The sequence below is a fragment of the Burkholderia sp. MR1-5-21 genome, from assembly GCF_053427715.1.
In genome coordinates, this window is sequence record NZ_JBSAXD010000008.1 from 55,250 (window position 1) to 169,076 (window position 113,827).

At 68.1% G+C, this 113,827-nt stretch carries 95 protein-coding genes, 1 tRNA gene and 3 pseudogenes (1 of these 99 only partly in view); 49 read left to right on the forward strand and 50 right to left on the reverse strand.

All coding sequences use genetic code 11. The annotated features are described in order from the left end of the window. Positions 1–18: 18 nt before the first annotated feature. Positions 19–2,190 (reverse strand): methionine--tRNA ligase, encoded by a 2,172-nt coding sequence (metG, locus tag ACV229_RS13210; RefSeq protein ID WP_448083571.1) that lies wholly within the window; start codon positions 2,188–2,190, stop codon positions 19–21. Positions 2,191–2,542: 352 nt separating this feature from the next. Further along, positions 2,543–3,190: an OmpA family protein gene (locus ACV229_RS13215; protein WP_448083572.1), complete on the reverse strand. Its 648-nt coding sequence runs from the start codon at positions 3,188–3,190 to the stop codon at positions 2,543–2,545. Between the two features lie 349 nt (positions 3,191–3,539). On the opposite strand from ACV229_RS13215, the gene apbC reads away from it, so the two are divergent. From apbC to ACV229_RS13240, 5 genes are all read left to right on the forward strand, one after another. After that, entirely contained in the window at positions 3,540–4,631 is a 1,092-nt protein-coding gene (gene apbC, locus ACV229_RS13220; RefSeq protein ID WP_448083573.1) for an iron-sulfur cluster carrier protein ApbC, read from the forward strand. A 131-nt stretch (positions 4,632–4,762) separates the two neighbouring features. Continuing rightward, entirely contained in the window at positions 4,763–5,299 is a 537-nt protein-coding gene (locus tag ACV229_RS13225) for a superoxide dismutase family protein (RefSeq protein ID WP_448083574.1), read from the forward strand. A 190-nt stretch (positions 5,300–5,489) separates the two neighbouring features. Beyond that, on the forward strand, positions 5,490–6,059 hold the full coding sequence (gene dcd / locus ACV229_RS13230; RefSeq protein ID WP_124597744.1) for a dCTP deaminase: 570 nt from the start codon (positions 5,490–5,492) through the stop codon (positions 6,057–6,059). 88 nt (positions 6,060–6,147) lie between these two features. Beyond that, a complete protein-coding gene (locus ACV229_RS13235) occupies positions 6,148–8,427 on the forward strand; it encodes an Orn/Lys/Arg family decarboxylase (RefSeq protein WP_448083575.1) in 2,280 nt (759 codons plus the stop codon). Between the two features lie 26 nt (positions 8,428–8,453). Continuing rightward, complete coding sequence (locus tag ACV229_RS13240; RefSeq protein ID WP_448083576.1) at positions 8,454–9,293, forward strand: lysozyme inhibitor LprI family protein; 840 nt, start codon at positions 8,454–8,456, stop codon at positions 9,291–9,293. 156 nt (positions 9,294–9,449) lie between these two features. Here the strand turns inward: ACV229_RS13240 and ACV229_RS13245 are convergent, their stop codons facing one another. The 3 genes from ACV229_RS13245 to ACV229_RS13255 form a co-directional block, all read right to left on the reverse strand. Then, a complete protein-coding gene (locus ACV229_RS13245; RefSeq protein WP_448083577.1) occupies positions 9,450–10,130 on the reverse strand; it encodes an HAD family hydrolase in 681 nt (226 codons plus the stop codon). A gap of 106 nt (positions 10,131–10,236) precedes the next feature. Beyond that, on the reverse strand, positions 10,237–11,646 hold the full coding sequence (argH, locus tag ACV229_RS13250; RefSeq protein WP_448083578.1) for an argininosuccinate lyase: 1,410 nt from the start codon (positions 11,644–11,646) through the stop codon (positions 10,237–10,239). A gap of 237 nt (positions 11,647–11,883) precedes the next feature. After that, positions 11,884–12,693, reverse strand: a complete 810-nt coding sequence (locus ACV229_RS13255; protein WP_448083579.1) for a helix-turn-helix transcriptional regulator — start codon at positions 12,691–12,693, stop codon at positions 11,884–11,886. Positions 12,694–12,826: 133 nt separating this feature from the next. On the opposite strand from ACV229_RS13255, the gene ACV229_RS13260 reads away from it, so the two are divergent. After that, positions 12,827–13,579, forward strand: a complete 753-nt coding sequence (locus ACV229_RS13260; protein WP_448083580.1) for a class I SAM-dependent methyltransferase — start codon at positions 12,827–12,829, stop codon at positions 13,577–13,579. 161 nt (positions 13,580–13,740) lie between these two features. Here ACV229_RS13260 and ppc read toward each other — a convergent pair whose 3' ends face one another. Next, positions 13,741–16,764 carry a phosphoenolpyruvate carboxylase gene (ppc, locus tag ACV229_RS13265; RefSeq protein WP_448083581.1) on the reverse strand — a complete coding sequence of 1,008 codons (3,024 nt, stop codon included), beginning with the start codon at positions 16,762–16,764 and terminating at the stop codon, positions 13,741–13,743. Positions 16,765–16,973: 209 nt separating this feature from the next. On the opposite strand from ppc, the gene hemC reads away from it, so the two are divergent. The 3 genes from hemC to ACV229_RS13280 are packed head-to-tail and all read left to right on the forward strand — an operon-like array spanning position 16,974 to position 21,135. After that, positions 16,974–17,960 carry a hydroxymethylbilane synthase gene (gene hemC / locus ACV229_RS13270; RefSeq protein ID WP_448083582.1) on the forward strand — a complete coding sequence of 329 codons (987 nt, stop codon included), beginning with the start codon at positions 16,974–16,976 and terminating at the stop codon, positions 17,958–17,960. After that, the gene (gene hemDX, locus ACV229_RS13275; protein ID WP_448083583.1) at positions 17,960–19,945 is read left to right on the forward strand and encodes a fused uroporphyrinogen-III synthase HemD/membrane protein HemX; all 1,986 of its coding nucleotides are present in this window, start codon (positions 17,960–17,962) and stop codon (positions 19,943–19,945) included. The genes hemC and hemDX overlap by 1 nt, the downstream gene beginning before the upstream one ends. Before the next feature lie 2 nt (positions 19,946–19,947). Continuing rightward, complete coding sequence (locus tag ACV229_RS13280) at positions 19,948–21,135, forward strand: heme biosynthesis HemY N-terminal domain-containing protein (protein WP_448083584.1); 1,188 nt, start codon at positions 19,948–19,950, stop codon at positions 21,133–21,135. Positions 21,136–21,347: 212 nt separating this feature from the next. Here ACV229_RS13280 and ACV229_RS13285 read toward each other — a convergent pair whose 3' ends face one another. The 3 genes from ACV229_RS13285 to ACV229_RS13295 all read right to left on the reverse strand — a co-directional run bounded on the left by ACV229_RS13285 (position 21,348) and on the right by ACV229_RS13295 (position 24,991). Next, entirely contained in the window at positions 21,348–22,652 is a 1,305-nt protein-coding gene (locus ACV229_RS13285) for an MFS transporter (RefSeq protein ID WP_448083585.1), read from the reverse strand. A gap of 83 nt (positions 22,653–22,735) precedes the next feature. Next, on the reverse strand, positions 22,736–23,494 hold the full coding sequence (locus tag ACV229_RS13290; protein WP_448083586.1) for an SDR family oxidoreductase: 759 nt from the start codon (positions 23,492–23,494) through the stop codon (positions 22,736–22,738). A gap of 57 nt (positions 23,495–23,551) precedes the next feature. Next, entirely contained in the window at positions 23,552–24,991 is a 1,440-nt protein-coding gene (locus ACV229_RS13295) for an aldehyde dehydrogenase family protein (RefSeq protein ID WP_448083587.1), read from the reverse strand. Positions 24,992–25,316: 325 nt separating this feature from the next. Between ACV229_RS13295 and ppa the strand changes: the two genes are divergently transcribed. Further along, positions 25,317–25,844, forward strand: coding sequence for an inorganic diphosphatase (ppa, locus tag ACV229_RS13300; RefSeq protein ID WP_010091037.1), 528 nt, complete (start codon positions 25,317–25,319; stop codon positions 25,842–25,844). A gap of 58 nt (positions 25,845–25,902) precedes the next feature. Here the strand turns inward: ppa and ACV229_RS13305 are convergent, their stop codons facing one another. Beyond that, entirely contained in the window at positions 25,903–26,583 is a 681-nt protein-coding gene (locus ACV229_RS13305) for a GIY-YIG nuclease family protein (protein ID WP_448083588.1), read from the reverse strand. Between the two features lie 69 nt (positions 26,584–26,652). Next, complete coding sequence (locus tag ACV229_RS13310) at positions 26,653–27,831, reverse strand: GNAT family N-acetyltransferase (RefSeq protein WP_448083589.1); 1,179 nt, start codon at positions 27,829–27,831, stop codon at positions 26,653–26,655. Between the two features lie 124 nt (positions 27,832–27,955). Here ACV229_RS13310 and ACV229_RS13315 point away from each other — a divergent pair, with 124 nt between their 5' ends. After that, positions 27,956–29,674, forward strand: a complete 1,719-nt coding sequence (locus ACV229_RS13315; RefSeq protein WP_448083590.1) for an NAD+ synthase — start codon at positions 27,956–27,958, stop codon at positions 29,672–29,674. Between the two features lie 65 nt (positions 29,675–29,739). Then, a complete protein-coding gene (locus ACV229_RS13320; protein ID WP_448083591.1) occupies positions 29,740–30,078 on the forward strand; it encodes a P-II family nitrogen regulator in 339 nt (112 codons plus the stop codon). 219 nt (positions 30,079–30,297) lie between these two features. Here the strand turns inward: ACV229_RS13320 and ACV229_RS13325 are convergent, their stop codons facing one another. From ACV229_RS13325 to ACV229_RS13345, 5 genes are all read right to left on the reverse strand, one after another. Further along, positions 30,298–31,371 (reverse strand): porin, encoded by a 1,074-nt coding sequence (locus ACV229_RS13325; protein WP_448083592.1) that lies wholly within the window; start codon positions 31,369–31,371, stop codon positions 30,298–30,300. A gap of 639 nt (positions 31,372–32,010) precedes the next feature. After that, the gene (locus ACV229_RS13330; RefSeq protein WP_448083593.1) at positions 32,011–32,790 is read right to left on the reverse strand and encodes an ABC transporter ATP-binding protein; all 780 of its coding nucleotides are present in this window, start codon (positions 32,788–32,790) and stop codon (positions 32,011–32,013) included. A gap of 18 nt (positions 32,791–32,808) precedes the next feature. Then, positions 32,809–33,522 carry an ABC transporter permease gene (locus tag ACV229_RS13335; protein ID WP_448083594.1) on the reverse strand — a complete coding sequence of 238 codons (714 nt, stop codon included), beginning with the start codon at positions 33,520–33,522 and terminating at the stop codon, positions 32,809–32,811. Beyond that, positions 33,519–34,208 carry an ABC transporter permease gene (locus ACV229_RS13340; protein WP_448083595.1) on the reverse strand — a complete coding sequence of 230 codons (690 nt, stop codon included), beginning with the start codon at positions 34,206–34,208 and terminating at the stop codon, positions 33,519–33,521. The genes ACV229_RS13335 and ACV229_RS13340 overlap by 4 nt, the downstream gene beginning before the upstream one ends. Positions 34,209–34,422: 214 nt before the next feature. Continuing rightward, positions 34,423–35,199: an ABC transporter substrate-binding protein gene (locus ACV229_RS13345; RefSeq protein ID WP_448083596.1), complete on the reverse strand. Its 777-nt coding sequence runs from the start codon at positions 35,197–35,199 to the stop codon at positions 34,423–34,425. A gap of 671 nt (positions 35,200–35,870) precedes the next feature. On the opposite strand from ACV229_RS13345, the gene ACV229_RS13350 reads away from it, so the two are divergent. Then, complete coding sequence (locus ACV229_RS13350; RefSeq protein WP_448083597.1) at positions 35,871–35,969, forward strand: hypothetical protein; 99 nt, start codon at positions 35,871–35,873, stop codon at positions 35,967–35,969. A gap of 101 nt (positions 35,970–36,070) precedes the next feature. Here ACV229_RS13350 and ACV229_RS13355 read toward each other — a convergent pair whose 3' ends face one another. Further along, positions 36,071–36,616: a periplasmic heavy metal sensor gene (locus tag ACV229_RS13355; RefSeq protein ID WP_448083598.1), complete on the reverse strand. Its 546-nt coding sequence runs from the start codon at positions 36,614–36,616 to the stop codon at positions 36,071–36,073. Positions 36,617–36,846: 230 nt separating this feature from the next. On the opposite strand from ACV229_RS13355, the gene ACV229_RS13360 reads away from it, so the two are divergent. After that, entirely contained in the window at positions 36,847–37,572 is a 726-nt protein-coding gene (locus tag ACV229_RS13360; RefSeq protein ID WP_448083599.1) for a response regulator, read from the forward strand. After that, entirely contained in the window at positions 37,556–38,872 is a 1,317-nt protein-coding gene (locus ACV229_RS13365) for an ATP-binding protein (RefSeq protein ID WP_448083600.1), read from the forward strand. Before ACV229_RS13360 ends, ACV229_RS13365 begins: the two co-directional genes overlap by 17 nt. A gap of 46 nt (positions 38,873–38,918) precedes the next feature. Here ACV229_RS13365 and ACV229_RS13370 read toward each other — a convergent pair whose 3' ends face one another. Continuing rightward, positions 38,919–39,185 carry a double-stranded DNA-specific endonuclease gene (locus ACV229_RS13370; protein ID WP_448083601.1) on the reverse strand — a complete coding sequence of 89 codons (267 nt, stop codon included), beginning with the start codon at positions 39,183–39,185 and terminating at the stop codon, positions 38,919–38,921. 784 nt (positions 39,186–39,969) lie between these two features. On the opposite strand from ACV229_RS13370, the gene ACV229_RS13375 reads away from it, so the two are divergent. Both ACV229_RS13375 and ACV229_RS13380 read left to right on the forward strand, forming a co-directional pair. Continuing rightward, positions 39,970–41,724: an ABC transporter permease gene (locus tag ACV229_RS13375; protein WP_448083602.1), complete on the forward strand. Its 1,755-nt coding sequence runs from the start codon at positions 39,970–39,972 to the stop codon at positions 41,722–41,724. A gap of 22 nt (positions 41,725–41,746) precedes the next feature. Further along, positions 41,747–43,087 (forward strand): ABC transporter ATP-binding protein, encoded by a 1,341-nt coding sequence (locus tag ACV229_RS13380; RefSeq protein ID WP_448083603.1) that lies wholly within the window; start codon positions 41,747–41,749, stop codon positions 43,085–43,087. An 88-nt stretch (positions 43,088–43,175) separates the two neighbouring features. On the opposite strand, the gene ACV229_RS13385 is transcribed toward ACV229_RS13380, so the two are convergent. Together ACV229_RS13385 and ACV229_RS13390 are read right to left on the reverse strand one after the other, a co-directional pair. Next, the gene (locus ACV229_RS13385) at positions 43,176–43,670 is read right to left on the reverse strand and encodes a hypothetical protein (RefSeq protein ID WP_448083604.1); all 495 of its coding nucleotides are present in this window, start codon (positions 43,668–43,670) and stop codon (positions 43,176–43,178) included. Beyond that, positions 43,667–44,218, reverse strand: coding sequence for a hypothetical protein (locus ACV229_RS13390; RefSeq protein WP_448083605.1), 552 nt, complete (start codon positions 44,216–44,218; stop codon positions 43,667–43,669). Before ACV229_RS13390 ends, ACV229_RS13385 begins: the two co-directional genes overlap by 4 nt. A gap of 288 nt (positions 44,219–44,506) precedes the next feature. Between ACV229_RS13390 and ACV229_RS13395 the strand changes: the two genes are divergently transcribed. The 3 genes and pseudogenes from ACV229_RS13395 (at position 44,507) to ACV229_RS13405 (ending at position 46,899) form a co-directional block, all read left to right on the forward strand. Continuing rightward, positions 44,507–44,704 (forward strand): hypothetical protein, encoded by a 198-nt coding sequence (locus ACV229_RS13395; RefSeq protein WP_448083606.1) that lies wholly within the window; start codon positions 44,507–44,509, stop codon positions 44,702–44,704. Between the two features lie 177 nt (positions 44,705–44,881). Continuing rightward, on the forward strand, positions 44,882–46,300 hold the full coding sequence (gene otsA, locus ACV229_RS13400) for an alpha,alpha-trehalose-phosphate synthase (UDP-forming) (protein ID WP_448083607.1): 1,419 nt from the start codon (positions 44,882–44,884) through the stop codon (positions 46,298–46,300). Further along, a pseudogene (locus tag ACV229_RS13405) lies at positions 46,293–46,899 on the forward strand (AAA family ATPase). Before otsA ends, ACV229_RS13405 begins: the two are co-directional and overlap by 8 nt. Before the next feature lie 51 nt (positions 46,900–46,950). Here ACV229_RS13405 and ACV229_RS13410 read toward each other — a convergent pair. After that, positions 46,951–48,318 (reverse strand): MFS transporter, encoded by a 1,368-nt coding sequence (locus tag ACV229_RS13410; RefSeq protein WP_448083608.1) that lies wholly within the window; start codon positions 48,316–48,318, stop codon positions 46,951–46,953. A gap of 201 nt (positions 48,319–48,519) precedes the next feature. Then, a complete protein-coding gene (locus ACV229_RS13415; protein WP_448083609.1) occupies positions 48,520–48,900 on the reverse strand; it encodes a DUF5594 family protein in 381 nt (126 codons plus the stop codon). 118 nt (positions 48,901–49,018) lie between these two features. Here ACV229_RS13415 and ACV229_RS13420 point away from each other — a divergent pair, with 118 nt between their 5' ends. Further along, positions 49,019–49,444, forward strand: a complete 426-nt coding sequence (locus ACV229_RS13420) for a hypothetical protein (protein ID WP_448083610.1) — start codon at positions 49,019–49,021, stop codon at positions 49,442–49,444. 273 nt (positions 49,445–49,717) lie between these two features. Here ACV229_RS13420 and ACV229_RS13425 read toward each other — a convergent pair whose 3' ends face one another. Beyond that, positions 49,718–50,203 carry a hypothetical protein gene (locus ACV229_RS13425; RefSeq protein ID WP_448083611.1) on the reverse strand — a complete coding sequence of 162 codons (486 nt, stop codon included), beginning with the start codon at positions 50,201–50,203 and terminating at the stop codon, positions 49,718–49,720. Positions 50,204–50,342: 139 nt separating this feature from the next. Between ACV229_RS13425 and eco the strand changes: the two genes are divergently transcribed. Continuing rightward, on the forward strand, positions 50,343–50,846 hold the full coding sequence (eco, locus tag ACV229_RS13430; protein WP_448083612.1) for a serine protease inhibitor ecotin: 504 nt from the start codon (positions 50,343–50,345) through the stop codon (positions 50,844–50,846). A 216-nt stretch (positions 50,847–51,062) separates the two neighbouring features. On the opposite strand, the gene ACV229_RS13435 is transcribed toward eco, so the two are convergent. After that, positions 51,063–51,137 (reverse strand) — tRNA-Arg (locus ACV229_RS13435). Positions 51,138–51,267: 130 nt separating this feature from the next. Next, positions 51,268–51,450 carry a rubredoxin gene (locus ACV229_RS13440; protein ID WP_124597676.1) on the reverse strand — a complete coding sequence of 61 codons (183 nt, stop codon included), beginning with the start codon at positions 51,448–51,450 and terminating at the stop codon, positions 51,268–51,270. A 199-nt stretch (positions 51,451–51,649) separates the two neighbouring features. On the opposite strand from ACV229_RS13440, the gene ACV229_RS13445 reads away from it, so the two are divergent. The 5 genes from ACV229_RS13445 (at position 51,650) to ACV229_RS13465 (ending at position 59,710) form a co-directional block, all read left to right on the forward strand. Beyond that, positions 51,650–52,057, forward strand: coding sequence for a DUF4399 domain-containing protein (locus ACV229_RS13445; protein WP_448083613.1), 408 nt, complete (start codon positions 51,650–51,652; stop codon positions 52,055–52,057). Positions 52,058–52,274: 217 nt separating this feature from the next. Next, the gene (locus ACV229_RS13450) at positions 52,275–54,221 is read left to right on the forward strand and encodes an ATP-binding cassette domain-containing protein (protein WP_448083614.1); all 1,947 of its coding nucleotides are present in this window, start codon (positions 52,275–52,277) and stop codon (positions 54,219–54,221) included. 342 nt (positions 54,222–54,563) lie between these two features. After that, a complete protein-coding gene (locus tag ACV229_RS13455) occupies positions 54,564–56,546 on the forward strand; it encodes a DNA topoisomerase IV subunit B (protein ID WP_448083615.1) in 1,983 nt (660 codons plus the stop codon). 112 nt (positions 56,547–56,658) lie between these two features. Further along, positions 56,659–58,980 (forward strand): DNA topoisomerase IV subunit A, encoded by a 2,322-nt coding sequence (parC, locus tag ACV229_RS13460; protein ID WP_448083616.1) that lies wholly within the window; start codon positions 56,659–56,661, stop codon positions 58,978–58,980. A 271-nt stretch (positions 58,981–59,251) separates the two neighbouring features. Then, positions 59,252–59,710, forward strand: a complete 459-nt coding sequence (locus ACV229_RS13465; RefSeq protein ID WP_448083617.1) for a CopD family protein — start codon at positions 59,252–59,254, stop codon at positions 59,708–59,710. A 146-nt stretch (positions 59,711–59,856) separates the two neighbouring features. On the opposite strand, the gene ACV229_RS13470 is transcribed toward ACV229_RS13465, so the two are convergent. After that, positions 59,857–60,741 (reverse strand): LysR family transcriptional regulator, encoded by an 885-nt coding sequence (locus ACV229_RS13470; protein ID WP_448083618.1) that lies wholly within the window; start codon positions 60,739–60,741, stop codon positions 59,857–59,859. A gap of 113 nt (positions 60,742–60,854) precedes the next feature. Between ACV229_RS13470 and ACV229_RS13475 the strand changes: the two genes are divergently transcribed. Beyond that, a complete protein-coding gene (locus ACV229_RS13475; RefSeq protein ID WP_448083619.1) occupies positions 60,855–61,292 on the forward strand; it encodes a multidrug/biocide efflux PACE transporter in 438 nt (145 codons plus the stop codon). Positions 61,293–61,328: 36 nt separating this feature from the next. Here ACV229_RS13475 and ACV229_RS13480 read toward each other — a convergent pair whose 3' ends face one another. The 7 genes from ACV229_RS13480 to ACV229_RS13510 form a co-directional block, all read right to left on the reverse strand. Beyond that, entirely contained in the window at positions 61,329–62,531 is a 1,203-nt protein-coding gene (locus ACV229_RS13480) for a chromate transporter (RefSeq protein WP_448083741.1), read from the reverse strand. A gap of 193 nt (positions 62,532–62,724) precedes the next feature. Further along, positions 62,725–65,064 carry a bifunctional diguanylate cyclase/phosphodiesterase gene (locus ACV229_RS13485; RefSeq protein WP_448083620.1) on the reverse strand — a complete coding sequence of 780 codons (2,340 nt, stop codon included), beginning with the start codon at positions 65,062–65,064 and terminating at the stop codon, positions 62,725–62,727. Between the two features lie 210 nt (positions 65,065–65,274). Further along, complete coding sequence (locus ACV229_RS13490) at positions 65,275–66,219, reverse strand: PhzF family phenazine biosynthesis protein (protein ID WP_448083621.1); 945 nt, start codon at positions 66,217–66,219, stop codon at positions 65,275–65,277. Between the two features lie 13 nt (positions 66,220–66,232). After that, positions 66,233–66,691 carry a RidA family protein gene (locus ACV229_RS13495; protein ID WP_448083622.1) on the reverse strand — a complete coding sequence of 153 codons (459 nt, stop codon included), beginning with the start codon at positions 66,689–66,691 and terminating at the stop codon, positions 66,233–66,235. 41 nt (positions 66,692–66,732) lie between these two features. Then, positions 66,733–67,914, reverse strand: coding sequence for an aminotransferase-like domain-containing protein (locus ACV229_RS13500; protein WP_448083623.1), 1,182 nt, complete (start codon positions 67,912–67,914; stop codon positions 66,733–66,735). A gap of 152 nt (positions 67,915–68,066) precedes the next feature. Continuing rightward, a complete protein-coding gene (locus ACV229_RS13505) occupies positions 68,067–68,975 on the reverse strand; it encodes a DMT family transporter (RefSeq protein WP_448083624.1) in 909 nt (302 codons plus the stop codon). 45 nt (positions 68,976–69,020) lie between these two features. Further along, positions 69,021–69,704, reverse strand: a complete 684-nt coding sequence (locus tag ACV229_RS13510; protein ID WP_448083625.1) for a VOC family protein — start codon at positions 69,702–69,704, stop codon at positions 69,021–69,023. 233 nt (positions 69,705–69,937) lie between these two features. Between ACV229_RS13510 and ACV229_RS13515 the strand changes: the two genes are divergently transcribed. The 4 genes from ACV229_RS13515 to ACV229_RS13530 all read left to right on the forward strand — a co-directional run bounded on the left by ACV229_RS13515 (position 69,938) and on the right by ACV229_RS13530 (position 74,507). Beyond that, the gene (locus tag ACV229_RS13515; RefSeq protein WP_448083626.1) at positions 69,938–71,395 is read left to right on the forward strand and encodes an aminotransferase-like domain-containing protein; all 1,458 of its coding nucleotides are present in this window, start codon (positions 69,938–69,940) and stop codon (positions 71,393–71,395) included. A gap of 132 nt (positions 71,396–71,527) precedes the next feature. Then, a complete protein-coding gene (htpG, locus tag ACV229_RS13520) occupies positions 71,528–73,426 on the forward strand; it encodes a molecular chaperone HtpG (protein ID WP_448083627.1) in 1,899 nt (632 codons plus the stop codon). A gap of 8 nt (positions 73,427–73,434) precedes the next feature. Continuing rightward, positions 73,435–74,031: a chorismate--pyruvate lyase family protein gene (locus ACV229_RS13525; protein WP_448083742.1), complete on the forward strand. Its 597-nt coding sequence runs from the start codon at positions 73,435–73,437 to the stop codon at positions 74,029–74,031. Then, entirely contained in the window at positions 74,031–74,507 is a 477-nt protein-coding gene (locus ACV229_RS13530; RefSeq protein ID WP_448083628.1) for a DNA-deoxyinosine glycosylase, read from the forward strand. Before ACV229_RS13525 ends, ACV229_RS13530 begins: the two co-directional genes overlap by 1 nt. A 68-nt stretch (positions 74,508–74,575) precedes the next feature. Here ACV229_RS13530 and ACV229_RS13535 read toward each other — a convergent pair whose 3' ends face one another. Next, positions 74,576–74,899, reverse strand: coding sequence for a helix-turn-helix domain-containing protein (locus ACV229_RS13535; protein WP_448083629.1), 324 nt, complete (start codon positions 74,897–74,899; stop codon positions 74,576–74,578). Beyond that, positions 74,899–75,258 (reverse strand): type II toxin-antitoxin system RelE/ParE family toxin, encoded by a 360-nt coding sequence (locus tag ACV229_RS13540; protein WP_448083630.1) that lies wholly within the window; start codon positions 75,256–75,258, stop codon positions 74,899–74,901. The genes ACV229_RS13535 and ACV229_RS13540 overlap by 1 nt, the downstream gene beginning before the upstream one ends. 298 nt (positions 75,259–75,556) lie before the next feature. On the opposite strand from ACV229_RS13540, the pseudogene ACV229_RS13545 reads away from it, so the two are divergent. From ACV229_RS13545 to mctP, 5 genes and pseudogenes are all read left to right on the forward strand, one after another. Continuing rightward, a pseudogene (locus ACV229_RS13545) lies at positions 75,557–75,691 on the forward strand (DNA-deoxyinosine glycosylase); the annotation flags it as partial. A 371-nt stretch (positions 75,692–76,062) separates the two neighbouring features. After that, positions 76,063–76,275 (forward strand): hypothetical protein, encoded by a 213-nt coding sequence (locus ACV229_RS13550; protein WP_448083631.1) that lies wholly within the window; start codon positions 76,063–76,065, stop codon positions 76,273–76,275. Positions 76,276–76,551: 276 nt separating this feature from the next. Beyond that, positions 76,552–77,469, forward strand: a complete 918-nt coding sequence (locus ACV229_RS13555) for a spermidine synthase (protein ID WP_448083632.1) — start codon at positions 76,552–76,554, stop codon at positions 77,467–77,469. Positions 77,470–77,667: 198 nt separating this feature from the next. Then, the gene (locus ACV229_RS13560) at positions 77,668–77,910 is read left to right on the forward strand and encodes a DUF3311 domain-containing protein (RefSeq protein WP_448083633.1); all 243 of its coding nucleotides are present in this window, start codon (positions 77,668–77,670) and stop codon (positions 77,908–77,910) included. Beyond that, positions 77,907–79,457: a monocarboxylate uptake permease MctP gene (gene mctP, locus ACV229_RS13565; RefSeq protein ID WP_448083634.1), complete on the forward strand. Its 1,551-nt coding sequence runs from the start codon at positions 77,907–77,909 to the stop codon at positions 79,455–79,457. Before ACV229_RS13560 ends, mctP begins: the two co-directional genes overlap by 4 nt. Before the next feature lie 63 nt (positions 79,458–79,520). Here mctP and ACV229_RS13570 read toward each other — a convergent pair whose 3' ends face one another. The 5 genes from ACV229_RS13570 to ACV229_RS13590 form a co-directional block, all read right to left on the reverse strand. Beyond that, entirely contained in the window at positions 79,521–79,973 is a 453-nt protein-coding gene (locus ACV229_RS13570) for a VOC family protein (RefSeq protein WP_448083635.1), read from the reverse strand. 226 nt (positions 79,974–80,199) lie between these two features. Continuing rightward, the gene (tal, locus tag ACV229_RS13575; RefSeq protein WP_448083636.1) at positions 80,200–81,153 is read right to left on the reverse strand and encodes a transaldolase; all 954 of its coding nucleotides are present in this window, start codon (positions 81,151–81,153) and stop codon (positions 80,200–80,202) included. Between the two features lie 228 nt (positions 81,154–81,381). After that, positions 81,382–82,590, reverse strand: a complete 1,209-nt coding sequence (locus ACV229_RS13580) for a benzoate/H(+) symporter BenE family transporter (protein WP_448083637.1) — start codon at positions 82,588–82,590, stop codon at positions 81,382–81,384. A gap of 51 nt (positions 82,591–82,641) precedes the next feature. Continuing rightward, positions 82,642–83,817: a vWA domain-containing protein gene (locus tag ACV229_RS13585; RefSeq protein WP_448083638.1), complete on the reverse strand. Its 1,176-nt coding sequence runs from the start codon at positions 83,815–83,817 to the stop codon at positions 82,642–82,644. Positions 83,818–83,837: 20 nt separating this feature from the next. Next, positions 83,838–84,680 carry an AAA family ATPase gene (locus tag ACV229_RS13590; RefSeq protein WP_448083639.1) on the reverse strand — a complete coding sequence of 281 codons (843 nt, stop codon included), beginning with the start codon at positions 84,678–84,680 and terminating at the stop codon, positions 83,838–83,840. 244 nt (positions 84,681–84,924) lie between these two features. Between ACV229_RS13590 and ACV229_RS13595 the strand changes: the two genes are divergently transcribed. Continuing rightward, the gene (locus tag ACV229_RS13595; RefSeq protein WP_448083640.1) at positions 84,925–85,284 is read left to right on the forward strand and encodes a c-type cytochrome; all 360 of its coding nucleotides are present in this window, start codon (positions 84,925–84,927) and stop codon (positions 85,282–85,284) included. A 20-nt stretch (positions 85,285–85,304) separates the two neighbouring features. After that, on the forward strand, positions 85,305–85,664 hold the full coding sequence (locus tag ACV229_RS13600; RefSeq protein WP_448083641.1) for a c-type cytochrome: 360 nt from the start codon (positions 85,305–85,307) through the stop codon (positions 85,662–85,664). A gap of 97 nt (positions 85,665–85,761) precedes the next feature. On the opposite strand, the gene ACV229_RS13605 is transcribed toward ACV229_RS13600, so the two are convergent. Then, positions 85,762–86,196: a DUF1841 family protein gene (locus ACV229_RS13605; protein ID WP_448083743.1), complete on the reverse strand. Its 435-nt coding sequence runs from the start codon at positions 86,194–86,196 to the stop codon at positions 85,762–85,764. A 259-nt stretch (positions 86,197–86,455) separates the two neighbouring features. Between ACV229_RS13605 and ACV229_RS13610 the strand changes: the two genes are divergently transcribed. Beyond that, positions 86,456–87,385, forward strand: a complete 930-nt coding sequence (locus ACV229_RS13610) for a DMT family transporter (protein WP_448083642.1) — start codon at positions 86,456–86,458, stop codon at positions 87,383–87,385. A gap of 40 nt (positions 87,386–87,425) precedes the next feature. Here ACV229_RS13610 and nth read toward each other — a convergent pair whose 3' ends face one another. Further along, positions 87,426–88,070 (reverse strand): endonuclease III, encoded by a 645-nt coding sequence (nth, locus tag ACV229_RS13615; RefSeq protein WP_448083643.1) that lies wholly within the window; start codon positions 88,068–88,070, stop codon positions 87,426–87,428. Then, positions 88,067–88,948 carry an electron transport complex subunit RsxB gene (rsxB, locus tag ACV229_RS13620; protein ID WP_448083644.1) on the reverse strand — a complete coding sequence of 294 codons (882 nt, stop codon included), beginning with the start codon at positions 88,946–88,948 and terminating at the stop codon, positions 88,067–88,069. The genes nth and rsxB overlap by 4 nt, the downstream gene beginning before the upstream one ends. A 254-nt stretch (positions 88,949–89,202) precedes the next feature. Here rsxB and ACV229_RS13625 point away from each other — a divergent pair, with 254 nt between their 5' ends. Beyond that, the gene (locus ACV229_RS13625; protein ID WP_448083645.1) at positions 89,203–89,835 is read left to right on the forward strand and encodes a TetR family transcriptional regulator; all 633 of its coding nucleotides are present in this window, start codon (positions 89,203–89,205) and stop codon (positions 89,833–89,835) included. A gap of 117 nt (positions 89,836–89,952) precedes the next feature. On the opposite strand, the gene ACV229_RS13630 is transcribed toward ACV229_RS13625, so the two are convergent. Then, entirely contained in the window at positions 89,953–91,431 is a 1,479-nt protein-coding gene (locus tag ACV229_RS13630; RefSeq protein ID WP_448083646.1) for a polyhydroxyalkanoate depolymerase, read from the reverse strand. 209 nt (positions 91,432–91,640) lie between these two features. After that, entirely contained in the window at positions 91,641–93,470 is a 1,830-nt protein-coding gene (locus tag ACV229_RS13635) for a glycoside hydrolase family 15 protein (protein WP_448083647.1), read from the reverse strand. Positions 93,471–93,715: 245 nt separating this feature from the next. Between ACV229_RS13635 and ACV229_RS13640 the strand changes: the two genes are divergently transcribed. Continuing rightward, complete coding sequence (locus ACV229_RS13640; RefSeq protein WP_448083648.1) at positions 93,716–94,891, forward strand: lactonase family protein; 1,176 nt, start codon at positions 93,716–93,718, stop codon at positions 94,889–94,891. Positions 94,892–94,999: 108 nt separating this feature from the next. Here the strand turns inward: ACV229_RS13640 and ACV229_RS13645 are convergent. Both ACV229_RS13645 and ACV229_RS13650 read right to left on the reverse strand, forming a co-directional pair. After that, positions 95,000–96,550, reverse strand: a pseudogene (locus ACV229_RS13645) (DNA translocase FtsK); the annotation flags it as partial. 3,244 nt (positions 96,551–99,794) lie between these two features. Then, the gene (locus ACV229_RS13650) at positions 99,795–100,340 is read right to left on the reverse strand and encodes an META domain-containing protein (RefSeq protein ID WP_448083649.1); all 546 of its coding nucleotides are present in this window, start codon (positions 100,338–100,340) and stop codon (positions 99,795–99,797) included. 264 nt (positions 100,341–100,604) lie between these two features. Here ACV229_RS13650 and purT point away from each other — a divergent pair, with 264 nt between their 5' ends. From purT to ACV229_RS13670, 4 genes are all read left to right on the forward strand, one after another. Continuing rightward, positions 100,605–101,819, forward strand: coding sequence for a formate-dependent phosphoribosylglycinamide formyltransferase (purT, locus tag ACV229_RS13655; protein WP_448083650.1), 1,215 nt, complete (start codon positions 100,605–100,607; stop codon positions 101,817–101,819). 18 nt (positions 101,820–101,837) lie between these two features. After that, positions 101,838–102,029 carry a DUF6726 family protein gene (locus tag ACV229_RS13660; protein ID WP_448083651.1) on the forward strand — a complete coding sequence of 64 codons (192 nt, stop codon included), beginning with the start codon at positions 101,838–101,840 and terminating at the stop codon, positions 102,027–102,029. 82 nt (positions 102,030–102,111) lie between these two features. Then, a complete protein-coding gene (locus ACV229_RS13665) occupies positions 102,112–102,492 on the forward strand; it encodes an MliC family protein (protein WP_448083652.1) in 381 nt (126 codons plus the stop codon). A 376-nt stretch (positions 102,493–102,868) separates the two neighbouring features. Next, positions 102,869–104,350, forward strand: coding sequence for a DEAD/DEAH box helicase (locus ACV229_RS13670; RefSeq protein ID WP_448083653.1), 1,482 nt, complete (start codon positions 102,869–102,871; stop codon positions 104,348–104,350). Between the two features lie 385 nt (positions 104,351–104,735). Here the strand turns inward: ACV229_RS13670 and gluQRS are convergent, their stop codons facing one another. After that, the gene (gene gluQRS / locus ACV229_RS13675) at positions 104,736–105,629 is read right to left on the reverse strand and encodes a tRNA glutamyl-Q(34) synthetase GluQRS (protein WP_448083654.1); all 894 of its coding nucleotides are present in this window, start codon (positions 105,627–105,629) and stop codon (positions 104,736–104,738) included. Positions 105,630–105,648: 19 nt separating this feature from the next. Continuing rightward, positions 105,649–106,503, reverse strand: a complete 855-nt coding sequence (locus ACV229_RS13680; protein ID WP_448083655.1) for a sulfurtransferase — start codon at positions 106,501–106,503, stop codon at positions 105,649–105,651. A gap of 239 nt (positions 106,504–106,742) precedes the next feature. Between ACV229_RS13680 and dnaE the strand changes: the two genes are divergently transcribed. The 3 genes from dnaE (at position 106,743) to ACV229_RS13695 (ending at position 113,010) form a co-directional block, all read left to right on the forward strand. Further along, positions 106,743–110,279 carry a DNA polymerase III subunit alpha gene (gene dnaE / locus ACV229_RS13685; protein ID WP_448083656.1) on the forward strand — a complete coding sequence of 1,179 codons (3,537 nt, stop codon included), beginning with the start codon at positions 106,743–106,745 and terminating at the stop codon, positions 110,277–110,279. A 202-nt stretch (positions 110,280–110,481) separates the two neighbouring features. Next, positions 110,482–111,576 (forward strand): glycosyltransferase family 9 protein, encoded by a 1,095-nt coding sequence (locus ACV229_RS13690; protein WP_448083657.1) that lies wholly within the window; start codon positions 110,482–110,484, stop codon positions 111,574–111,576. A gap of 258 nt (positions 111,577–111,834) precedes the next feature. Then, positions 111,835–113,010 (forward strand): glycosyltransferase family 9 protein, encoded by a 1,176-nt coding sequence (locus ACV229_RS13695; RefSeq protein ID WP_448083658.1) that lies wholly within the window; start codon positions 111,835–111,837, stop codon positions 113,008–113,010. 41 nt (positions 113,011–113,051) lie between these two features. On the opposite strand, the gene ACV229_RS13700 is transcribed toward ACV229_RS13695, so the two are convergent. Continuing rightward, on the reverse strand, positions 113,052–113,827 hold the 3' portion of the coding sequence (locus tag ACV229_RS13700; protein ID WP_448083659.1) for an O-antigen ligase family protein. 505 nt of this gene lie beyond the right edge of the window; 776 of the gene's 1,281 nt are visible here — the last part of the coding sequence; its start codon lies beyond the right edge, outside the window; its stop codon occupies positions 113,052–113,054.

Genomic DNA, 113,827 nt, shown 5'->3' on the forward strand with positions numbered 1-113,827 from the left:
CGTCCCGATACCCGTGCGTTACTTCACGCGCATGCCGGGCTTCGCGCCGCTGTGCGGCTCGAGGATGTAGAGGCCCGGCTCGGCATTCTCGTCGGTCGCCGACGCCGCGAGCACCATCCCTTCGGACAGGCCGAACTTCATCTTGCGCGGCGCGAGGTTCGCGACCATCACCGTCAGCTTGCCGACGAGCTGCTCCGGCTGGTACGCGGACTTGATCCCGGAGAATACGTTGCGGGTCTTCTCCTCGCCGACGTCGAGCGTGAGCTGCAGCAGCTTGTCCGACCCTTCGACGGCCTGGCACGCGACGATTTTCGCGATCCGCAGGTCGATCTTCGCGAAATCGTCGATCGAGATGTGCGCGTCGGCGTCGTCCGCACCGTTGCCCGCAGCGGCGGCCTTCGCGTTGGTCTTCGCGTCGGCCTTCGCGGCTTTCGCAGCCTTCGCGCTGCCGGCGGCGTCTGCCGCCGCGCCGGCTCCGGCCTGCAGCGAATCGCGGTTCGCGGCGAGCAGCGCGTCGATCTGCTTCGCGTCGACGCGGGTCATCAGGTGCTGGTACGCCTTGATCGGCTGTTCCGACGACAGCGGCTGGGCGGCGTCGGCCCACACCAGCGGCGCGATGCCGAAGAACGCCTCGACCGCAACGGCGACGCGCGGCAACACCGGCTTCAGCGCGAGCGACAGCAGGCGGAACGCCTCGAGGCTCACGCTGCAGGTTTCGTGCAGCGCGACCGCGTTGGCCGGATCCTTCGCGAGATCCCACGGCTTTGCGCCGTCGACGTACGCGTTGACTTCGTCGGCGAGCTCCATCGTGTGGCGCAGCGCGCGGCCGTATTCGCGCGCCTCGTAGTGCGCGGCGATCTGCGGAATGGCGTCGCGCAGCTTCGCGACGAGCGGATGGTTCATCGCGCTGTCCTGCACGCGGCCGTCGAAGCGCTTGATCAGGAAGCCCGCCGCGCGGCTCGCGATGTTCACGTACTTGCCGACGAGATCGCTGTTCACGCGCGCCTGGAAGTCCTCGAGGTTCAGGTCGATGTCTTCCATCGTCGCGTTCAGCTTCGCGGCGAAGTAGTAGCGCAGCCACTCGGGGTTCAGCCCCGTGTCGATATAGCTCTGCGCGGTGATGAACGTGCCGCGCGACTTCGACATCTTCGCGCCGTCGACCGTCAGGAAGCCGTGCGCGAACACGTTGGTCGGCGTGCGGTGGCCCGAGAACTCGAGCATCGCGGGCCAGAACAGCGTGTGGAAGTACAGGATGTCCTTGCCGATGAAGTGATACTGCTCGGTCTTCGAGCCCTGGCGGATCCACGCGTCGAAATCGATGCCGCGCTTGTCGCACAGGTTCTTGAAGCTCGCGTAGTAGCCGACCGGCGCGTCGAGCCACACGTAGAAATACTTGCCGGGCGCGCCCGGGATCTCGAAGCCGAAGTACGGCGCGTCGCGCGAGATGTCCCAGTCGGCGAGCTTCGCTTCGCCGGCGTCGCCGAGCCATTCGCGCATCTTGTTGGTCGCCTCCGGCTGCGCGAGGCCGCTCACCCAGTCACGCAGGAAGGTTTCGCAGCGCGGGTCGGACAGGCGGAAGAAGTAGTGCTTCGACGTCTTGCGCACGGGCGTCGCGCCGGACACCACCGAATACGGGTTCAGCAGCTCGGTCGGCAGGTAGGTCGAGCCGCACACTTCGCAGCTGTCGCCGTACTGGTCCTTCGCGTGGCACTTCGGGCACTCGCCCTTGATGAAGCGGTCCGGCAGGAACATTTCCTTGACGGGGTCGTACGCCTGCTCGATCTCGCGCTCGGCGATCAGGCCGTTTTCCTTCAGCGCGAGATAGATCTGCTCGCTCAGCACGCGGTTCTCGTCCGAATCGGTCGAGTAGAAGTTGTCGAACGACACGCCGAAGCTGTCGAAGTCGCGCTTGTGCTCGTTCCACACGCGATCGATCAGCTGCTTCGGCGTCAGGCCTTCCTTCTCCGCGCGCAGCATCACCGGCGTGCCGTGCGTGTCGTCGGCGCCGATGTAGTAGACCTCGTGGCCGTGCATTCGCAGCGCCCGCACCCAGATGTCGGTCTGGATGTACTCGACCATGTGGCCGATGTGGATCTGGCCGTTGGCATACGGCAGCGCGGACGTGACGAGGATCTGGCGGCGGCCTTGCGGTGCGCCGGCCGGCACGGAAGTGAGGTCGGATGCGGACATAGGGTCTGTAGAGGGACTGCGGGAAAGCTTCGGGAAACTGCGATTCTAGCAGGGGCGCGGGCCGGGCAGGCAGGCGGCCGCTACTGGCCGGGCGGGGAAGCAGGAGGGCGGGGCTTGTTGCGGCGCAGCACGAATCGTGCGGGCAAAAAAAACCGGGGCGGATATGGCCCCGGAGCAACAACGACAAGAGGAGAATGGTGACGCGCCGGCAACGCCAGCCGCGTACCGTAGAGACAGACCACGGATTGCGACGGAAGTTCGAAATTTTTTTCGATTTGTTGCTGGCCCCGCCGGAAGCCTTGTCCGGCGGGGCCGTGCGGACCGCGATCCGCGCCTTCTCCGCTGTGCGTACTTACTGCTGCTGGGCAGCGCGCAGGTAGATCTCGACGCGGCGGTTCTGTGCGCGGCCGACTTCGGTCGCGTTGTCGGCGATCGGGTTCGATGCGCCCATGCCCTGTGCCGACAGGCGGCCGGCGTTGACGCCGCGCTGCGACAGCGCGTTGACGACGCTCTGCGCACGGTTCTGCGACAGCGTCTGGTTCAGCGAAGCCGAGCCCGTGCTGTCGGTGTAGCCGACGACCGACGCGGTGACTTGCGGGTTCTGGTTCAGCGTCGTGGCCAGGTCGTTCAGCAGCGGCGTGAACGCCGGCGTGATCGCGTACTGGTTCGTCGCGAACGTCACCGAGCTCGGCACGTTCAGCTTCAGCGAGCCGTCCGGCTGCTCGGTCACCTGCGTGCCCGTCTGGGCCGCCGACGGCGCGAGCTTGTTCTTGATCGCCTGCCAGTTATAGCCCGTCACACCACCGACCAGCGCACCGACGCCCGCGCCGATCGCCGCGCCCTTGCCGCCGCCCGCCAGCGCACCGATGCCGGCGCCCAGTGCGGCGCCCGCGCCCGTGCCGACGGCCGTGTTGGTGCCTTGCGGCGACGTTGCGCAGCCGGCGAGAACCGCACCGGCCAATACGAAGACGGACAGGCGAGTCGCGATTTTCATGTTCATCTTGGATCCCTCTCTTGGTTGAACGAGTCGACAACGACAACAGTTATGGCTACCCCGGCAGGTCCGTCCGGAAAAAGGGAGATCGGACCTGCACGCGCGGCGGCCGCTGCGGGCGACCGCATGCCCTGCCCGGCAGCGTGGCTGTTCGGGCAGCGCGACGCGTCAGCCTCTACAATATAGGCGGTACGAGGTCGATTTGGCCCCATAGCGTGCCGCACGCGAAGATTGCGCCGGCTCGCGCGTTCGCGCAATGGCATGCAACAGATTCTTTCACTTTTCCCGATTTTCGCCGCGTTATTTGATATTTTTTGACGTTTGAGCGCGAAAAAAACGTTTTCACGGAGTTTCGATGAGCATTGACCGGGCCCTCGTCGACGCCGCGCTCGCGGCTGTCGCTGATCCCAACACGGGCCGCCCGTACGCAACCGGCAAAGGCGTGCGCAACGTGGCAATCGACGGCGACGCCGTGAGCGTCGACGTCGTGCTCGGCTATCCGGCGAAGAGCCAGCACGACGACGTGCGCGCGCGCATCGCCGCCGCGCTGAAGACTGTGCCGGGCGTGCGCGACGCGCGCGTGAACGTGTCGCAGGAGATCGTCGCGCACACCGTGCAGCGGGGCGTGAAACTGTTGCCGAACGTGAAGAACATCGTCGCGGTCGCGTCGGGCAAGGGCGGCGTCGGCAAGAGCACGACGGCCGTCAACCTCGCGCTCGCACTCGCCGCGGAAGGCGCGTCGGTCGGCATTCTCGACGCGGACATCTATGGCCCGTCGCTGCCGACGATGCTCGGCATCCACGGCCAGCGGCCCGAGTCGCCGGACAACCAGTCGATGAACCCGCTCGTCGGCCACGGGCTGCAGGCGAACTCGATCGGCTTCCTGATCGAGGAGGACAACCCGATGGTGTGGCGCGGCCCGATGGCGACGTCGGCGCTCGAGCAGCTGCTGCGCCAGACCAACTGGCGCGACCTCGACTACCTGATCGTCGACATGCCGCCGGGCACCGGCGACATCCAGCTCACGCTCGCGCAGCGCGTGCCGGTCACCGGCGCGGTGATCGTCACGACGCCGCAGGACATCGCGCTGCTCGACGCGAAGAAGGGCCTGAAGATGTTCGAGAAAGTCGGCATCCCGATTCTCGGCATCGTCGAGAACATGAGCATCCACATCTGCTCGAACTGCGGCCACGAGGAGCACATCTTCGGCGCGGGTGGTGCGGAGCGGATGTCGAAGGACTACGGCGTGACCGTGCTCGGCAGCCTGCCGCTCGACATCGCGATCCGCGAGCGGGCGGACAGCGGCACGCCGACGGTCGCGGCCGATCCGGACGGCCCGCTCGCGCAGCGCTATCGCGAGATCGCGCGCGGCGTCGCGCTCGCGATTGCCGAGCGCGCGCGCGACATGACGTCGAAGTTCCCGACCATCGTTGTTCAAAATACGTAAAACCCTTGCGGGACGGGGCCGGACGCTGTTTACGGCGCCGCGAGGCGCGGTATCATGGCGACTTTTCCAGGGTCCCTTTACCCGCCCGGCGGGCGCTGCATCGGACAGCCGCTCGTCGGCATGAGGATCGCATGAATCAACGACATCACGGCGCGCGCGCCGGCGGCGCGTGTCACGCGCTGCTGGCGGCCGCCGCGCTGGCCTTGCTGGCCGGCTGTACTTCCTTTTCGTCGACGCACGAGAAGCGTGCCGACGCGCAGCTGCAGCCGACGGTCGGCTCGCAGACGCGCGGCACGGTGACGCTCGTCGAGCGTCCCGACGGCGTGCAGGTCACCTACAACCTGGTGGGCCTGCCGCCGAACAGCGAGCACGCGCTGCAGGTGCACGAGCGCGGCGACTGCAACGCGGGCGACGGCTCGAGCGCCGGCCAGGTGTTCGCGCCGGCCGCCGACCGGCTGCGCGCGGGTGCCCGCGTCGCCGGCGACCTCGGCAACATCCACGCGGATGCGAACGGCGTCGCGGCGGGCTTCATCGTCGCGCCCGATCTGGCCCTCGACGGCGTGCGCTCGGCGATGAACCGCTCGGCGCTCGTGCATCGCGACCCGAGCGATCCTGCGTTCCCGCAGCACGGCGCAGGGCCCGCGCTCGCATGCGGCGTGATCCGTTGATGCGGCGCCGCGTACGCGCGCCGATCATCGCGTAAAATGTGCGCCTTTCCCGGCCGCCGCGTTGCGCAGGCGGCCCTCCCTGACAGTCACGCAGCGTTTTCTGGCGCCCAGATATGAAACGACCCCCACGCTCACTTCGTTCGCCCGGGGGGGCGCAGCCCCCCCGTCCTCGCCATGCGCGGAGGCTGGCATGAGCATCAAGTCCGACAAGTGGATCCGGCGCATGGCCGAAGAGCACAAGATGATCGAGCCGTTCGAGCCCGGTCAGGTTCGCGCGTCCGAGGACGGCCGCAGAATCGTCAGCTACGGCACCTCGAGCTACGGCTACGACATCCGCTGCGCGGACGAATTCAAGATCTTCACGAACATCAACTCGACGATCGTCGATCCGAAGAACTTCGACGAAGGTTCGTTTGTCGATTTCAAGGGCGACGTGTGCATCATCCCGCCGAACTCGTTCGCGCTGGCCCGCACCGTCGAATATTTCCGCATCCCGCGCACCGTGCTGACGGTCTGCCTCGGCAAGTCGACCTACGCGCGCTGCGGGATCATCGTCAACGTGACGCCGTTCGAGCCCGAATGGGAAGGTTACGTCACGCTGGAATTCTCGAACACCACGCCGTTGCCCGCCAAGATCTACGCGAACGAAGGCGTCGCCCAGGTCCTCTTCTTCGAGAGCGACGAGGTGTGCGACGTGTCGTACGCGGATCGCGGCGGCAAGTATCAGGGGCAACGGGGTGTCACGCTGCCGAAAACCTGATCTGGTTGCATATCAGTTGAACACCGACCGGTTATCAGGTGACCGCTGCGCGTGACGCGCCGCGGTCGTTCTTTTTGGAGATTCGCCCATGAAGTTTCGTTTCCCCGTCGTCATCATCGACGAAGATTTCCGCTCCGAGAACATCTCGGGCTCCGGCATCCGGGCGCTGGCCGAAGCGATCGAGAAGGAGGGCGTCGAAGTCCTCGGCCTCACGAGCTACGGCGACCTGACGTCCTTCGCGCAGCAGTCGAGCCGCGCGTCGTGCTTCATCCTGTCGATCGACGACGACGAACTCATGCTCGGCGAAACCGGGCCGGACGGCGAGCTGCCCGAGCTGGCGACCGCGATCATCGAGCTGCGCGCGTTCGTGGCCGAAGTGCGCCGCCGCAACGCGGACATTCCGATCTTCCTGTACGGCGAGACGCGCACGTCGCGCCACCTGCCGAACGACATCCTGCGCGAGCTGCACGGCTTCATCCACATGTTCGAGGACACGCCGGAGTTCGTCGCGCGCCACATCATCCGCGAGGCGAAGGTCTATCTCGACTCGCTCGCGCCGCCGTTCTTCAAGGAGCTCGTCAAGTACGCGGACGAAGGCTCGTACTCGTGGCACTGCCCGGGCCACTCGGGCGGCGTCGCGTTCCTGAAGAACCCGCTCGGCCAGATGTTCCACCAGTTCTTCGGCGAGAACATGCTGCGCGCGGACGTCTGCAACGCCGTCGACGAACTCGGCCAGCTGCTCGACCACACGGGCCCGGTGGCCGCATCGGAGCGCAATGCCGCGCGCATCTTCAGCGCCGATCACCTGTTCTTCGTGACCAACGGCACGTCGACGTCGAACAAGATCGTCTGGCATGCGACGGTCGCGCCCGGCGACATCGTGCTCGTCGACCGCAACTGCCACAAGTCGATCCTGCACGCGATCACGATGACCGGCGCGATCCCCGTGTTCCTCACGCCGACGCGCAACCACTTCGGCATCATCGGCCCGATTCCGCGCGACGAGTTCAAGCCGGAGAACATCCGCCGCAAGATCGAGGCGAACCCGTTCGCGCGCGAAGCGATGCGCCAGAACCCGGACATGAAGCCGCGCATCCTGACGATCACGCAGAGCACGTACGACGGCGTCGTCTACAACGTCGAGATGATCAAGGACCTGCTCGGCGACCTGCTCGACACGCTGCACTTCGACGAAGCGTGGCTGCCGCATGCGACCTTCCACGACTTCTACCGCGACATGCACGCGATCGGCGACGGCCGTCCGCGCACCGGCGCGCTCGTGTTCGCGACGCACTCGACGCACAAGCTGCTCGCCGGCATCTCGCAGGCATCGCAGATCGTCGTGCAGGATTCGGAGAACCGCACGTTCGACAAGCACCGCTTCAACGAGGCGTACCTGATGCACACGTCGACGAGCCCGCAGTACGCGATCATCGCGTCGTGCGACGTCGCCGCCGCGATGATGGAGCCGCCGGGCGGCACCGCGCTCGTCGAGGAATCGATCGCCGAGGCGATCGATTTCCGCCGCGCGATGCGCAAGGTGGACGCCGAGTATGGCGACGACTGGTTCTTCAGCGTGTGGGGCCCGGAAGACCTCGCGGAAGAGGGCATCGGCTCGCGCGAAGACTGGATGCTGAAGCCGAACGACCACTGGCACGGCTTCGGCCCGCTCGCGGAAGGCTTCAACATGCTCGACCCGATCAAGGCGACGATCATCACGCCGGGGCTCGACGTCGACGGCGAGTTCGGCGAGACCGGCATTCCGGCCGCGATCGTCACGAAGTACCTCGCCGAGCACGGGATCATCGTCGAGAAGACGGGCCTGTACTCGTTCTTCATCATGTTCACGATCGGCATCACGAAGGGCCGCTGGAACTCGATGGTGACCGAGCTGCAGCAGTTCAAGGATGACTACGACAACAACCAGCCGCTGTGGCGCGTGCTGCCGGAATTCGTCGCGCAGCATCCGCGCTACGAGCGCGTCGGCCTGCGCGACCTGTGCACGCAGATCCACGACGTCTATCGTGCGAACGACATCGCGCGCCTGACGACCGAGATGTACCTGTCGGACATGGAGCCGGCGATGAAGCCGTCGGACGCATTCGCGAAGCTCGCGCACCGCAAGATCGACCGCGTGCCGCTCGACGAGCTCGAAGGCCGCGTGACGAGCATCCTGCTGACGCCGTACCCGCCGGGCATTCCGCTGCTGATCCCGGGCGAGCGCTTCAACAAGACGATCGTCAACTACCTGCGGTTCGCGCGCGACTTCAACGAGCGCTTCCCGGGCTTCCACACCGACATCCACGGCCTCGTCGCGGAAGAGGTGAACGGGCGCGTCGAGTACTTCGTCGACTGCGTGCGCGATTGACGATGGCGCGGAACCGAAACAGGACGATGCGCGCGGCCGCGGCTGCGCTCATCGCCTGGGCTGCCTGGTCGGGCGCGGCGCATGCGGAAGTCGCGGCGGCCGACCCGAACGACGTGGCGATGCGGCAGTGTCTCGCGCGGCGCGACCGCTCGTCGACGGCCGGGCAGATCCAGTGCATGGGCGAAGCGCAGCAGCAGTGGCAGGCGGTGATGGACGGTGCGTACAAGCGCCTGCTGAACGATGCGCCCGACGACGCGAAGCGCGGCTGGCAGGAGAGCCAGCGGCGCTGGGTGGCATGGCGCAAGGACGAAGTGCAACTGCTGAAGGCCGTGTACGACACGACGCGCGGCACGATGTACACGATGGCGAGCGCCGACATGCAGTTGCAGCCGGTGCGCGATCGTGCGCTCGCGCTGCGGGCGGCCGCCGACCGCTATGCGCCGCCGCCGGCCCCGGTGCCGGCGCCGAACGGCGGGTCGCAGCCGACGGCGGCCAATGCCGGCGGCGCGTCGAATGCTGCGGCGAACGGCACGCAAAACGGCTCGCAAAGCGTTACGCAAAGCGGCACGCAGAACGGCACGCAGAACGGCGCATCGAATGCCGCGCGCGATCCTGCGCGCCGCATCCGGCCGTGCGACCAGGATGCCGCGTGCGAGCACGCGCTGTTCGACCTGAACCGCTATTACCAGAAGCTGCGGCGCAAGATGCCCGCCCATTCGGCCGCGACGCTCGCGCATGCGCAGCGCGCGTGGATCGCCTATCGCGATGCGACGGCGCCGCTCGTCGGCGAGGACGGGCGCATCGACATCATCGGCGCGCGCATCGCGACGATGAAGCGTCTGTCGGAGACGGCCGGCAACAAATGAGCGCCGCGCGCGTGCCGCATGCAGGTATGCGAGATTGCGCGACGGCAATGCAGGACGGGCACCGCGAGGTGCCCGTTTGCGTTTGGGGGATGCGTCGGTGAAGCGGGTACGAGGCCGCCTGCGCAGCGTCCGTCGCTGCGCGGGCGTGCGGTCCGGTCACGGATGCCGGGCGTCGTGCAGGCCGAACCAGGCGGGCATCAGCGCAAGCGCGTCGTCGAGCGATGCGAGCACGTGCAGGCTCAGCGCGACGATCTCGGGCGTCGGCGCCTTCAGGTCGGGCACCGTGACCACGGCGGCGCCTGCGCCTGCGGCGGCCTGCGCGCCGAAGTCGCTGTCCTCGAACGCGACGCACGCGTGGGCCGGCACGCCGAGCCGTTCGGCCGCGAGCCGGTAGACGGCCGGGTCGGGCTTGCCGCGCGTGACTTCGTCGCCGCCCGCGATCGCGTGGAAGAACGGCAGCGCGCCGACCGCGTCGAGCCGCGCGCGGATCACGTCGCGCGCGGACGACGACGCGACCGCGCACGGGATGCTGGCCTGCGCGAGCGCGGACAGCAGCGCATGCGCGCCGGGCTTCAGCGGGAACTTCGGATGGGGTTCCGGCGCGGCGAGCTGTTCGCGCACGCGCGTGCGCACCGACTGGAACGTGTTGGCGTCGCCGATGATGCCCGCGAGGATCACCTGGCCTTCCGCGAACGAGCGGCCGACGATCTGCAGATAGTCGGCGACGGACAGCGCGACGCCATGGGCGTGCGACACGTCGATCCACGTGTTCATGATGGTCCGCTCGGAATCGATGAGCAGGCCGTCCATGTCGAAGATCGCGGCGGAGAACGTCATGGCGGAGATCCGGGAGTCGGGGGCGGGGACGCGCGGCGCACGCAACGTGCATGGCCGCGCAAACGAAAAACGGACGCCGCAGAGGCGTCCGTCCGGTGCGGCAGGCTTACTTGCCGAGCGCGGCGCGCGCGGCCTTCACTGCGGCGCGCACCTGGTCCGGCGCCGTGCCGCCCGGGTGGTTGCGGCTTGCGACCGAGCCTTCGAGCGTCAGGTAGCCGAACACGTCGTCGCCGATCAGGTGCGCGACGTTCGGCAGTTCCTGCTTCATTTCGTCGAGCGTCAGGTCGGCGAGGTCGATGCCGCGATCGTCGCAGATCCGCACCGCGTGCGCGACGGCCTCGTGCGCGTCGCGGAACGGCAGGCCGCGCTTCACGAGGTAGTCGGCGAGGTCGGTCGCGGTCGAGAAGCCCTGCAGCGCCGCCGCGCGCATCGCGTCCGGCTTCACGGTGATGCCGGCGACCATCTCGGCGAAGATCCGCAGCGTGTCGGCGACGGTGTCGACCGTGTCGAACAGCGGCTCCTTGTCTTCCTGGTTGTCCTTGTTGTACGCGAGCGGCTGGCCCTTCATCAGCGTGAGCAGCGCCATCAGGTGGCCGTTCACGCGGCCCGTCTTGCCGCGCGCGAGCTCGGGCACGTCCGGGTTCTTCTTCTGCGGCATGATCGAGCTGCCCGTGCAGAAGCGGTCGGCGATGTCGATGAAGCCGACGCGCGGGCTCATCCACAGCACGAGCTCTTCCGAGAAGCGCGACACGTGCGTCATCACGAGCGCGGACGCTGCGGTGAATTCGATCGCGAAGTCGCGATCCGACACCGCGTCGAGCGAGTTCGCGCAGATGCCGTCGAAGCCGAGGGTCTTCGCGACCGCGTGGCGGTCGATCGGGTAGCTCGTGCCGGCGAGCGCTGCCGCGCCGAGCGGCAGGCGGTTCACGCGGGTGCGGCAGTCGCGCATGCGTTCCGCGTCGCGCGAGAACATCTCGACGTACGCGAGCAGGTGATGGCCGAACGTGACCGGCTGCGCGACCTGCAGGTGCGTGAAGCCGGGCATGATCGTGTCGGCATTCTGCTCGGCGAGGTCGATCAGCGCGCCGCGCAGGTCGTTCAAGAGGCCGCCGATCCGGTCGACCTCGCCGCGCAGCCACAGGCGGATGTCGGTCGCGACCTGGTCGTTGCGCGAGCGGCCCGTGTGCAGGCGCTTGCCGGCATCGCCGATCAGCGCGGTCAGGCGCGCCTCGATGTTCAGGTGGACGTCCTCGAGGTCGAGCTGCCATTCGAATTCGCCGCGCTCGATCTCGCCCTGGATCTGCGCCATCCCGCGTTCGATCGCCGCCAGGTCGTCGGCGCTGATGATCTTCTGCGCGGCGAGCATCTTCGCGTGCGCGAGCGAGCCGGCGATGTCGACGAGCGCGAGGCGCTTGTCGAAAAACACCGACGACGTGTAGCGCTTGACCAGCTCGGACATCGGTTCCGAGAAGCGGGCCGACCAGGCCTCGCCCTTTTTGTGCAGTTGGGACGTCATGGCGATTCTTCGAAGGGATGTTGGGCGGCGTGCGCCGCGAGGAATCCGGGGATTCTAACATTCGCGAGCGCGCGCGCCGTGGCTCGGGCGGGCCCGCCCGCCGCGCCGCCCGGGCCGCCGAGGCCCGCCGCATGCGGGCGTCGAAACCGTCCGCGCGCCTGGCGTCCGGCGGCTCGCCGCAGGCCCGCTGCGGGCGCCCGCTGGCGTCGCGCGGGGCCGTATCGGCGCGATCGCGCGCTATTCGCGCACCAGCACGACGAGCTTCAGGTCCTCGCGGTGCGCGGGCTTCAGCGTGATCTGCTGGTACACGAGCCGGCCGTCGGCCGGATGGTCGAACTCGCGCAGGCCGCCTTCGCGCTCGAATACGTCCTGCGACGCCCAGTAGTGCGCGAACGCGTCGCTGCCGGCCGTCAGCGCGTCGATCAGCGCGCGGGTCGGCGCATCGGCCAGGTGGCGGATCGAGTCGGCCCGGAATTCGGCCGCAAGCCGGCGCGCGCGGGTGTCCCAGTCGACGATCAGCGCGCGCGCGGCCGGCGACATGAACGTGAAGCGCAGCAGGTTGCGGTCGTGATCGCCGTCGAGCCAGCCGGCAAACAGCGCGGCGGCGGGCGGGTTCCACGCGAGTGCGTTCCATTGCCGGTCGAGCACGTAGGCGGGCGTCGCGATTGCGGCGACGGTCGCGGCGAGCGTCGGCGGCAGGTCGCCGGCCGCGACGTCCGGCTCGGCCGGGTCGCGCTGCGCGGCCAGCTCGAACAGGTACGCGCGCTCGGCCTTCGACAGCTGCAGCGCGACCGCGATCCGCGCGAGCGCGTCGGCCGACGCGGACACCGGACGGCCTTGCTCGATCCACGTGTACCAGGTCGGGCTCACGCCGCACAGCTGCGCGACTTCCTCGCGCCGCAAGCCGGGCGTGCGGCGGCGCGGGCCGGGCGGCAGGCCGACGGCCTGCGGCGACAGGCGCTCGCGGTGCGCACGGATGAAGTCGCCGAGCGCGCGGGCAGGCGTCGCGTCGAGCGGCGGGGTGGGGGCGGCGGGCGGAAGGTTCATGCGTCAGACTTCAGGCAGGTGGATCGAATACCAGAATAACTTCTTGTCTTGTACTGGTACAGGCGCGGGCCTATTGTAGCGGCTCACGCGTCCGCCCGCATCGGTGCGGACGGTTCCCACCGAGGAGAGTGCAATGAAACATCACGACCAGGTTGCCGATGCGTTCGGCTCGACTGCCGCCGCCTATCTGACGAGCGCCGTGCATGCGACGGGCGCCGACATGCAGGCGCTCGCCGACGCGGTGCGCGCGACGCCGGGGGCCGCGGTGCTCGACCTGGGGTGCGGCGCGGGCCATGCGAGCTTCGCGGTCGCGCCGCACGCGCGCGAAGTCGTCGCGTACGACCTCGCGCCGCAGATGCTCGCGACCGTCGATGCGGCAGCGCGCGAGCGCGGTCTCGCGAACATCCGCACCTGTCACGGGCCGGCCGAGCGGCTGCCGTTCGAGGCGGCGACGTTCGACTGGGTCGTGAGCCGGATGAGCGCGCACCACTGGCACGACGTGCGGGCCGCACTCGCCGAAATGCGCCGGGTGCTTAAGCCGGGCGGCCGGGTGCTGATGATCGACATCGCCGGTCACGATCATCCGCTCCTCGACACTTACCTGCAGGCGGCGGAAGTGTTGCGCGACGCGTCGCACGTGCGCGATTACCGGGCCGACGAATGGCTCGCGATGTTTCGCGACGCGGGCTTCGACGCGCAGGTGGCGACCCGCTGGCGCCTGCCGATCGATTTCGATACGTGGGTCGCGCGGATCCGCACGCCGGCCGACAGCGTGGCGGGCATCCGCGCGCTGTGGGCGCATGCGCCCGACGAGGTGCGCGGCTATTACGCCGTGCAGCCGGACGGCTCGTTCGAGCACGACGCGTTGATGATCGACGCGCGCTGACGAGCGCGCCGGCACCGCGCCGAGGCAGGGGGCGGGCGCGCTGCCCGGCGATCCCCGCATCGCGCCAGACAAAAAAGGCCGCGACACACGCGAATGCGTGTCGCGGCCGATGTGTTTCCGGTGCGGCACATGCGCTGCATGCGCCGCACCGGGTTCGCGGATCAGCCCGTGTTACGCAGGCCGGCCGCGATCCCGTTGATGGTCAGGTGAATCCCGCGCCGCAGCCGCGCGTTGGTGTCGCCCGCGCGGTGCCGCTTGATCAGCTCGACCTGCAGGTGGTTCAGCGGATCGAGGTACGGGAAGCGGTTCTTGATCGAGCGCGCGAGCAGCGGGTTCGTCGCGAGCCGGCTGTCGTGGCCGGTGATCTCGGCGAGCGCCTGCGACGTGCGTTCCCACTCGCCGACGATCCGGTCGAACACGTGCTTGCGCAGCTTCTTGTCCGCGACGAGCTGCGCATAGCGCGACGCGACCGCGAGATCGGTCTTCGCGAGCACCATGTCCATGTTCGACAGCAGGTTCGAGAAGAACGGCCAGGTCTTGTGCATCTTCTTCAGCAGCGCAAGACGCTTGCTGCGCTCGGCGTCGTCCGTCGCGCCGTCGAGGTAAGCGGCCACCGCGCTGCCGAAACCGTACCAGCCGGTCAGCAGCAGGCGGCACTGGCCCCACGAGAAGCCCCACGGAATCGCGCGCAGATCCTCGATCTTCCGGTTCTTCGGGTCCTGCAGCTTGCGCGACGCGGGACGGCTGCCGATGTTCAGCTCGGCGATCTCGGTGATCGGCGTCGACGAGAAGAAGTAGTCGGTGAAGCCGGGGGTCTCGTAGACGAGCGCGCGGTACGCGGCCATCGCGCTGTCGGACAGCGCCTGCATGGCGGCCTCGAACGCGGGCAGCTGCGCGGGCGCGTTCGACTGCGGCAGCAGCGATGCTTCGAGCGTCGCGGCGACGACCGTCTCGAGGTTGCGCCGGCCGATTTCCGGGTTCGCGAACTTGCTCGCGATCACCTCGCCCTGTTCGGTCAGGCGGATCTGGCCGTTCACGGTGCCGGGCGGCTGCGACAGGATCGCCTGATAGGTCGGGCCGCCGCCGCGGCCGACCGTGCCGCCGCGGCCATGGAACAGCCGCAGCGTGATGCCGCGCTCGCGGAACAGGTCGACGAGCGCGAGCTCGGCGCGATACAGCTCCCAGTTCGACGTCAGGAAGCCGCCGTCCTTGTTGCTGTCCGAGTAGCCGAGCATCACTTCCTGCTCGCCGCCCTGGTGGGCGACCAGCGCGTCGACGCCCGGCAGCGCGAAGTACTCGCGCATGATCCGCGACGCGTCGCGCAGGTCGGGGATCGTCTCGAACAGCGGGATCACCATCAGGCCGTTCCTCGCGCCGCCGTGCTTCGCGCCGAGCGACCCTTCGAGCAGGCCCGTTTCCTTCTGCAGCAGCAGCACCTCGACGAGGTCGCTGACCGTCTCGGTGTGCGAAATGATGTAGTTGCGCACCGCGCGCGGCCCGAACTGTGCGCGCACCGCACGTGCCTTCTCGAATACCCCGAGCTCGCTCTGCGCGAGCGCCGAGTATTCGAGGTACGGCGAGCGCAGCGGCCGCGGGTCGGCGAGCGCGGCGAGCAGCATGCGCAGCTTGTCTTCCTCGGCGAGCGCTGCATAGTCGGCCTCGACGCCCGCGCGCGCGAACAGCTCGGCCACGACGGCCTCGTGGATGTCGGAGCTTTGCCGCAGGTCGATGCTCGCGAGATGGAAGCCGAACACTTCGGCCGCGCGCGCGAGCGGCGCGAGGCGCGGCGCGGCGAGCGACGCGCCGTGATGCTCGGCGAGCGACTCCATCAGCACCTTCAGGTCGCGCACGAATTCCTCGGAATCCGCATACGGCGTCGCGCGCACGGGCGGCGCGCCGCGTCCGGCGCTGCGCACGGGCACCGTGCCTTCGCCGAGCCGCACGCGCGCGCTCGCAGCGAGCCGCGTGTAGATGCCGATCAGCGCGCGGCGGTACGGTTCGTCGACGCGGTGCGGCGACTGGTCGGGCGAGGCGGCGGCGAGCGCCTTCACTGCGTCGTTCGCGCCGACGAGCAGGTTCGATACCGACAGCTCGGCGCCGAGCTTGTGCACCTGTTCCAGGTAGTGCTCGATGATTACCGCCGACTGGCGGTTGATCGCCTCGTCGAGCGTCGTCGCGGTGACGTTCGGGTTGCCGTCGCGGTCGCCGCCGATCCAGCTGCCCATCTGGAAGAATGCCGGCACGCGCGCGGGCAGGCCGTGCTCGGCGAGCGCGGCCTCGATGTCGCCGTACAGCGCGGGCAGCTCGTCGAGAAACGTCGCGCGGTAGTACGACAGCGCGTTCTCGATCTCGTCGCCGACGGTGAGGCGCGCATCGCGCAGCATCCGCGTCTGCCACAGCGCCGTCACGCGCGCGCGCAGCATCGACTCGTTGTACGCGCGTTCGCGCGTCGTCAGCTGCTGGTCGCGCTCGGCGAGCAGGCGCGCAATGTCGTGCTGCGCGTCGAGGATGCTCTTGCGCTGCACCTCGGTCGGGTGCGCGGTCAGCACGGGGACGATCAGCGCGTCGTCGAAGAAGCGCTGCAGCACGCCCTTCGATGCGCCGCCCGTCTGCTTCAGCTGCTCGAGCGCGAACGCGACCGTGCCCGGTTGCGGCGTCGAGCCGGCGAGCGCGTGGATGCGGCGGCGGCGGTTGTGGTGGCGGTCCTCGGCGATGTTCGCGAGGTGCGAGAAATAGCTGAACGCGCGCACGACGCTCACCGTCTGCTCGGGGGTCAGCTTGCGCAGCTTCTTCTCGAGCGTCTGCGCGGCTTCGCGGTCGTCTTCGCGGCGGAATTTCACGGCCGTCTGGCGGATCGTCTCGACGACGTCGAACACCGCGTCGCCTTCCTGCTCGCGCACGACGTCGCCGAGCAGGCGGCCGAGGTAGCGGATGTCTTCGAAGAGCGGACGGTCCTTGTCCTCGCGGGTGCGCGCCTGCGGCTTCAGCGTGCTCGCTGCCGTGCCGTCATTGGCGGCTTTCACCGCGCGTTTTGTCTGACGTATCGGGTCTTTCGGTTTCGTTGCCGGTTTGGTTGCCGATTTCGCACGACCGTTCGCAGCGGCGGCGATGGAGCCCGTCTGGGCGTCGGAGGAGGGCAAGGCAGCATTGCGGCGCGCCGTACGCGCCGATCCGGAAGACTTCACGATGGGTTTCCTTGGGAAAGCTCGAGTCAAAAGGAACTGCGGAAACTGCGGGAACTGCGGTCAAGCGACAAGCTGGGGCTGCGGCACATCCGCGCATCGCCGCCGCGGCCCGCGCCAGGCGGCGTCGGGCCGGTTCCGCGCCCGGGCGGGCGAGGGCGTGCGTGCTACCATTGTTCGATCTTCCATCCCGTTCTTCGATTGTTCCAGCAATGAATTCCGAGACTCTATCGGCACAGCCGCCGGCGACGCTGACGATTGCTTCGCGCGAGAGCCGCCTGGCGATGTGGCAAGCCGAACATGTGCGTGATGCGCTGCGCAAATTATATCCAGCTTGTGACGTGAAAATCCTCGGGATGACGACCCGTGGCGATCAAATTCTCGATCGCACGCTGTCGAAGGTCGGCGGCAAGGGCCTCTTCGTCAAGGAGCTGGAAAACGCGCTCGCCGACGGCCGTGCCGATCTCGCCGTGCATTCGCTGAAGGACGTGCCGATGGCGCTGCCCGACGGCTTCGCGCTCACGGCGATCATGAGCCGCGAAGACCCGCGCGATGCGTTCGTGTCGAACCACCATGCGTCGCTCGACGCGCTGCCGGCCGGCGCCGTCGTCGGCACGTCGAGCCTGCGCCGCGAGGCGATGCTGCGCGCGCGCTATCCGCACCTGCAGGTGCAGCCGCTGCGCGGCAACCTCGACACGCGCCTCGCGAAGCTCGATCGCGGCGACTACGCGGCGATCATCCTCGCGGCGGCCGGGCTCAAGCGCCTGGGCCTCGAAGCGCGGATCCGCGCGCTCATCGACGTCGAGGACAGCCCGCCCGCAGCGGGCCAGGGCGCGCTCGGCATCGAGATCGCATCGCGCCGCACCGACGTCGCCGCCTGGCTCGCGCCGCTGCACGACCACGCGACCGCGCTCGCGGTCGAGGCCGAGCGGATGGTGTCGCGCGCGCTCGGCGGCAGCTGCGAGGTGCCGCTCGCCGCGCACGCGGTGTGGCGCGCCGGCGAGCTGTACCTGACGGGCCGCGTGTCGACGACCGACGGCAAGCGCGTGCTGACGGCCGAGGCGTGCGGGGCGGCGATGACCGTCGCCGACGCGCTCGCGCTTGGCCGCGCGGTTGCCGACGAACTCGAGGCGCAAGGCGCGCTCGACATCGTCCGTGCGCTGCTCGCCGGCTCGCAGGCCGGCACGGGCGACGCCTGATGGCGGGCGGCGCACGCGCGTTCACCGCCGTCCTCACGCGCCCGGACGGGCAGTCGGCCGGGCTGGCCGCACAACTGGCCGACGCCGGCTGCGACGTCCTTGAATTTCCGCTGATCGACATCGCGCCGCTCGACGATCCGGCGCCGCTCGACGCCGCGTTCGCGGCGCTGGCCGACTATGCGCTCGTGATCTTCGTGTCGCCGAACGCGATCGACCGCGCGCTCGCGCAGTACGGCGCGATCTGGCCGAATGCGCTGCCGGTCGGCGTCGTCGGGCCCGGCAGCGTTGCCGCGCTCGAGCGGCACGGCATTGCCGCGCCTGCGTACCGCGTGATCGCGCCGCAGGCGCCCGCTGACGGCAGCGCGCCGCATTACGACTCCGAAAGCCTGTTCGCATGCATCGAAGCCGCATTCGGCGGCGCGGCGGCGCTTGCCGGCAAGCGCGTGCTGATCGTGCGCGGCGACGGCGGCCGCGAATGGCTCGCGGAGCGGCTGCGCGAAGCGGGCGCCGACGTGCAGCTCGTCGCTGCGTACCGGCGCGTCGTGCCGGAGCCGCGCATCGGCACGTGGGAGCGCGTGCACGCGCTGCTCGGCGGCGAGCCGCACGCGTGGCTCGTCACGAGTTCGGAAGGCGTGCGCAACCTGCACGAGCTCGCGCACGCGCACCTGACCGAGGCCGAGATCGACGCGCTGAAGCATGCGCCGCTCGTGACGCCGCATCCGCGGATCGAGCAGACCGCGCGCGCATTGGGTTTTGATAGGATTACGCTGACCGGCGCGGGCGATGAGCGCATCGTCCGCGCGTTTCGAACGATGGCCGACGAGGCCGTCCAATCGGCGACAGCCGCCCCGGTGACAAAACGCATGACTGATACCAACGATTCCAAAAGCGTCCCTTCCCAGCCGGCCGCTGCTCCCGCGACGCCGTCCAGCCCGCCATACATGGCTTCCGAGCCGCCCGCGCGCCGCGGCGGCAGCGCGGTGCTGTGGCTCGTCGTCGTCGTGCTCGGCTGCGCGGCGGGCGTCGGCGGCTATGCGCTGAACCGCAAGGTCGACCGGCTCGACACCACGTTGGCCGCACGCCAGAAGGCGCTCGACGCGCAGGCGGCCGACACGCGCACGAAGACCGAGCAGGCGCTCGCAAGCACGCACCAGGTCGATACGCAGCTCGCGCAGCTCGACGGCAAGCTCGCCGATGCGCAGAACGCGCAGCAGGCGCTGCAGCAGCAGTACCAGGATCTCGCGCGCAACCGCGACCAGTGGATGCTCGAGGAAGTCGACCAGATGCTGTCGAGCGCGAGCCAGCAATTGCAGCTCACGGGCAACACGCAGCTCGCGCTGATCGCGCTGCAGAATGCCGACGCGCGTCTCGCGACGTCGCAGAGCCCGCAGGCGGTCGCGGTGCGCAAGGCGCTCGAGCAGGATGTGGAGAAACTGAAGGCCGCGCCGTCCGCGGATCTCACGGGCCTCGCGATCAAGCTCGACGACGCGATCGCGAAGATCGACGCGCTGCCGCTCTCCGGCGAGGCGATCGTGCCGCAAGCGGCGCCGAAGGCCGATGCGCAGGCGGATGCCGCGAAGACGTCGGCCGCGGCTGCCGCGGCCGGCGAATCGCGCTGGAAAATCTGGTGGCATGACTTCTCGGCCGGTCTCGGCGAGCAGCTGAAGGGCCTCGTGCAGGTGCGCCGGATCGACAACGCGGATGCGATGCTCGCATCGCCCGAACAGGGCTACTTCGTGCGCGAGAACGTGAAGCTGCGCCTGCTGACGGCCCGGCTGTCGCTGCTCGCGCGCAACGAGCCAGCGATGAAGGCCGACCTGCACGCCGCGCAGGCGTCGCTCGCGAAGTATTTCGACCAGGCATCGAAGGACACGCAGACCGTCGAGGATCTGCTGAAGCAGGTCGACGGCGCGTCGCTGACGGTCGCGCTGCCGAACCTGAACACCAGCCTGAACGCCGTTCAGCAGTTCAAGAGCCGGGGGTAACGATGACGCTTCGAGGAATCGTTTGGCTCGCGATCCTGTTCGCGATCGCCGCGGCGCTGGCGACCGTCGGCCGCTTCGACACGGGGCAGGTGCTGCTCGTCTATCCGCCGTACCGGGTCGACCTGTCGCTGAACCTGTTCGTGATCGGCATCGTCGTGCTGTTCATCGTCGTCTACGCGCTGTTGCGCATCGTGCGCAACATCTGGCGCATGCCGCAGCGGGTGGCCGCATATCGCGCCCGCGCCCGCAACGAGAAGGCGCAGGCGTCGCTGCGCGACGCGATCTCGAACCTGTACGCGGGCCGTTTCTCGCGTGCCGAGAAGGCCGCGCGCGACGCGCTGTCGATCGACGCGAACCAGGGCGCGGCGAGCCTCGTCGCGGCCACCGCCGCACACCGGATGCATGAATACACGCGCCGCGACGACTGGCTGTCGAAGGTCGGCGCGCCGGAATGGCAGGACGCGCGCCTGCTCGCCGCGGCCGACATGCGCGCGGACGCGCGCGATGCCGACGGCGCGCTCGCCGCGCTCGCCGGGATGCAGGCGGGCGGCAAGCGCATCCATGCGCAGCAGGTCGCGCTGCGTGCGCAACAGCAGCTGAAGAACTGGGCCGAGGTGCTGAAGCTCGCGAAGGCGCTCGAAAAGCGCGAGGCGCTCCATCCGGCCGCGGCCGTGCGGCTGCGCCAGCAGGCGGCCGAGAACCTGCTGCGCGAACGCCGGCACGATCCGGACGCGCTGCTCGAGGTGTGGCAGTCGCTGTCCGCGACGGAACGGCAGTCGCCGCGGCTTGCCGATCTCGCGGCCGAACTGCTCGTGTCGCTCGAACGCCGGCCCGAAGCGCGCCGCATCGTCGAGGAGGCGCTCGCGCACAACTGGGACGCGCGCCTGTTGCGCCGCTACCCGGACACGGCCGGCGCAGACTCGCTGCCGCTGATCCAGAAGGCGGAAGGGTGGAAGAAGGATCATCCGGAAGACCCCGACCTGCTGTTCGCGCTCGGGCGGCTTTGCCAGCAGCAGCAGCTGTGGGGCAAGGCGCAGTCGTTCCTCGAGGCGGCGCTCAAGCTCGCCGACAACGAGGCGCTCAAGGTGCGCACGCATCGTGCGCTCGCGCGCCTGTTCGAGCATCTTGGCGAAACCGACAAGGCGGCAAAGCACTACCGCGAAAGCGCGCTCGCGATCACCGTGGTCTGACGCGGCCGGCGCGGCCGCTTCGAGCGGCCCGGGATTAGCGCAAGAAGCCCCGAATGCCAGATGGCTTTCGGGGCTTTTTGTTGTCTGCTGCGGAATTTCTGCGATCCGTGTGACGCATTGCCGACCAACGGAGCGTTTCGGTGCGTGGCGGATTCGCCGCGGCCCGAAGAGGAAAACGGGCCGTCAGCCGACCTGCCTTCGCGCGCGGTTCGTCATCTGTCGACGAGCCGCTTCGGCACCGACAGCGCGAGCAGGCCGCCGAGCACGAGGAACGCGGCGAGCATGTACATGCCCGTGTCGTTCGCGCCCGTCGCCTGCTTGAGCCAGCCCATCATGTACGGGCTCAGGAAGCCCGCGAGGTTGCCGATCGAGTTGATCATCGCGATGCCCGCCGCGGCCGCGGTGCCGCCGAGGAACGCGGTCGGCAGGCTCCAGAACAGCGGCAGCGTCGTCAGGATGCCCATCGTCGCGAGCGTGAGGCCGATCATCGCAAGCGCGGTCTGGTGCGCCCAGATCACCGACAGCACGAGCCCGAGCGCGCCGAACGCGGCCGGAATCGCGAGGTGCCAGCGTCGTTCGCGGCGCTTGTCGGCGCTGCGCGCGATCAGGATCATCGCGACGACCGCGGCCGCATACGGGACCGCCGACAGCAGGCCGATCGCGAACGTGTCGGTCACGCCGGTCGCCTTGATGATCGTCGGCAGCCAGAAGCCGACGCCGTAGAGCCCCATCACGAACGAGAAGTAGATGAGCGCCATCAGCCACACGCGCGGGCTCGACAGCACGGTGCCGAGCGACGGGTCTTCCTTCACCGCTTCCTCGGCGTCGACGTTGCGCGTGAGCAGGGCCTTTTCCTCGTCGGTCAGCCAGTTCGCGTTCGCGATCCGCTCGTCGAGCGCGAAGAACACGACCACGCCCGCCAGCACCGACGGAATGCCTTCGAGCAGGAACAGCCATTGCCAGCCGTGCCAGCCGCTCAGTCCGTCGAAGGTCTTCAGGATGAAGCCCGAGATCGGTCCGCCGATCACGCCGGACAAGGCGACTGCCGTCATGAAGAACGTCGTCATCCGGCCGCGCCGGTGCGCGGGATACCAGTAGGTCAGGTAGAGGATCACGCCGGGGAAGAAGCCCGCCTCGGCGAGGCCGAGCAGGAAACGCATCACGTAGAACATCGTCGGCGTCGTGACGAACATCGTCAGTATCGAGATCACGCCCCACGTCGCCATGATGCGCGCGATCCACAAGCGCGCGCCGACCTTGTGCAGGATGATGTTGCTCGGGATTTCGAACAGGAAGTAGCCGACGAAGAAGATCCCGGCGCCGAGCCCGTAGACGGTGTCGCTCAGGTTCAGGTCGCTCGCCATCTGCAGCTTCGCGAACCCGACGTTCACGCGATCGAGATACGCAACCACGTAGCACAGCAGCAGGAGCGGCGTGAGCCGCCACGAGACCTTGCGGTACGTTGCCTCCTCGAATGCGCCGGACGAACCCGGCAGCGAATGCGTCGATGTCGCCATACCATCTCCTGTCGTTCGTTTTTGGTCTGATGCGGGCCGGTGGGCCCGGTGCGGCAAGGGCCCGTTATTGGTGTGAGCAGGCTCTAGATACAGCGCCCGCCGTCCACTTCGAGGCAGACGCCGGTGATGAACTCCGCTTCGTCCGATGCGAGATAGAGCGCCGCGTTCGCGATGTCCTGCGGCGTCGAAAAGCGGCCGAGCGGAATCGTCGCGAGAAAGCGCTGGCGGTTTTCCGGCGTGTCTTCGCACCCCATGAACTCGGTCATCAGGCCGGTTTCGCCGAGCACCGGGTTGATGCAGTTCACGCGGATGCGGTCCGCGCCGAGCTCGGCGGCGAGCGACTTGCTCGCGGTGATCATCGCGCCCTTCGTGCTGTTGTACCAGACGAGGCCCGGGCGCGGCCGCACGCCGGCCGTCGACGCGACGTTCACGAACACGCCGCCGCCCTGCGTGCGGAAGTACGGGACGAGCGTCTGCACGCACCAGTAGAGGCTCTTCATGTTGACAGCGTACACGCGGTCGAACTCCGCTTCGGTCACGTCGAGCACCGGCTTGTTGCGGTGCGTGGTGCCGGCGTTGTTGACGACGATCTGCACCGTGTGGAAATCGTCGACCGCGGCGTCGAGCAGCGTGCGCCAGTCGTCGCGTTGCGACACGTCGCCCGCGACCGCGATCGCCTTGCCGCCCGCGAGCGCGATCTCGCTCGCGACACGTTCGGCGGCCGCGCCGTTCAGGTCGTTGACGACGACGTTCGCGCCTTCGCGCGCGTACGTCTTCGCGATGCCTTCGCCGAAGCCCGAGCCGCCGCCCGTGACGATCGCCGTCTTGCCGCTCAACCGCATGGTGTGTCTCCTTGTCCGTTATCTGTCGTGGCGTCCGGCCGCGCCGGCGCCGCGCGTTCAGCCGTGCCGGATCGCGATGGTCTTCAGCACCGTGAAGCCGTACAGCGCCTCGAAGCCTTTCTCGCGGCCGTGGCCCGAGTGGCCGACGCCGCCGAACGGCAGCTCGACGCCGCCGCCCGCGCCGTAGTTGTTGACGAACACCTGGCCCGCGCGGATCTTTCGCGCGACGCGCAACTGGCGTGCGCCGTCGCGCGTCCAGATACCCGCGACGAGGCCGTACGGCGTGCCGTTCGCGAGCGCGATCGCTTCGTCTTCGTCGCCAAAGCGCATCGCGGCGAGCACGGGGCCGAACACTTCCTCCTGCGCGAGCCGGTGTTCCGGCGGCACGTCGCGCAGCAGCGCGGGTGCCTGGTAGAAGCCGCTTTCGGGCGCCTCCGGGACGACCTGGCCGTGCGCGGCCATCGGGATGCCGTCGTGCTGCGCGTCGGACAGGAAATCCCACACGCGCTGCTGCTGCTTCGCATTGATCAGCGGGCCGCAGTCGAGATCCGCGCGGCTCGGGCCGACCTTGAGTCCGTTGAACGCGGTCGCGAGCCGTTCGACGAGCGGCTCATACACCGCGCGGTCGATCAGCACGCGGCTGCCTGCCGAGCAGGTCTGCCCGCCGTTCTGCACGATCGCGTTGACGAGCACCGGCAGCGCGGCGTCGAGATCGGCGTCCGCGAACACGATCTGCGGCGACTTGCCGCCGAGTTCGAGCGTGACGGGCACGTGATTCTCGGCGGCCATCTGCGCGACGAGCTTGCCGGTCGCGGGCGAGCCCGTAAACGAGATGTGGTCGATGCCCGGATGGCGGGCGAGCGCCGCGCCCGCCTCATGGCCGTAGCCGGTGACGATGTTCAGCGCGCCCGCCGGCAGCCCTGCGTCGGCGGCCAGCGCGGCAACGCGCAGCACGGACAGGCACGCGTCCTCGGCCGGCTTGACGACGCACGCGTTGCCGGCCGCGAGCGCCGCGCCGACGCTGCGCCCGAAGATCTGCATCGGGTAGTTCCACGGGACGATGTGGCCGGTGACGCCGTGCGGCTCGCGCACCGTCAGCACCATGTAGCCCGCCTGGTAGGGGAGGGTTTCGCCGTGCAGCTTGTCGGCGGCGCCCGCGTAGAACTCGAAGTAGCGCGCGAGCGCGGCCGCGTCGGCGCGCGCCTGCTTCAGCGGCTTGCCCGTGTCGCGCGCCTCGATGACGGCGAGTTCCTCGATATGGGCCGTGACGAGCGCCGACAGCCGCTGCAGCACCCGGCCGCGCTCGGCGGCGCTCGCCGCGCCCCACGCGCCCGAGAACGCGTCGCGGGCCGCGGCGACCGCGCGCTCGATGTCGGCGGCGGAGCCGCGCGCGATCGCCGCGAACGGCTGGCCGTCGGACGGATCGACGACCGGGATCGTCTCCAGCTGCGCGGGCAACGTCCATTCACCCGCGATGAAATGCTTTGCCTCTTCCATGCCTGCTCCTGTCGATCGGAGTTAGCGCTTCAGCGCTTACTCCGATCCCATGCTTCGCGGTCGATCGGAGTTGGCGCTTCAGCACTCGCTCCGGTCTCATGCTTCGCGGTCGACCGGCGTTGGCGCTTCAGCGCTGACTCCGGTCCCATGCAATGCTGCTTGTTGTTCGATGGCCGGACGCTCAGCGCGATTATCGCGCCGTTCGTCATCCGGACGCCATCGGTCGATTGGCTATAATGGCGCATTCTTTCCGGACATGCCGGCGGCGGTGCCTCCGCGTCGGCGTGCCCTGTCCCGAATTCCCTTCGACCAACAGAGAACGCACATGAGCTTCAACCATGTTCCGGCCGGCAAGGACTTGCCGCAAGATTTCAACGTCATCATCGAGATTCCCGCGCAAAGCGATCCGGTGAAGTACGAAGCGGACAAGGAGCTGGGCCTCCTCGTCGTCGACCGCTTCATCGGCACGGGCATGCGCTACCCGGTGAACTACGGCTACATCCCGCAGACGCTGTCGGGCGACGGCGATCCGGTCGACGTGCTGGTGATTACGCCGTTCCCGCTGCTGGCCGGCTCGATCGTGCGTTCGCGCGCGCTCGGCATGCTGCAGATGACCGACGAGTCGGGCGTCGACGCGAAGCTGGTCGCGGTGCCGCACGACAAGGTCTGCCCGATGACGGCAAACCTGAAGTCGATCGACGACGTGCCCGAGTACCTGAAGGACCAGATCAAGCACTTCTTCGAACAGTACAAGGCGCTCGAGAAGGGCAAGTGGGTGAAGGTCGAAGGCTGGGCCGGCATCGACGCAGCGCACAAGGAAATCACCGACGGCGCTGCGAACTACAAGAAGTAAGCAGCGCGCCGGCCGTGACGGCCGGTTCGTACGGTGTGCAGAAACCGCGCGTGCCTCGTCAGGAGGCCGCGCGGTTCTGTTTTGCGCGGGCCGTTTTCTTCGGCGCGGATGCGGATGCAGCGCGGCCCGTGGAGCGGGACTTCGCAGCCGGGTTGGGGGGCGCCTTCGACTTCCTGGCGGCGGTGCGTCCGGTCGTTGGCGCCTTGATGCGCGGCTTCGCCGCGTCGGGCGTCGCGCCGGTGGCCGACGCCTGTTTCTTCGACGTCGGGCGCTGTGCCGACGTGGCCTTGGCTGCCGAGCCTGCGCGGGGTGTTGATGTCTTTGCCGCGGCGCGCCCGCGTTTGCGCACGGCGGCATTCGAATCGGCGTCGTCGGCTGCAGCGCCGGTGGCTGGCTTCGCCCGCTTGCGCGACTTGCCCGATGACGATTCCTCGCCGCTTTCACCCGTGTTCGCGTCGATTGCCGCGACGACCGGCAACACGGATTCGAGCGTCCGCTTGCCCGCCGCCAGCTCGCGCTTTTGCGCAGCCGTCAACTGCTTGACCCGGTATTCGGCGCGCAACGCGCTCGACCGGTCGGCAAGCGGGAACGACGCGAGCACGGCGCGCGGCTTGCGCGAGCGCGTGTAGCGCGCGCCCTTGCCGGCCGCGTGTTCGTCGAAGCGCGCGGCCACATCGGTCGTGATGCCGGTGTACACGCTGCCGTCGGCGCATTCGATCAGATACAGGAACCAGGACATGACAGGGTGGCGGAATGCGGCGAAATGCGGCGAAGCCGCCAGTGTCTCAGAAAACGCAGGCGTCCCGCGCTAATCTCCGCCGCGCTTGAACGGATTGTGGTCGCGCAGTTCGTCGACGTACGAATGGATGTGGTCCGTCTCGCGTTCGAGAAAGCGCGACACCGCGTCCGAAAACGCCGGATGCGCGAGCCAGTGCGCGGAATGCGTGACGGTCGGCAGGAAGCCGCGCGCGAGCTTGTGCTCGCCCTGCGCGCCGCCTTCGAACGTATCGAGCCCCGCGTCAATGCAGAACTCGAGCAGCTGGTAGTACGCGGTTTCGAAATGCAGGCACGGCACGTGCTCGACCGCGCCCCAGTAGCGGCCGTACAGCGTGCCGCCGCCGCTCGCGTCGCGCTGGTAGACCGCGAGCGCGCTCGCGATCGGCTTGCCGTCGGCTTCCGCGATCACGAGCAGCAGGTTCTCCGGCATCGTCGCGCCGATCGTGCGGAAGAAGTCGAGGTTCAGGTACGGGCTCGAATAGTGGTCGCGATAGGTCTGCCGGTAGCAGCGCGAGAAGAAGCGCCAGTCGGCATCGCCGATCGCATCGCCGGTGAGGCGCCGGAACGTCACGCCGGCGTCGTGTACCTTGCGCCGTTCGGCGCGGATGTTCTTGCGCTTCTTCTGCTCGAGCGTGCCGAGAAAATCGTCGAAGTGGCGATAGCCGTCGTTGACCCAGTGGAACTGCACGCCCTGGCGCAGCATCATCCCCATCGAGTCGAACAGCTGCGCTTCGGCTTCGGTCGGGAACAGCACGTGCAGCGACGACACGTCGCTCTGCTCGGCCAGCGCGAGCAGCGTTGCCGCGAGACGGCGGCGCGCGTCGTCGTCGGCCGCGAGCACGCGGGTGCCCTGCACGGGCGTGAACGGCACCGCGCACAGCAGCTTCGGGTAATAGGGCACGCCGTTGCGCTGGTACGCGTCCGCCCACGCCCAGTCGAACACGTATTCGCCGTACGAATGGCTCTTCAGGTAGACGGGCGCGGCGGCCGCGAGCCGGCCCGTGCGTTCGTCGGTCAGCGTGACGAAGCGCGGCGACCAGCCGGTCGCGTCCACCGCGCAGCGCGCGACGTGCAGCGCGTCGAGGAATTCGTGGCGCAGGAACGGCGTCGGGCGCGCGTCGAGGGCGAGCAGCGCGTTCCATTCGTCGGCGGGCACCTCGGCCGGGGACGACAGGATGCCCGTGCGATAATCGATGCGTTCGTGTTTCAACCGTGTCAACCGTTTGAATGCGTACCGTTGGATGTCGCCGGACGCGCGCCGCAAGTCGCGGCTCGCCCCCGGGACGATTTCGTCAGCCGTTCATGGCGCGCCGCCGGGCAGCGCCGATCCCGTCATGAAGACCCGTATCGCTCTCGCTCAAATCAACGTCACCGTCGGCGATTTCGCCGGCAACGTCGCGCGGATCGTCGCCGCTGCGCGCGCCGCGCACAACGATGGTGCGCAGCTGATGATCGCGCCCGAACTCGCGCTGTCCGGCTATCCGCCGGAGGACCTGCTGCTGCGGCCCGCGTTCTACGCGGCGTCGGCGGCGGCGCTCGACACGCTCGCGGCCGAGCTGAAGGCGTTCGACGGGCTCGCGGTGCTGGTCGGCCATCCGCTGCGTGCTACCGGCGAAGGAACGGCGGGCGACGCTGGCCCGTCAGGCGTCGATGGTAATGCAAACCGTCCGATCGAGCGCGGCGTGCCGCCATCGGATACCTACAACGCGGTGTCGCTGATCGTCGGCGGCGCGATCGTCGGCACCTACCGCAAGCAGGATCTGCCGAACGCCGAGGTGTTCGACGAGAAGCGCTATTTCGCGACGGACGCCGAGCCGCTCGTGTTCGAGCTGAACGGCGTGAAGTACGGCGTGATGATCTGCGAGGACGCATGGCACGCGTCGGCCGCGCAGATCGCGAAGGCGGCCGGCGCGCAGGTGCTGCTGATCCCGAACGGCTCCCCGTATCACATGAACAAGGAAGCGGTGCGCATGGACATCCTGCGCGCGCGCATCCGCGAGACGGGGCTGCCGATGGTGTACGTGAACCTCGTCGGCGCGCAGGACGAGCTGGTGTTCGACGGCGGCTCGTTCGTGCTCGACGCGGCGGGCGCGCTGGTCGCGAAGATGCCGCAGTTCGAGGAAGGGCACGCGATCGTCGAGTTCGACGGCGCGCGGCCGCTGCCCGCGGCGATCTCGCCCGAACTGCCGCTCGAGGCGCAGGTGTACCGCGCACTCGTGATGGGCGTGCGCGACTACATCGGCAAGAACGGCTTCCCCGGCGCGATCATCGGCCTGTCGGGCGGCGTCGATTCCGCGCTGGTGCTCGCGATCGCGTGCGACGCGCTCGGGCACGAGCGCGTGCGCGCGGTGATGATGCCGTCGCGCTTCACGGCCGACATCTCGACGACCGACGCGGCCGACATGGCGCGGCGCGTCGGCGTGCGCTACGACGAAATCGCGATCGCGCCGATGTTCGACGCGTTCCGCGCGTCGCTCGCGAGCGAATTCGCGGGCCGCGCGGAGGACGCGACCGAGGAGAACATCCAGGCGCGTATCCGCGGCACGCTGTTGATGGCGCTGTCGAACAAGTTCGGCTCGATCGTGCTGACGACCGGCAACAAGAGCGAGATGGCGGTCGGCTACTGCACGCTGTACGGCGACATGGCGGGCGGCTTCGCGGTGATCAAGGACATCGCGAAGACGCTCGTCTACCGGCTGTGCCACTATCGCAACGCGGCCGCCGAATACGGCAAGCGCGACATCATCCCGGAGCGGATCCTGACGCGCGCGCCGTCCGCGGAACTGCGCGAGAACCAGACCGACCAGGACAGCCTGCCGCCGTATGACGTGCTCGACGCGATCATGCGGATGTACATGGAAGAGGATCGCCCGCTCGCCGAGATCGTCGCGGCCGGTTATGCCGAGGCCGACGTGAAGCGCGTCACCCGGCTCATCAAGATCAACGAGTACAAGCGGCGCCAGGCGCCGATCGGGATCCGCGTCACGCATCGCGCGTTCGGCCGCGACTGGCGCTACCCGATCACGTCGCGTTTTACCGAAAGCCTCGATTGAGCCGCGCGCGGCGTAGAATCGGGGCCACGTCTGTTCATCCAAACGAGCACTGAGGGACAACCATCATGAAACGCATCACCGCCATCATCAAGCCGTTCAAGCTGGACGAAGTCCGCGAAGCGCTCGCCGAAGTCGGCCTGACGGGCCTGACCGTGACCGAGGTGAAGGGCTTCGGCCGCCAGAAAGGGCACACCGAGCTGTATCGCGGCGCGGAGTACGTCGTCGATTTCCTGCCGAAGATGAAGATCGAGGTGGTCGTCGCGCAAGACCAGGTCGACCAGGTGATCGATGCGGTGATCGGCGCCGCGCGCACGGGCAAGATCGGCGACGGCAAGATCTTCGTGTCGGACGTCGAGCGCGTGATCCGCATCCGCACCGGCGAGGAGAACGAAGCGGCCGTCTGACGCCGCATGCCGGAACGGGCGCACCGGCGATGTCGGTGCGCACGAAGAAGCCAGGACCGGCCTTTCGCCAGCGCCGACGGCTCGGCTGCCGGCGGTCAATCCCTGTCGCCCGTCCCAAATAAAAAACGGTGCGATACCCTGTCGGGTACCGCACCGATACGCGCCTCTCGCAGCAGCGTGGAAAAACGTCTTGAATCGATTCCTTGAGGTGTGCCCGGATCAGAACAGGTGCTGGATGCCGGCGTAGACGCCGGTCTGGCTGCCGCCCTGGTGCGGGTTGCCGGTCGACACGTCGGTGCCTGCGCCGTTCGCGTTCAGGCCGAAGTTGGCCGTCTTGCTGTTGCGGACCGTCGCGACCTGGAAGTCGAGCAGCGTGCGCTTCGACAGGTTGTACGTGCCGCCGAGCGTGTAGATGTTCGCGTTGCCGCCGCCGTGGTTCGCGTTCACGTGGTAGACCGCCGCGATCAGCGCCGCCGCCGGCGTGGCCTGCCACGTCACGCCGCCCCACACTTGCTGCGTCGACGTGATGCCGTTGTTGATCGCCGGGCCACCGTCAGCGTGCGACGTCTGGTAGGCCGCCTGCAACTTGAACTGGCCGAGGAACACGTTCACGCCGGCGAAGTACTCGCGCGAGTAGTTGAACACGTCGTCGAGCTTGCCGTTGGCCGGGTCGCGCGCTTCGTCGTAAATGCCGCGCACCTGGAACAGCGACGTCGTGTAGGTCAGCTGACCACCGACGCTGCGGCCCTGGCTGGTCGTGCCGTTGCCGTTCCAGTTCGTCGCGTTCGACAGCGCGTACTGGCCGTAGAAGTCGAAGCCGTAGAGCTTCGGCGACTGGTACGAAATGTTGTTGCTCGTCTTGTTCCAGTTGCGGCCGCGCACCAGCGATGCGCTCGACCACGCCGTCTGACCGAGCGGGTCGAAGTCCCACACGCCGTTCGCGATCGCGAGTTCACGGCCGAGCAGCAGGGTACCGTACGTGTCGTTCGCAATGCCGACCGTCGCCCAGCGATTCCACAGGCTGCCGCCGCCCGGGCCTGCGCCGCTCATCGTGTCGAAGCTGCCTTCGAGCTGGAAGACCACCTTGTTGCCGGCGCCGATGTCTTCGGCACCTTTCAAGCCCCACAGGCTCGTGCCCCAGTCGCCGCTTTCCGCGCGCCAGCGGGCGCCGTTCTGCATCCCGTTCAAGTACTCGATGCCGGCGTCCAGGCGGCCGTACAGCGTGACGCTGCTTTGCGCGTGCGCGGCGACTCCAGCAGCCATCAGCGCTGCGGCGACCAAAGCTTTCTTCATCATCTCCTCCATACCCTGTCAAAAAGTCAACCCAGTACTGCACGAGATGTCCGGCGCCCGAGCGCCGGACAAAAGCGGGATAACCAGGGAGACCCTCGCGCGAAGCCGGTAGGCGCAGCACGCGGGCAAGCGGACGGGATTGCCGTTGAGCGGGCCCGCGAAGCCGGGTTGGCCAGCGGGGTCTCCTTGTTGTGTCATGAAGCCAAACTACATTTCATGAACTTCGTTTTGCTACTTTGGTTACTAATTTAGCAAAAATACAATTTTGTGGCGATGGAAATCGTTGTTTGACTAACACGTGTCGCCAAATTGCCATGCAACACGGCGCGCAACCACGCGCCGCGACCGGCCGGAATGCCGTCAAAGCCTTGACTGGCAAGGGAGACACGGTTTGCGGGAAGTTGCGTCAAGGATTGCCACTATTGACGCTGGAAACGACGTCGCGTAAGCGCAAAACGCTGGCGTTGGTAAGGATTTCGTAATAACGGGCGCGCGATGGGTTCGACGGGCGGCCGGCATGTCCGGGCGACGGCGCGCACGCGCGATGCAGCCGGCGCGCGTAAACGCAAACGGGCGCCGCACGGCGAACCGCGAGGCGCCCGGCGGCGCGACGGGGCGGGGGTGTCCCGCCGAGGCTGATTACTTGAGGCTGCCCGACAGGAACTGCCGCAGCCGTTCGCTCTTCGGATTCGCGAACACGTCGGCCGGCACGCCTTCTTCCTCGACGCGGCCCTGGTGCAGGAACATCACGTGGTTCGACACGTTGCGCGCAAACCCCATCTCGTGCGTGACGACGATCATCGTGCGGCCTTCCTCGGCGAGCTTCTGCATCACCTTCAGCACTTCGCCGACGAGCTCCGGGTCCAGCGCGGATGTCGGCTCGTCGAACAGCATCACGTCCGGGTGCATCGCGAGCGCGCGCGCGATCGCCACGCGCTGCTGCTGGCCGCCCGACAGGTGCGACGGGTACTGCTTCTCGACGCGCGGCGGCAGCCCGACCTTCTCCAGGTACTCGCGCGCACGCTCCTCGGCTTCGCGCTTGCCCAGCTTCAGCACGTTGACGGGTGCTTCGATCACGTTTTCGAGCACGTTCATGTGCGACCACAGATTGAAGTGCTGGAAGACCATCGAGAGCTTCGTGCGCACGCGCTGCAGCTGCTTCGGCTCGCTGGCGCGCAGCGCGCCCGTCTTGTCGGGGGTGGTGCGCACTTCCTCGCCGTCGACGACGATGCGGCCCGCGTTCGGCTGCTCGAGGAAGTTGATGCAGCGGAGCATCGTGCTCTTGCCGGAGCCGGACGAGCCGATCACGCTGATCACGTCGCCCGCGTTCGCCTTCAGCGACACGCCCTTGAGCACTTCATTGCTGCCGTAACGCTTGTGAAGATCGTCGACGAAAAGCTTTTGAGTCTGGGAGTTCATCAATAGTCCTGCGGAAACTTACTTGCCCTGCGGGCGCAGATACGCGAGCCAGCGGCGCTCGGCCTGGCGGAACAGCCACACGAGCGTGAACGAGATCATGAGATAGAGCAGCGCGGCGATGCCGAATGCGTGGAACGACATGTAGGTCGCCGAGTTGACGTCGCGGGCGATCTTCAGGATGTCCGGTACCGTCGCCGTGAACGCGACCGTCGTCGCGTGCAGCATCAGGATCACCTCGTTGCTGTACAGCGGCAGCGCGCGGCGCAGCGCCGACGGCAGGATCACGCGGCGGTACATCGTGAAGGTCGACATCCCGTACGCGCGCGCGGCCTCGATCTCGCCGTACGACGTCGCCTTGATCGCGCCCGCGAAGATCTCGGTCGTGTATGCGCAGGTGTTCAGCGTGAACGCGAGCAGCGTGCAGTTCATCCCTTCGCGGAAGAACGCGTCGAGCATCGGCGTGCCGCGCACGGCCTGCAGGCTGTAGAGACCCGTGTAGCACAGCAGCAGCTGCACGTAGAGCGGCGTGCCGCGGAACACGTACGTGTAGAGCCATACCGCGCTCGACAGCCATTTCTTCTTCGACACGCGCGCAACCGCGAGCGGCACGGACAGGCAGAAGCCGAGCCCGATCGACACGACGAGCAGCCACAGCGTGATCGCGACGCCGGTAGTGCGGTAGCCGTCGGTGAAGAGATAGTTGCGCCAGTATTCTTGGATGAGTTCGATCATAGGTCTGCCTTGCGGACGCCGGTCGAGTAGCGCTTTTCAAGCCACATCAGCACGAAGTTCGAGATCGTCGTGATGGCCAGGTAGATCGCCCCCGCGATCAGCGTAAAGAAGAAGAACCGCAGCGTGCCCTTGCCGGCGTCCTGCGACGCCTTCACGACATCCGCGAGGCCGATGATCGACACGAGCGCCGTGGACTTCACGAGCACCTGCCAGTTGTTGCCGATGCCCGGCAGCGCGAAGCGCATCATCTGCGGGAACATGATCCGGGCGAACACCTGCCAGTTCGACATCCCGTACGCGCTGCCGGCTTCGAGCTGGCCGCGCGGCACCGACAGGAACGCGCCGCGGAACGTCTCGGTGAAGTACGCGCCGTAGATGAAGCCGAGCACGAGCACGCCGGCGAGGAACGGATCGATGTCGATCTGGTCCCAGCCCGCGAGGTCGGTCAGCTGGTTCAGCCAGATCTGCAGGCTGTAGAACAGCAGCAGCATCAGCACGAGGTCCGGCACGCCGCGGATCAGCGTCGTGTAGACGGTGCCTGCGCCGTGCGTGAAGCGGTTGCGCGACAGCTTCGCGGCCGCGCCGAGGAGGCCCAGCAGGAACGACAGCGCGAGCGAAAGCACCGCCAGTTTGACGGTTTGCCAGGTGCCTGCGAGGATCAGCGGGCCGTAACCTTGAAGAAACATATGTGGTCCTTGACGGCGCACCGGGTGCGCCGCGAAAGACGCGCCCCGCATGCTGCGCGGAACGCCCCGTGCGTATCATGACCGTCCGCCCCGGCGAGGGCGCCGGGCCCGCCAGCCGCGGGGGCGGCGGGCGAGGGTGCGGGCGGCGCGTGGTTTGACTGCCTGTACTGCGCGGACGCGGGGCAAGCCCCGCGTCCGGATCTCAGCGGGCCGCTCAGTGGGCCGAATAGACGCTGAACGCGAAATACTTGTGCGACAGCCGGTCGTACGTGCCGTCCTTGTGCATGTCGGCCAGCGCCTTGTTGATCTTGAGCTTCAGGTCGGTATCTTCCTTGCGCAGGCCGATCGCGGTGCCGTCGCCGATCGTCTTCGGATCCTTCACTTCCGGCCCCGCGAACGCGAAGCCCTTGCCGCGCGGCGTGCGCAGGAAGCCGTAGTCGGCCTGCAGCTCGTCCTGCAGCGTCGCGTCGAGACGGCCCGAGCCGAGATCGGCGTAGACCTGGTCCTGGTTCTGGTACGGAATGACCGTCACGCCCTGCGGCTCCCAGTACGCCTTCGCGTAGGTCTCCTGCGTCGAACCCTGCTCGACGCCCACGTGCTTGCCCTTCAGCGACGCGACGGTAGGCAGCAGCGGCGAACCCGTCTTCGCGATCATTCGCGCCGGCGCGTCGTACACCTTGTCGGAGAAGTCGATCTGTTCGCGGCGCTTGTCCGTCACGGTCAGCGACGACACGATCACGTCGTATTTCTTCGCCTTCAGCGCCGGGATGATCCCGTCGAGATCCTGCGCCACCCACACGCATTTGACGTTGATCCGCTTGCAGATTTCCTTCGTGAGATCGACGTCGAAACCGACGATCTCGCCGCTCGGCGCGGTCAACTCGAACGGCGGGTAGCTGGCATCGACGCCGATCCGCACGGTCTTCCACTCCTTCGCGAAGGCGCTGCCCGCCACGAGGGCGAGGGCGGCGCACAGGGCGGCCTTCTTCATTTCCATCCTTCTGTTGCTGAATTGCCGGGGCGGCGTGCGCGGCCTCATGGGCCGGGCACCGCGCCGTATTCTAGATAGCCAAAAATCGTCGTTCGGCGTCCGGGCGGCGGCAACCGCCGGACAGGCGGGCGCCAAAAGCGCGGTATTTTACCCGAACGCGATCCCCGGACAGCGCAGAAGCGCGCGCACCGGCACATCCGTTGGTGCCGGACGACGCCGGCCGACCCGAATCGCTCGGGCTGTTGCGGCAATCGCTGTAGTCGCAACGAGTATTGCGCGAATTGGGCTCATGGGTGCAACGATTCGGTGCGTGTGCGCGGATTGTTGCGGCATCCGCGAATCCCTGCATTGGCGGCACTCGGGAAAACCCTCGCGGAGCGCCGCGTGTTCGAAATTAGCCGTGCGGCCGGTTGCGGCTACACCCATCGCGGCTGGCTCGAGTCGCATTACAGCTTCTCGTTCGGTGACTATCGTGATGACGCGCACCAGCAATTCGGGGCGGAAGAGAAGCGCGGCCGGTTGCGGCTCGTCGCATCGCCGGACGGGCGCGGCGGTTCGGTGTCGATGCGCGCGGCTGCGCGGATCTATGCGGGACGGATCGACGGCGGCGAAGCAGCGGCGGTCGGCGTGCCGGCCGGCGCCGGGCTTACGTCCATGTGGCGCGCGGCGCGGTGGACGTCAACGGCGAACCGCTCGAGGCCGGCGACGGCGCGCGGATCGGCGGGGGGAATCGGTCGCGTTCACGCGCGGCCGGGATGCGGAGGTGCTGATGTTCGATCTCGCCTGAACGGGCGAGGAGGAGGGGCGGACGCGGCCCGCTCGCAGGCGTCCGCCGGGCCGCCGCGCGGGCCGGGCGCGGCGACCGTCCGGATTACTGCGCCGGCGCCGACGCGGCCTTGCCGTCCTGACGGTGCTGTTCCCAGCGCTCCTTCATCTTCTCGTGGCGCTGCTCCATCCGCGCGTATTGCTGCTTGATCGCGGTGCTGACCGTCGTCTTCTGCTGGTCGTTCAGGCCGTTGTAGAACGCGAGCCACGCGGCCGACGTCTGCTCGCGCAGTTGCGCATTCTGTTGCTCGGCCTGCTGGCGCGCGGCGTTCATCGCGTTCAGGTCGAGGATCGGCTGGTTCTGCTGCGCCTTGAACTGCGCGCGCATCTGCTCATGGCTCTTGCGCATCGCTTCGTGGTTCTGCTTCATCGTGTTGACCGCGGTCTGCCACTGCTGCTCCTGCGCGGCGGTGAGCTTCAGCTGGTCGTGCAGGCGCATGATCGCGCCGAACGGGCCGCCTTCGTGCATGTGGTGCATGCCGGGGCCGCCCGGCGGCGGCGCGTCGGCCGGCGGGGCCGCATGCGCGGCGCCGAATGCGAGAGCGAGCACAGTGGCGGCCGCAATGGCCACTCGGGACGTCTTCTTATACATTTCAGAAACTCCTGTAACCAAAGGATCCGGCGATGCGACGGCGGGAAAGGGGGGCGCCCGTTGCCGCATCCGGTAAGACGCAGGTTAGCGACGCGCGTCCCGGCCGGTGTTACGCGGGCCGGCGGCGGAATTACCAGGCATTACAGTTCCCTTGCGCGGTAACCCGCAGTAACCCTTTCGTCCCTTTGTATCGTTTTTAGCAGCCGCCCTCGCGCGGTAAACTCCGAGCCATGACTACCCAGATCCTCATCGTCGACGACGACCAAGAACTCCGCGACCTGCTGCGCGACTACCTCGTGCGCCAAGGCATGGAGGTTTCCGTGCTGCACGACGCGGCGACGCTCGAGAAGCGCCTCGAGCGCGAGCGCCCCGACCTGATCGTGCTGGACCTGATGATGCCGGGCGTGGACGGCCTCACCGCGCTGCGCCAGCTGCGCGCGGCGGGCGACGACATCCCCGTGATCATGCTGACCGCGCGTGCCGACGACGTCGATCGCATCGTCGGGCTCGAGCTCGGCGCGGACGACTACCTCGGCAAGCCGTTCAACCCGCGCGAGCTGCTCGCGCGCGTGCAGGCCGTGCTGCGCCGCCGCCGCGCGACGCCGTCGGCCGCGGCGCCCGAGCAGCGCGAGCCTTACGCGTTCGGCCGCTTCGTGCTCGACTTCCAGGCGCGCACGCTGTCGGTGGACGGCAAGCCGGCGACGCTGTCGAGCAGCGAATTCGCGCTGCTGAAGATCTTCGTGAACAACGCGCTGCGCACGCTCACGCGCGAGCGGCTGCTCGAACTGCTGCACGGACCCGAATACGACGGCACCGACCGCGGCATCGACGTGCAGGTCTGGCGCCTGCGGCGCATCCTCGAAACGGATCCGTCGACGCCGCGCTTCATCCAGACGGTGCGCGGGCGCGGCTACGTGTTCGTGCCCGACGGCGAGGCCCATGCGCAAACCCATTGATTCGCTGTTCGGCCGGCTGTCGCTGCTCGTCGTCGGGGTCCTGCTGCTGTCGCATTTCGCGTGGTATTTCGCGATCCGGCTCGAGCGCAACCAGATGCAGACGCGCTATGCGGTCGAGGAAGCCGCGTTCCTCGTCGATGCGGTGCGCCAGCACGTCGCGCGTACGCCGGACCAGCCGCTGCCGTCGCGCGTGCGGCTCGTCCCGCCCGGCAGCGCCGACGTGCCGCCGCATGCCGGCGGCAGCCTGCCGGCGCCGCTGAAGCGGTTCCGCGATGACGTGAGCGAGCGGATGCCGCCCGGCACGCAGGTCGAGATCGGCGCGCCGGGCCATCCGCCGGTGCTGTGGGTCAAGGAGCCGGCCGACGCGAACTGGATCGTCGTGCCCGTGCAGCCGCTGCGGCCGCCGCGCTCGCTGGACCGGATGCTGCTCTGGCTGGGCACGATCTTCTCGGCCGGCGTGATCGCCGCGTTGTTCGCGGCCTGGCAACTGCAACAGCCGCTGCGTTCGCTGGCGCGCGCGGTCGCCCGCTTCGGCCGCGGCCAGCCGGTGCCGCCGCTGCGCGAGCGCGGGCCGCGCGAGCTGCGCCAGCTCACGCAGGGTTTCAACCAGATGGTGGAGCAGGTGTCGCGCGCGGAGAACGATCGCGCGGTGATGCTGGCGGGCGTCGCGCACGACCTGCGCACGCCGCTTGCGCGGATGCGCCTGCGCGCCGAGATGATGGACGATGCGCGGCTGCGGGACGGCGTCGTGCGCGACGTCGACTCGATGTCGCACATCGTCGACCAGTTCCTCGTGTTCGCGCACGGCGGCAGCGACCGCAGCGAGCCCGTGCCGGTCGACCAGGCCTGCGAGCGGATCGCGCGCACTTACCGCGCGGTCGCGCCGAACGCGCCGACCGTCGAGACCCGGCTCGCCGCGGATCCGGGCTTCCTGCTGCCGACCGCGACGCTCGACCGGATCCTGTCGAATCTGCTCGACAACGCGCACGCGTACGGCGCGCCGCCGGTGATCGTCGAAACCGAGCGCAGCGCGGCCGGCTACGTGCTGTCGGTCAGCGACCATGGCGGCGGCATCGCGCCGCGCGACCTCGCGGCCGCGACCCGGCCGTTCGTCCGCCTCGACCCTGCGCGCGGCGGCAACGGGCACAGCGGCCTCGGGCTTGCGATCGTCGAGCGGCTGGTGCTGCGGCTGGGCGGGACGTGCGAGATCGGCAACCGGCCGGAAGGGGGCCTGCGCGTCATGATGACGTTCCCGTTCGACGTGGTGCCGAAGCACGAGACGCACGCCCAGGCCGCGTGAGCGGCATGCATGGCGCCCGCGCGGCTGCGCGGCGCGCCATGCCGCGTCATTCGCCGAACAGCGTGCCGAGCGTCTCGGCCGCGTTGCTGTCGATCGTGTTGTAGGTCACGCTGGTGGCCTCGAAGATATAGACGGTCGTATATCGGCCGAGGCGCTCGAGGATCTCTTCCTGCAGCGACTCCGGCACGATGTTCATGTTCAGGTACCACGCCGTCGACGACAGCCGCGTCTGGAACGAACCGTATTCCTGCATCAGATCATAGAACGCATCGGCATCCTGATCGCGGCACACGATCACCAAGTTTCCCGCCATTCCCATTCCTCCCGCTCGTCGAACTCGTCGGACAATCCCCGTAGGGGCCAGGGTCTGTTTACCTATGGAACGTGCATGCGTTGCCACGAGAACGGCCGCTCGCGAGGCGCGCGACGCCGCGAATACTGGACGTATCGCCAAGGAGCGCAACGCGGCGAGCGGCCGTTCTCGTGGCAACCCCAAATTTAAAAAAACCATTCCACGGGAATGCCCGAAATCGCCCGCATGACGGCGTCGCTCGTCGCTTGTTTGGCTCGGCCAAACGGCGCTCCTCGCTCCTTGCCATGCGGGCGATTTCGGGCATTCGCATGCACGTTCCATAGGCAAACAGACCCTAGCCCTGATCATACCTGCTTCGCCGGGTCCGACTCCTGATGCCGCACACGGTTTCGCGCCGCGCGCTGCAGGCGGGTTCCCGACCGGGCCGGATCACGGCATAATTCGGGCCAGCGCGCCGGCCGGACGACTGCGAGCCGCGCCATCCTGCGCCGATCCGTCTGCCGCCCGCCCGTTCCGGGCCCGTTTTTCCGCGGCAGCGGCCGGAATCCACCGTTTCGCCCCGGAAGGTTGTGCCTGAAACAGAGGTTGTAGTAGTGTCGTGCCGTTTGCGGAACGACTCGGCCGGGATCCGCGCGCGGTGGTGCAGTGAGCACGTGCGGCGCGTTGCGTCCGCCTTGCATCGCGAGTCAAAACGAATTACCGCGCCCGTGCGCTTTGCCATGATTCAACATCGTCTGCCGGTCAATTACTTCGATTCGATCGGCCTTACCGGGGAGAGCGCCTGATGGATATCGGATTCGATCCGAACAGGATCGCCAATGCATCCGCATGGCGCGTCCTGCCGAACCGGTGGGACTTCATCGCCTTTCCGCTGATCATCTGCCTGATCGCGATGGCGGTCGTCGGCTTCCATGAAACGCTGGCGCCGATCGCGACCCTCAAGACGCAGAAGATCTCGCTCGATCCGTCGAACCTGCCCGAATACGCGCTGCGCACGACGCTGCGGATGCTCGCCGCGATGGTCGCGTCGCTCGTCTTCACGCTCGTGTACGGCACGCTCGCCGCGAAGAGCCGCCGGGCCGGCATGGTGCTCGTGCCGATCCTCGACATCCTGCAGTCGGTGCCGGTGCTCGGCTACATCTCGTTTACGGTCACGTTCTTCCTCGCGCTGTTCCCGAGCCGCGTGCTCGGCGCCGAACTGGCCGCGATCTTCGCGATCTTCACGAGCCAGGCGTGGAACATGACGTTCAGCTTCTACCAGTCGCTGCGCACAGTGCCGCGCGATCTGGACGAAGTGTCGCGCGGCTTCCACCTGACGGCGTGGCAGCGCTTCTGGAAGCTCGAAGTGCCGTTCTCGATGCCGGGCCTGATCTGGAACATGATGATGTCGATGTCGGGCGGCTGGTTCTTCGTCGTCGCGTCCGAGGCGATCACGGTCGGCAACAACACGATCACTCTGCCGGGGATCGGCGCGTATCTCGCGCAGGCGATCTCGGACAAGAACCTCGGCGCGATCGGCTGGGTGATCCTCGCGATGACGGTCGTGATCCTGGCTTACGACCAGCTGCTGTTCCGACCGCTCGTCGCGTGGGCCGACAAGTTCCGGATGGAAACCACGAGCTCCGGCAACGCGCCCGAGTCGTGGCTGCTCGACCTCGTGCGCCGCACGCGGCTGATCCACAAGCTGCTCGTGCCGGCCGGCTGGTTCTTCGCGAAGGCCGCGCGCATCCCGTTCCGCCTGCCGCTGTCCGGCAAGGTGCGCTTCTCGCTGCCGCGCGTCGAGAAGAAGGCGTCGCTCGCGACCGACATCGTCTGGGCGATCCTCGTGCTGCTCGGCACGGCCTACGTGGTCTGGCGCGTGATCAGCTTCGTGGCGACCGGCGTGACGATGGCCGAGGTCGGCCACGTGTTCGTGCTCGGGCTCATCACGCTGCTGCGCGTGATGCTGCTGATCGTGATCGCGTCGGTGATCTGGGTGCCGATCGGCGTGTGGATCGGGCTGCGGCCGTCGATCGCCGAAAAGGTGCAGCCGCTCGCGCAGTTCCTGGCCGCGTTCCCGGCGAACCTGCTGTTCCCGGTGTTCGTGATCGTGATCGCGCGCTTCCACCTGAACGCCGACATCTGGCTGTCGCCGCTGATCGTGCTCGGCACGCAGTGGTATATCCTGTTCAACGTGATTGCCGGCGCGACCTCCTATCCGAACGACTACCGCGAGGCGGCGACGAACTTCCGCATCCGCGGCTGGCAGTGGTGGCGCCAGGCGATCCTGCCGGGCATCTTCCCGTATTACGTGACGGGCGCGATCACCGCGTCGGGCGGCGCGTGGAACGCGAGCATCGTGTCGGAGTTCGTCCAGTGGGGCGACACCAAGATCGAGGCGCACGGCCTCGGCGCCTATATCGCCCAGACGACGGCCGCGGGCGATTTCCCGAAGATCATTCTGGGCATCGCGGTGATGTCCCTGTTCGTGACCTTGTTCAACCGCCTGCTGTGGCGCCCGCTGTATGCGTTCGCGGAAGCGAAGCTGCGGCTCGACTGAGACTGATTGAGAGCGAAACGCGATGCAAAATCCGAATGCTGTAAACGCCCCCGTCCAGACGCCGTCGATGCCACCGCGCCTCGGTGACGAGATCCTGCGCGTCGACGACGTCAGCCGCGGGTTCAACAAGAACCAGGGCGAGCTGCTCGTGCTCGACGGCGCGAACCTGTCGCTGCGCGAAGGCGAGATCGTCGGGCTGCTCGGCCGTTCCGGCTCCGGCAAGTCGACGCTGCTGCGGATCATCGCCGGCCTGATCGAACCGACGGGCGGCGAAGTCAGCTATCTCGGCAAGCCGCTGCGCGGCCCGGCCGAAGGCGTCGCGATGGTGTTCCAGACCTTCGCGCTGTTCCCGTGGCTCACCGTGCTGCAGAACGTGGAAGCGGGCCTCGAGGCGCTCGGCGTCGGCGCGCGCGAGCGGCGCGAACGCGCGCTCGCGGCGATCGACCTGATCGGTCTCGACGGCTTCGAGAACGCATATCCGCGCGAGCTGTCGGGTGGCATGCGCCAGCGCGTCGGCTTTGCGCGTGCGCTCGTCGTCGATCCGACGATCCTGCTGATGGACGAGCCGTTCTCGGCGCTCGACGTGCTGACCGCCGAGACGCTGCGTACCGACCTGCTCGACCTGTGGACGCAGGGCCGCATGCCGATCAAGTCGGTGCTGATCGTCACGCACAACATCGAGGAAGCGGTGTTCATGTGCGACCGGATCCTCGTGCTGTCGTCGAACCCGGGCCGCGTGATCGCCGAGATCAAGGTGCCGTTCAAGCATCCGCGCAACCGTCTCGACCCGGCGTTCCGCCGGCTCGTCGACGACATCTACGCGAAGATGACGGCGCGCCAGATCGGCGAGGCGACGAAGAAGGGGCTCGAACTCGGCAGCTGGCTGCCGCAGGTGTCGACCAACCTGATGGCCGGCCTGATCGAAACGCTGGCCGCACCGCCGTACCATGGCCGCGCGGACATGCCGGAAATCGCGCGCACGCTGCATCTCGAGGTCGACGACCTGTTCCCGATCGCCGAAGTGCTGCAGTACCTCGGCTTCGCCGACGTGCGGGAAGGGGACGTGTTCCTGACGCCGCCGGGGCGGGTGTTTGCCGAGTTCGGCACGCAGGAGCGCAAGCTGATGTTCGCGGACCACCTGCTGAAGCACGTGCCGCTCGCGGCGCGGATCAAGAAAGTGCTGAACGAACGGCCGGGCCATCGCGCGCCGCGCGTGCGTTTCGAGCAGGAGCTGGAGGATTCGCTGTCCGACGGCGCCGCCGAGGAGACGCTCGACGCGGTGATCGACTGGGGCCGTTACGGCGAGATCTTCTCGTACAACGACCAGACCGAGATCTTCAGTCTCGAGGACGTCGAGTCCTGATCGGCATGCCGGGCCGCCCGCCCGGCAGCGGCGAGCGCCGCGCCTGCCGGACGCTACCGGGCGTATTGGGCGCGGCGTGCCTGCGGCATCACTGCAGGTTGCCCCAGCGGTCGACGGCCGGTTCGGCCGCGGCCCACTTCCAGTGCATCCCTTGCTGGCACGCGCTCGCGAAATACCAGTCGGCCTTTGCGCCATCCTTCACCGAAAACGCGAATTCCTTGCACAGTGCGAGCGGCGTCGAATACGCGCGCGTGACGCGCACTTCGCCTTCGCCGTTGTCGAGCGGAATCGTGTTCTTCACCGTCCACGGCTTCGCTTCGCCGACCGCGAGGCCGCCGACCGCCTGCGCGATCGCATCCTGCTGGTTCTGATGGAGCTGCTTCATCGAGCGGTTCACGGCCTCGTCGGTCGCGGCCTGCACGGCGATGCCGACCCCGATGCCGACGGCCGGGTTCGCGGTCACGAGGCCCGTCGCCGCGCCCGCGAGTGCGCCGCTCGCCGCGCCGACCGAGCCGCAGCCGGAAAGCGTGGCGCCGGCCGCGCACAGCGCGCCGAGCCACGCGAAACGGAACGCTACGCTCATTGCAGCGCGCCCCAGCGCTCGGTCGCCGGCTCGGCCGACGCCCATTTCCACACCGGGCCGTCGCGGCAGATGGTGGCGACGTAGAACGCCGATTGCGCGGCGGCATCGGGTTTCGCCGGCGTGTCGACGGAAAACACGATTTCCTTGCAGTCGAGCGGGCCGACGCTGATCATCCGGCTGACCGTCACGCGGCCGCGCTCGTCGTCCTCGATCGGAAACGAATGGTTGGTCGACCATGGCGCGACGCCGCCGATGTCGAGCGGTCCGGCCGCGCTGGCGATCTGCTGCTGCGAGTAGCGGTGCGCGACGCGCTGCGTGTACTGGACACCCGCGCGTGCGCCGGCGACCGCGCCGAGGCCGATGCCCGTCGCGACGGCCGCATTGTTGGTGACCTTGGACGCGATCGCGGCGCCCGCGATGCCGGCGCCGGCCGTCGCGCCTTCGCTGTACAGCGAGTTGCAGCCGGACAGCAGCGCGGCCGTGGCGGCCACCGCCAGCGCGATGCGCGCCGGCATGGCCCGGCGCGGCGATTCGAAACGAATGTTCATCCCTGAGTGCGAGTCCTGTCTGGGTGAGCGGCGATGCATGCGCGCGCCCACGTGCCGTGCCATTGTTTCGCAATTGTCATAGGAAAACTGCAAAGCTTTGACAAATCGCCGGCCGGCGGGGCTCGCGCGCGCGCGGCGCTATTGTCTGGCAGATGGCTGACGAGGGGTCGAAACGTTACAAATTGAAGGTAATTGTTACTTTGACGCACCATGAACGCGCCTAGACTGGTTTGTTATGGAATGTTTCTACGACGGCCACGCGCCGCTCCCAGCATGAGACACCCAGCCATGCGCCGTTCGAAACGGCCAGCGCATCAGCCGCCCGACGCGGGCGCCGGCCGTCCGCGGCCGCGCACGGATGCGCCATCCGCACCGCCAGCCGGCGCGCCCGACGCGGCGCCGTCCGATGGCGATCACAACCAGGGCGGGGCCCGCCCGGAAGGACTCGAGTATCAACGCGACCTCGGCCTGGAGCAGGACGCGTGACGTCGTCTTCGTGACATTTCGTCGTCGCTTTTCATCGCCGCATTTGGCCATCACATTGCGCCATTGCGCTTCGCAAGATTTCTCACGCGTGAACCGCTGCGCGGCGGCCCCGAAGCTGCCGCGCCCGTCAAGGCGTGCGCCGCGCGCCGGCCATTCGAATCGAGGAGGGGAAGCCGCATGAGCAGATTGATCGTGGTATCGAACCGTGTCGGCCTCGGCGAGGACACGCGCCCGAGCGCTGGCGGCCTCGCGGTAGGCGTGATGGACGCGCTGAGGGAAACCGGCGGCATGTGGTTCGGCTGGAGCGGCGAGATCGTCGGCGCGCCGGACGAGCCCGCGATCCGGTGCGACGGCAACGTCACCTATGCGACGGTCGGCCTGACGCGGCGCGACTACGATCAGTACTACCGCGGTTTCTCGAACGCGACGCTGTGGCCGGTGTTCCACTATCGCGGCGATCTCGCACGCTTCGACCGCCAGGAATATGCGGGCTATCTGCGCGTGAATGGCGCGCTCGCGAAACAGCTCGCCGCGCTGCTGCGTCCCGACGACCTGATCTGGGTTCACGACTATCACCTGCTGCCGTTCGCGCCTTGCCTGCGCGAGCTCGGCGTGAAGAACCCGATCGGCTTCTTCCTGCACATTCCGTTTCCGTCGCCCGACATGCTGCGCATCGTGCCGCCGCACGAAGAGCTCGTGAAGTTCATGTGCGCGTATGACGTCGCGGGCTTCCAGACCGAAGCCGACAAGCAGGCGTTCGTCGACACCATCGAGCGGCGCGGGGTCGGCACGTCGAGCGAAGACGGGATGCTGCATGCGCACGGGCGCGTCGTGAAGGTCGCCGCGTATCCGATCGGCGTGCATCCGGATGCGATCGCGCAGGCCGCCGTGCAATACGGCGCGCGCAAGCCGGTGAAGATGCTGCGCGACGCGCTCGACGGCCGCAAGCTCGTGATGAGCGTCGACCGGCTCGACTACTCGAAGGGCCTCGTCGAGCGCTTCCAGGCGTTCGAGCGGATGCTCGCGAACGCACCGGGCTGGCAGGGGCGCGTGTCGCTCGTGCAGATCGCGCCGCCGACGCGCGCGGACGTGCAGACCTACCAGCACATCCGCGAGACGCTCGAAGGCGAGGCGGGGCGCATCAACGGCCGTTTCGCGCAGCTCGACTGGACGCCGATCCAGTACCTGAACCGCAAGTACGAGCGCAACCTGCTGATGGCGTTCTTCCGGATGGCGCAGGTCGGCTACGTGACGCCGCTGCGCGACGGGATGAACCTCGTCGCGAAGGAGTACGTCGCGTCGCAGGACCCGGCCGATCCGGGCGTGCTCGTGCTGTCCGAGTTTGCGGGCGCCGCGGCCGAGCTGACGGGCGCGTTGCGCGTCAATCCGTACGACCTGTCGCAAATGGCCGAGGCGCTCGAGCGTGCGCTGTCGATGCCCCTTGCCGAGCGGCAGGCGCGCCACGAGGCGAACCTCGCGCGGCTGCGCGCGAACGACCTGTCGGCGTGGCGCGAGACATTCCTCGCGGATCTGCGCAGCGTCGCGACGGCCGCGTCGGTGACGCGGCGCGCGGGCCGGCGGGCCGCCCATGTCTGAGCGCGCCGCGGCGCGCAGTCTCGGCGCGGACAATGGGGCGCACGACAGGGCGGACGAAGCCATCCGGCGCTTCGTCGTCCTGACGGGCGGGCCCGGCTCGGGCAAGAGCACGCTGATCGATGCGCTTGAACGCGCCGGCTTCGCGCGCTCGCAGGAGGCCGGGCGCGGGGTGATTCAGGACCAGATGGCAGTCGACGGCCCGGCGCTGCCGTGGCGTGACCCGGCGGCATTCGCGGAGCTGATGCTGAGCTGGGAGATGCGTTCGCACCATCTTGCGCGACAGGCGCGCGGGCCGGTCTTTTTCGACCGCGGCGTGCCCGACGTGATCGGCTACCTGCGGCTGTCGGGGCTCGCGGTGCCTGCGCGCGGGGGCCGCCGCGCGGCATTTCCGCTATCACCGGCGCGTGTTCATCGCGCCGCCGTGGCCCGACATCTACACGCAGGATGCCGAGCGGCGGCAGGATTTCGCGGAAGCGGTGCGCACCTACGACGCGATGGTCGAATGCTACGCGTCGTATGGCTATCGGCTGATCCAACTGCCGCGCGCGAGCGTGAAGGCGCGCGTGCGCTTCGTGCTGGACGCGCTCGACGCGGCATGACGCGATGTGACGCGACACGACCTGACGTGACGCGCGCCGGATGCGGCGGGCTCAGGCCGACGCGTTCGGCTGCGGGGCCGCGAGCCGCAGCGTGCTGACGACGGCCGCGGCCGCCGCGAACGCGGCCGCCACGTAGAGCGCGATGGTCGGCCCGTGCGCCGGCGCGACACCGAAGATCAGCGCGACGAGCGCGGCGCCGAGCGTCTGCCCGGTCAGCCGCGCGGTGCTGAGCATGCCGCCCGCACCGCCGCTGCGCTCGCGCGGCGCCGACGACAGCATCGCACGGTTGTTCGGCGACTGGAACAGCCCGAAGCCCGCGCCGCACAGCGCCATGCGCCACACGATGTCGACCGTGTCCGGATGCGCGCCGATCGTCGCGAGCGACAGCAGCCCGGCCGAGAACAGCGCGAGCCCGATGCCGCCGAGCACGCCGGCCGAGTAGCGGTCCGACAGCACGCCGGCGAGCGGCGCGGCGACGACGATCACGAGCGGCCAAGGCGTCATGTAGAGGCCCGTCTCCACCTGCGAGAAGCCGAGCGAATTCTGCAGCCAGAACGGCAGCGCGACGAACGCGAGCATCTGCGACGTGAACGACGCGACCGACGTGCAGATCGACAGCGCGAACACCGGAATGCGCATCAGGTCGACGGGCAGCAGCGGCGCCGGCTGCGACAGCTGCCGCTTCACGAAGAAGTAGCCGACGACGAACGCCACCGCGAACTCCGCGGCGACGAGCGCGCCGCGCTCGCCATGGCCGAGCCCGTCGACGGCCATGATCATCAGCCCGAACACGCACGCGTTCATCAGCGCGCTCAGGATATCGTACGGCGCGTGGTGCAGCGGATTGGCGGGCAGCGCGCGCACGCTGCCGAGCACCGCGGCGATGCCGATCGGCACGTTGATCGCGAAGAGCCACGGCCACGGCGCGACCGACAGCACCGCGGATGCGACCGTCGGCCCGACCGCCGACGACAGCGCGACCACCATTGCGTTGATCGACAGGCCGCGGCCGAGCATCGACGACGGATAGATCATCCGCACGAGCGCCGCGTTGACGCTCATGATGCCCGACGCGCCGAAACCCTGGATCACGCGCAGCACCGCGAGCATCGGCAGCGATGTCGCGAGCGCGCAGCCGAGCGACGCGACGGTGAAGAGCGCGAGGCCGGCGATGTAGACGCGCCGGTAGCCGACGCGCTCGCCGAGCGACGCGAGCGGCAGCAGCGTGATCGTGACGGCGAGCTGGTACGCGTTGACGATCCAGATCGATGAAGCGTCGGACGCATGCAGGTCGCGTGCGATGGTCGGCAACGCGACGTTGGCGATCGCGCCGTCGAGCACGGCGAGCGTGATGCCCAGTGCGACGCAGACGATCGCCCAGTAGCGTTGCGGAAGCGGCAGGCCGGTATCGGCATTCATGACGGGAACGCGTCAGTCAGGAGCCGGAACGCGGCCATGGAGCCTCCTTGCGGTGATGGGCGGCAGGTTGAAGCGGGGAATTGTGCGAATGACGCTCGTTCATGCAGGCGGGCAGAGCAGGCGGGCGCAAACCGGCCGAGTGTAGCACCGGGCCGCGCGACGCGTCGTCGACGTGGATCGGCACGCTGGCCGTCCGCGCGGTCACCCCTCGAAGTCGAGTCCGCCCAGCCGCACGAGCGGGTCGCCCTGCGTGCGCGATACGAGATCGATGTCGCGCGCGCTCTGCCACGCGGTCAGCTTCCTCGGCAGTGCGGCAAGGTAATGCTCGAAGCGCTCCGTGCCGTCCGGTTCCATCAGCCGTTCGATTTCGTCGGTATCCCAGGTCAGCTCGAGGTTCAGCGGATGCGCGAAGCCGCTCACGTGTTCGTGCGGCGTGCTGTGGATCCGTACTCGCGTCGGGTGGCCGTGACCGCCGTACGGGACGACGTCGGCGTCGACGTGATCGGCGAAGAATGCGGCGATCGCGCGCGCGATGCGCGGCGCGAATTCGGTATCGAAACGTCGGGCGGTTTCGGGCTGCATGCGGGCGTCTCCTTTGTCCCGAAAATGCTAGCACGGCGGGTTGCGCGCCGGGGCCCGCCGGTTCGCCGTAATTGCGCGTTACCACTTGCTGCATCTATTACGGCTGCTTGTCGCCACAATGCATCGCATCCCGTACCACTTCGCGTGGGAGTGCATCATGAAAAAGCTCGCAGCAGTGTGTGTTCTCGCCGGTTCGCTTGCCGTCGCCGGGCCGGCCTCCGCGCATGGCCGCGACGGTGGCGCCGTGATCGGCGCGCTGATCGGCGGCGCGGTGCTGGGCGCGATCGTGACGTCCGCGCTGAATCCGCCGGTCGTGTATCAGGCGCCCGCCTATCAGGCACCGGCCTATCAGCCGCCGACCTACTACCAGGCGCCGGCCTACCAGCCGCCCGCGTATCCGCCGAGCTATCAGCAGGCGCAGTATCAGGACGACGATGGCGACGGCGGCCAGCCCCGCTATTGCTATGACCGCTATCAGCGCGCGTACGTGTGCGGCGCGCCGGCGCAGGGCGGTTACGGCTATGCGCAGCCGGGCGGGTGGTAAGCGCGGTGGCGCGCGGCCAATCGACTGATCGGTTGCCGCGCTGCGCCGGTACCGTGATCGCACGCCGGGCCGCACGCGTGCGGCACACGGCAGTGCGCCGCGGCGCGTGCCGGTGAATGCGGAATGGAAACGAAAAGGCCCTCGCATCGTGCGAGGGCCTTTTCGTTGGAGCGTGTTAGCGCAGATGCCGCAGAGTCGCGAAATGGATGCATGCGCAACGTCGCTCGAGCCGGTGCGCGTCACCCGCGCCGGATACAAACGGTTGCAATTACGTCAGTGCCAGAGGCCGTGTCCGCGGTCGTCGTTGGCCTGGCCGCCGCGCGAGTCCCGGCTGCCGCCGTTCGCGCGATTGCCTTCGCTCGGGCGGTTGCCGCCGTTGCCGCGATTCCAGCCGTTGCCGTTGCCGTTGGCATTGCCGTTGCCGTGATTCCAGCCGTTGCCATTCGCATTGCCGTTGCCGTGATTCCAGCCATTGCCATTGCCGTTGCCGCGATCGCCCCAATTGCGGTCGCCCGGGCCGCGGTCGTGGTGCCAGTCGCGGTCGCCGCGGCGGTCATCGCGGCGATCCCAATCGCCGCCGCCGCCCCAGATGTTGACGGTGCCGTATGCGGGGCCATAGGCGGGGCCGTACGCGTAGCCGGGATCCGAGTAGTAGGGCTGGCCGTAGCCGTAGCCGTAGCCGGCGTCCGGGCCGACGACGCAACCCGTCAGCAGCGTGGCGACGGCGGCGGTGGCGGTAAGGGTGATGAGCTTGATCATGGCGTTCTCCGTTGGGTCGAATCATATGTGGCGGAGTGCCGCAGATCCGTCAGCAATTGTGTCTCTAAATTACGGCGCCGTAAGGTCTTCCGGCGAAAGTGTTAGCATCCGGAGCCATTCGTCATACAGGAGCACATCGATGAAATTTGCGATCCGGGCCGCACTGGCCGCCGTTTGCGTGATGACCGCCGCCGCTGCATGCGCGGCGGGGCCGGCGTCCGAGCCGGTCGTTCCGGCCGAATCGATCAAGATGTTCCCGCAGCCCGCTGCCGGCCAGCAGCGCGTCGCGATCGCGCTGCCCGCGCTGGCCGACGAAGCCGACGCGCGCGTCGAGCTGATGATCGGCAAGACCCTGCAGACCGACTGCAACCAGCAGTGGTTCGGCGGCGAACTGACGGCCGAGACCGTGCAGGGCTGGGGCTATTCGTATTACCGGCTATCCGACGTGAAGGGCCCGGCGTCGACGATGATGGCCTGTCCGGGACAGGCGCCGCGCGAACGGTTCGTGCAGGTGCGCGGCGACGATCAGCTGCTGCGCTACAACAGCCGGCTGCCGATCGTCGTGTATGTGCCGAACGGTTTCGAAGTGCGGTATCGCGTGTGGCATGCGTCGAAGGACGTGAAGCACGCGGTCGAGCAGTGACGCGCTGACTGGTTGTGCCGTGCCGGCATCGCGATGCCGGCGCGGTGAGCCGCGACCAGATGAGGTCTATCCGTGGCGGACTGCGGTGGTGAGCGCCAATGCAGGGTCGCGGCGTTCGACGCGGTTGCCGTGTCGTGCATGCGCGCTGCGCGATGAGTGCGGAATGGGGGAATCGACGGGCGTGGCCGGTGTCGGCGGCGTGTGCAGAGACATCGCTGGTCCCCCCGACAGGAATCGAACCTGTATCTAGCGCTTAGGAGGCGCTTGTTCTATCCATTGAACTACGGGGAGCCTGCGGATCCGGCGTCGCGCGCGGCGCGGACCGGACAGCGGTGTGGACAGCGCGCAGAGTATAGCAAACGCGCGTTCGCCTCGACAGACGGAATACGGGCCGATACGAGCGCGCCGCGCGCTCAGGCCATCAGAAATCGACGACGACGAAGTCTTCCTTGCTCACGTCACACAACGGGCAGCGCCAGTCTGCAGGAATGTCGGCGAACCGGGTGCCGGGCGCGATGCCCTCGTCGGGCAGCCCTTCCGCTTCGTTGTAGACCCACCCGCAAATCAGGCAGACCCAGCTCTGGTATTCGGTCACTTCGCTCATGTCGCGCTCAGGATGATGAAATCAGGGAATTGCCGTCCGCGGCCTGGCCGGCGGACGAAAGGCGCAATGGTACCGTAATTTCGCCGAACTTGGCCGCAACGTCGTTTTAAACGTGCGCATCGCGAACAGCGCGGCCGAAACACGCGCGCCTTGTGTGCGGTGTATGCTTCCCGGGCTGTCCAATCATAAGGAGAAAACGATGCTCAACAGAAAGTGGATCGCGGGTGCGGTGTGCGTGGCCGCGATGGCCGTGTCGGTGGCGGCGCGGGCCGAGTCGCGCGTGTACTTCGTCGAGCCGCAGGACGGCGCGACCGTGTCGAACCCCGTGCACGCGAAGTTCGGTCTCGAGGGCGACATCGCGCTGCGACCGGCCGGCGACATGACGCCGCATACCGGTCACCACCACTTGCTGATCGACGGCGGGCCGATTCCGAAGGGTGAGGTGATTCCGGCTTCCGAGCGTTCGCTGCACTTTGGCAAGGCCCAGACCGAAACCGACATCAAGCTGCCGCCGGGCCAGCATACGCTGACGCTGCAGTTCGGCGATGGCGCGCACCGGTCGTATGGTCCCGAGCTGAGCCGGACCATCACCGTCAACGTCAAGTAAGCGGGCGCACCTGTACGGGCGGCTCGGCCGTCGCTGCGAGGCGCGCGCACCCGCCATCCGCAACCAGTCGTCCCGAACCGCCGCCCGCCGGCCCGCGCGCGCCGGCCCGCAACCGGCCTGCACGGCCGGTCTTGCGGCATCATCCGTTCGGCCATGCCGGCGGCGGCCCCGCCACCGGTACAATGAGCGCTTCCGATTTCTCTTCGCCGTCTTCCCCATGTCGCTTTATTCCATTACCGGCGCGCAGCTCGCGTTCGGTCACGTCGCGTTGCTCGATCACGCGGATTTCTCGCTCGAGGCCGGCGAGCGCGTCGGCCTGATCGGCCGCAACGGCGCGGGCAAGTCGTCGCTGCTGAAGATCGTCGCCGATCTCGCGCGGCCCGATGACGGCCTCGTCACGCGCCAGCAGGAGCTCGTGACCGTCTACGTGCCGCAGGAACCCGAATTCGAGCCCGGCGCGACCGTATTCGACGCGGTTGCGTCGGGCCTCACGCATGCGCGCGCGCTGCACGACGAATACGACGCGATCGCGCACCGCCTCGCGGAGACGCCCGAAGGCGCCGAGCACGACGCGCTGCTCGCGCGAATGAACGCGCTGCAGTCGTCGCTCGACGCGACCGACGCATGGAACTGGCGCACGCGCGTGTCGATGACGCTCGCGCAGATCGGCCTGGCCGACGTCGATGCGCCCGTCGACGCGCTGTCGGGCGGGATGCAGAAGCGCGTCGCGCTCGCCCGCGCGCTCGTCGTGCAGCCCGACGTGCTGCTGCTCGACGAGCCGACCAACCACCTCGACTTCGACGGCATCCGCTGGCTCGAGGAGCTGCTCGTCACGCAGCGCGCAGGGCTTTTCTTCATCACGCACGATCGCGCGTTCCTCGACCGCGTCGCGACGCGCATCGTCGAACTCGATCGCGGCCGCCTGCTGTCGTATCCGGGCAATTTCTCCGCGTACCAGACGCGCAAGGCGCAGCAGCTCGAAGTCGAGCGCGTCGAGAACGAGAAATTCGACAAGCTGCTCGCGCAGGAAGAAGTGTGGATCCGCAAAGGCGTCGAGGCGCGCCGCACGCGCAGCGTCGGCCGCATCGCGCGCCTCGAGCAGATGCGCCGCGAACGCTCGGAGCGCCGCAACGCGCAGGGCAACGTGAAGCTCGATGTCGCGCAGGGCGACAAGTCCGGCAAGATCGTCGCGGAACTGACCGACGTGACGAAACGCTATGGCGGCCGCACGATCGTCGACCGCTTCTCGACGACCGTGATGCGCGGCGACAAGATCGGTTTCGTCGGCCCGAACGGCGCGGGCAAGACCACGCTGCTCAAGCTGATCCTCGGCGAGCTGAAGCCGGACGAAGGCACGGTGCGCACCGGCACGAACCTGCAGGTCGCGTACTTCGACCAGATGCGCGCGCAGCTCGATCAGGAGATGAGTCTCGCGGACACGATCAGCCCCGGCAGCGAATGGGTCGAGATCGCCGGCAACCGCAAGCACGTGATGAGCTATCTCGGCGACTTCCTGTTCGCGCCGGAACGCGCGCGCTCGCCGGTGAAATCGCTGTCGGGCGGCGAGCGCAACCGCCTGCTGCTCGCGCGCCTGTTCGCGCGGCCGGCCAACGTGCTGGTGCTCGACGAACCGACCAACGACCTCGACATCCCGACGCTCGAGCTGCTCGAGGAACTGCTGACCGACTATGACGGCACCGTGCTGCTCGTCAGCCACGACCGCGCGTTCCTCGACAACGTCGCGACGTCGGTGATCGCGTCCGAAGGCGACGGCAAGTGGCGCGAATACGTCGGCGGCTTCACCGACTGGCAGATCCAGAGCGAGCGCGCGCAGCAGCTCGCGCAGCAGGACGCCGCGAAGCGCGCGACGAAGGAAGCCGCGCCCGTCAAGGAAGAGCCGGCCAAGAGCGCGGCGGGCCGCAACGCGCAGCGCACCGTGAAGCTGTCGTTCAACGAACAGCGCGAGCTCGATGCGTTGCCGGACCGGATCGCGACGCTCGAGGAAGAGCAGAAGACGATCGGCGCACAGCTCGAGGACGGCTCGATCTTCGCGAAGGACCCGCAGGAAGGCACACGCCTGACCGAGCGCTTCGCGGCGATCGACGACGAGCTGCTCGCCGCGCTCGAACGGTGGGAGACGCTCGAAGCGAAGCGCAAGCCGTGAAGCGCGGTGGGGCGGTCATTCGCCGGGTGGCGATCCGCGGGGTGGCCATCCATGTGGTGGTCACACGTGCGGCGGCCCTTCGCGGCGATCCCCGTGCCGGTGCCGCAGCGCGTCGCGCGTCGGCACCGGGCCGACCCGCTATTCGCCGGACGGCGCGTCGCGCGGAACCAGTAGAATACGGCCCGTTTCGGGCTGCGCGGCGCACGCTGCGCGCCCGCTTTCGGAGCAGTCCAAGCACACCGTTGTTTCGATTCGCTTTTTTACGGAACTCAACGTTTTGTCCACGACGTTGTCCACACGAGATGTGGACAACGTCCCGATGAATGACGAACATCAGCGCCTATGTCAACGAAGAAGCCCAGCGCGGCCTATAGCGAAGCATCGATCAAGGTGCTCAAGGGTCTCGAGCCGGTCAAGCAGCGGCCCGGCATGTACACCCGTACCGAGAATCCGCTGCACATCATCCAGGAAGTCATCGACAACGCGTCGGACGAGGCGCTCGGCGGCTACGGCAAGCAGATCACCGTGACGCTGCACGCGGATCACTCCGTGTCCGTCGAGGACGACGGTCGCGGCATTCCGTTCGGCCTGCATCCCGAGGAAGGCGTACCGGTCGTCGAGATCGTGTTCACGCGCCTGCACGCGGGCGGCAAGTTCGACAAGGCCGCGGGCGGCGCCTATACGTTCTCGGGCGGCCTGCACGGCGTCGGCGTGTCGGTGACGAACGCGCTCGCGACGCGTCTCGACGTCACCGTCTGGCGTGACGGCAGGATCGCCGAGCTGGGCTTTGCGGACGGCGACGTCGTGAAGCCGCTCGCGACGCAAGGCGCGGGCCGCGGCGAAAAGAAATCCGGCACGCGCGTGCAGGTGTGGCCGAATCCGAAATATTTCGATTCGCCGAACCTGCCGACGGGCGAATTGCAGCGCCTGCTGCGCTCGAAGGCCGTGCTGCTGCCGGGCGTCGAAGTCGTGCTCGTCAACGAGAAGACCGGCGAGCGCCAGAGCTGGAAATACGAGGACGGCCTGCGCGGCTACCTGCTCGACGAGATGAACGGCAGCGAGCTGCTGATCCCGCTGTTCGAGGGCGAGCGCTTTGCCGATTCGCGCTCGGGCGACGACACGTTCGCCGAAGGCGAGGGCGCGTCGTGGGTTGTCGCATGGAGCGAGGAAGGCTCGCTCGTGCGCGAGTCGTACGTGAACCTGATCCCGACGCCGGCCGGCGGCACGCACGAATCGGGGCTGCGCGACGGCCTCTACCAGGCGGTGAAGAGCTTCGTCGAGCTGCACAACCTGCAGCCGAAGGGCGTGAAGCTGCTCGCGGAAGACGTGTTCGCGCGCGTGTCGTTCGTGCTGTCCGCGAAGGTGCTCGATCCGCAGTTCCAAGGCCAGATCAAGGAACGCCTGAACAGCCGCGATGCGGTGAAGCTCGTGTCGTCGTTCTCGCGCCCGGCGCTCGAACTGTGGCTGAACCAGCACGTCGAGCACGGCAAGAAGCTCGCGGAGCTCGTGATCAAGCAGGCGCAGGCGCGCACCCGCGCCGGCCAGAAGGTCGAGAAGCGCAAGAGCTCGGGCGTCGCGGTGCTGCCCGGCAAGCTGACGGACTGCGAGACCGAGGACATCGTGCGCAACGAGCTGTTCCTCGTCGAGGGCGACTCGGCGGGCGGCTCCGCGAAGATGGGCCGCGACAAGGAATACCAGGCGATCCTGCCGCTGCGCGGCAAGGTGCTGAATACGTGGGAAACCGAGCGCGACCGCCTGTTCGCGAACAATGAAGTGCACGACATTTCGGTCGCGATCGGCGTCGATCCGCACAGCCCGGACGACGGCGTCGACCTGTCGAACCTGCGCTACGGCAAGATCTGCATCCTGTCGGACGCGGACGTCGACGGCTCGCACATCCAGGTGCTGCTGCTCACGCTGTTCTTCAAGCACTTCCCGCAGCTGATCGAGCGCGGCCATGTGTTCGTCGCGCGGCCGCCGCTGTTCCGCGTCGATGCGCCCGCGCGCGGCAAGAAGCCCGCGCAGAAGCTCTACGCGCTCGACGACGGCGAGCTCGAAGCGATCCTCGACAAGCTGCGCAAGGACGGCGTGCGCGACACGCAGTGGAGCATCAGCCGCTTCAAGGGGCTCGGCGAAATGAGCGCCGAGCAGCTGTGGGACACGACGATGAACCCCGACACCCGCCGCCTGATGCCGGTGAAGCTCGGCGAACTCGACTACGAGGCCACCGTCGCGCGGATGACGATGCTGATGGGCAAGGGCGAGGCGGCCGCACGGCGCGGCTGGCTCGAGGAAAAGGGCAACGACGTCGAAGCCGACATTTAAAGCGCCCCGGAACGGGGCAGGAAGATGCGGGGCAACCCGGCGTCTTCCTGCGGAGCACGGCCCGGCGTGACGCCCGGCCCTGTCTCGCGCCACCTACGAACACGGAAAACAGATGGACGACAACACTCCCGATCTCTTTGCCGGCTCCGACGCGCCCGGGAGCGACGCGCTGACGCTCGGCAACTACGCGGAGCAGGCGTATCTCAGCTATGCGGTCAGCGTCGTGAAGAGCCGCGCGCTGCCGGACGTCTGCGACGGCCAGAAGCCGGTGCAGCGCCGGATCCTGTACGCGATGAACGAAATGGGCCTCGGCCCCGACGCGAAGCCGGTGAAGTCGGCGCGCGTGGTCGGCGACGTGCTCGGCAAATACCACCCGCACGGCGACCAGTCCGCGTACGACGCGCTCGTGCGTCTCGCGCAGGATTTCTCGCTGCGCTACCCGCTGATCGACGGGCAGGGCAACTTCGGCTCGCGCGACGGCGACGGCGCGGCGGCGATGCGCTACACCGAAGCGCGCCTCACGCCGATCTCGAAGCTGCTGCTCGACGAGATCGACCAGGGCACGGTCGATTTCATGCCGAACTACGACGGCTCGTTCGAAGAGCCGAAGACGCTGCCGAGCCGCATGCCGTTCGCGCTGCTGAACGGCGCATCGGGCATCGCGGTCGGCCTCGCGACGGAAATCCCGTCGCACAACCTGCGCGAAGTCGCTGCGGCGGCGGTTGCGCTGATCCGTCATCCCAAGCTCACGCATGCGGAGCTGATGACGCACATCCCCGGCCCGGACTTCCCGGGCGGCGGCCAGATCATCTCGAGCGACGCGGAAATCTCGGCGGCCTACGAGTCGGGCCGCGGCAGCCTGAAGGTGCGCGCGCGCTGGAAGATCGAGGACCTCGCGCGCGGCCAGTGGCAGCTCGTCGTCACCGAGCTGCCGCCGAACACGTCGGGCCAGAAGGTGCTCGAGGAAATCGAGGAGCTGACGAACCCGAAGCTCAAGCTCGGCAAGAAGACGCTGACGCCCGAGCAGCTCAACACGAAGAAGGCGATGCTCGACCTGCTCGACGCGGTGCGCGACGAGTCGGGCAAGGAAGCGGCCGTGCGGCTCGTGTTCGAGCCGAAGTCGCGCACGATCGACCAGACCGAGTTCGTGAACACGCTGCTCGCATACACGAGCCTCGAATCGAACGCGGCGCTGAACCTCGTGATGATCGGCGCCGACGGCCGGCCGGGCCAGAAGGGGTTGCTGACGATCCTCGACGAGTGGGTGAAGTTCCGCCAGCTCACGATGACGCGCCGTTGCCGCCACCGTCTCGCGAAGGTCGACGACCGGATCCACATCCTCGAAGGGCGGATGATCGTCTTCCTGAACATCGACGAGGTGATCCGCATCATCCGCGAGTCGGACGAGCCGAAGGCCGCGCTGATGAGCGCGTTCGGCCTCACCGAGCGCCAGGCCGACGACATCCTCGAAATCCGCCTGCGTCAGCTCGCGCGGCTCGAGAAGATCAAGATCGAGAAGGAGCTCGAGGCACTGCACGACGAGAAGGCAAAGCTCGAGGAGCTGCTCGCCAACGAAAACGCGATGAAGCGGCTGATGATCAAGGAGATCGAGGCCGACGCGAAGCAGTACGGTGACGAACGTCGCACGCTGATCCAGCAGGAAAAGCGCGCGACGTTCGAGGCGAAGGTCGTCGACGAGCCGGTGACGGTCGTCGTGTCGCAGAAGGGCTGGGTGCGCGCGCTGAAGGGCCACGGTCTCGATCCGGCGAGCTTCTCGTTCAAGGCCGGCGACACGCTGTACGCGGCGTTCCAGTGCCGCACGCCCGACAAGCTGATCGCATGGGGCAGCAGCGGCCGCGTGTATTCGGTCGACGTGTCGGTGCTGCCGGGCGGCCGCGGCGACGGCGTGCCCGTCACGTCGCTGATCGAGCTCGAATCGGGCTCGCACCTGATGCATTACTACGCGGCGCCGGCGGAACAGCAACTGCTGCTCGCATCGAGCAACGGCTTCGGCTTCCTCGCGAAGGTCGGCGATATGGTGAGCCGCGTGAAGGCCGGCAAGTCGTTCATGACGATCGATGCCGGCGCGACGCCGCTTGCGCCGATGCCGGTGCTGCCGAACGCCACGCAGGTCGCGTGCCTGTCGAGCGGCGGGCGGCTCCTCGTGTTCGGCATGGACGAGATGAAGACCCTGTCGGGCGGCGGCCGCGGCGTGATCCTGATGGCGCTCGACGACAAGGAGACCCTCGTGCAGGCGCTCGCGATCGATCCGGCCGGCGTCGTGCTGATCGGCACCGGCCGTGGCGGCAAGATCATGGACGAGACGCTGTCGTACGCGGGGCTCGCGCCGCACGTCGGCAAGCGCGCGCGCAAGGGCCGCGCGCCGGACACGAAGCTCAAGGTCGTCAACGAGCTGCGTCCGCTGCTCGGCTGAGCGCACGTACCGGCGGCATCCCGGGGCCGCACGGCTGCTTCGGCTGCCGTGCGGCCTTTTTCATCGGCGATGCGCGGCGCCGTCACGCAGCACTTGCAAAATAGTGTGAAATTTCGGCGAGGGCCTGAACCGCATCGCAGCGCGTCTGTCGAACGTCGCTTGATGCCGCGCGCATCGACCTGCCGGCCGGTGCGCGTCGCTTGCATGGCCTCGCCGGGCCGTCGGATGCGCGGGCGGTTCGCCGCATTCAACCCAGAACAGGATTGTCACCATGTCCCACGCCATCGCCGTCGCGTTGTTTCTCCATCTGCTGGCCGTCGCCGTGTGGGTGGGCGGGATGGTGTTCGCCAACTTCTGCCTGCGTCCGGCGCTGTCGGACCTGTCGCCGCAGTTGCGGCTGCCGCTGATCGAGGGTGTGTTCGGCCGCTTCTTCAACTGGGTGGCCGCCGCGGTGATCGTGATCCTGCTGTCCGGCGGCTTCCTGCTGATGCAGTTCGGCGGCGCGCACGCGACCTGGTCACTGCATGCGATGGCCGGCCTCGGCGTCGTGATGATGCTGATCTTCGGTCACATCCGCTTCGCGCTGTTCCCGCGCATCCGCCGCGCGGTGCAGGCGCAGAACTGGCCTGACGGTGCGCGTGCGGTGAACGCGGTGCGGCTGCTCGTCGTCGTCAACCTCGTGCTCGGGGTCGTGACGATCGGCGCGGCCGTGCTGTCGCGCGGCTTCTGACGCGCGGTTTCTGATGCACGGTCTTTGACGCGCTTCTCGCGCGATGTGCGGGCTGGTGTGCGAGCGGTGTATGGGCGGTGTATGGGCGGCTTGCGCGCGTGCCGCACGGTTCGGCCGCGGGCGTCCACCGATGTCCGCCGCACCGCTCACGCAGCCAGCATCGCGTCGAGCAGCCAAGCGCCGGCGGGGCCGAGCGGCCGGCTGCGCGACCACACCGCATCGACCCGCACCCGGCGCGGCCAGCCGCGCGCGCGCAGTTCGCAGAGTCGGTCGCGCGCGAAATGCTCGACCATCCAGCGGGGCAGTTCTGCCCACCCGAATCCCAGCACCGCCATCTCCAGCAGCATCAGGTAGCTCGGCGCCGACCAGCGGTGCGTGCCGGCGACGATCAGGCCGTCCGCGTCGCGGCCGTCCGGGCTCGCGTACGTATTGAGGCGCAGCTCGCGCGCATCGCGCAGCGCCGCGTGCGGCACCGCGGCGTCGCCGCAGGCGGCGAGCGGGTGCGTGCGTCCGACGAAGAGCCCGATTTCCGATTCCTCCGCGATCGTCGCCGCGCCGATGTCGGCCGGGTACGCCGCGCGCGCGGCCATCAGCCCGAGCTGCGCGCGGCCCTGCTGGATCAGGTCCAGCACGTCCTCGTGCTCCGCGATCTGGCATTCGAGTTCGAGCGCCGGAAAGCGCTGCTCGAGCGCGGTCAGCGTCTCCTCGTAGCGTTTCGACTGATAGGTGTCGGACACGACCAGCGTCAGGCGCGCCTCTTCGCCGCGGGCGAGCCGTGCGGCGGTGCGGTCGATCGCCGCGCCGGCCTCGAGCGCGCGCTGCACATGCGGCAGCAGCGCGCGCCCGCCGTCGGTCAGCGTCGGCGTGCGCGTCGAGCGGTCGAACAGCTGCACGCCGAGATCGATTTCAAGGTTCGCGATCGCTTCCGACACTGTCGACTGGCGCTTGCCGAGCTTGCGCGCGGCGGCGGTGAACGAGCCGAGCAGCGCGGCTTCGGCGAACGCGAGCAAGGCTTCGGGGGCGTGGCGCATATGGGGCTCCTTGCAACGTCTTATCGGAAAAACCGATGATAACCAATTGGATTCATCTGCTCCGGCCGATCAGAATGGCAGCCATGGATCACATTCCGGATCGGAGGTTTGCAATGAAACATCCCAATAAAACGGTGACGGAACGACTCGTGCATGCGCTGACGTTCGAACTGGTCGCGATCGCGCTGTGCGCGCCGATCGGCGCGTGGCTGCTCGACATGCCGATGTCGCATGTGGGCGCGTTGACGGTGATGGTGTCGCTGATCGCGATGGCGTGGAACATGACGTTCAACACGCTGTTCGACCGGCTCGAGCGCCGTTTCGGGCTCGTGCGCAATCTCGGCATGCGGATCGTGCATGCGGTCGTGTTCGAACTGGGGCTCGTCGCGATGGTGGTGCCGCTTGCCGCGTGGTGGCTCGGAATCGGCCTCGTCGAGGCGCTGCTGCTCGACCTCGGCATCGTGCTGTTCTTCCTGCCTTACACGTTCTGCTTCAACCTCGCGTACGACCAGCTGCGCGCACGCTGGATCGCACGGCGCGTCGCGGCATGATGCCCGTGATGCCCGTGAGTCCCGGGCGGTCGCCGCTCAGTGCGCGGCCGCCCACAGCCACGCGCCGCACGCGATCGCGACCGCGCCGTACACGACGAACACGGGCACCCTGAAGCGCGCGAAGCACAGCGTCGCGAACGCGCCCGTGATCCAGTAGATCGGATCGGCGGGCTCGCGGTGCAGGATCTTCACGACCGCGACGACGAGAAAGCCGGTCGTCGCTGCGCGCAGCAGGCGCATCCCGTGCTCGAAGCGCGAATGGCGCTTCAGCCGGAAAAGGTGATGCTGCGCGAACACGACGAGGCAGCCGGACGGGATGAAGAGGGCGGCAGTCGCGAGGAGCGCGCCGCGCCAGCCGTCGGTCAGGTAGCCGAGGAACGGCACGACGTTCAGCAGCGGCCCCGGCGACACCGGCGACAGCGCGAAGGCGAGCGTGAAGTCGTGGTCGGAGATCCCCGTCTCGGGCGTGACGAACAGCGCCTTCAGCACCGGCAGCGCGGAGAAGCCCCCGCCGAACAGCGTCATGCCTGCGCCCGCGAGCCGCGGCCACAGCAGCGTCGACTGGTAGTCGCCGGGAATCGGCAGCGCGAACAGCGCGACGAACACCGCGAGCAGCACGAGCAGCTTGCGGTCGCGTCTCGACAGCCGGAGGTCGACCGTCTTGTCCTGCGACGGACCGGTCAGCCAACCCGCTGCAAACGCCGAGAAAAGAATCACGACGAACGTGGCCGGACTATGCGCGAATGCGAGCAGAATCGTCGACAGCGCGGCGATCGCCTGTTCGAGCGGCGCGCGCACGAGCGTGCGCAACTGCTTGACCCACGTGACGCCGATCAGCGCCGCCAGCACCATGCTGAAGTGGTTGAGCATCACCGGCGCGGCCAGCGAGCGCACGAGCGGCGTGCGATAGAAGATCGCGAACAGCGTCATCATCACGAAGAACGGCAGCACGCTCGCGAAGCCGGCGACCCACGCGCCGATGCGGCCGTGCAGCGTCTGGCCGACCTGCACCGCCACGTTGCAGCCGACGGGGCCCGGTACGAGCCACGCGAGCGCGACGAGGTCGCCGAACACATGGGGTTCGATGCGCTGCATCCGGTGCACGTAATACCGCTCGAGCTGCGCCATCATCGCAAGCCCGCCCCAGGACATCGCGGAAATGCCCGCAACGACCTTGAACAGGCTCCAAAGGGAACCCTGCTCGACGCGTTCTGCGGCTTCGGCTTCGACGCTCGTCATGGATGGGTAGCAGTGCGGGTTCATGCGATTCCGGATGGGCCTTCGCAAACCGGCATGCGGACCTCGGACGTACTAGTCCGTATTATTTTCCGATGTGCGGCGCAACGCAGCCATGCGCAAAAACGCTAGTAAACGAACTAAACAATCAGGTCGGGGAACGAAACAATCCGGCCATCCTGCGATGGCGGGGCGCTCAGGTGCCCGTATGGCCCGTTGCGCGGTGCGGGACGAGGTGCGGATGCTCGCCGCGCACGCCGAAGCGCGCCAGCAGCGACGGGATCGCGTCCGCGCGCACGGGGCGCGAGAACAGGAAGCCTTGCGCCTCGATCTCCCCGAGCGCGGACAGCCACGCGACCTGCTCTTCGGTCTCGGTGCCTTCGACGACCACCGTCAGCCCGAGCGAACGGGCGAGGTGCACGATTGACGCCACCATCACGCACACGCTTCGGTCGTTCGGGATCGCCTGCACGAACGAGCGGTCGACCTTCAGCGTATCGACGGAGAAGCGGTGCAGGTACGACAGCGACGAGTAGCCGGTGCCGAAATCGTCGAGTGCGATGCGGATGCCGAGCTTCTTGAGCGCGACGATCTTCTCGGATACGAGCTCCGGATATTCCATCATCGCGGTCTCGGTAATCTCGAGTTCGAGGCGGCCCGCGTCGATGCCGGTTTCCAGCAGCGTGCGCGAGATCGTCTCGATCAGGTCGCCGCGCCAGAACTGCACGGGCGAGATGTTGACGGCGAGCGTCAGCGTGCTGTGCCCGTCGTCGCGCCAGCGCGCGATCTGCTCGCACGCGGTGCGGATCACGAAATCGCCGATCGGCACGATGAGGCCCGTTGATTCGGCGATCGAAATGAATTCGTTCGCGGAAATGATCCCGTGCTCCGGATGGTCCCAGCGCGCGAGCGCCTCGAAGCCCGTGATGTAGCGATGCGTGAGGTCGATCTTCGGCTGGTACGCGAGGAACAGCTGTCCCTCGGCGAGCGCGACACGCAGCTGCTGTTCCCAGCGCATCAGGTGGTCGGCGCGATGCGACAGGTGCGGCGCGTAGAACTGGTAGCAATTCTTGCCGGCGTCCTTGGCGCTGTACATCGCGAGGTCGGCCTTCTTCAGCAGGTCGATTTCGCTCTCGTTCGCGACCGTGTGCAGCGCGATGCCGATGCTCGCATGCAGTACGAACGAGCTGCCGCGCACGTCGAACGGCTCGCCGAACATCCGGATGATCGCCTCGGCGAGGCGCACCGCGCGCCGCTCGACATCGTCGCCCTTCATCACGACGACGAACTCGTCGCCGCCGATCCGCGCGAGCGCGCCTTCGTCGCCGACAGCATCCGACAGGCGCGACGCGGTCATCTGCAGCACGATGTCGCCGGCGTTGTGGCCGAGCGTGTCGTTGACGGTCTTGAAGTTGTCGAGGTCGATGAACAGCAGGCCGAGCCGCGACAGGCTGGCCGGCATCGACACGTCGTTGCGCAGCCCGCGCAGCGTCGCGTAGCGGTTCGCGAGGCCCGTGAGCAGGTCGTACTCCGCGAGCTGGGTCATTTCGCGCTCGCGGCCGAGCAGCTTGCCGATGAGCCCCGTCGCGACACCGAAGAACGCAAGCATCGCGAGCGTGATGAAGCTCGTCATCAGCAGGTAGACGTTGCGCGTGTGGCTGTAGTCGGAGAATTCCTCGGTCTGCGACAGGCCGACGATCACCGCGAGCGGATAGCCGTCGAGATGGCGGTACGACACGATGCGCGTGACGCCGTCGATCGGGTCGAGGATCGTGCCCGACGTCCGTTCGGCGACCGGATAGACGCCCGACGCCGAGAACGCGCCCGGTGCGTTGTTCACCGACCCCGTGCGCCGCGCGAGCACGGCGCCGGTATCGGACACCACCGCGATCACGCCTTCCTTGCCGATCGCCGCGTTGTTGTAGAAGTCGTTCGTGAAGTAGCTCGGATCCTCGGACACGACCACGACGCCCGCGAAGCTGCCGTCCGGGTTGTTCAGGCGCCGCGTCATCTGCAGCGTCCAGTGGCCCGACACGCGGCCGAGCACGGGCTTGCTGATGTAGAGCTGGTTGTCGTTGTGCTTCAGGTGCACCTTGAAGTGCTCGCGGTCGGACAGGTCGATCGGCTTCGGATTGCGCTCGGCCGTGTTCGCGAACAGGATCCCCTTCGCGTTGACGAGCGACACCTGGATCAGCGTATCGCTCGGCACGACGCCTTTTTCGACGGCGCTCGCGAGGTTGAAGCGCGCGGGCGCCTTCTCGAACTCGAACTTGACGAAGCGGGTGATCTGGTCGACCTGGTGGATCGCCTTCACCGTGTGCTGCTCGAGCGCGGACGACAGGATCGCTGCGGACGCGGCCGCCTCCTTGTACGCGCTGTCCTTCTCGACCGACAGCCGCGCGATGATCACGGCCCACAGCAGCGCGAGCGCGATCATCCCGAGCAGCGGGATCGCGAATAGCGCCCGGCGGCGCGATTTGCGCGGGGCGCGCAGCGGTCGCGTCGACGGCGAATGGGATGACCGGGCGGAACTCATCGAAGGGTACGGCGTCCTGGCGCGCGTGTGCCGTCCACTCGGGATGGCTGGATATGGGGTCGCGTCAGTCTGTTCGTCTGCGGAATACGCATCTGTGGACAGACCCCCGTGCGACGGATTAGGCCCGATATTACTGGTTGGAGGATTTTTGCGATAGTTCGGCTAAGGATAGCGCCGGCGGGCGCGGCGCGCATGGCGCGCCGCGAAAAATCAGAGGGAAGTGCGGACGGCCGCCCCGCGGATGGCCGCTCCGCGGATGGCCGCCCCACGGATGGCCGCCCCACGGAAGGTGCCGTCGACGATCGTGACGACATGGCCGCCGATCCAGGTCGCGCCGGCATCGTCGTCGTAGGTGACGGCGATCCGGCCGTCGCGGCCGACCGCCGTGCCCTGGCGGGCCGTGTACGACGGGCCGGGGCGGCGCTGCTGGCGGGTCAGCAGCCCGGCCAGCGCGGCGTTCGCGCTGCCGGTGACGGGATCCTCGCCCATGCCGAAACCGCCGCCCGTCATCAGGCAGCGGATCTCGAACGTTGCCGGGCCGCCCGGCGGGTGCGGCGCGTAGACCGCCAGCCCGTGCGTGCCGTAGCGATGCGTGAGCGCTTCGAGCGCCGCCGGGTCCGGCGCGAGGCCGATGCACGCGGCGGCCGACTTCAGCCGCACGACGAGCCACGGCGCGCCGTTGTCGACCGCGCACGGTTCGGCATCCAGGTCCACGTCGGCGGAGCGCAGCGCCGCCTCGAGCACCGGGTAGTCGGCGCGCGCGAGCGGCGTGACCCGCGCGGGCGGCGCCGCGAACGCCCAGCCGTCCGCCTGCTCGCGCAGCACGACCTGGCCGACCCCGCACTGCTGGATCAGCCGGCCCGGCGTGCGCGGCACGCCGCCGGCTTCGAGAAACGCGTGCGCGGTGCCGAGCGTCGGGTGGCCCGCGAACGGCAGCTCGCCACCCGGCGTGAAGATCCGCACGCGGTAATCGGCGTCCGGGTCGGTCGGGGCGCAGAGGAACGTTGTCTCCGACAGGTTCGTCCAGCGGGCGATCTCGCGCATCGCGTCGTCGCCGAGCGCGTCGGCATCGAACACCACGGCGAGCGGATTGCCCTTGAACGGCACCGACGTGAACACGTCGACCTGCTTGAAGCGGGCGAGGCGGCCGGACATCGTGACGCCGGCGTTACGCGACTTCGGCGATCATTTCGATCTCGACGCACGCGCCGAGCGGGATCTGCGCGACGCCGAACGCCGAGCGCGCATGCTTGCCCGCGTCGCCGAACACGTCGGCGATCAGCTCGGACGCGCCGTTGGTCACGAGGTGCTGCTCGGTGAAGTCGAGCGTCGAGTTCACGAGGCTCATCAGCTTGACGATGCGCGTGACCTTGTTCAGGTCGCCCGTGTGCGCGTGCAGCGTCGCGAGCAGGTCGATCGCGATCGCGCGCGCGGCGGCCTTGCCGTCTTCGGTCGTGAGGTCGGCGCCGAGCTTGCCGGCCCAGACCTTGCCGTCCTTCTTCGCGATGTGGCCGGACAGGTACACGGTGTTGCCGCTCTGCGCGCTCATCACGTATGCGGCAGCCGGTGCGCCGGCGGTCGGGAGCTCGATGCCGAGCGACTTCAGTTTGTCGTAGACGTTTGCCATCTGTTCGATTCCTCGTTGTGAGTCGTGAAAGGACAGGGGGATCAGAGACGCTCGCGCAGCAGCTTGCCGAGCCGCGCGACGCCTTCTTCGATCTTCTCGGGCGGTACCGTCACGAACGACAGGCGCAGCGTGTCCTGCTGCGCGTCGTTCGCGAAGAACGGCGCGCCCGGCACGAATGCGACGTGGTTCGCGATTGCCGCCTCGAGCAGCTTCATGCTGTCGATCTGCTGCGGCAGCTTCACCCAGATGAACATCCCGCCTTCCGGGCGGTTCCACGTGACGCCTTCGGGCATGTGGCGCGCGAGCGCGCCGAGCATCGCCTCGCATTGCGCGCCGTACAGCTGGCGGATCGTCGGGATGTGCTCGTCGAGGAAGCCGTCCTTGATCACTTCGTGCGCGATGCGCTGCGTGAGCGTCGGCGTGTGCAGGTCGGTCGCCTGCTTCGCCTGCACGAGCTTGTAGTGCAGTTCCTCGGGCGCGATGATGTAGCCGATTCGCAGGCCCGGCGCGAGCACCTTCGAGAACGTGCCGAGGTGCACGACGTGGTCGGGCGCCATCGACAGCATCGTCGGCAGCGGCTCGCCCTGGTAGTTGAGCGCGCCGTACGGGTCGTCCTCCAGCACCGGGAACGGGCTCGTCTGCGCGAACGCGGCGAGCGCGCGACGGCGCTCGACGGGCAGGCGGCGGCCGGTCGGGTTCTGGAAGTTCGGCTGCGCGTACAGCAGGCGCGCGCCTTGCGTCAGGTCGGGGGTGAGGCCTTCGGGCAGCAGGCCCTGCTCGTCGGTCGGCACCTGCACGTAGCGCGGCTCGTACAGCGAGAACGACTGCAGTGCGCCGAGGTAGGTCGGGGTTTCGACGAGGATCGGGCTGCCGGGGTCGACGAGCGCCTTGCCGAGCAGGTCGAGCGCTTGCTGCGAGCCGGTCGTGATCAGCACCTGCGACACGCGCACGCTGTAGCGCTCGGCGATCCACTCGCGCAGCGGCAGGTAGCCTTCGGTCGCGCTGTACTGCAGCGCGGCGGCCGGCGCATCGCGCAGCACGCGGTCGGCGGCCGCGCGCATGCGCTCGGCCGGGAAGGTGGCGGGAGCGGGCAGGCCGCCGGCGAACGAGATGACTTCCGGACGCTCGGTGACTTTCAGGATCTCGCGGATCGCAGAGCTCGTAAGCTTGCGGGCGCGTTCGGAAAGCTGCCAGTGCGGGGGATGCAGATCGCTCGGATTCATATGTCTCCTCGTTCGGATATCAGGGTCAGTCATGATGGTCGGCCGGGCCGGTCGCTTCGACGAAGCCGGGTAGGCTGGGTCGATGGCGATCGGTCAGGCGCGGCCGGGTGGGCAAAACCGGTCAGGCAAAACGGTCATTATGGCTCACCAATTCAGCCAGCGCGAGCGGGCTGGGGTGCCGTGACCACCGCGGCGCGGCGGCCGAGCATCACGGTGGCGATCACGGCGGCGGCGAACAGCCACGTCGACGGCGTCACGGTCTCGCCGAACAGCAGCGCCGAAAACGCGATCGTGAAGAAGATCTGCAGCAGCTGCACCTGGCCCACGCGCGCGGTGCCGCCCATCGCGAGCCCCGCGTACCACGCGAAGAAGCCGATGAACTGCGAGAACAGCGTCACGTAGCCGAACGCGAGCCACGTGCGCAGCGCGAGCGGGCCCGGGTGTGCCGCGTGCTGCATCCATGCGAGCCAGCCGACCGGCAGCACGAGGAACGGCGCGGACACGACGAGCGCCCAGCAGATCACCTGCCAGCCGCCGATCTGGCGCGCAAGGCGCGCCCCCTCCGCATAGCCGAGCGCGCCGATGCCGACCGCGGCGAGCATCAGCAGGTCGCCCGCCTGCAGCGTGCCGCCGCCGTCGCGCAGCGCGAACGCGATCACGAGCGTGCTGCCCGTCAACGCGCTGACCCAGAACGCCTTCGACGGCCGTTCATGCGACAGCCATGCCGCGTACAGCGCGACGAGCAGCGACTGCAGCCCGTTCACGACCGCGCCGTGCGACGCGGGCACCGTCTTCATCGCCCACGCGGAGAACACCGGATACCCGATGATCACGCCGGCCGATATGACGGCGAGGCTTTTCAGCTGCGCGCGCGTCGGCAGCGGCTCGCGCCGCCACCACAGCAGCAGCCCGGCCGGCACCGCGGCCGCGAGCGCGCGGCCGAGCCCGTTGAGGAGCGGATGCAGTTCGACGACGACGATGCGCGTCATCGGCAGTGTCAGGCTGAAGATCATCACGCCGATGAGGCCGAGCAGCATGCCCCGGGTTTCGCGCGAATTCATGACGAGGGTGTCTCCGTATCGGGTATCGGGTATCGGCGGGGCCGGTCAGCGCAGCGTGCGTGCGCCGTGCGGCGTGTCGAACTCGGCGACGAGCGACGGCGCGCCGTCGCCGGCTTCGAGGTCGAGCAGGCGGGTGGCGCCGAGCCAGTCGAGCTGCTCGCGCATCGCGTCGGCGCGCGGATGCACGCCGTGAAGCACCTTCAGCGCGACGCCGCCATTCGGCAGTGCGTCGGACGGGTGGCGCGGGCTGTCCCACTGGATCAGCGACGGCAAGAGGCCGTCGCCCGCGCCCTGCCACGCGGGGAATGCACCGTCGTCGGGCACCGTGAGGCCCCAGCTCAGGTCGCCGCGGCGCATCGCGACGACGGGCGGGATGCGAGCCGGGTACTGGCGCTGCCACGGCGTGAGCTGGCGCGGCCGGTCGACCCGCGCGACCCAGTGCGCGAGGAACGGGCCCTGAGCGAGCCGCGCCTGCATCGCCGGATCGTCGAGCGCGAACAGGCGGGCGCGCGGCGGCGTGTCGCCGGCCGGCGCGTCCGGATCGATCGCGATCACTTCCAGATAGAGCCCGCCCCAGACGCCGAACAGCGCATTGTGGGTGCGCATCAGCGGATGCCGGCCGCCGCCGGCCGGTTCGATGCCGAGCGCGCCGGCGACGTGGCGCACGCCGTCGTCGAGCGTGCGGGCGGCGATCACGAGATGGTCGAGTGTCAGGGAATGGGCTGCCATGAACGTCGGAAAGCGAAACTGAAGCGTAACTGTAACGGTGGCGGGCAGCGCTGCCGGAGCGCGGCGGCCCGGGCGGTGCGCCTGCCCGGGCCGGCCTGCGCGCCTGGTCCCGCGCGCGAAAACGGCGGAGCCGGCCGCCGCGCGGCCCCCGGTTCGACCAACTGTAATCGTGCGCACCGGCACAGTAACGGTACAATCGGCGCGATACCCTTCGGTACAGTTGGAGCCCCACGATGTCCACCGTTCCGCTCGACCAGATTCCCGTTCCGCACGACACGACCACGCTCACGCTCGTCGACCAGCTGGTCCAGTGGGCGCGGCGGCGCATCGACGAGCGCGTGTTCCGCCCCGGGATGCGGATGCCGTCGATCCGCAAGCTCGCGCTCGACAAGAGCGTGTCGCGCTTCACCGTCGTCGAGGCGTACGAGCGTCTCGTCGCGCAGGGCTACCTCGATTCGCGGCGCGGCTCGGGCTTCTTCGTGCGCGAGCGGGCCGGCGCCCCGCAGCCGGTCGACCTGTCGGCGCGTGGCGCCGAGGCGGCGCCCGTGCACAACACGATCGACGTCGTCTGGCTGCTGCGCAACATGCTGCACACCGTCAGCCCGGAAAAGGGGCCGGGTCTGGGCTACCTGCCCGGCCGCTGGCTCGACGGCGAGCTGATCACCGGCGCGCTGCGCGCGCTCGGGCGGCAGTCCGGCGCGCAGATGCTCGGCTTCGGCACCGCGCAGGGCTTCCTGCCGCTGCGCCAGCAACTGCAGACGAGGCTCGCGGAGGTCGAGATCGGCGCAACGCCCGACCAGCTCGTGCTGGTGTCGGGCATCACGCAGGGCATCGACCTGATTTCGCGGATCTACGTGCGGCCGGGCGACGCGGTGATCGTCGGCGATCCGGCGTGGTTCCAGATGTTCGGCCGCTTCGCGGCGCAGGGTGCGCAGCTCGTCGGCATGCCGTACACGCCGGACGGCCCCGACCTCGATGCGCTCGAGACGCTCGTGCAGATGTGGCGGCCGAAGATGCTCGTGATCAACTCGGTGCTGCAGAACCCGACCGGCACATCGCTGACGGCCGCGCAGGCGTTCCGGATCCTGAAGCTCGCCGAGGCGTACGACTTCCTCGTGGTCGAGGACGACGTGTACGGCGACCTGTGCCCGCCGAGCTACCCGGCGACGCGGCTTGCGAGCCTCGACCAGCTCAAGCGCGTGATCTACCTCGGCAGCTATTCGAAGACGCTCGCGGCGAACCTGCGGGTCGGCTACGTCGCGTGCGCGCCGGAGATCGCGAAGGCGATCACCGACCAGAAGATGCTGGTCGGGATGACGACGCCCGAGCTGAACGAACGCGTGCTGTACAAGATCCTGACCGAAGGGCATTACCGGCGCCACGTCGAGCGGCTGCGCGCGCGGCTGGACGGCGTGCGCGACAAGACCGCGCGGATGCTCGAGCGCACGGGCCTGCGCCTGTTCACGATGCCGGCCGCGGGGATGTTCCTGTGGGCCGACACGGGCGTCGATTCGGATGCGCTCGCGGCCGCCGCGCACGAGGAAGGTTTCCTGCTGACGCCGGGGAGCCTGTTCTCGCCGCAGCAGTCGCCGTCGACGTGGACGCGCTTCAACGTCGCGAACTGCGGCGATCCGGCGCTGCCGGCGTTCCTGTCGCGGTATATGGAGTCGGTGGCGCGGCGGGCGTCGTGACGTCGCGCCGCGTGCCTGCAGCCCTTGAAATCGCGCGTGACGTCCCCAAATAGGGGCGCTATACCCGCCCGGCATCGCGCGCCGGACGTCGGGGCCACACCATTCAAGTTCAAGTAAGAGGAAACACGATCCATGGCACACGAAACGATGAGCTTTCAGGCAGAGGTCAAGCAACTCCTCCACCTGATGATTCATTCGCTTTACAGCAACAAGGAAATCTTCCTGCGCGAACTGGTGTCGAACGCGTCCGACGCGGCCGACAAGCTGCGCTTCGAGGCGCTCGCGAACAATGCGCTGTACGAAAACGATCCGAGCCTGCGCATCCGCATCGGCTACGACAAGGCCGCGCGCACGATCACGATCGACGACAACGGCATCGGCATGAGTCGCGACGAGGCGATCGCGAACCTCGGCACGATCGCGCGCTCGGGCACCAAGGAATTCTTCTCGAAGCTGTCCGGCGACCAGCAGAAGGACGCGGCGCTGATCGGCCAGTTCGGCGTCGGCTTCTACTCGGGCTTCATCGTCGCTGACAGGATCACCGTCGAGACCCGCCGCGCAGGCCTGCCGGCAAGCGAAGGCGTGCGCTGGGAAAGCGCGGGCGAAGGCGACTTCACGGTCGACGCGATCGAGCGCGCGCAGCGCGGCACGACGATCACGCTGCACCTGCGCGAAGGCGAGGACGAACTGCTGTCGTCGTATCGCCTGAAGTCGATCGTCCAGAAGTACTCGGACCACATCGCGCTGCCGATCCTGATGCAGAAGGAAGAGTGGGATCAGGAAAAGGGCGAGATGGTCCTGAAGGACGAGGACGAGACCGTCAACCAGGCGAGCGCGCTGTGGACCCGTTCGAAGAGCGAGGTCTCCGACGAGCAGTACAAGCAGTTCTACCAGCACGTCGCGCACGATCACCAGGATCCGCTCACGTGGACGCACAACCGCGTCGAAGGCCGCAGCGAATACACGCAGCTGCTGTTCGTGCCGTCGCATGCGCCGTTCGACCTGTGGAACCGCGACTACCGCGGCGGCCTGAAGCTGTACGTGAAGCGCGTGTTCATCATGGACGACGCCGAGCAGCTGCTGCCGCAATACCTGCGTTTCGTGAAGGGCGTCGTCGATTCGGCGGACCTGCCGCTCAACGTGTCGCGTGAAATCCTGCAGGAAAGCCGCGACGTGAAGGCGATCCGCGAGGGCGTGACGAAACGCGTGCTGTCGATGCTCGAGGAGCTCGCGAACGCGGAAGACGATGCCGGCAAGGAGAAGTTCACGACGTTCTGGCGCGCGTTCGGCCCGGTACTGAAGGAAGGCCTCGGCGAGGATCACGCGAACCGCGAGCGCATCGCGAAGCTGCTGCGTTTCGCGTCGACGCACGGCGACACCGATGAGCAGAACGTGTCGCTCGCCGACTACGTCGCGCGGATGAAGCCGGACCAGAGCAAGATCTACTACGTGACCGCCGACACGTGGCTGGCCGCGAAGAACAGCCCGCATCTCGAGGTGTTCCGCAAGAAGGGCGTCGAGGTGCTGCTGCTGACCGACCGCGTCGACGAATGGATGCTGTCGTTCCTGAATGAATTCGACGGCAAGCCGCTCGCGAGCGTCGCGCGCGGCGACCTCGATCTCGGCGAGCTGAACGACGACGAGAAGAAGGCGCAGGAAGAGGCGGGCGAAGCGATCAAGCCGGTCGTCGACAAGATGAAGGAAGCGCTCGGCGACAAGGTGAAGGACGTGCGCGTCACGTTCCGCCTGACCGATTCGCCGTCGTGCCTCGTCGCGGACGACAACGACATGAGCGGGTACCTGCAGCGGATGCTGAAGGCGGCCGGCCAGTCGGCGCCGTCGTTCCAGCCGATCCTCGAGATCAACCCGGAGCATGCGCTCGTCAAGCAGCTGAAGGCAGACAGCGCCGATTTCGGCGACTGGTGCCACCTGCTGTTCGACCAGGCGCTGCTGGCCGAAGGCGGGATGCTCGACGATCCGGCGAGCTTCGTGAAGCGGACCAACGCGCTGCTGCTGTCGCGCGCCGCGTGAACGCGCGGATGCGGTTCGATGGCGGACAGGCGGGCTGGCGCGAGACGCCGCGGCCCGGCTGCACGCCCGACCAGCACGACTGGCTGACGCGCGGCGGCTCGCTGACCGCGCATCTCGCGCGGCTCGGCCGCGTGAGCGTGCGCGTGACGCGCGAGGCGGTCGACGGCCCGTGGTTCGACGAGCACACGGCGGTCGCCGGTGCGCCGCGCGCGCCGATGTGGGTGCGCGAGGTGATCCTGTCGGTGGACGGCGCGCCGTACGTCGCCGCGCACAGCATCGCGCCGCTCGCCGCGAGCAAGGGCATCTGGCAGGCGATGCGGCGGCTGCGCACGCGGCCGCTCGCGGAACTGCTCTACAGCGATCCGCAGGTCGAGCGCTCGGCGCTCGTCAGCCGGCGCGTGATCGCCGGCCATCCGCTGTATGCGCTCGCGTGCCACGCGCTCGGCGGCGAGCGCGCACCGCACGCGTTCGCCGCGCGGCGCTCGGTGTTCCAGCGGCACGGCAAACCGTTGATGGTCACCGAGTGCATGCTGCCCGCGCTGTGGCGGCATCTCGACGCGCACGGCGACGGGCCGCGATCGGGCGGGCCGGGCGGGGGCGCGTGATGCTGCGGGGGTTTCCGCCGGTCGTCGCGCCGAATACGCACACGATGATCCTCGGCAGCTTTCCGGGCGAGGCGTCGCTCGATGCCGCGCAGTACTATGCGCATCCGCGCAATCAGTTCTGGCGCTTGCTCGGTTCCGTGCTGGGCGAGCCGCAACTGCACGAGCTCGGTTACGACGCACGTCTCGAACGGGTGCTGAAGCACGGCATCGGCATCTGGGACGTGCTTGCTGCTTGCCATCGCGATGGGAGTCTCGATTCGGCGATCCGCCATGCCAAGCCCAATGATTTCGATTCGTTGCGCGAGCATGCGCCGTTGCTGAAGCGGGTGTGCTTCAACGGCAAGACGGCGGGGCGGTTTGCGGAAGTGATCGGGGCCGCCGGTTACGAGACGCTGGTGCTGCCTTCGTCGAGCCCGGCCAATGCGACGCTGTCGTTCGAGCAGAAGCTGCAGGTTTGGCGCCGGATTGAGATTTGACCGGCAGATCGCCTCCCACTTGAGACTCGGCCGCCGCCGATCCGTGGTGGCGGAACAGGGCGTAACCGTCAGGCAGCGAATACGACTTCGATATGTCCTTCTGCTTCCGAATGACGGTCCGGTCCCACGATGATCTGCACATTGCGTCCGAGCTTCGCAAGACATTCCAACATCTTCGCTTCGCTCACACCGCGAAACTGCCCGCGTAGCATGTTCGACAACTTCGGCTGCGTCATGCCGAGCAACCGGGCCGCGTGCTGCTGCGTCCATTCCCGCGCTTTGATGATCTCCCCGATCTTGGCGGCGAGTTGAGCCTTCACTTGCATTTCTTCGGCATCGCGCATGCCCAGGTCGGCGTATACATTCGCACTGCCCGGTTCGATTTCGATCATCACTTTTCTCCTGTTGCGTGTGCTTCGGCTGCTTTCAGACGCTCGCGAACCAGGTCGATGTCAGGCCTTGGTGTGGCGATGCCGTGGGACGATTTCTTCTGGAAACAGTGCAGCACATACACGGCACGACTCAGCTTCACCGTGTATACCGCACGGTATGTGCCGTTGTCTTCTGACTCCACGACCTCAAGCACGCCGGCCGATCCAAATCCCCTCAACGGCTTGGCCTGATCGTGCTTTCGTCCCGTCTGGGCAAGATATAGCGCATAGCCGAACGTGTCCTGCACAGCCTCGGGCATCGCTTTCAAGTCCTTGCGTGCTGAGCCGAGCCAGTAGAGAGGTTTGGTGTACGGATCCATCGATGAATTTATACCTATTTGGATATATTCTCAAGGCGACGCACGAAAGGGCGATGCGGCCATGCGAATTGGGCAGTGGTCATGCCGTGCGCCGGATAGTTCGGCGCGGCAGTAATGTGCAGGGGGCGAGGAGGCTGGCGAGCGAGGCCGGTACTATTCCGCTTCTCGCTGGTGTCAAGCGGCGCGGAGCGCATGCGATATCTCGGTACATCGCATGCGCTCCGCATTTTTGCCTTCGCTCGGGCTCGGGACAAGTCGGCTGTTCGATAGATAGCAACGTCAGTGCGAATTGACGGCGGAGACGGCGGGGCGGTTTGCGGAAGTGATCGGGGCCGCCGGTTACGAGACGCTGGTGCTGCCTTCGTCGAGCCCGGCCAATGCGACGCTGTCGTTCGAGCAGAAGCTGTCGCACTGGCGCGCGATTCGTGCCTGAATCCGCATTTTCGATCCGCCGTCTCGAAGCCGCGCAGAGAGGAGGGGCATTCGCGACCCGATTCGGCTAGTCAAGCTGCAGCGCCCACCGTCTGCAGGTCGGTCATCCAGACAGCCTAGGGTTTTCCCTAATCAAGGCAATTCGACGCGAAGCCGTTATTGACCTTCATATCAACGATGCCCGGCATTGGTTCGGATACGCGCAGGCAAACGTTTGTCCGTATTCGGTTGCTGTCGTGACTTCCGGGCCCGATCCGGTTGACCGTGATGCCCCGGGGAGCAACGCGTGAATTGCGCGCTGGTTCGAGGCTCCGCGGCCGAAACTGCCAATGTGGCATTCGCAGCGTTCGCGAATCACTGCAGGAGATCAACATGAACGTGGTGAAGACCGAGATCGAGCAACTCGAGAAAGCGCTGAACGTGCTGGTTCGTCTCCCGCAACTGGTCCTCCGCGACTATTGGGTGTCGCAGATCGAGGGGCTGCTGGAACAGACCGGCCTCTCCTCGCAAGACGTGCGGCGCCTGCACACCCTGCGCGAATTGTTCGGCTTCCCGGCGGACGATTGCGCCGCCGGGAAGCCGTAGCATCGTCCCGGCAAGCCGAGCCGGTATTGAAGTCATGCGCGGCTGACGCGCTCGCGCTACGGCGCCATCAGGTGTTGCCGGAAAAACGCTTCGGTGCGCGCGATCGTGTCGTCGGCGGCCGCCGGGTCACGGCCGACTTCGTGACCGACAAACCCCCACCGGCGCAAATCGGCCATTCGACATAACCACCGGCCATGCCGCATTCGCCGTCGCCGCCCGCCGCGAATGCTATCCTCTCGTCCGCAATTCCAAGCCTCACCCCAGCGAGATTCATCCATGACCCGACTGATCAAGCGCGCATCCGCCGAGGCGCGCGCATTCAACAGCGACAAGCCGTCCGCATACAACGGCTCGTCGAAACTCCATCCGCCGCGCGTGAAGCGCCGCACGGACATCGACGAGCACGACGACGTGCCCGTCCTCGAAGCGCCGCGCAAGCCGCGCTTCGCGCCGGTGACGTTCTCCGAGGAGCGCGGCGTGCGCTACCTGCACTTCGGCACCGAGTGGGTGCAAGGCGCGATGCGGATCTCGAAGCCGCACACGATCGAGCTCGAATACGCGCAGCAGATGATGGCCTGGCTGCTGTTCCTCGAAACGCCCGGGCGGATCGTGCAGCTCGGGCTCGGCACGGGCGCGCTGACCAAGTTCTCGCACCGCTTCCTGCCGAACGCGAAGGTCGAGGCCGTCGAGCTGAACCCGGCCGTGATCGTCGCCGCGCGCACGATGTTCGCGCTGCCGCCCGACGATGCGCGTCTCGCGGTCCACGAAGCGGACGCGTGGGACTTCGTCAACGACCCGGCCAATCGCGGCACGACGGGCGCGATCCAGATCGACCTGTACGACGCGACCGCGCGCGGCCCCGTGCTCGACAGCGTCGCGTTCTACCGCGCGGTGCGCGGCTGCCTCGCGAACGCGGGCATCGCGACGATCAACCTGTTCGGCGACCATCCGAGCTTCGTGCGCAACATGAAGCACCTGAACGCGGCATTCGAGAATCGCGTGGTCGCGCTGCCGGAAGTGCACGACGGCAACCGGATCGCGCTCGCGTTCTCGGGCCCGGCGCTCGACGTGCCGTTCGCGCAGCTCGATGCGCGCGCGAAGCTGGTCGAGGATGCGCTGAAGCTGCCCGCGCGCAAGTGGGTGAAAGCCTTGAAAGAATCGGTCGCGCCGGGCGCGACGTCGTTCGCCATCTGACGCTACATGCACCGGCAGCATGCCGGTGCAACCTCACCGCGGGGACGGATCACCTCGGGTTCGTCCCTGCTTGACCGCCCGCATGCGGCACCTATACTGGCGCGAAGCCAGGGGAGCCGCAGCTTACCCGTTTCGCCGCTCCTCTTGCCGCCGTACCCGTTCAAGAACACCGATAACCGGGAATGATGAGGAGACGTCATGGCTCACGATGCCGACGCCAACCGGGCCGCCAAGCGCTGGCTCTGGCTGCTGGTGCTGCCGCTGATCGCGATGGTCTGGGTGCCGTCGTACAACAAGGTCGATCCGCAATGGCTCGGCTTTCCGTTCTTCTACTGGTACCAGCTCCTGTGGGTCTTCATTAGCGCGGTGATCACCGCGTTCGTCTACTTCAAGACCCGAGACGCGTGGAAGGCGGGCAGCACGCAAGGAGACCGTCGATGAACCTTGGCGCTACCTTCGTCTTCGTCCTGCTCTTCATCGGCGTCACGATCATCGGCTTCCTTGCCGCGAACTGGCGGCGCGGCGATCTCGCGCACCTCGACGAGTGGGGCCTCGGCGGCCGCCGCTTCGGCACGATCGTCACGTGGTTCCTGCTCGGCGGCGACCTCTACACCGCGTACACGTTCGTCGCGGTGCCGGCACTCGTGTTCGGCGCGGGCGCGATGGGCTTCTTCGCGCTGCCGTACACGATCCTCATCTATCCGTTCGCGTTCGTCGTGTTCCCGAAACTGTGGAGCATCGCGAAGCGGCACGGTTACGTGACCTCGGCCGACTTCGTCAACGCGCGCTACGGCAGCCGGATGCTCGCGCTCGCGATCGCGGTGACGGGCATCGTCGCGACGATGCCGTACATCGCGCTGCAGCTCGTCGGCATCGAGGTCGTGATCGGCGCGCTCGGATTCGACACGACCGGCTTCGTCGGCGACCTGCCGCTGATCATCGCGTTCGCGATCCTCGCCGCGTACACGTACACGTCCGGCCTGCGCGCGCCCGCGATGATCGCGATCGTGAAGGACGTGCTGATCTACATCACGATCGCGGCGGCGATCATCGTGATTCCGGCGAAGCTCGGCGGCTTCGGACAGATCTTCGGCCACGTGCCGCCCGCGAAGCTGCTGCTGAAGGCGCCGGACGCAGCGAGCCTGAACGGCTACAGCGCGTACGTGACGCTCGCGATCGGCTCCGCGCTCGCGCTGTTCCTGTATCCACACTCGGTCACGGCGATCCTGTCGTCGTCGTCGGGCAACTCGATCCGGCGCAACATGGCGATGCTGCCCGCGTACTCGTTCGTGCTCGGCCTGCTCGCGCTGCTCGGCTACATGGCGCTTGCGTCGGGCGTGAAGGACATGCCGCAGTACGCGCCGTACTTCAAGGCGTTCGGCCCGAACTTCGCGGTGCCCGCGCTGTTCCTCGAGTATTTCCCGTCGTGGTTCGTCGGCGTCGCGTTCGCGGCGATCGGCATCGGCGCGCTGGTGCCCGCGGCGATCATGTCGATCGCCGCCGCGAACCTGTACACGCGCAACATCCACCGCGAGTTCGTGAACCGCAACATGACGCACGACCAGGAGACGCACGTCGCGAAGCTGACTTCGCTGATCGTGAAGGTCGGCGCGGTCGCGTTCATCCTCGGGCTGCCGCTGACCTACGCGATCCAGCTGCAGCTGCTCGGCGGGATCTGGATCATCCAGACGCTGCCGGCGATCGTGCTCGGCCTCTATACGCGGATGCTCGACTATCGCGGCCTGCTGCTCGGCTGGGCGGCAGGCATCGTGTGCGGCACGTGGATGGCGATTTCGCTGAAGCTCGCGGGCTCGATCTTTACGATCCACCTGTTCGGCTATGCGATTCCCGGTTACGCGGCGGTGTGGTCGCTGGTCGTGAACCTCGTCGTCGCGATCGTGGTGAGCGTGCTCGTGCGGGTGGCGGGGTTGGCGCATGCGGAAGACCGCACGCGGCCGGAGGATTATCTCGACGTCGTCGAAAGCTGACGCGCGTCGTGCGCGTAAAAGCAAAAACGCCCGCCACCTTCCGGTGGCGGGCGTTTTTTCGCGTCAGCCCTTTGCGCGTTCCGCGAGGTCGTCGCGCTGCGACAGATCCTCGACGTTGATCATCCAATGGATGCCGAAGCGGTCCTTCAGCATCCCGAAGCCGAGCGCCCAGAAGGTCTTCTGGAAGGGCATCGTCACTTCGCCGCCGTCGGCGAGCGCATCGAACAGCTTCTTGCCTTCGTCGACGCTCGCGGGGTTCAGCGACAGCGCGTAGCCGCTGTGCGTACCGCTCGGCTGGCGGCAGTCGCCGTCGGAGCACATCATCATCGAATCGCCGATCGTGAAGCTCGCATGCATGACCTTGTCCGCCATCTCGGGCGTGACCGGCTGCTCGGGGTTCGGCGGCGCGTCCTTGAAATGCATCTTGAACAGCGTCTTCGCACCGAGCGCTTTTTCGTAGAACTGAAGGGCAGCTTCGGCCTGGCCGTAGAAGGTCAGGTACGGTTGAACTTGCATCGTCGTCTCCTGTTGATCGGTTCTGGCGCGCGTGCGCCAGCACCGGTTCCATGCAACGTTGACTGGGTAGGACACATCGGGAGCGGCCGATGCGCCCGTGTCGTGGATTGTAGTGCGCGAGCTTGACCGTCGGATGAAAAAATAAAACGGCCGCGAACTTCACGTTCGCGGCCGCATGCTGCGGTGCTGCTGTCATCTGCTGCCGGCTATTGCCGGCTCCTGACGTTCAGCGCAGCGCGTCGATCATCTTGTCGAGCTTGACCGCGTCGGCGGAGAAGAGGCGAATGCCTTCCGCGAGTTTTTCGGTCGCCATCGCTTCGTCGTTCAGCTGGAAGCGGAACGATGCCTCGTCGATCGCGACGCGCGCGGCGGGCACATCCGTGAGCGCTTCCGGCGACAGCTTGCGCGTGACGGTCTCGTTGCTGTCCTGCAGCTTCTGCAGCAAATCGGGACTGATGGTCAGCAGGTCGCAGCCTGCGAGCTCGACGATCTGGCTCGTCGTGCGGAAGCTCGCGCCCATCACCTCGGTGCGGTAGTCGAACGTCTTGTAGTACGTGTAGATGCGGCGCACCGACTGCACGCCCGGATCGTTCGCGCCGCCGTTCTTCACGTCATCCCATTCGGCGCCGGCCTGCTTCTTGTACCAGTCGTAGATGCGGCCGACGAACGGCGAGATCAGCTGCGCGCCGGCTTCCGCGCACGCGGCGGCCTGCACGAGCGAGAAAAGCAGGGTCATGTTGCACTTGATCCCTTCCTTCTGCAGCACTTCGGCCGCGCGGATGCCTTCCCACGTCGACGCGAGCTTGATCAGGATGCGCTCGCGGCCGATGCCGGCGGCTTCGTAGAGCCGGATCAGTTCGTGCGCCTTGTCGATGGAGCGCTGCGTGTCGAACGACAGGCGCGCGTCGACTTCGGTCGACACGCGGCCCGGGATCAGCTTCAGGATCTCGGTGCCGAACGCGATCAGCAGGCGGTCGATGATGAAACCGGTGCTTTCGTTGCGGTGATCGCGGACGGTTTTTTCGAGGATCGGCTTGTACGCGTCCTTCTGCACCGCTTTCAGGATCAGCGACGGGTTCGTGGTTGCGTCTTGCGGCTTGTATTGCGCGAGCTGCTGGAAATCACCCGTGTCGGCGACGACGGTGGTGTACTGCTTCAGCTGGTCGAGTGCGGTAGTCATGGCGATTCGAGAAGAGGGCGCGATGCGCCGGGGTTCTCAGGGGCCGCGCGGGACGCGGCGGCGAAGCGAAGCGGCGCGCGCAGCGCTGCTTCCGATCCGCTATTCTAGGCCCGAATCGCGTCGCGCATGTTTCGCAGGGCCGAAGATCGCGCCGGCGCCGTTCGGGCGGCCGGCGTGAACGGGGGCGGCAACGCGGGTTCGGCGGTCCGTCACGCGCGTGAATCGACCCTAGGCCGGGCGGCGCGCGTTGAGGATCACCTGCGTGACGATCCCGGCGACGAGTCCCCAGAACGCCGAGCCGATCGACAGCAGCGTGAGGCCCGACGCGGTGACCATGAACGTGACGAGCGCCGCTTCGCGCTGCTTCACGTCCTGCATCGCGTTCGCGAGGCCGCTCATGATCGAGCCGAACAGCGCGAGCGCGGCGACCGACACGACGAGCGCCTTCGGCAGCGCGGCGAACAGCGCCGCGATCGTCGCGCCGAAGATCCCGGCGATCAGGTAGAACGTTCCGCACCACACGGCGGCCGTGTAGCGCTTCGCGCGGTCCTCGTGCGCCTCGGGGCCCGTGCAGATCGCCGCGGTGATTGCGGCGAGGTTCACGCCGTGCGAGCCGAACGGCGCGAGCACGAGCGACGCGAGGCCCGTCGTCGCGATCAGCGGCGACGACGGCGTCTGGTAGCCGTCCGCGCGCAGCACCGCGATGCCCGGCACGTTCTGCGACGCCATCGCGACGACGAACAGCGGAATGCCGATGCTGACGATCGACGGGACCGAGAACGCGGGCATCGTGAACACCGGCTTCGCGAGCGCGACATGGAACCGGCTGAAGTCGAGCAGGCCGAGCGCGCCCGCCACCACGGTGCCGGCGACGAGCGTCGTCACGATCGCATAGCGCGGCGCGAGCCGCTTGACGATCAGGTACGTGAAGAACATCGCGATCACGAGCGCGGTCTGGTATTGCGCGGCGCGGAAGATCTCGATGCCGATCTCGAACAGGATGCCCGCGAGCAGCGCGGCCGCGATGCCGGCCGGAATCCGCCGCATCAGCGTGTCGAACAGGCCGCTCACGCCGACCGCCGTTAGCAGCAGCGCGCAGATGATGAACGCGCCGATCGCCTCGGGGTAGGGCACGCCGGGCAGCGACGCGATCAACAGCGCGGCGCCGGGCGTCGACCACGCGACGACGACCGGCGCGCGAAAGCGCAGCGACAGGCCGATCGTCGTCACCGCCATGCCGATCGACAGCGCCCAGATCCACGACGAGATCTGCGCGTCGGTCAGGTGCGCGGCGCGGCCGGCCTGGAACATCAGCACGAGCGAGCTCGTATAGCCCGTCATCATCGCGACGAAGCCGGCGACGAGCGCCGACACCGACGTGTCCGAGAAAAAACGGCCGCTCGCGCGGCCCGCGCGCGCGGTGGGCGACTGGGTCATGCTATCTCCGGGGAGGGCCGCTCGAGCGCGGCCTTCGAGTTTGCTGGGTGACTATTTGCTGAGTGCGCGCATCGCGGTTTCGAGCCCCGCGAGCGTGAGGGGATACATGCGCTGGCCGAGCAGGTCGCGGATCACCGAAACCGACTGCCGGTATTCCCATAGCCGCTCGGGCTCGGGGTTCAGCCACGCATGATGGGGGAACTGGTCGGCGAGCCGCCGCAGCCATACCGCGCCGGCTTCGGGGTTGTTGTATTCGACCGAGCCGCCGGGCTGCAGCACCTCGTACGGGCTCATCGTCGCGTCGCCGACGAAGATCAGCTTGTAGTCGGGCGTGAACTTGTGCAGCACGTCGAAGGTCGCCGTGCGTTCCGAGTGGCGGCGCCGGTTGTTCTTCCACAGGTGGTCGTACACGCAGTTGTGGAAGTAGAAGAACTCGAGATGCTTGAACTCGGCCTTCGCGGCGGAGAACAGCTCTTCGGTGCGCTTGATGTGATCGTCCATCGAGCCGCCGACGTCGAGCAGCATCAGCACCTTCACGTTGTTGTGGCGCTCGGGCACCATCCGCAGGTCGAGCCAGCCCGCGTTCGCCGCGGTGCTGCGGATCGTGCCGGGCAGGTCGAGCTCCTCGGCCGCGCCTTCGCGCGCGAAGCGGCGCAGCCGCCGCAGCGCGACCTTGATGTTGCGCGTGCCGATCTCGACCGAATCGTCGTAGTCGCGGTACGCGCGCGCTTCCCAGACCTTGACCGCGGTGCGGTTGCCGTTCGACGGCCCGCCGATGCGGATGCCTTCCGGGTTGTAGCCGCCGTGCCCGAACGGCGACGTGCCGCCGGTGCCGATCCACTTGTTGCCGCCTTCGTGCCGCTCCTTCTGCTCGTCGAGCAGTTGCTTCAACCGCTCCATCAGCTTGTCGAGCCCGCCCATCGCTTCGATCTGCGCCTTCTCCTCGTCGCTCAGCTCGCGCTCGAGCCGCTTCTCGAGCCAGTCGAGCGGGATGTCGAACGCGTCGGACGGCAACGCGGACACGCCGTGGAAGTACGCGCCGAAGGCCTGGTCGAACTTGTCGAAGTACTGCTCGTCCTTCACGAGCGTCATGCGCGCAAGGTAGTAGAACGCGTCGATCGACGGCGCGATGAGCCCGGCCTTCAGCGACTCGAGCAGCGTCAGGTATTCCTTCACCGAGACGGGCAGCTTCGCTGCGCGCAGCGCGTAGAAGAAATTGAGCAACATGGCCGGGCCTTCGCAGGTGGTTACCGGTTGTGCCGGTTCATGTAGACGAGCCGCTCGAACAGGCTCAGGTCCTGTTCGTTCTTCAGCAGCGCGCCCGCGAGCGGCGGCACGATCTGCTTGCGGTCCGGGCCGCGCAGCGCGTCCGGCGGGATGTTCTCGGCGAGCAGCAGCTTCAGCCAGTCGAGCAGTTCGGACGTCGACGGCTTCTTCTTCAGGCCCGACACGCCGCGCAGCTCGAAAAAGCTCTCGAGCGCAGCCTGCAGCAGCTCCTCGCGGATGTTCGGGTAGTGGACCGCGACGATCTTCTGCATCGTCGACGGATCCGGAAACTGGATGTAGTGGAAGAAGCAGCGGCGCAGGAACGCGTCGGGCAGCTCCTTCTCGTTGTTCGACGTGATGATCACGAGCGGGCGGTGCTTCGCGCGCACGGTTTCGCGCGTCTCGTACACGTGGAATTCCATCCGGTCGAGCTCGCGCAGCAGGTCGTTCGGGAATTCGATGTCGGCCTTGTCGATCTCGTCGATCAGCAGCACGCTCGGGTGCTCGGCGTCGAACGCCTGCCACAGCACGCCCTTCACGATGTAGTTCGCGATGTCCTTCACGCGCGCGTCGCCGAGCTGCGAATCGCGCAGCCGCGACACGGCATCGTATTCGTACAGCCCCTGCTGCGCCTTCGTCGTCGACTTGATGTGCCACTGCAGCAGCGGCATGTCGAGGGCCGCCGCGACTTCCTCGGCGAGCATGGTCTTGCCGGTGCCCGGCTCGCCCTTGATGAGGAGCGGGCGTTGCAGCGTCAGCGCGGCGTTGACCGCGAGCTTCAGATCGTCGGTGGCGACGTAGTGCGAGGACCCTTCGAAACGCATGGCGGCGCTCTTCTCTATCGCGAAAAAATCCCAGTATAAGTCAGAAGGGCTGTCGGGTTCGGCCGCGGCCGCGTATCGTTGCGGGACCGCGGCGGGGCGGGCCGGGACGCCGTATGGACGCGTTCCCCGCCGACGCGGTACAATCTGGCCGTTTTTTTGGCCTGCGTGGCGACCCGATAAGCAAAACGGCACGGGCCGTTGCCGCTTTGGCGCCAGTTTCCCCTCAAGCTAGGTTACAAGAGCTATGAACAAATTCGTCGGCAAACACGTCGTTGTCGCAGCGCTCGTGGCGCTCGCGGGCAGCGCGCAGGCGGCCGGTGTGGTCGGCAACCCGAAGGTCGGGGCGAGCAAGGCCGCCATGTGCATCGGCTGCCACGGCATCGACGGCTACCGCGCGGCTTACCCGGAGGTCTACCGGGTGCCGGTCCTTGGCGGCCAGAACGAGCAGTACCTCGCGAATGCGCTGCAAGCCTACCGCAAGAAGGATCGTCACTTCCCGTCGATGAACGCGGTCGCCGGTTCGCTGACGGACCAGGACATCGCCGATCTGGCGGCCTACTACGCCGCGCAGAAAGCCGACTCGAAGGACAATCCCTACAAGTAAGCGCCGCGCTAGGAGCATTCATGAACAACGCATTCAAGACGGCGTCGGCGATCGCGTTCGCGGCCGGCCTCGCGATCGGCACCGCGCACGCGGCCGACCTGTCGAAGGGCAAGGACCTGGTCGAATCGCACAACTGCGCGGCCTGCCACGGCGCGAAGCTGAACCAGCCGATCAACGCCGAGTATCCGCGCCTTGCGGGCCAGCACGCCGACTACCTCGTCTGGTCGATGCGCCAGTACCAGATGGGCCTCGCGAACCCGCTGCTCGGCCGCAACAACGCGATCATGCAGGCGCAGGTGCAGAGCCTGTCGGTCAGCGACATGAAGGACATCGCGGCCTACATCGAGTCGCTGCCGGGCGACCTCGTGTTCAAGAAGTAAGCGCGCGGGGGCCGTACGGCCTTTGCAGCAAGAATACCCCGCCGCGGCGGGGTATTTTTTTGCCTGTGTCTTTTGCCGGTGGGCGGGGTCGGTGCGTTCAGTCGCGCGTTGCGCGGCGCAGGATGCGCTGCAGGTACGCGTCCGTGTCGGGCGGCGTGTTCGTGCGCTGCGCTTCCCAGATCGTCTCGCCGAGACATTCCATGATCGCGTGCTGCGCGTCGTGCGTCGAATCGAGCTTCGCCGCGAGCTTGTCGTGCGCGGCGCGGATGCCGGGCGGCTGGTCGATCGACAGCTGCTCGCTGATCGCGAGGTGCATCGACAGGTGCAGGAACGGGTTCGTGCGACCTTCCTCGGGCGTGTAGTTGCGCGTCGCGGCGCCGTCGGCGTCCTCGAGGTCGGCGTGGTATTCGGGATGTTCGACGATCCAGTCGGCCGCGATCGCTTCCAGCGGCGTCAGGATTTCGCCGGCGCGTTGCTTGCGCCAGGTGTCGATGAAAAAGCGACGCACGTCGTCGCGGCTCGGATTGAACATGGTGGGGAACGTCGTCATTCGCGCGGCATCATGCCGCGTCGCGCATTGTACGCCGCCTCGCGGTTCGCCGCTGGCGGCGCGGCCGGACAAGTGCGGCCGAATGGGCTTGGCCGAATGTGCGCGGCCGAATAAGTGCAGCCGAATAAGCGCGGCCGGGAAAGCGCGGCCGGGAAAGCGCGGACTAGGCCGCGCGCCGCGCCGCCGATACACTCTGATGATTTCCGGGCGACCGTCCCGCGTGCCTGTCCATCGTTCAGCCATGTCCGCCTCCGCCCGTCCGCCGTCCGCCGCCCTGCAGGGCGCGCTCTATGTTGCTTTGTCCGCCACCGCGTTCGGCGCGATGGCGATCTTCGGCCGCTATGCGTATGCGGGCGGCGTCGACGTGCTCGGGCTGCTGATCGTGCGCTTCGCGATCGGTGGCGCCGTGCTCACTGCGATCGCCCGGCATCGCGGCGTCGCATGGCCGCGCGGCCGCGCGCTCGCGCCGCTCGTCGCGATGGGCGCGCTTGGCTACGTCGGCCAGTCGTTCTGCTATTTCAGTGCGCTCCAGCATGCGCAGGCGAGCCTCGTCGCGCTGCTGCTGTACCTGTATCCGGCGTTCGTCACGCTGCTCGCCGCGTGGTGGCTCGGCGAGCGGCTCACGCGCACCAAGGCGGTCGCGCTCGTGCTGTGTGTCGCGGGCTCGGCGCTGATGGTCGGCGGCGGCCACGGCGAGCCGCTCGGCATCGCGCTTGCACTGGCCGCCGCGGTGATCTATTCGCTGTACATCGTCGCCGGGACGAGGGCGACGCGTGGCGTCGACCCGCTTGCGACGACCGCGGTGATCTGCGTATCGGCGACGGTCATGCTCGTGCTGATCGCCGTCGTGCGCGGCACGGCGTTCGGCGCGCCGCCGCGCTGGCCGGCGACGGCCGGCGGCTGGGCCGCGATGCTGGCGATCGCGCTCGTATCGACGGTCGCCGCGATGATCGCGTTCTTCGCAGGGCTCGAGCGGCTTGGTGCGGCGCGCACGTCGATGTTGTCGACGCTCGAACCCGTCGTGACCGTCGCGCTGGCGGCGTTGCTGTTCGGCGAGGCGCTGTCGCCGATGCAGTGGGCGGGCGGAGCCGCGATCCTCGCGGCGGTGCTGGCGCTCGTGCGCGCGGGCGGCGCGGCCGCGGACGACGCGACCGCGACGTCCAACGCGTAGGGGCGGGGTGGGTAAACGCGCCGTCGCTGCGCGCGACGTGTCACTCGACGGGCGGCGGGGTCTTCGGCTTGTATTCGCACAGCGGCTCGATCGCGCAATGCCAGCATTCGGGCTTGCGCGCCTTGCACACATAGCGGCCGTGCAGGATCAGCCAGTGATGCGCGTCCTGCAGGAATTCCTTCGGCGTGAACTTCTCCAGCGCGGCCTCGACAGCCCGCACGTCCTTGCCCGGTGCAAGGCCCGTGCGGTTCGCGACGCGAAAGATGTGCGTGTCGACCGCGATCGTCGGATGGCCGAACGCGGTGTTGAGCACGACGTTGGCGGTCTTGCGGCCGACGCCCGGCAGGCTCTCGAGCGCCTCGCGATCGGCCGGCACTTCGCCGTCGTAGCGCTCGAGCAGGATCCGGCACGCGGCGACCACGTTCTTCGCCTTGGTCCGGTAGAGCCCGATCGTCTTGATGTACTCGACGACGCCTTCCTCGCCGAGCGCGACAATTTGCCGCGGCGTATTCGCGACCGGGAACATCTTGCGCATCGCCTTGTTGACCGACACGTCAGTCGCTTGCGCCGACAGCATCACCGCGATCAGCAGCTCGAACGGCGTCGAGTATTCGAGCTCGGTGGTCGGCGTCGGATTGAGGCTCTGCAGCGTTTCGAAGATCGCGCGTCGTTTGCTGGCGTTCATTGTGGTTTCTTGTCGGGCGGCGTGGCGGAACCGTCGTCGGATTCGGGCGCGGACGCTCCGGCCTGCTGCGCCTGCTGTTCGGCGAGCCGCTTGCGGCGCGCTTCGGCCGCATCGATCTGCGCCTGGACGGCGGGGCTCACGTGTTCGATGTTCTTCGGCGCGCCGCCCTGCGCGGCCAGCTCGTCCTTCTTCTTGCGCGCGCGCTCGAGTGCGGCGGCGATGATCGCGCGTTTCTTCGCGTCGGCATCCGCGGCCGCGTCGGCCGGCGGTGCGGACTGCGCAGCGGATGGCGCGGCAGCCGGCTGTGCTGCGCTCGCGGTCGCGGCGCTCGCCGCACGGCGAGCGGCCGCTCGCGCTTCGGCGGCTTCGCGCTCGCGGCGCTCGCGTGCGAGCCGGCGGTCGTGGCGCGTGCGTGCGGCATCGGCCTGTTCCTGGGTCCACGCGTCCCAGCCGGTGTGCTCGCCCGTCACGGGCACCATCGAGATGCAGTCGACCGGGCAGGGTGGCACGCACAGGTCGCAGCCGGTGCAGAGCGACGCGATCACCGTATGCATCTGCTTGGGCGCACCGGCGATCGCGTCGACCGGGCATGCCTGCATGCACAGCGTGCAGCCGATGCACAGGCTCTCGTCGATCACCGCGACCGGGCGAGCGCGTTCGTCGCCGTTGACGGGGTTCAGCGGGATCACGGGCTTGCCGAGCAGGCGCGCGACGCGCGCGACGCCTTCGGCGCCGCCCGGCGGGCACTGGTTGTAGCTCGCGTCGCCGGCGGCGATCGCCTCGGCATACGGGCGGCAGCCTTGATAGCCGCACTTCGTGCATTGCGTCTGGGGAAGCAGATCTTCGATGCGATCCGCGAGTGTCTTGGAGTCGGTCACGGTGACAACGGGCGCCGATGCGCCGAATGTCTCGCAGCCGCGCGCCGGGCGCGGCCGGATAGGTTTGTCAAAACGAAATTATCGCCGATTTCCCGCATTGCGCTTGACGCCGTCTGTGCGCATAATCGAAGCGCTTTTTTGCAGGGGCGCAGCAGGAGGGCGGCCGCACGCGGTGCGCCCGTTCCAGGGTCGCCGGCGCCGACGCGGTGGGGCGACCGGTCCGGATCACGCGGCTCACATAGCAAAACGCCACCATGAATCAGCCAAAAATCAAAAGAGATCCTGAAGGCACCCGCCGCCGCATCCTGATGGCGGCGGCCGAAGAATTCGCGAGTGGGGGCCTGTTCGGCGCACGTGTCGACCAGATTGCGCGGCGGGCGGAAACCAACGAGCGCATGCTCTATTACTACTTCGGCAGCAAGGAGCAGCTGTTCACCGCCGTGCTCGAGCACGCGTTCTCCGCGCTGACCGAGGCCGAACGGGTGCTCGACCTGGACGGCGTCGCGCCTGTCGAGGCCGTCACGCGGCTCGCGCATTTCGTGTGGGACTACTACCGCGACCATCCCGAGCTGCTGCGGCTCATCAACAACGAGAACCTGCACGAGGCGCGCTACCTGCACAAGTCCACGCGGATCCGCGAGATGATGTCGCCGATCGTCGCGATGCTCGCGAACGTGCTCACGCGCGGCCAGAAGGCCGGGCTGTTCCGCACCGACGTCGATCCGCTGCGCTTCTACGTGACGCTGTCGGGGCTCGGCTATTACATCGTGTCGAACCGCTTCACGCTCGCCGCGACGCTCGGGCGCGACTTCACGGTGCCCGAGGAGCGCGCGGAAATGGTCAGGATGAACACCGAGGTGCTGCTCGCGTTTCTGCTGCGGCGCTGATGACGGGTTGAGGGCCGAATGACGGTCGATTGATCGCAGATTGACGGCCGCCGGATGAACGAACGCCGCCGTGCTTGCGCACGGCGGCGTTTCAATTGGTGCTGGCGCGCGAGCGCGTTATGCGGCTTTGCGCGTGCGGGCCGGCTTTGCGCGCGTGCCGGCGCGTTTCGCGGCGGCCGTTTTCGTGGCGGCGGCTTTCACTGGGGCGGGCGCGACGTCGGACGACTTCGCGCGGACGCGCTTCGCGGAGGCTGCCTTGGCCGGTTCGGACGGCTGGCTCGGAGCCGGCACGGCGGCGAGCGCCGTCGCTGCGGGGGCGTCCGGATGATCTTTCGCGTCGCCGCGCTTCGGCTCCGGCGCGTGCTCGCGGATGAAGTCGCGCAGTTGCGGGTAGATGATCGTGCGCCAGCGGCGGCCGGAGAAGATCCCGTAGTGGCCGCACTTTTCCGCGGTCAGGCTGCGGCGGTGTTCCTGCGGGACGCCCGTGCACAGCTCGTGCGCGACGTGCGTCTGGCCGCTGCCGGAAATGTCGTCGAGCTCGCCTTCGATCGTCATCAGCGCGGTGCGCCGGATGTCCTGCGGTCGCACGAATTCGCCGCCGATCTCCCACGTGCCTTCGGCCAGCCGGAATTCCTGGAACACGATGCGGATCGTCTCGAGGTAATACTCGGCGGCCATGTCGAGCACCGCGTTGTATTCGTCGTAGAAGTTGCGGTGCGCTTCCGCGTCGTCCTCGTCGCCGCGCAGCAGGCTTTGATAGAAGTCCCAGTGCGATTGCGCATGCCGCTCCGGATTCATCGCGACGAAGCCCGTGTGCTGCAGGAAGCCCGGATACACCTGGCGGCCCTCGCCCGGGTAGTTCGCCGGCACCGTGTGGATCACGTTGTTCTCGAACCACGAGATCGAATGCTGGGTCGCGAGCGAGTTCACCGACGTCGGGCTGCGGCGCGCGTCGATCGGGCCGCCCATCATCGTCATCGTGAGCGGCGTGTCCTCGCCGCGGCTCGCCATCAGCGAGATCGCCGCGAGCACGGGCACCGTCGGCTGGCATACCGAGATCACGTGCAGGTTGCGCGCGCCGATGTGACGGATGAATTCCTGGATGTACGCGACGTAGTCGTGCAGATGGAACGGGCCGACCTCGACCGGCACCATCCGTGCGTCGATCCAGTCGGTGATGTAGACCTTGTGGTCCTGCAGCAGCGTGCGCACGGTGTCGCGCAGCAGCGTCGAGTGGTGGCCCGACAGCGGCGCGCAGACCAGCACGACCGGTTCGTCCTTCAGCTGGGTGACCGCGTCGGCGTCGTCCGAGTAGCGCTTGAAGCGCAGCAGCCGGCAGAACGGCTTCTCGACGATCGTCTGCTCGACGATCGGGATGTTGTGGCCGTCCTTGACGATCTGGTGGATGTTGAACTCGGGCTTCTCGTAATCCTTGCCGAGCCGGTACAGCAGTTCGTACGCGGCGGCCATCCGCGTGGCGCCCGGAACCAGCGAGAACGGGCTCGACGGGTTCGCGAACGACTTCGAGGCGGCCTGGGCCCAGGCCGTGAGCGGGCTCAGCATCGCCCGCTGGAATTCGTGCAGTTGGTAAAGCATGCAGACTACTCCCGCTGGGGGTTGATGCGCGAGGGCGGCGTGGGGGCGTCGCGGCGTGCCGTGTGGGTCAGCGATCGGCGATGTTGCATTGCAGCCGGCCGATCGCCGAAATCATATCGGACAACGATGCGTGGTGCAATGCAACATTTCCCGGATTTTTCATCAAACTGTTGCGATTTGACGTTCTATGAAGAAGCCGCCGCCCGTTTTCAACGCCCGGTGGCGACGGCCGGCACCGGCTGGCCGACCGCGCGCGCCATCGCCTCCTCGTGGTGCATCAGGTTCATCGCGGTGTGCACGAGCGCGACGTGCGAGAACGCCTGCGGGAAGTTCCCGACGAGGCGTCTTTCGACCGGGTCGTACTCCTCGGCGAGCAGCCCGAGATCGTTCGACAGCGACAGCAGCCGGCAGAACAGCCGGTGCGCCTCGTCGATCCGGCCGAGCAGCGCGTAGCTGTCGACCAGCCAGAAGCTGCACGCAAGGAACGTGCCTTCGCCGGGCGGCAACCCGTCGTCGTATTCGCTCGTGCGGTAGCGCAGCACGAGGCCGTCGTGCAGCAATTCGCGCTCGACCGCGGCGACCGTGCCGGCGACGCGCGGATCGTCGGGCGGCAGGAAGCCGAGCAGCGGCATCAGCAGGACGCTCGCGTCGAGCTCGTCGCTGCCGTAGCTTTGCGTGAACGCCTGCTTGTCCTCATTCCACGCGTTCGCGCAGACGTCCGCATGGATCTTTTCGCGCAGCCCGCGCCAGCGCTCGAGCGCGCCGGGCAGGCGGAACATTTCCGCAGACTTGATCGCGCGGTCGAACGCGACCCACGCCATCACCTTCGAGAACGTGAAATGGCGGCGGCCGCCGCGCGTTTCCCAGATTCCTTCGTCGGGCTCCTGCCAGATCTTCTCGAGATGGTCGAGCAGCGTGCACTGCACCGACCACACCGTGTCGTCGGCCTGCAGGCCGCCCACCCGCGCGAGGTGCAGCGCCGCCATCACTTCGCCGAACACGTCGAGCTGCAGCTGGTTCGCGGCGCCGTTGCCGATCCGCACCGGCTTCGAATCCTGATACCCGGGCAGCCAGTCGAGCTCCATTTCCGGCAGCCGGCGCTCGCCCGCGATGCCGTACATGATCTGGATCTGCTCGGGCGAGCCGGCCATCACGCGGCCGAGCCACGTGCGCCATGCGCGCGCCTCGTCGTAGTGGCCGCCGCGCATCAGCGCGAGCAGCGTGATCGTTGCGTCGCGCAGCCAGCAGTAGCGGTAGTCCCAGTTGCGGTTGCCGCCGATCTTCTCTGGCAGCGAGGTGGTCGGCGCCGCGACGATGCCGCCCGTCGGCTCGTACGCGAGCGCCTTCAGCGTGATCAGCGAGCGGCGCACCGCAGCCTCGTAGCGGCCCTGCACCTGGCAGCGTCCCGACCATTCGAGCCAGTAGTTCTCGGTGCGCGCGAGCATCGACAGCGGGTCGCGCGCGGGCGGCAGCCGCAGGTGCGACGGTGCATAGCCGAGCGAGAACGGCACGCGTTCGTCGGCGCTCACCGTGAATTCGGCGAGCGTGTGCAGATTCTTGCCGGTGAGCGGCACGGGCGTGCGCAGCACGACGGTGTCGGGCCCCGCGATCGCCTTCATCCCTTCCTCGCGCGACAGCTGCGTGACCCACGGAATCGAGAAACCGTAGTCGAAGCGCAACACCAGCTCCATGCGCATCTTCATGGTGCCGTGCCGGCCGACGACGATCCGCACGAGTTCGGACCAGCCGTTGCCGGGTGGCATGAAGTCGACCACGGTGACGGCGCCGTCGGCGCTCTCGTAATCGGTTTCGAGTATCAGCGTGTCGCCGCGATAGCGGCGCGTCGTGTGCGTGATCGCGGCGTCGGCGGCCGGCGCGACCAGCCAGCGACCGTGCTCGGGCGTGCCGAGGAGCGCCGCGAAGCAGGCGCCCGAATCGAAGCGGGGCCAGCACAGCCAGTCGACGGAGCCGTCTTTTGCGATCAGCGCGGCCGTGTGGCCGTCGCCGACGAGGGCATAGTCTTCGATCAGGGCGGGCATGGGCGGCAATCCTGGTTGCGAGTTCACATGGCGGACGGCGGCGCCCCGGGCTTCACGCCCGGGCACGGCGGCCCGTATACTCGGCCGGCGGCGGAACGCGCAAACGGCCGGCGTTTCGTCACATATCAACACTTGAAGCGGCTCGATGCAAGGAGGATTCAATGCCCAACCGTTTACGCTCACGTGACGGCGCACGTGACGCGCGCGCTTCGACCCGAGGGTTTCCGCTTAGGCTCGCTCACTGGATGAAAGGTTTCGCGATCGTGCTCTCGTTATCCGCGACGCATGCGTTTGCGCAACAGTCTGCGCAGGCCCCGGCCGATGGCATCTACAACCTGCTCGTCGGCACCTATACCGACGGCGGCAGCGACGGGATCTACGTATACCGCTTCGATACGAAGACGGGCAGCGTCGCGCCCGTCTCGTCGACGAAGACCGTCAATCCGTCATACCTGTTGCCGAGCCGCGACGGCCGCACCGTGTATGCGGTCAACGAGTTGCCCGGCGACAACGGTCCGGCGGAGCAGCGCGGCGGCGTCAGCGCATTCCGGTTCGACGCGAAGACGGGGACGCTGACGTTCCTCGACCGCGTGTCGTCGGAAGGGAACGATCCTTGCTATCTGAGCCTGTCGCCGGACGGCAAGTATCTGGTGACCGCGAACTACTCGGTCGCGTCGAATCCCGGCGGCAGCTTCGCGGTGTTTCCGCTGGGCGCCGGCGGCGAAGTCGGCAACGCCGCGCTGACCGTGCACCACGAAGGCACCGGGCCCGTGAAGGGCCGCCAGGACGGCGCGCACGTGCATTCGACGGTGTTCTCGCCGGACGGCCGCTACCTGTTTGTGCAGGATCTCGGCGCGGACAAGATCTTCGGCTATCGCTATACGGTCGACGGCAGCCGCGGCCTGATCAGCCCGACCGACACGCGCTACACGCCGGTGAAGGCCGGTTCGGGCCCGCGCCACATGGTGTTCAGCGCGAACGGGCGCTATGCGTACGTGACGAGCGAGCTGAATGCGTCGGTCGAAGTGTTCGGCTACCACGACGGCAAGCTGACGCCGGTCGAGACGGTGCCGATGGCCGCGCCGGGCTTCAAGGGCAAGGTCGGCGGCGCGGCGATCCACCTGTCGCCGGACGGCCGGTTCCTCTATGCGAGCAATCGCGGCGACGCGAACGAGATCGTGATCTATGCGGTGAACCAGGCCGACGGCCGCCTGAAGACCATCGGCCGGCAGTCGAGCCTCGGCAAGACGCCGCGCGAGTTCCTGATCGATCCGACCGGCAAGTGGCTGATCGTCGGCAACCAGGACAGCGATACGTTCTACGTGTTCCGGCGCGACGTCGAGACCGGCAAGCTCGACGCGAACCCGCAGAAGGTCGCGCTCGGCAAGCCAGTCGATTTCAAGCTGGTTCCGGCGCTGTAATCGGGCGGGTTCCGATGCGGTAAACGTGCGAAGGCGCTGCCGAGGCAGCGCCCTTCGTGTTTGTGCGGGGCGGCGGTGGATGGCCGGTTGCGCCCCGAATGGCGGTGCTCAGTCGGCGGCGGGCGGCACCAGCACCTCGCGGCTGCCGTTGATGCCCATCGGTGACACGAGCCCGGCCGCCTCCATCTGCTCGACGAGGCGCGCCGCGCGGTTGTAGCCGATGCGCAACTGCCGCTGCACCGACGAGATCGACGCGCGCCGCGTGCGCACGACGAATGCGACCGCTTCGTCGTACAGCGGATCCGCCTCGGCGTCCGGCGCGTCGCCGAACAGGTCCTGCGATGCGCCTTCCGATGCCGGGCCGTCGAGAATCCCTTCCTCGTACTGCGGCTCGCCGAACTGCTTCAGGTATTCGACGATCCGGTGCACTTCCTCGTCGGCGACGAACGCGCCGTGCACGCGCTGCGGATAGCCGGTGCCCGGCGGCAGGAACAGCATGTCGCCCTGGCCGAGCAGCGACTCCGCGCCCATCTGGTCGAGGATCGTGCGCGAATCGATCTTCGACGACACCTGGAATGCGACCCGTGTCGGGATGTTCGCCTTGATGAGGCCCGTGATCACGTCGACCGACGGACGCTGCGTCGCGAGGATCAGGTGGATGCCGGCCGCGCGCGCCTTCTGCGCGAGACGGGCGATCAGTTCCTCGATCTTCTTGCCGGCGACCATCATCAGGTCGGCGAGCTCGTCGATCACGACGACGATCAGCGGCAGCGTCGACAGCGGTTCGGGATCCTCCGGCGTCAGCGAGAACGGGTTGCCGATCTTCTTTTCCTTCGCCTCGGCGTCCCGGATCTTCTGGTTGAAGCCCGCGAGATTGCGCACGCCGACGGCCGACATCAGCCGGTAGCGCTTTTCCATCTCGCCGACGCACCAGTTGAGTGCGTTCGCGGCGAGCTTCATGTCGGTGACGACCGGTGCGAGCAGGTGTGGAATGCCTTCGTAGACCGACAGCTCGAGCATCTTCGGGTCGATCATGATGAGCCGCACGTCCTCCGGTGTCGCCTTGTACAGCAGCGACAGGATCATCGCGTTGATCGCGACCGACTTGCCCGAGCCGGTCGTGCCGGCGACGAGCATGTGCGGCGCCTTCGCGAGATCGGTGACGATCGGGTGGCCGGTGATGTCCTTGCCCATCGCTATCGTCAGCTGCGAGGCGGAGTGCTGGTACTGGCGTGACTCGAGGATTTCCGACAGGCGGATCATCTGGCGCTTCGCGTTCGGCAGCTCGAGCCCCATGCAGGTCTTGCCGGGAATCGTCTCGACGACGCGGATCGACGTGAGGCCGAGGCCGCGCGACAGGTCCTTCATCAGGCCGACGATCTGGCTGCCGCGCACGCCGAGCGCGGGCTCGATCTCGAAGCGCGTGATCACGGGGCCGGCCGACGCGCCGACGACCGTCACGGGCACCTTGAATTCCTGCAGGCGCTGCTCGATCACCTGGCCGGTCTGCGCGAGAAGCTCGTCGCCGATCGTCTCGATGTCGCCGGACGCCGGTTCGAGCAGGTCGAGCGTCGGCAGCTCGATGCTGAACGCCGCGGGCGCGTGGAATTCGAACGCGTTCGGCCGCGGCTGGCGAGCCGGGACATCCGCGGGGGCGTCGGGCGCGGCAGGGGCCGGCATCGTCTGGGCGGTCGCGCCGGGGAGCGCCGCCGCGGGGAGCGCCGGCACGGCCGGAGTCGCCGCGGTAGAGGCCGGTGCGGGCGGTGCCGTCACGTCCGGAATGGCGGTCACGGACGGTGCGACCGGCAACGCCGTGCCGGGAATCGCGGCAGGCATGACAGCGGTCGTCGCGACGGGGACTGCCGGCGTCGGCGTCGCGGGCTCTGCTTGAGCGGCGACTGCGGGGGGCAGCACCGCAGGGGCCGTCACACCCGCTGCTCCGATCGTCGGCGGGGCGGGGACGGCGGGAGCAGCGGTTGCTCCGGTCGTCGCGGCAGGTGTCGTCACCGGGGAAGCCGCCGTGATCGGCGTCGCAGGAACCGAGATGGCGGCGGGCGTCGGGGCAGGCGTTGTTGCGCCAGCGGCTGGTGTAACCGGTGTCGAGAAATATGCGGGGGCCGCTGTCGCAGCTGCCGATGTGACAGGTGTTGTCGTCGCGGAAGGCGTCGCGATGACTGGCGCGACGGCAGGCGAGGGCGAGGCGGTCGCCGTTCGAGCCGGCGTCTGCGTGAGCCCGGCTGCGGGCGTCGGTGCGTTCGTGACAATCGTGCCAAGTGGTTGCGCCGGCGCATCTGCGGCAGGAACCTGTGGGGCTGCGCCCGGTGCCGCGAACTTGAATTCGACGGGCGTAGACGTCGCGGTTGCGACGGTCGGTGACGGCGCGGACGCGGGCTGCTGCGCAAATTGCGGCGCTGGCGGCACCGTATGCGTAGCGCCGGCTGCGTTTGCTGTCAGCGGCCGCGGTGCGACAGGTGTCGACGTCGTCGAAGCGGCGCCGGCAATGGGCGCAACTGCCGCCGCACCGGCGGCTGGCATCTGTACGGTCTTGACGACTGATGCGATACCGTCTTCGCTTGCAGTCGGCGCAGTTGGCGCCGTTGCTGCAAATGGTGCGGTCGGTGCAGCGGCGGCGGGCAGCGTCTTTTCGCTGGTCGCATTCGCCGTCGAAGCGAGGGCAACAGCAGGGCCGCCCGCGATTGCTTCGGTGCTTGCCGCGGCAGCGCTCGCAGCGGCCGGCGTTGCACCGGATGCGGCCGGATCGACGCTCGAGGTTGCGAGCGACGGTGCGCGAATGACCGCGTTTTCCGGGTTGACATCGGTCTCCACCGGGGCAGCCGGCTTCGTTTCGACCGGAGTCGACGCGACTGTGCGCAGGCTGTCGGTCGCGCCGGCCAATACCGGATTGTCGGCACCGGAGACAATCGTCGACGGTAGCGCTTCGGGGTCGCGCGTCGACGAAGCGCTTTCGGACGTGGTGCCGAAGTGATCCGGGCTGACCGACTCGCTTGCCTTCAGGGTCGCGGGTTCGCTCGATGCTGCGCCGAACGGCGATGCGCCGGTTTCCGCGGCAGTCGACGGAGCGGTGCCTGCGTACGGAACGGCCGACGACGTGCCGGCGGCCTTTGCGTCAAGCGCGGCAGCCGCCGTGCCGGCGATGTCTTCCCAAGGGGCGAGATCCACTGGCGTGTCGGCATGCGAGGCGAACGGCGAATCGAGCGCCGCACGTGCCGCACGCGCGTCGACGTCCTGATCGTGTTCCACCGCGGCCAAGGGTGTCACGCCGGCGTCATGCGCAACGGCCTCGTGCGTATTGTGCGTATCGTCGACAGCCGTGGTCGAAGCCACAGCTTCCGTCCCGGCGCCAGCTTGAGCGCCAAGCCAGTCGTCCTTGAGCAGAGGGCCGTCATCGACCGGTGCGAACGCGGGCAAGGAGATCGGCGCGTCGTCTTGCGCGGGTGCCGTGTCGTCATGGGCGGCGATGCCGGCGTCGCGCGCATCAGTGCGCGGCGGAACCGAAACCGCCCAGGCCGATGCAGCAGGTTTCATCGAAGTTGCCGTACCAGCCGGAACGGCAGCCGCGCCGGCGAACGGCACGGCGGCGTGCGCGGCTTCGGCGGCGGCAGCGGTACCGGCGGCCGCAGCGCTACCGGCGAGCGTCGTCCATTGCGCGGTGCTGGCCTCGATCGAGCGCAGCGTTTCGTGAACGCTCGGTGCCGGCGCGATCGGGGCGGCAGGCTTCTCCGCCCACGCATAGAGCGGCGCGCGCGCGGGCGTGGCGGCCGGCCGGCGCCGCGGATCCGCGGGCGGCGGCGAGGCCGGCGCCGTCCCGGCGGCCGGACGCGTCACCGGCCGTGCCGGTGCCTGGCTGGCCGAGCGGGGCGCGACAGTCGCGCGCGGTACGGCCGGTTGCTTGAGCGCTGCCATCGCCGGACGCGCCGGCGTCGCCGGTTGCGGCCGTGCGCGAGCCGGTTCGAACACGACCGGGGCCGGATCGGGGCGCGGGGGCGCCAGGCTTGCCGCGGCGCGCGCCGCTTCGGCTGCGGCGTTGGCGGCCGCCACCGCGCTCGTGCTGCCCGCGGTGGGTACGGGCCGGTTCGCCGCGTTCGGCTTCAGCCAGCCTGCGGGCGCGACCGGTTCGGCGAGCGGCCGGGGCGCGGCCTGCGCGCGCGTTTTCACGGGCGCCTGCGGATCGGGTTTCCACAGCGTCGGGCGTGCAAACCGACCGTTCTGGCGGGGCGCCATCGAATTGACGGTGTGTGCGGTGGTCGGCTGCACATCGCCCGCGCGGCGCACGCGGCGCTCGTCGTCGCGATGCAGCGCGTTGCGCGGCAGGTCGGCGACGCTGCGGGTGTCGTCATCGTCGCCGCGCGCAAGGCTGAGCCCGAACGACGTGTCGAGCCACGCGGCGACGCGCTGCCAGCCGATGCCGGTCAGCCACGGCAGGCCCGCAAAGAACAGCACGACCATCGCGAGCGGCGTGCCGATGTGGCCGAGCACGCGTTCGAAGCCGGCCGCGAACGCATGGCCGAGCAGATTGGTGTCGGGGCCGGACAGCGCGCTCGTCAGCGTGCAGCTCGCGACGAACACGCTCGCGAACCCGAGCCAGAGCCGGATCGAGCCGCGGCCGGCGAGCCCGCCGCCGCCAGGCAGCAGCGCTTGCGCGAGGCGCCAGATCAGAAGGATGAACCAGACGGCGGAGACGCCGAACCAGCCGAGAACAACCGTGTGCATGCTTGAAACAGGAATGGGGCGGGGAGCGCGATGCGCGACCCGCCGAGTTTAACCGGCCGACGAAGAAGACTCTAAGGCATTGCGCAGCAGAGCAGGCGCGCCCGCGGGCAACGTGCGGCGGGATGCGGTCGGCGCACCGTCCCGCGCGCGCATCGTCCGCGCGCGAACCGTGTTAAGGGCCGCGGCGCGTGAACGTCAGCGTCGCGCCGTCGGCGGTGACGATCTGCAGCTGCTGCGGCGCGCGCATCTGCACGCCGGCCTTCGCGATGTGCGCGAGCGCGTCGAGATACGCATGCTCGAGCTGGCCGCCGGGCGTGCCGGTGCAGGCCATCCGCGTGCCGGCGAGCGGGCCGAAGCTCAGCACGCCGTTCTTGATGTCGTAGGTGCCCATGTAGCGGTTGCAGCCGGAGTACCCGGACGCGTGGCGCATGCCCGATTCGGTGGACAGCGCAAGCTTGATCGGTTCGCCGTTGTCACCGTGCGGGATCGCGCGCGGCGTGCCGTCGGCGTTCTGCCAGCCGGTGAGTTCCCAGCTCGTGTCGTCGAGCAGCTGGACCGCGGCGGGGTTGAACGGATCGGGGGCGGGAGCGGCGGCGTCGGGATGAGTCGGCATCGAGCACGCGGCGAGAAGCGTGGCGAGCGTCAATGCGCCGAGCGGCGCGCGCAGCGGGCGAAACAGGCGAGTGCGCGTGCGTGCGACTGCGGTCGGGTGGGGCATGAGCCTCGTTCCTCATCATGTTCTGAACAAGGCGTAAGAGTAACGCACTCGCCGCGCGTCAGGCGAGGCGACCATCCGCGCGAGAATTCGTTCGCAGCCCGCCGGCGCGACGCGCGAGCGCGACGCGAAACCGGCACGAGATCGACGCGCGATCGACGCGCGATCGACACGAAAGCACGACCCAAAAGCAGCCGGACCGGCGCCGATGCGCGTGTTAACATCGCAGTCGTTTTCGACCTCCAACCTGAAGCGGGAAATCATCACATGCAGATCGGTCAGCGGCTCGGTACGCCGCTTTCGCCCTCGGCCACGCGCGTCATGCTGCTCGGCGCCGGCGAACTCGGCAAGGAAGTCATCATCGCGTTGCAGCGCCTCGGCGTCGAGGTGATCGCGGTCGACCGCTATCCGGACGCGCCGGGGCATCAGGTCGCGCATCGCGCGCACGTGATCGACATGACGGATGCCGCCGCGCTGCGCGCGCTCGTCGAGACCGAGCGTCCGCACCTGATCGTCCCCGAGATCGAAGCGATCGCGACCGACGCGCTCGCGGCGATCGAGGCGGCGGGCGTTTCCGAGGTAATCCCGACCGCACGCGCGACCCAGCTCACGATGAACCGCGAGGGCATCCGCCGGCTCGCCGCCGAGGAGCTCGGCCTGCCGACTTCGCCTTACGCGTTCGCGGAATCGTTCGACGCGTTTCGCGCGGCCGTCGCGAAGATCGGCATGCCGTGCGTCGTGAAGCCGGTGATGTCGTCGTCGGGCAAGGGGCAGTCGGTCGTGCGCAGCGACGCCGACATCGAGCCTGCGTGGCAGTATGCGATGGCGGGCGGACGCGTGAATCACGGCCGCGTGATCGTCGAGGGGTTCGTCGATTTCGACTACGAGATCACGCAGCTCACGGTCCGCGCGATCGACCCGGCGACGGGCGACACGCGCACCTATTTCTGCGAGCCGGTCGGCCACGTGCAGGTCGCGGGCGACTACGTCGAGTCGTGGCAGCCGCAGCCGATGTCCGCGACGGCGCTTGCGCGCTCGCGCGAGATCGCGCACAAGGTGACCGAGGCGCTCGGCGGCCGCGGGCTGTTCGGCGTCGAGCTGTTCGTGCGCGGCGACGAGGTCTGGTTTTCCGAAGTGAGCCCCCGGCCGCACGATACGGGCCTCGTCACGCTCGCGTCGCAGCGCCAGTCGGAATTCGAGCTGCATGCGCGCGCGATTCTCGGCCTGCCGGTCGACCCGACGCTCGGTTCGCCCGCCGCGTCGGCGGTGATCTACGGCGGGCTCGACGAGCGCGGCATCGCGTTCGAAGGCGTGCGCGACGCGCTGGCGGTGCCGGGCGCCGACCTGCGCCTGTTCGGCAAGCCGGAAAGCTTCGCGAAGCGGCGCATGGGCGTCGCGCTCGCGACCGGTGCCGACGTCGACGAGGCCCGCGCACGCGCGAAGCGCGCGGCCGCGGCGGTCAAGCCCGTATCGGCCCGCTGACGGCAGGAGGAGCATGCGATGCCGACAACCTGTTTACTGCGACGCATCGCGCGCCTCGGCGCTGCGTTGACGCTCGCCACGAGCGTCGCGGGCTGCGGCCTGGCCGCCGCGCCGTGCCGGATCGCGTCGGCCGGGCTCAAGATCGTGCCGGTCGTCGGCCACATCGCCGCCGCGCCGACCGACGCCTGCGCGGACGTCGTCGATCCCTGACCGCCCCTGACAACCCCATACGACGATAACCGGCGCGCCCGGGCGGGCGCGCTTTCACACTACGTCTCGTGAGAGGACCTGCATGATTCGTCAAACCCTCGCCGCGCTTGCGCTGGCCGGCCTGTCCGTATCCGTCGCGCATGCCGCGCAGCTGACCGTCGAGGAAATCGACGCGGACGCGCGCCAGACGGCCGTCTACCAGTGCGCGAACCAGACGCAGCCGGTGCGCGTGTCGTACTGGCTCGCGGGCAACGGCCAGAGCTTTGCGCTCGTGCCGGTCAACGGCCAGCGCCTGCTGTTCGTCGACACCGTGTCGGCGTCCGGCGTGCGCTACCAGGCCGGCCGCTACACGTGGTGGACGAAGGGCAAGGAAGCGACGCTGCGCGACGAAATCGCCGACCAGAAGGCGCCGCCGCTGTTGTCCGACTGCGTGCAGGTCGAGAAGAAAAAGAAGAAGGGCTGAGCGCCGGCCGGCATCCCCGAATTCATGTGCCGGCGCGGCGCGCCGGCGCCGGTGCGCCACGCGTTGGCGCCGGCCACCGGACTGGCTTCGCGCCGTCTGCCGGAACCGGTCGGCGGTGTCGGCGCGTCGCGTCAGCGAGGCTGTCACGGACAGATAGCTGCGCAGTGCTACAATACGGCCCTTTCCGCCGGCATTCGCGCCGAACGGAGTCCGCACGGCCTGGGGCCCGGCGTTCGAATGAACCGGTCCCAAGCGCCAGAGCGGCGCCGCGCGGCGCGCCGCGGCTCCGTCTACTTCCGAAATGTGATTCGCGCAGGCCCGCCGGGCCGGCCTGACGCGTGATGTCCCCGCCGCGCCTTTTGAGCGAAACGCCACCATGTCCGATTCTGTCGCCAAGCCAGTCGACGCAACCTTCGATCAATTCGGCCTTGCCGCCGACATCCTGAAAGCCATCTCGGAGCAGGGCTACACGACGCCAACGCCGATCCAGGCGCAGGCGATTCCGGTCGTGCTCGCCGGCCGCGACGTCATGGGCGCCGCGCAAACCGGCACCGGCAAGACCGCGAGTTTCTCGCTGCCGATTCTCCAGCGCCTGCTGCCGCAGGCCAACACGAGCGCGTCGCCCGCCCGCCATCCGGTGCGCGCGCTGATTCTGACGCCGACCCGCGAACTCGCCGACCAGGTCGCCGCGAACGTGCATGCGTACGGGAAGCACACGCCGCTGCGCAGCGCGGTCGTGTTCGGCGGCGTCGACATGAATCCGCAGATGGCCGAACTGCGCCGCGGTGTCGAGATCCTGATCGCGACGCCGGGCCGCCTGCTCGACCACGTGCAGCAGAAGACCGCGAACCTCGGGCAGGTGCAGATGCTCGTGCTCGACGAGGCCGACCGGATGCTCGACATGGGCTTCCTGCCGGACCTGCAGCGGATCCTGAACCTGCTGCCGAAGGAGCGCCAGACGCTGCTGTTCTCGGCGACGTTCTCGCCGGAAATCAAGAAGCTCGCGTCGACCTACCTGCGCAATCCGCAGACGATCGAGGTCGCGCGCAGCAATTCGACGAACGCGAACGTCACGCAGATCGTCTACGACGTCGCCGAGGGCGACAAGCAGGCGGCTGTCGTGCAGCTGATCCGCGACCGCGGGCTCAAGCAGGTGATCGTGTTCTGCAACAGCAAGATCGGCGCGAGCCGGCTTGCGCGCCAGCTCGAGCGCGACGGCGTGGTCGCGTCGGCGATCCACGGCGACAAGTCGCAGCTCGAGCGGATGCAGGCGCTTGACGCGTTCAAGCGCGGCGAAGTCGAGGCGCTCGTCGCGACCGACGTGGCCGCGCGCGGCCTCGACATCGCCGAGCTGCCGGCCGTGATCAACTTCGACCTGCCGTTCAACGCCGAAGACTACGTGCACCGGATCGGCCGCACGGGTCGCGCGGGTGCGACCGGTGATGCGCTGTCGCTGTGCAGCCCGAACGAGCGCAAGCAGCTCGCCGACATCGAGAAGCTGATCAAGCGTCCGCTCGAGATGCAGACGCTCGCGCTCGACAAGCCGGCGCGGCATCGCCACGACGAGCGCAGTGGCGAACGGGGCGGCGAGCGCGGTGGCGAGCGAGGCGGCCGCCGCGAACGCGACGAGCATCGCGGCGGGTCGGGTCGCCGCCCGGCAGGCGCGGAGCGCGGCGGGTACCACCACCGCCGCCACGAGGCGCCGATCGACGACTTCTTCCTGAAGCCGTACGAGCCGTCGGCGCCGGCGAAGCAGCCGGAAGAAGTGAAGTCTGCGCAGCCGGAGAAGAAAGGGCCGAAACGGCAGGTCGCCGCGCTGCTCGGCGGGTTCGGGATGCCGCGCAAGCCGTCGGCATAAGCGGTCGGCGCGAGACGCGCGCGTATTGAGGAAACGGGTGCATGCGGTGAGCATGTGCCCGTTTTTTATTGGCGAAGAGGAGCTGGGAGAGGCGGCACGTTCACGGCGTCTGGCCGGGCGACATTGGCGTTGCGATGCGATCCGGCGGGCGGGCGGCAAAGGGCGAGCGGCGAGCGGCGAGCGGCGAGCGGCGAAGGGCGAACGGGCGAAGGGCGAAGGGCGAAGGGCGAAGGGCGAAGGGCGAAGGGCGAAGGGCGAAGGGCGAAGGGCGAAGGGCGAAGGGCGAAGGGCGAACGGGCGGAATGCCGCAGCGGCCCATATTGCGCGTAGCCGTCATCATCGGCGCGGCTCCGCGTCGACGGTCGGACGCGGCACCCGATCGCCTCTAACCGGCCTGCGGCCCGAAGCGCCGCGCCCACGCGGCCGTCGCGGCCCCGTAGAACGACGCCAGTGTCGTACCGGTCAGCTCGCCGTCCGGTGCAAGCCCCAGATGCGCGGCCGCGGCCTTCAGCGCCGGCAGCGGATCGTCGCGCTCGAGCGCGATCGCGCCGGTCTGCTTGCTGAGCTTTTCGCCGTTCGCGTCGACGACGACGGGCACGTGCAGATACGACGGTGTCGGCACGCCGAGGCAGCGCTGCAGGTAGATCTGGCGCGCGGTCGAATCGAGCAGGTCGGCGCCGCGCACGACGTGCGTGATGCCTGCATCGGCGTCGTCGACGACGACTGCGAGCTGGTACGCCCACAGGCCGTCGGCGCGCTTCAGCACGAAGTCGCCGACCTCGGTCGCGAGATTCTGCGATTGCGTGTGCTGCCAGCGATCGTCGAACGTGACGATCGCCGCATCGCCGTCCGGCACCCGCAGCCGCCACGCGCGCGCGGGCTTGCCATGCAGGCCCGACCGGCAGGTGCCCGGGTACGCGAGCGTCGTGTGGCGTTCGTGCGCGGCGCGCAGCGAATCGGCGATTTCCTTGCGCGTGCAGCCGCACGGATAGACGCGCCCCGTCGCCATCAGCCGTTCGAGCGCGGCCGCATAGGCCGCTTCGCGTGCGCTCTGCCACACGGGCGGCTCGTCCGGCGTCATGCCGAAGTGCGCGAGCGTCGCAAGGATGTCGTCGGCCGCGCCGGGCACCGTGCGCGGCCCGTCGATGTCCTCGACGCGCACGAGCCAGGCGCCGCCGTGCGCACGCGCATCGAGCCAGCTCGCGAGCGCGCCGACGAGCGAGCCGAAGTGCAGCGGGCCGGTCGGCGACGGCGCGAAGCGGCCGCGATAGCCGTTCATCGGAATCCGCGGCGCTCGCTCAGGCCGTGCCAGCAGCGGTCGCGCAGGCCGGGCAGGACTGGCCGGGCACGTAGCTCGGCGATTGCTGCGCTTCGGGCGTCACGACCGCACGGCACGCGAAGCAGGTGACGTTCTCGGTGGGCTCGAGCTGCGGGTTCAGCGCGGTGCGGTAGTCGAACACGAAGCAGTCGCCGTGATAATGCGCGCCGCCGACTTCCTCGAAATACTTGAGGATCCCGCCCTCGAGCTGGTACACGTTGTCGATGCCGATGTCCTTCATGTGGATCGCGGCCTTTTCGCAGCGGATCCCGCCCGTGCAGAACGACACGACTGTCTTGCCTTCGAGGTCCGCGCGGTTCGCGTCGATGACTTCCGGGAATTCGCTGAACTTGTCGATCCGGTAGTCGAGCGCATTGTCGAACGTGCCGACGTCGACCTCGAACGCATTGCGCGTGTCGAGCATCACGACCGGACGGCCCGCGTCGTCGTGGCCGCGGTCGAGCCATGCCTTCAGCGTGTGCGCGTCGACGGACGGCGCGCGGCCGAGTTCCGGCTTGATCGCCGGCTTCTTCATCGTGATGATCTCGCGCTTCAGGCGCACGAGCATGCGGCGGAACGGCTGCGAGTCGGACAGGCTTTCCTTGAACTGCAGCGTCGCGAACTTGCCTTCGAACAGCGGATCGTGGCGGAGGTAGTCGATGAATGCGTCGGCCGCATCGCGCGGGCCGGCGATGAACAGGTTGATGCCTTCCGGCGCGAGCAGGATCGTGCCGCGCAGGCCGAGTTCGTTGCAGCGGGCGGTGACGAGGGGGCGCCATTGTTCGGTCGCGTCGAGCGATACGAAGTGATAGGCAGCGAGATTGACGATACTCATGATGGTCGGACGAGAAAGCGGCCGCGCGGTGATCGCACGGAGGCTCGCGAAATAGGGGTGCGAGCCGGGCGAATTGGCGGGCGGATAAGTCGAAAACCCGTATTATCCCGCAAACCGGGCGCGATCCGGCAGCAGGCCGTCCGGCCAATGGCGCGGCGCGTGGTCGCGCACCCTGGCCGAACGGCCAGCGCGGGGATTTTTTGGGCAGCCTGCGCGGCGACGCGGCTACAATAGCGCCCATGTCAGATCCCCGCTTCGTCCATCTTCGCGTTCACTCCGAATTCTCGATTGCCGACGGCATCGTGCGTCTCGACGACATCGTCAAGGCGGCGGCCGCGGACGGTCAGGGCGCGCTCGCCCTCACCGATCTCGGCAACGCGTTCGGCCTCGTCCGTTTCTATTCTGAAGCCCGCGGCAAAGGCATCAAGCCGATCGCCGGCTGCGACGTCTGGATCGCCAATCCGGACGACCGCGACAAGCCGTCGCGGCTGCTGCTGCTCGTCAAGGACAAGCGCGGCTACCTGAATCTCTGCGAGCTGCTGTCGAAAGCGTGGCTCACGAACCAGTACCGCGGCCGCGCCGAAATCGACGCGCAATGGCTCGACACCGAGCTCGCCGAAGGGCTGCTCGCGCTGTCGGGCGCGCAGCAGGGCGACATCGGCCTCGCGCTCGCGGCCGGCAACGAGGAAGCGGCGCGCCGTCACGCGGCGCGCTGGGCGAAGGTGTTCCCGGGCGGCTTCTACATCGAACTGCAGCGCTACGGCCAGCCGGGCGCCGAGGCGTACATCCAGCAGGCGGCGACGCTCGCCGTCGAGATGAAGCTGCCGGTTGTCGCGACGCATCCGACGCAGTTCATGACCGACGACGATTTCACCGCGCACGAAGCGCGCGTGTGCATTTCGGAAGGCGACATCCTCGCGAATCCGCGGCGCCAGAAGCGCTTCACGACCGATCAGTACTTCCGCACGCAGGACGACATGGTCGCGCTGTTCGCCGACCTGCCGTCCGCGGTCGCGAACACGGTCGAGATCGCGAAGCGCTGCAACCTGAAGCTCGAGCTCGGCAAGCCGAAGCTGCCGCTGTTCCCGACGCCGGACGGCATGTCGCTCGACGACTACCTGATCCAGCTATCGAAGGAAGGGCTCGAAAAGCGTCTCGAGCAGCTGTATCCGGATGCCGCACAGCGCGACGCGCAGCGCGACACGTACTACAAGCGGCTCGAATTCGAGTGCGGGACCATCACGAAGATGGGCTTCCCGGGCTACTTCCTGATCGTGGCCGACTTCATCAACTGGGCGAAGAACAACGGCGTGCCGGTTGGCCCCGGCCGGGGTTCGGGCGCCGGTTCGCTCGTCGCGTACGCGCTCGGCATCACCGATCTGGATCCGCTGCGCTACAACCTGCTGTTCGAGCGCTTCCTGAACCCGGAGCGGGTATCGATGCCCGACTTCGACATCGACTTCTGCCAGCACGGCCGCGATCGCGTGATCCAGTACGTGAAGGAGAAATACGGCGCGGATGCGGTGTCGCAGATCGCGACGTTCGGCACGATGGCCGCGAAGGCGGCCGTGCGCGACATCGGGCGCGTGCTCGATCTCGGCTACATGTTCACCGACGGCGTCGCGAAGCTGATCCCGTTCAAGCCGGGCAAGCACGTGACGATCGCCGACGCGATGAAGGAGGAGCCGCAGCTCCAGGAGCGCTACGACCACGAGGACGAAGTCCACCAGCTGCTCGATCTCGCGCAGCGCGTCGAAGGCCTGACGCGCAACGTCGGGATGCACGCGGGCGGCGTGCTGATCGCGCCCGGCAAGCTGACCGACTTCTGCCCGCTCTACACGCAGGGCGACGACGGCGGCGTCGTCAGCCAGTACGACAAGGACGACGTCGAAGCTGTCGGCCTCGTGAAGTTCGACTTTCTGGGCCTGACGACGCTGACGATCCTCGACTGGGCCGAGCGCTACATCCGCCGGCTCGATTCGACGAAGGCCGACTGGTCGCTCGCACAGGTGCCGCTCGACGATCCCGCGTCGTTCCAGATCCTGAAGAAGGCCAACACGGTCGCCGTGTTCCAGCTGGAAAGCCGCGGCATGCAAGGCATGCTGAAGGACGCGCAGCCCGACCGCTTCGAGGACATCATCGCGCTCGTGTCGTTGTACCGTCCGGGCCCGATGGACCTGATTCCGAGCTTCTGCGCGCGCAAGCACGGCCGCGAGAAGGTCGACTACCCGGATCCGCGCGTCGAACCCGTCCTGAAAGAGACCTACGGCATCATGGTCTATCAGGAGCAGGTGATGCAGATGGCGCAGATCATCGGCGGCTACTCGCTCGGCGGTGCGGACTTGCTGCGTCGCGCGATGGGCAAGAAGAAGCCCGAGGAGATGGCCAAGCACCGCGAGATCTTCGCGGAAGGGGCCGCGAAGAACGGCCTCGCGCGTGAGAAGTCCGACGAGATCTTCGACCTGATGGAGAAGTTCGCGGGCTACGGCTTCAACAAGTCGCACGCGGCGGCCTATGCGCTGCTCGCTTACTACACCGCGTGGCTGAAGGCGCACCATCCGGCCGAATTCATGGCGGCCAACATGACGCTCGCGATGGACGACACCGACAAGGTGAAGATCCTGTTCGACGACTGCGTCGTGAACAACCTTGCGGTGCTGCCGCCGGACATCAACCAGTCGCATTACCGTTTCGAACCGGTCGCGGAAGCGGACGGCAAGCGCTCGCGCACGATCCGCTACGGGCTCGGCGCGGTGAAGGGCAGCGGCCAGAACGCGATCGAGGAAATCCTGCGCGCGCGCGAGGAAAAGCCGTTCTCCGACCTGTTCGACTTCTGCGAACGGATCGACCGGCGCGTCGTGAACCGCCGCACGATCGAGGCGCTGATCCGCGCCGGCGCATTCGATTCGCTGAATGCGAACCGCGCGCAGATGCTCGCGTCGGTGCCGCTCGCGATGGAAGCGGCGGACCAGGCCGAGGCGAACGCGATGCAGGCGGGCCTGTTCGACATGGGCGCGGAGTCGCCGCACGCGCATGCGCTCGTCGACGAGCCCGCGTGGGACGACAAGCGCCGTCTGCAGGAAGAGAAGGGCGCACTCGGCTTCTATCTGTCCGGCCACCTGTTCGACGCGTATCGCGACGAGGTGCGTCGCTTCGTACGCCAGAAGGTCGGCGAACTGAAGGAAGGGCGCGACAAGCTCGTCGCGGGCATCATCGCGTCGCTGCGCACGCAGATGACCCAGCGCGGCAAGATGCTGATCGCGCTGCTCGACGACGGATCGGGCCAGTGCGAGATCACGATCTTCAACGAGCAGTTCGAGGCGAACAAGGCGCTGTTCAAGGAAGACGAGCTGCTGATCGTGCAGGGACAGGCGCGCAACGATGCATTCACGGGCGGCATCCGCTTCACGGCCGACACGGTGATGGACCTCGAACGCGCGCGCAGCCGCTACGCGCAAGCCGTGCGGCTGACGATGAACGGCAATGCCGATGCGGCCGCGCTGCGCCGCGTGCTCGAGCCGCACGTATCGAAGGACGAGCCGTCCGCGGCGAGCGCGCCCGAGGCGCCCGCGCCGCGCGGCGGCGGGCGCGATGGCGGCCGCCGGCAACCGCCACCGCCGCTGCCGAGCGGTCTTGCGGTGCAGATTCACTACAGCAGCGCCCGCGCACAAGGCGAGATGCGGCTTGGCGATGCATGGCGCGTGAAGCCGAGCGACACGCTGCTCGCGGAGCTGCGGGCGGCGTTTGGCGGCATGACCGTCGAGATCGCGTACTGATCGGCCGGTGCCCGCGCGCCCGCGTCGCGGCGGCCACGCGGCAGCGGCGCCGGCAACAGGCACTTGGGCGCGTCACGCGGTCGCTATACAATCCGTCGCGTGTCGCGCCTGCCGGCGGTGTCTGCCGGCAGGCGGCACGGGTGCAAACGGCCGTCCCGGCGGGTTGCACACGCTCAAAACGATCAGACCGCCAACGACAAGAATGGCCAACGACAACCCGACGCGGCGGATCCTCGTGATCCGGATAGATTTTCTGGGCGACATGCTGTGCACGACGGCGTTTCTCGGCGCGCTGAAGCAGCGCTGGCCCGGCGCGGAACTGCACGTGGTCGCCAACACGTACAACGCGGCCGTACTGTCCGGCAATCCGGACGTGCACACGGTGCACAAGTACGTGTACAGCCGGCAATGCGAGCGTAACGACCGGCCGGGGCGCTGGCGGGCGATCGTCGACCGGCTGCGGCTCGTGCGCCGCCTGCGCCGCTTGCGCTTCGATCTGGTGATCGTCCCGAATGGTGGGGCGCACCGGAGCAGCGTGCAGTTCGCGCGGCAGGTCGGTGCGAAGGATTGCCGCTGGCACGACGCCGGGTCCGAATTCGACGACCGCAAGCCCGAGCATGTCCGCACGCGGCCGATGCGCCACGAAGCGCTGTCCGGGTTTCAGCTCGTTCCCGAGCTGGCGTGTACCGATATCGAAGGTCTCGCACTGTCCGCCTATCCGGATCGCGCGCGGCAGGACGCCTGGCATCGCCTGCTCGGGCCGCGTACGCAGCCGCGGATCGGCCTGTTCGTATCGAACAAGGCGGCGGAGCGGCGCTGGAGCGCAGACAAATGGCGGGACCTGAGCCGCCGGCTCGGCGGGCTCGCCGACGTGGTCGTGTTTCGCGATCCCGCCAGTGCGGACGATCGCGAAGCGTGGCGCGACGTGGCCGCGCAGCATGTTGCGCCGTCGTCGGTCGCCGACCTGATTGCCGCCGTGAGCCTGCTCGACGTCGTCGTGTCCGCGGACAGCGCGCCGGTGCATCTCGCGTCGGCGCTGGGCGTGCCGGTCGCCGCGTTGTTCGAGGACCGGCCGGAGAAATACCTGCGCTGGCATCCGCTCGGCGTGCCGCACGTGATCCTGCGGGCCGGCGGGGCGGTCGACGCGATCGGCGTCGATGCGGTCGAGCGGGCGGTCGGTCATCTGCTCCGGCAAACCGAGCGTGGCGAAGCTCCGGCTGCCGACCCGCTCGTCGACCCGGTTCGCGGGACGCCGGTGCCGCCCGGGACGACCGCGCTCGACACGGCCATATCGTAACCCTCGCGTAACCATCGCGTAACCCGCGATCGCTTGTCGCTGCACGGCGCGCGGGACAGCCGCCGCGCCGCGTGTCGTGCGTGACCCGGGCAAACTCGACCGGACGATGTCGAACCGCGTCCGGTCAACCCAGGCCCGCCAGGCCGGGGACCGTACCCCGCTCGCGCTGCATCGCCGCCCACACGGCCCGAGCCGGTTGCCGCAAAATCCTGTACATTGCCAGCCTTGTTCGCCAGCCAGATAGACGGATCGATTGCCGTGGCCCTGTTTTCTTCCGCCCGCCCGCCCAGAACCATCCTCGTCGCCGCACCGCGCCGCATCGGCGACGTGTTGCTGACGACGCCGCTCGTGCGCTCGCTGAAAGCCCGCTGGCCGGATGCGCAGATCGACATGCTGGTGTTTCGCGGTACCGAGGGCGTGCTCGAGCACAATCCGGACGTGCGTCGCGTGATCGTCGTCGCGCAGCGCGCCGGGTTCGGTGAACGGCTGCGCGACGCGCTGTCGATGTGGCGCCGCTACGACCTCGCGTGCGCGGCGCTGAGCTCCGACCGGCCGCGCTTCTACAGCTGGTTCGCCGGCCGCAAGCGGGTCGGCATCGTCGATCCCGACCGTGTCACCTGGCTGACCCGGATGATGCTGCACGGGATCGCGATCAACCATCACCAGTCCGCGCACACCGTCGTGAGCACGCTGGCGCTCGCCCCGGTCATCGGCATCGAGCCGGTCTCCGAGGTCGTTGCGCCCGGCATCGGCGACGATCCCGCGCGCCGCGCACGGTTCGACGCATGGCTCGCCGAGTCGCCGGCGGTGCGCGACGGCAAGCCGCTCGTCGTCCTGCATCCGTACCCGATGTTCCGGTACAAGCAGTGGCGGGCCGACGGCTGGGTCGAGATGATCGACTGGCTGCGCGCGCATGGATTTGCGGTCGCGCTGTCCGGTGGTCCCGCGCAGGGCGAGCGCGATTACGCGGCGCAGGTGGCGGCCGCCGCGGGCGGCGACGTGCTGAATCTCGTCGGCCGCCTCACGTTCGGCGAGAGTGCGGAACTCGTGCGGCGCGCGCAGCTCTTCATCGGGCCCGACACGGGCGCGACGCATGTCGCCGCGGCGACCGGCACCAACACGATCGCGCTGTTCGGGCCGTCCGACCCCGTACGCTGGGGGCCGTGGCCGCAGCACTGGCCCGCGACCGAGAATCCGTGGCCGCTGCGCGGCTCGGGCCGGCACGGGAATGTCTATCTGCTGCAGGGAGAGGGCGATTGCGTGCCGTGCCGGCACGAAGGCTGCGAACGCCACGTCGAAAGCCGCAGCGACTGTCTCGTCAACCTGAGCGCACAGCGCGTGAAGGCCGCGGCGGCCGAGATGCTCGGGCTGGACGCGCCCGACGCGGCGGCCGTCGTCGACACGTCGCGGCTGCGCCGCGCCACATCGGACTGAGGGGCCGGGCGGCGGTCAGCCGCCGGCCTGAGTGAACGGCGTCAGGCGCTGCGCCGGATCGCCGACGTCTCGCGCGGCAGCGTGTCGCCGCGCGCGCCGCAGCCGAGCAGGATGCCCGCGAGCAGCACGATCAGGTGCCCTTCGGCGAAATCGAGCAGCAGCGAATTCGCGAAACTGGCGATCGTGAAGATCGCGAGCCACGCGAGCAGCAGGTGCCGCGAGCGTGGGTCGAGCGCGCGGCTGCCGCGCGCGATCTGCACGATCAGGTTGACGAACAGCAGCAGGCCGACCGAGCCGAGCTGGACGGCCATCAGCAGGTATTCGTTGTGCGGGTTCGACGTGAGCTGGCCTTCGGCAGCGGTCTTGCCTTGCGCGAGCTTGTTGAACTCGAACTCGAGGCCGCCCGCGCCGTAGCCGATCACGGGCCGGGCCTGGAACAGCTCGAGTCCCTTCTTGTACCACTCGAGCCGCAGGCCGGTCGACGTGATCGCGTCCGTCTGCTGGTACTCGCGCACTTCCGACACGACCTTCACGAGCCGGCCGCCATGGATCGTGCACGCCGCCACGACGAGCGCCGCGCCCGCCACGACGAGCGCGCCCGCGGCGAGGCCCGCGCGCAGCGGCGAGCGCTTGCGCAGCACGAGCACGAACCGCACCGCGACGACGAGCATCAGCAGCAGCGCGATCACCTGGCCCGTGCGTCCCTGCAGCATCACGAACACGTTGACGAGCGACCACGCGGCGACGCCGGCGAACGCGGCGCGGGAGAGCGCCGTGCGGGCCGAAAGCGCGAGATCGGCCGCCTGGTAGAACAGCA

Excerpts from the sequence above, each read along its gene's own strand:
- metG (WP_448083571.1), bottom strand. The coding sequence starts at position 2,190 with ATGTCCGCATCCGACCTCACTTCCGTGCCGGCCGGCGCACCGCAAGGC.
- ACV229_RS13215 (WP_448083572.1), bottom strand. The coding sequence starts at position 3,190 with ATGAACATGAAAATCGCGACTCGCCTGTCCGTCTTCGTATTGGCCGGT.
- apbC (WP_448083573.1), top strand. The coding sequence starts at position 3,540 with ATGAGCATTGACCGGGCCCTCGTCGACGCCGCGCTCGCGGCTGTCGCT.
- ACV229_RS13225 (WP_448083574.1), top strand. The coding sequence starts at position 4,763 with ATGAATCAACGACATCACGGCGCGCGCGCCGGCGGCGCGTGTCACGCG.
- dcd (WP_124597744.1), top strand. The coding sequence starts at position 5,490 with ATGAGCATCAAGTCCGACAAGTGGATCCGGCGCATGGCCGAAGAGCAC.
- ACV229_RS13235 (WP_448083575.1), top strand. The coding sequence starts at position 6,148 with ATGAAGTTTCGTTTCCCCGTCGTCATCATCGACGAAGATTTCCGCTCC.
- ACV229_RS13240 (WP_448083576.1), top strand. The coding sequence starts at position 8,454 with ATGCGCGCGGCCGCGGCTGCGCTCATCGCCTGGGCTGCCTGGTCGGGC.
- ACV229_RS13245 (WP_448083577.1), bottom strand. The coding sequence starts at position 10,130 with ATGACGTTCTCCGCCGCGATCTTCGACATGGACGGCCTGCTCATCGAT.
- argH (WP_448083578.1), bottom strand. The coding sequence starts at position 11,646 with ATGACGTCCCAACTGCACAAAAAGGGCGAGGCCTGGTCGGCCCGCTTC.
- ACV229_RS13255 (WP_448083579.1), bottom strand. The coding sequence starts at position 12,693 with ATGAACCTTCCGCCCGCCGCCCCCACCCCGCCGCTCGACGCGACGCCT.
- ACV229_RS13260 (WP_448083580.1), top strand. The coding sequence starts at position 12,827 with ATGAAACATCACGACCAGGTTGCCGATGCGTTCGGCTCGACTGCCGCC.
- hemC (WP_448083582.1), top strand. The coding sequence starts at position 16,974 with ATGAATTCCGAGACTCTATCGGCACAGCCGCCGGCGACGCTGACGATT.
- hemDX (WP_448083583.1), top strand. The coding sequence starts at position 17,960 with ATGGCGGGCGGCGCACGCGCGTTCACCGCCGTCCTCACGCGCCCGGAC.
- ACV229_RS13280 (WP_448083584.1), top strand. The coding sequence starts at position 19,948 with ATGACGCTTCGAGGAATCGTTTGGCTCGCGATCCTGTTCGCGATCGCC.
- ACV229_RS13285 (WP_448083585.1), bottom strand. The coding sequence starts at position 22,652 with ATGGCGACATCGACGCATTCGCTGCCGGGTTCGTCCGGCGCATTCGAG.
- ACV229_RS13290 (WP_448083586.1), bottom strand. The coding sequence starts at position 23,494 with ATGCGGTTGAGCGGCAAGACGGCGATCGTCACGGGCGGCGGCTCGGGC.
- ACV229_RS13295 (WP_448083587.1), bottom strand. The coding sequence starts at position 24,991 with ATGGAAGAGGCAAAGCATTTCATCGCGGGTGAATGGACGTTGCCCGCG.
- ppa (WP_010091037.1), top strand. The coding sequence starts at position 25,317 with ATGAGCTTCAACCATGTTCCGGCCGGCAAGGACTTGCCGCAAGATTTC.
- ACV229_RS13305 (WP_448083588.1), bottom strand. The coding sequence starts at position 26,583 with ATGTCCTGGTTCCTGTATCTGATCGAATGCGCCGACGGCAGCGTGTAC.
- ACV229_RS13315 (WP_448083590.1), top strand. The coding sequence starts at position 27,956 with ATGAAGACCCGTATCGCTCTCGCTCAAATCAACGTCACCGTCGGCGAT.
- ACV229_RS13320 (WP_448083591.1), top strand. The coding sequence starts at position 29,740 with ATGAAACGCATCACCGCCATCATCAAGCCGTTCAAGCTGGACGAAGTC.
- ACV229_RS13325 (WP_448083592.1), bottom strand. The coding sequence starts at position 31,371 with ATGAAGAAAGCTTTGGTCGCCGCAGCGCTGATGGCTGCTGGAGTCGCC.
- ACV229_RS13330 (WP_448083593.1), bottom strand. The coding sequence starts at position 32,790 with ATGAACTCCCAGACTCAAAAGCTTTTCGTCGACGATCTTCACAAGCGT.
- ACV229_RS13335 (WP_448083594.1), bottom strand. The coding sequence starts at position 33,522 with ATGATCGAACTCATCCAAGAATACTGGCGCAACTATCTCTTCACCGAC.
- ACV229_RS13340 (WP_448083595.1), bottom strand. The coding sequence starts at position 34,208 with ATGTTTCTTCAAGGTTACGGCCCGCTGATCCTCGCAGGCACCTGGCAA.
- ACV229_RS13345 (WP_448083596.1), bottom strand. The coding sequence starts at position 35,199 with ATGAAGAAGGCCGCCCTGTGCGCCGCCCTCGCCCTCGTGGCGGGCAGC.
- ACV229_RS13355 (WP_448083598.1), bottom strand. The coding sequence starts at position 36,616 with ATGTATAAGAAGACGTCCCGAGTGGCCATTGCGGCCGCCACTGTGCTC.
- ACV229_RS13360 (WP_448083599.1), top strand. The coding sequence starts at position 36,847 with ATGACTACCCAGATCCTCATCGTCGACGACGACCAAGAACTCCGCGAC.
- ACV229_RS13365 (WP_448083600.1), top strand. The coding sequence starts at position 37,556 with ATGCGCAAACCCATTGATTCGCTGTTCGGCCGGCTGTCGCTGCTCGTC.
- ACV229_RS13370 (WP_448083601.1), bottom strand. The coding sequence starts at position 39,185 with ATGGCGGGAAACTTGGTGATCGTGTGCCGCGATCAGGATGCCGATGCG.
- ACV229_RS13375 (WP_448083602.1), top strand. The coding sequence starts at position 39,970 with ATGGATATCGGATTCGATCCGAACAGGATCGCCAATGCATCCGCATGG.
- ACV229_RS13380 (WP_448083603.1), top strand. The coding sequence starts at position 41,747 with ATGCAAAATCCGAATGCTGTAAACGCCCCCGTCCAGACGCCGTCGATG.
- ACV229_RS13385 (WP_448083604.1), bottom strand. The coding sequence starts at position 43,670 with ATGAGCGTAGCGTTCCGTTTCGCGTGGCTCGGCGCGCTGTGCGCGGCC.
- ACV229_RS13390 (WP_448083605.1), bottom strand. The coding sequence starts at position 44,218 with ATGAACATTCGTTTCGAATCGCCGCGCCGGGCCATGCCGGCGCGCATC.
- ACV229_RS13395 (WP_448083606.1), top strand. The coding sequence starts at position 44,507 with ATGCGCCGTTCGAAACGGCCAGCGCATCAGCCGCCCGACGCGGGCGCC.
- otsA (WP_448083607.1), top strand. The coding sequence starts at position 44,882 with ATGAGCAGATTGATCGTGGTATCGAACCGTGTCGGCCTCGGCGAGGAC.
- ACV229_RS13410 (WP_448083608.1), bottom strand. The coding sequence starts at position 48,318 with ATGAATGCCGATACCGGCCTGCCGCTTCCGCAACGCTACTGGGCGATC.
- ACV229_RS13415 (WP_448083609.1), bottom strand. The coding sequence starts at position 48,900 with ATGCAGCCCGAAACCGCCCGACGTTTCGATACCGAATTCGCGCCGCGC.
- ACV229_RS13420 (WP_448083610.1), top strand. The coding sequence starts at position 49,019 with ATGCATCGCATCCCGTACCACTTCGCGTGGGAGTGCATCATGAAAAAG.
- ACV229_RS13425 (WP_448083611.1), bottom strand. The coding sequence starts at position 50,203 with ATGATCAAGCTCATCACCCTTACCGCCACCGCCGCCGTCGCCACGCTG.
- eco (WP_448083612.1), top strand. The coding sequence starts at position 50,343 with ATGAAATTTGCGATCCGGGCCGCACTGGCCGCCGTTTGCGTGATGACC.
- ACV229_RS13440 (WP_124597676.1), bottom strand. The coding sequence starts at position 51,450 with ATGAGCGAAGTGACCGAATACCAGAGCTGGGTCTGCCTGATTTGCGGG.
- ACV229_RS13445 (WP_448083613.1), top strand. The coding sequence starts at position 51,650 with ATGCTCAACAGAAAGTGGATCGCGGGTGCGGTGTGCGTGGCCGCGATG.
- ACV229_RS13450 (WP_448083614.1), top strand. The coding sequence starts at position 52,275 with ATGTCGCTTTATTCCATTACCGGCGCGCAGCTCGCGTTCGGTCACGTC.
- ACV229_RS13455 (WP_448083615.1), top strand. The coding sequence starts at position 54,564 with ATGTCAACGAAGAAGCCCAGCGCGGCCTATAGCGAAGCATCGATCAAG.
- parC (WP_448083616.1), top strand. The coding sequence starts at position 56,659 with ATGGACGACAACACTCCCGATCTCTTTGCCGGCTCCGACGCGCCCGGG.
- ACV229_RS13465 (WP_448083617.1), top strand. The coding sequence starts at position 59,252 with ATGTCCCACGCCATCGCCGTCGCGTTGTTTCTCCATCTGCTGGCCGTC.
- ACV229_RS13470 (WP_448083618.1), bottom strand. The coding sequence starts at position 60,741 with ATGCGCCACGCCCCCGAAGCCTTGCTCGCGTTCGCCGAAGCCGCGCTG.
- ACV229_RS13475 (WP_448083619.1), top strand. The coding sequence starts at position 60,855 with ATGAAACATCCCAATAAAACGGTGACGGAACGACTCGTGCATGCGCTG.
- ACV229_RS13480 (WP_448083741.1), bottom strand. The coding sequence starts at position 62,531 with ATGACGAGCGTCGAAGCCGAAGCCGCAGAACGCGTCGAGCAGGGTTCC.
- ACV229_RS13485 (WP_448083620.1), bottom strand. The coding sequence starts at position 65,064 with ATGAGTTCCGCCCGGTCATCCCATTCGCCGTCGACGCGACCGCTGCGC.
- ACV229_RS13490 (WP_448083621.1), bottom strand. The coding sequence starts at position 66,219 with ATGTCCGGCCGCCTCGCCCGCTTCAAGCAGGTCGACGTGTTCACGTCG.
- ACV229_RS13495 (WP_448083622.1), bottom strand. The coding sequence starts at position 66,691 with ATGGCAAACGTCTACGACAAACTGAAGTCGCTCGGCATCGAGCTCCCG.
- ACV229_RS13500 (WP_448083623.1), bottom strand. The coding sequence starts at position 67,914 with ATGAATCCGAGCGATCTGCATCCCCCGCACTGGCAGCTTTCCGAACGC.
- ACV229_RS13505 (WP_448083624.1), bottom strand. The coding sequence starts at position 68,975 with ATGAATTCGCGCGAAACCCGGGGCATGCTGCTCGGCCTCATCGGCGTG.
- ACV229_RS13510 (WP_448083625.1), bottom strand. The coding sequence starts at position 69,704 with ATGGCAGCCCATTCCCTGACACTCGACCATCTCGTGATCGCCGCCCGC.
- ACV229_RS13515 (WP_448083626.1), top strand. The coding sequence starts at position 69,938 with ATGTCCACCGTTCCGCTCGACCAGATTCCCGTTCCGCACGACACGACC.
- htpG (WP_448083627.1), top strand. The coding sequence starts at position 71,528 with ATGGCACACGAAACGATGAGCTTTCAGGCAGAGGTCAAGCAACTCCTC.
- ACV229_RS13525 (WP_448083742.1), top strand. The coding sequence starts at position 73,435 with ATGCGGTTCGATGGCGGACAGGCGGGCTGGCGCGAGACGCCGCGGCCC.
- ACV229_RS13530 (WP_448083628.1), top strand. The coding sequence starts at position 74,031 with ATGCTGCGGGGGTTTCCGCCGGTCGTCGCGCCGAATACGCACACGATG.
- ACV229_RS13535 (WP_448083629.1), bottom strand. The coding sequence starts at position 74,899 with ATGATCGAAATCGAACCGGGCAGTGCGAATGTATACGCCGACCTGGGC.
- ACV229_RS13540 (WP_448083630.1), bottom strand. The coding sequence starts at position 75,258 with ATGGATCCGTACACCAAACCTCTCTACTGGCTCGGCTCAGCACGCAAG.
- ACV229_RS13550 (WP_448083631.1), top strand. The coding sequence starts at position 76,063 with ATGAACGTGGTGAAGACCGAGATCGAGCAACTCGAGAAAGCGCTGAAC.
- ACV229_RS13555 (WP_448083632.1), top strand. The coding sequence starts at position 76,552 with ATGACCCGACTGATCAAGCGCGCATCCGCCGAGGCGCGCGCATTCAAC.
- ACV229_RS13560 (WP_448083633.1), top strand. The coding sequence starts at position 77,668 with ATGGCTCACGATGCCGACGCCAACCGGGCCGCCAAGCGCTGGCTCTGG.
- mctP (WP_448083634.1), top strand. The coding sequence starts at position 77,907 with ATGAACCTTGGCGCTACCTTCGTCTTCGTCCTGCTCTTCATCGGCGTC.
- ACV229_RS13570 (WP_448083635.1), bottom strand. The coding sequence starts at position 79,973 with ATGCAAGTTCAACCGTACCTGACCTTCTACGGCCAGGCCGAAGCTGCC.
- tal (WP_448083636.1), bottom strand. The coding sequence starts at position 81,153 with ATGACTACCGCACTCGACCAGCTGAAGCAGTACACCACCGTCGTCGCC.
- ACV229_RS13580 (WP_448083637.1), bottom strand. The coding sequence starts at position 82,590 with ATGACCCAGTCGCCCACCGCGCGCGCGGGCCGCGCGAGCGGCCGTTTT.
- ACV229_RS13585 (WP_448083638.1), bottom strand. The coding sequence starts at position 83,817 with ATGTTGCTCAATTTCTTCTACGCGCTGCGCGCAGCGAAGCTGCCCGTC.
- ACV229_RS13590 (WP_448083639.1), bottom strand. The coding sequence starts at position 84,680 with ATGCGTTTCGAAGGGTCCTCGCACTACGTCGCCACCGACGATCTGAAG.
- ACV229_RS13595 (WP_448083640.1), top strand. The coding sequence starts at position 84,925 with ATGAACAAATTCGTCGGCAAACACGTCGTTGTCGCAGCGCTCGTGGCG.
- ACV229_RS13600 (WP_448083641.1), top strand. The coding sequence starts at position 85,305 with ATGAACAACGCATTCAAGACGGCGTCGGCGATCGCGTTCGCGGCCGGC.
- ACV229_RS13605 (WP_448083743.1), bottom strand. The coding sequence starts at position 86,196 with ATGTTCAATCCGAGCCGCGACGACGTGCGTCGCTTTTTCATCGACACC.
- ACV229_RS13610 (WP_448083642.1), top strand. The coding sequence starts at position 86,456 with ATGTCCGCCTCCGCCCGTCCGCCGTCCGCCGCCCTGCAGGGCGCGCTC.
- nth (WP_448083643.1), bottom strand. The coding sequence starts at position 88,070 with ATGAACGCCAGCAAACGACGCGCGATCTTCGAAACGCTGCAGAGCCTC.
- ACV229_RS13625 (WP_448083645.1), top strand. The coding sequence starts at position 89,203 with ATGAATCAGCCAAAAATCAAAAGAGATCCTGAAGGCACCCGCCGCCGC.
- ACV229_RS13630 (WP_448083646.1), bottom strand. The coding sequence starts at position 91,431 with ATGCTTTACCAACTGCACGAATTCCAGCGGGCGATGCTGAGCCCGCTC.
- ACV229_RS13635 (WP_448083647.1), bottom strand. The coding sequence starts at position 93,470 with ATGCCCGCCCTGATCGAAGACTATGCCCTCGTCGGCGACGGCCACACG.
- ACV229_RS13640 (WP_448083648.1), top strand. The coding sequence starts at position 93,716 with ATGAAAGGTTTCGCGATCGTGCTCTCGTTATCCGCGACGCATGCGTTT.
- ACV229_RS13650 (WP_448083649.1), bottom strand. The coding sequence starts at position 100,340 with ATGCCCCACCCGACCGCAGTCGCACGCACGCGCACTCGCCTGTTTCGC.
- purT (WP_448083650.1), top strand. The coding sequence starts at position 100,605 with ATGCAGATCGGTCAGCGGCTCGGTACGCCGCTTTCGCCCTCGGCCACG.
- ACV229_RS13660 (WP_448083651.1), top strand. The coding sequence starts at position 101,838 with ATGCCGACAACCTGTTTACTGCGACGCATCGCGCGCCTCGGCGCTGCG.
- ACV229_RS13665 (WP_448083652.1), top strand. The coding sequence starts at position 102,112 with ATGATTCGTCAAACCCTCGCCGCGCTTGCGCTGGCCGGCCTGTCCGTA.
- ACV229_RS13670 (WP_448083653.1), top strand. The coding sequence starts at position 102,869 with ATGTCCGATTCTGTCGCCAAGCCAGTCGACGCAACCTTCGATCAATTC.
- gluQRS (WP_448083654.1), bottom strand. The coding sequence starts at position 105,629 with ATGAACGGCTATCGCGGCCGCTTCGCGCCGTCGCCGACCGGCCCGCTG.
- ACV229_RS13680 (WP_448083655.1), bottom strand. The coding sequence starts at position 106,503 with ATGAGTATCGTCAATCTCGCTGCCTATCACTTCGTATCGCTCGACGCG.
- dnaE (WP_448083656.1), top strand. The coding sequence starts at position 106,743 with ATGTCAGATCCCCGCTTCGTCCATCTTCGCGTTCACTCCGAATTCTCG.
- ACV229_RS13690 (WP_448083657.1), top strand. The coding sequence starts at position 110,482 with ATGGCCAACGACAACCCGACGCGGCGGATCCTCGTGATCCGGATAGAT.